94 protein-coding genes and 5 pseudogenes (2 of these 99 cut by a window edge) are annotated in these 115,343 nt (G+C 46.7%); 51 read left to right on the plus strand and 48 right to left on the minus strand.

Annotation, left to right across the window (positions count from 1 at the left end; genetic code table 11):
• Positions 1 to 1,671: the 3' portion of a methyl-accepting chemotaxis protein gene (locus SOHN41_RS02925; RefSeq protein WP_007645406.1), read on the plus strand. Its footprint begins 192 nt before the window's first position; only the last 1,671 of its 1,863 coding nucleotides appear in the window; its start codon lies off the left edge, out of view; the stop codon is at positions 1,669 to 1,671.
• Positions 1,672 to 1,728: 57 nt separating this feature from the next.
• On the opposite strand, the gene SOHN41_RS02930 is transcribed toward SOHN41_RS02925, so the two are convergent.
• The 3 genes from SOHN41_RS02930 to lolB form a co-directional block, all read right to left on the minus strand.
• Positions 1,729 to 2,676: a ribose-phosphate pyrophosphokinase gene (locus tag SOHN41_RS02930; protein ID WP_011623915.1), complete on the minus strand. Its 948-nt coding sequence runs from the start codon at positions 2,674 to 2,676 to the stop codon at positions 1,729 to 1,731.
• A 111-nt stretch (positions 2,677 to 2,787) separates the two neighbouring features.
• Entirely contained in the window at positions 2,788 to 3,642 is an 855-nt protein-coding gene (ispE, locus tag SOHN41_RS02935; RefSeq protein ID WP_007645408.1) for a 4-(cytidine 5'-diphospho)-2-C-methyl-D-erythritol kinase, read from the minus strand.
• Between the two features lies 1 nt (position 3,643).
• The gene (lolB, locus tag SOHN41_RS02940) at positions 3,644 to 4,288 is read right to left on the minus strand and encodes a lipoprotein insertase outer membrane protein LolB (RefSeq protein ID WP_007645409.1); all 645 of its coding nucleotides are present in this window, start codon (positions 4,286 to 4,288) and stop codon (positions 3,644 to 3,646) included.
• 251 nt (positions 4,289 to 4,539) lie between these two features.
• Here lolB and hemA point away from each other — a divergent pair, with 251 nt between their 5' ends.
• Genes hemA through prmC form a run of 3 tightly spaced genes read left to right on the plus strand, consistent with a single transcriptional unit; the run spans position 4,540 to position 7,747 of the window.
• Entirely contained in the window at positions 4,540 to 5,790 is a 1,251-nt protein-coding gene (gene hemA / locus SOHN41_RS02945) for a glutamyl-tRNA reductase (protein WP_007645410.1), read from the plus strand.
• 14 nt (positions 5,791 to 5,804) lie between these two features.
• Positions 5,805 to 6,896, plus strand: coding sequence for a peptide chain release factor 1 (prfA, locus tag SOHN41_RS02950; RefSeq protein ID WP_007645412.1), 1,092 nt, complete (start codon positions 5,805 to 5,807; stop codon positions 6,894 to 6,896).
• 2 nt (positions 6,897 to 6,898) lie between these two features.
• Positions 6,899 to 7,747 (plus strand): peptide chain release factor N(5)-glutamine methyltransferase, encoded by an 849-nt coding sequence (gene prmC / locus SOHN41_RS02955; protein ID WP_007645414.1) that lies wholly within the window; start codon positions 6,899 to 6,901, stop codon positions 7,745 to 7,747.
• 314 nt (positions 7,748 to 8,061) lie between these two features.
• Here prmC and SOHN41_RS02960 read toward each other — a convergent pair whose 3' ends face one another.
• The 3 genes from SOHN41_RS02960 to SOHN41_RS02970 form a co-directional block, all read right to left on the minus strand.
• Positions 8,062 to 8,850 carry a slipin family protein gene (locus tag SOHN41_RS02960; RefSeq protein WP_007645416.1) on the minus strand — a complete coding sequence of 263 codons (789 nt, stop codon included), beginning with the start codon at positions 8,848 to 8,850 and terminating at the stop codon, positions 8,062 to 8,064.
• Positions 8,834 to 10,192: an NfeD family protein gene (locus SOHN41_RS02965; RefSeq protein WP_007645418.1), complete on the minus strand. Its 1,359-nt coding sequence runs from the start codon at positions 10,190 to 10,192 to the stop codon at positions 8,834 to 8,836. The genes SOHN41_RS02960 and SOHN41_RS02965 overlap by 17 nt, the downstream gene beginning before the upstream one ends.
• Before the next feature lie 225 nt (positions 10,193 to 10,417).
• Positions 10,418 to 10,831: a GNAT family N-acetyltransferase gene (locus tag SOHN41_RS02970; protein ID WP_007645421.1), complete on the minus strand. Its 414-nt coding sequence runs from the start codon at positions 10,829 to 10,831 to the stop codon at positions 10,418 to 10,420.
• Between the two features lie 118 nt (positions 10,832 to 10,949).
• On the opposite strand from SOHN41_RS02970, the gene SOHN41_RS02975 reads away from it, so the two are divergent.
• From SOHN41_RS02975 to kdsA, 4 genes are all read left to right on the plus strand, one after another.
• Positions 10,950 to 11,345, plus strand: coding sequence for a SirB2 family protein (locus tag SOHN41_RS02975; protein ID WP_007645423.1), 396 nt, complete (start codon positions 10,950 to 10,952; stop codon positions 11,343 to 11,345).
• Positions 11,345 to 12,133 carry a tetratricopeptide repeat protein gene (locus tag SOHN41_RS02980; protein WP_007645425.1) on the plus strand — a complete coding sequence of 263 codons (789 nt, stop codon included), beginning with the start codon at positions 11,345 to 11,347 and terminating at the stop codon, positions 12,131 to 12,133. Before SOHN41_RS02975 ends, SOHN41_RS02980 begins: the two co-directional genes overlap by 1 nt.
• Positions 12,134 to 12,276: 143 nt before the next feature.
• Positions 12,277 to 13,524, plus strand: coding sequence for a DUF819 domain-containing protein (locus SOHN41_RS02985; RefSeq protein ID WP_007645426.1), 1,248 nt, complete (start codon positions 12,277 to 12,279; stop codon positions 13,522 to 13,524).
• Positions 13,525 to 13,581: 57 nt separating this feature from the next.
• Positions 13,582 to 14,430 carry a 3-deoxy-8-phosphooctulonate synthase gene (kdsA, locus tag SOHN41_RS02990; protein WP_007645428.1) on the plus strand — a complete coding sequence of 283 codons (849 nt, stop codon included), beginning with the start codon at positions 13,582 to 13,584 and terminating at the stop codon, positions 14,428 to 14,430.
• A 210-nt stretch (positions 14,431 to 14,640) separates the two neighbouring features.
• Here kdsA and SOHN41_RS02995 read toward each other — a convergent pair whose 3' ends face one another.
• Complete coding sequence (locus tag SOHN41_RS02995) at positions 14,641 to 16,413, minus strand: flavocytochrome c (protein ID WP_007645430.1); 1,773 nt, start codon at positions 16,411 to 16,413, stop codon at positions 14,641 to 14,643.
• 224 nt (positions 16,414 to 16,637) lie between these two features.
• Between SOHN41_RS02995 and SOHN41_RS03000 the strand changes: the two genes are divergently transcribed.
• From SOHN41_RS03000 to SOHN41_RS03015, 4 genes are all read left to right on the plus strand, one after another.
• Positions 16,638 to 17,666: a porin gene (locus SOHN41_RS03000; RefSeq protein ID WP_007645432.1), complete on the plus strand. Its 1,029-nt coding sequence runs from the start codon at positions 16,638 to 16,640 to the stop codon at positions 17,664 to 17,666.
• Positions 17,667 to 17,810: 144 nt separating this feature from the next.
• On the plus strand, positions 17,811 to 18,683 hold the full coding sequence (locus tag SOHN41_RS03005; protein ID WP_237703899.1) for a LysR family transcriptional regulator: 873 nt from the start codon (positions 17,811 to 17,813) through the stop codon (positions 18,681 to 18,683).
• A 69-nt stretch (positions 18,684 to 18,752) separates the two neighbouring features.
• Positions 18,753 to 19,931 carry a DUF819 domain-containing protein gene (locus SOHN41_RS03010; RefSeq protein WP_007645437.1) on the plus strand — a complete coding sequence of 393 codons (1,179 nt, stop codon included), beginning with the start codon at positions 18,753 to 18,755 and terminating at the stop codon, positions 19,929 to 19,931.
• A gap of 129 nt (positions 19,932 to 20,060) precedes the next feature.
• Positions 20,061 to 21,611: an EAL domain-containing protein gene (locus SOHN41_RS03015; protein WP_007645439.1), complete on the plus strand. Its 1,551-nt coding sequence runs from the start codon at positions 20,061 to 20,063 to the stop codon at positions 21,609 to 21,611.
• Between the two features lie 53 nt (positions 21,612 to 21,664).
• On the opposite strand, the gene SOHN41_RS03020 is transcribed toward SOHN41_RS03015, so the two are convergent.
• The 4 genes from SOHN41_RS03020 to SOHN41_RS03035 form a co-directional block, all read right to left on the minus strand.
• The gene (locus SOHN41_RS03020) at positions 21,665 to 22,981 is read right to left on the minus strand and encodes an ammonium transporter (protein WP_007645441.1); all 1,317 of its coding nucleotides are present in this window, start codon (positions 22,979 to 22,981) and stop codon (positions 21,665 to 21,667) included.
• Positions 22,978 to 23,316 (minus strand): P-II family nitrogen regulator, encoded by a 339-nt coding sequence (locus tag SOHN41_RS03025; protein ID WP_007645448.1) that lies wholly within the window; start codon positions 23,314 to 23,316, stop codon positions 22,978 to 22,980. The genes SOHN41_RS03020 and SOHN41_RS03025 overlap by 4 nt, the downstream gene beginning before the upstream one ends.
• Before the next feature lie 310 nt (positions 23,317 to 23,626).
• The gene (locus tag SOHN41_RS03030) at positions 23,627 to 24,586 is read right to left on the minus strand and encodes a ketopantoate reductase family protein (RefSeq protein ID WP_086017341.1); all 960 of its coding nucleotides are present in this window, start codon (positions 24,584 to 24,586) and stop codon (positions 23,627 to 23,629) included.
• A 67-nt stretch (positions 24,587 to 24,653) separates the two neighbouring features.
• Positions 24,654 to 25,016, minus strand: a complete 363-nt coding sequence (locus SOHN41_RS03035) for a VanZ family protein (protein WP_037458115.1) — start codon at positions 25,014 to 25,016, stop codon at positions 24,654 to 24,656.
• A 163-nt stretch (positions 25,017 to 25,179) separates the two neighbouring features.
• Between SOHN41_RS03035 and SOHN41_RS03040 the strand changes: the two genes are divergently transcribed.
• Positions 25,180 to 25,665: a YajQ family cyclic di-GMP-binding protein gene (locus SOHN41_RS03040; protein WP_007645453.1), complete on the plus strand. Its 486-nt coding sequence runs from the start codon at positions 25,180 to 25,182 to the stop codon at positions 25,663 to 25,665.
• Positions 25,666 to 25,750: 85 nt separating this feature from the next.
• On the opposite strand, the gene SOHN41_RS03045 is transcribed toward SOHN41_RS03040, so the two are convergent.
• The 4 genes from SOHN41_RS03045 to SOHN41_RS03060 form a co-directional block, all read right to left on the minus strand.
• The gene (locus tag SOHN41_RS03045) at positions 25,751 to 27,166 is read right to left on the minus strand and encodes an AmpG family muropeptide MFS transporter (protein ID WP_037457940.1); all 1,416 of its coding nucleotides are present in this window, start codon (positions 27,164 to 27,166) and stop codon (positions 25,751 to 25,753) included.
• 196 nt (positions 27,167 to 27,362) lie between these two features.
• Positions 27,363 to 27,683, minus strand: coding sequence for a hypothetical protein (locus tag SOHN41_RS03050; RefSeq protein WP_007645459.1), 321 nt, complete (start codon positions 27,681 to 27,683; stop codon positions 27,363 to 27,365).
• A 68-nt stretch (positions 27,684 to 27,751) separates the two neighbouring features.
• Positions 27,752 to 28,336, minus strand: a complete 585-nt coding sequence (locus tag SOHN41_RS03055) for a peptidylprolyl isomerase (protein ID WP_007645464.1) — start codon at positions 28,334 to 28,336, stop codon at positions 27,752 to 27,754.
• 33 nt (positions 28,337 to 28,369) lie between these two features.
• Positions 28,370 to 28,936 carry a YajG family lipoprotein gene (locus tag SOHN41_RS03060; RefSeq protein ID WP_007645466.1) on the minus strand — a complete coding sequence of 189 codons (567 nt, stop codon included), beginning with the start codon at positions 28,934 to 28,936 and terminating at the stop codon, positions 28,370 to 28,372.
• Between the two features lie 200 nt (positions 28,937 to 29,136).
• On the opposite strand from SOHN41_RS03060, the gene SOHN41_RS03065 reads away from it, so the two are divergent.
• The 9 genes from SOHN41_RS03065 (at position 29,137) to SOHN41_RS03105 (ending at position 37,354) form a co-directional block, all read left to right on the plus strand.
• Entirely contained in the window at positions 29,137 to 29,652 is a 516-nt protein-coding gene (locus SOHN41_RS03065; protein WP_007645467.1) for a porin family protein, read from the plus strand.
• Between the two features lie 208 nt (positions 29,653 to 29,860).
• Positions 29,861 to 30,892 (plus strand): DUF2804 domain-containing protein, encoded by a 1,032-nt coding sequence (locus tag SOHN41_RS03070; RefSeq protein WP_007645468.1) that lies wholly within the window; start codon positions 29,861 to 29,863, stop codon positions 30,890 to 30,892.
• 26 nt (positions 30,893 to 30,918) lie between these two features.
• Entirely contained in the window at positions 30,919 to 31,788 is an 870-nt protein-coding gene (locus tag SOHN41_RS03075) for a sterol desaturase family protein (protein ID WP_007645469.1), read from the plus strand.
• Between the two features lie 205 nt (positions 31,789 to 31,993).
• Complete coding sequence (locus SOHN41_RS03080) at positions 31,994 to 32,638, plus strand: hypothetical protein (RefSeq protein ID WP_037458117.1); 645 nt, start codon at positions 31,994 to 31,996, stop codon at positions 32,636 to 32,638.
• A 155-nt stretch (positions 32,639 to 32,793) separates the two neighbouring features.
• Positions 32,794 to 34,188, plus strand: a complete 1,395-nt coding sequence (mpl, locus tag SOHN41_RS03085) for a UDP-N-acetylmuramate:L-alanyl-gamma-D-glutamyl-meso-diaminopimelate ligase (protein WP_037457945.1) — start codon at positions 32,794 to 32,796, stop codon at positions 34,186 to 34,188.
• Between the two features lie 4 nt (positions 34,189 to 34,192).
• A complete protein-coding gene (locus SOHN41_RS03090; RefSeq protein ID WP_007645472.1) occupies positions 34,193 to 34,852 on the plus strand; it encodes a flavin prenyltransferase UbiX in 660 nt (219 codons plus the stop codon).
• A gap of 7 nt (positions 34,853 to 34,859) precedes the next feature.
• Complete coding sequence (hpt, locus tag SOHN41_RS03095) at positions 34,860 to 35,387, plus strand: hypoxanthine phosphoribosyltransferase (RefSeq protein WP_007645473.1); 528 nt, start codon at positions 34,860 to 34,862, stop codon at positions 35,385 to 35,387.
• A gap of 261 nt (positions 35,388 to 35,648) precedes the next feature.
• Positions 35,649 to 36,587: an ABC transporter ATP-binding protein gene (locus tag SOHN41_RS03100; RefSeq protein WP_007645476.1), complete on the plus strand. Its 939-nt coding sequence runs from the start codon at positions 35,649 to 35,651 to the stop codon at positions 36,585 to 36,587.
• Positions 36,584 to 37,354 carry an ABC transporter permease gene (locus SOHN41_RS03105; protein ID WP_007645477.1) on the plus strand — a complete coding sequence of 257 codons (771 nt, stop codon included), beginning with the start codon at positions 36,584 to 36,586 and terminating at the stop codon, positions 37,352 to 37,354. The genes SOHN41_RS03100 and SOHN41_RS03105 overlap by 4 nt, the downstream gene beginning before the upstream one ends.
• Before the next feature lie 64 nt (positions 37,355 to 37,418).
• Here the strand turns inward: SOHN41_RS03105 and SOHN41_RS03110 are convergent, their stop codons facing one another.
• The 3 genes from SOHN41_RS03110 to rluA all read right to left on the minus strand — a co-directional run bounded on the left by SOHN41_RS03110 (position 37,419) and on the right by rluA (position 42,487).
• The gene (locus SOHN41_RS03110; protein WP_007645478.1) at positions 37,419 to 41,048 is read right to left on the minus strand and encodes a S8 family serine peptidase; all 3,630 of its coding nucleotides are present in this window, start codon (positions 41,046 to 41,048) and stop codon (positions 37,419 to 37,421) included.
• Between the two features lie 204 nt (positions 41,049 to 41,252).
• Positions 41,253 to 41,714 carry a transcriptional regulator AsnC gene (asnC, locus tag SOHN41_RS03115; protein ID WP_007645479.1) on the minus strand — a complete coding sequence of 154 codons (462 nt, stop codon included), beginning with the start codon at positions 41,712 to 41,714 and terminating at the stop codon, positions 41,253 to 41,255.
• 95 nt (positions 41,715 to 41,809) lie between these two features.
• Positions 41,810 to 42,487, minus strand: a complete 678-nt coding sequence (gene rluA, locus SOHN41_RS03120; RefSeq protein WP_007645480.1) for a bifunctional tRNA pseudouridine(32) synthase/23S rRNA pseudouridine(746) synthase RluA — start codon at positions 42,485 to 42,487, stop codon at positions 41,810 to 41,812.
• 190 nt (positions 42,488 to 42,677) lie between these two features.
• On the opposite strand from rluA, the gene SOHN41_RS03125 reads away from it, so the two are divergent.
• Together SOHN41_RS03125 and SOHN41_RS03130 are read left to right on the plus strand one after the other, a co-directional pair.
• Positions 42,678 to 44,594, plus strand: a complete 1,917-nt coding sequence (locus SOHN41_RS03125; RefSeq protein ID WP_007645490.1) for a peptidase U32 family protein — start codon at positions 42,678 to 42,680, stop codon at positions 44,592 to 44,594.
• Between the two features lie 170 nt (positions 44,595 to 44,764).
• Entirely contained in the window at positions 44,765 to 45,139 is a 375-nt protein-coding gene (locus SOHN41_RS03130; protein WP_007645492.1) for a PH domain-containing protein, read from the plus strand.
• 89 nt (positions 45,140 to 45,228) lie between these two features.
• On the opposite strand, the gene SOHN41_RS03135 is transcribed toward SOHN41_RS03130, so the two are convergent.
• Positions 45,229 to 47,409 carry a toxin-antitoxin system YwqK family antitoxin gene (locus tag SOHN41_RS03135; RefSeq protein WP_007645493.1) on the minus strand — a complete coding sequence of 727 codons (2,181 nt, stop codon included), beginning with the start codon at positions 47,407 to 47,409 and terminating at the stop codon, positions 45,229 to 45,231.
• Between the two features lie 173 nt (positions 47,410 to 47,582).
• On the opposite strand from SOHN41_RS03135, the gene SOHN41_RS03140 reads away from it, so the two are divergent.
• Positions 47,583 to 47,900, plus strand: a complete 318-nt coding sequence (locus SOHN41_RS03140; protein WP_007645494.1) for a cupin domain-containing protein — start codon at positions 47,583 to 47,585, stop codon at positions 47,898 to 47,900.
• Between the two features lie 47 nt (positions 47,901 to 47,947).
• On the opposite strand, the gene SOHN41_RS03145 is transcribed toward SOHN41_RS03140, so the two are convergent.
• The 5 genes and pseudogenes from SOHN41_RS03145 to SOHN41_RS03165 all read right to left on the minus strand — a co-directional run.
• On the minus strand, positions 47,948 to 49,120 hold the full coding sequence (locus tag SOHN41_RS03145) for an AAA family ATPase (RefSeq protein ID WP_037457948.1): 1,173 nt from the start codon (positions 49,118 to 49,120) through the stop codon (positions 47,948 to 47,950).
• 83 nt (positions 49,121 to 49,203) lie between these two features.
• Positions 49,204 to 50,370 carry a membrane dipeptidase gene (locus SOHN41_RS03150; RefSeq protein WP_007645496.1) on the minus strand — a complete coding sequence of 389 codons (1,167 nt, stop codon included), beginning with the start codon at positions 50,368 to 50,370 and terminating at the stop codon, positions 49,204 to 49,206.
• Between the two features lie 117 nt (positions 50,371 to 50,487).
• Positions 50,488 to 50,928: a SufE family protein gene (locus SOHN41_RS03155; protein WP_007645497.1), complete on the minus strand. Its 441-nt coding sequence runs from the start codon at positions 50,926 to 50,928 to the stop codon at positions 50,488 to 50,490.
• A gap of 59 nt (positions 50,929 to 50,987) precedes the next feature.
• The gene (locus SOHN41_RS03160) at positions 50,988 to 52,301 is read right to left on the minus strand and encodes a cysteine desulfurase (protein WP_007645504.1); all 1,314 of its coding nucleotides are present in this window, start codon (positions 52,299 to 52,301) and stop codon (positions 50,988 to 50,990) included.
• Between the two features lie 220 nt (positions 52,302 to 52,521).
• Positions 52,522 to 53,916, minus strand: a pseudogene (locus SOHN41_RS03165) (DEAD/DEAH box helicase); the annotation flags it as partial.
• A gap of 458 nt (positions 53,917 to 54,374) precedes the next feature.
• On the opposite strand from SOHN41_RS03165, the gene SOHN41_RS03170 reads away from it, so the two are divergent.
• The 4 genes from SOHN41_RS03170 to cyaB all read left to right on the plus strand — a co-directional run bounded on the left by SOHN41_RS03170 (position 54,375) and on the right by cyaB (position 60,000).
• Positions 54,375 to 55,421, plus strand: coding sequence for a DUF3626 domain-containing protein (locus SOHN41_RS03170; RefSeq protein WP_007645508.1), 1,047 nt, complete (start codon positions 54,375 to 54,377; stop codon positions 55,419 to 55,421).
• A gap of 249 nt (positions 55,422 to 55,670) precedes the next feature.
• Complete coding sequence (gene cydD / locus SOHN41_RS03175; RefSeq protein WP_007645509.1) at positions 55,671 to 57,635, plus strand: heme ABC transporter permease/ATP-binding protein CydD; 1,965 nt, start codon at positions 55,671 to 55,673, stop codon at positions 57,633 to 57,635.
• On the plus strand, positions 57,632 to 59,383 hold the full coding sequence (gene cydC / locus SOHN41_RS03180) for a heme ABC transporter ATP-binding protein/permease CydC (protein ID WP_007645511.1): 1,752 nt from the start codon (positions 57,632 to 57,634) through the stop codon (positions 59,381 to 59,383). The genes cydD and cydC overlap by 4 nt, the downstream gene beginning before the upstream one ends.
• Positions 59,384 to 59,415: 32 nt before the next feature.
• The gene (gene cyaB, locus SOHN41_RS03185; RefSeq protein WP_007645513.1) at positions 59,416 to 60,000 is read left to right on the plus strand and encodes a class IV adenylate cyclase; all 585 of its coding nucleotides are present in this window, start codon (positions 59,416 to 59,418) and stop codon (positions 59,998 to 60,000) included.
• A 98-nt stretch (positions 60,001 to 60,098) separates the two neighbouring features.
• On the opposite strand, the gene SOHN41_RS03190 is transcribed toward cyaB, so the two are convergent.
• Positions 60,099 to 60,275 carry a helix-turn-helix domain-containing protein gene (locus SOHN41_RS03190; protein WP_007645514.1) on the minus strand — a complete coding sequence of 59 codons (177 nt, stop codon included), beginning with the start codon at positions 60,273 to 60,275 and terminating at the stop codon, positions 60,099 to 60,101.
• Positions 60,276 to 60,369: 94 nt separating this feature from the next.
• Positions 60,370 to 61,104, minus strand: coding sequence for a DUF599 domain-containing protein (locus SOHN41_RS03195; RefSeq protein WP_007645515.1), 735 nt, complete (start codon positions 61,102 to 61,104; stop codon positions 60,370 to 60,372).
• 934 nt (positions 61,105 to 62,038) lie between these two features.
• Here SOHN41_RS03195 and SOHN41_RS19590 point away from each other — a divergent pair.
• The 3 genes from SOHN41_RS19590 to SOHN41_RS03205 are packed head-to-tail and all read left to right on the plus strand — an operon-like array spanning position 62,039 to position 64,166.
• Positions 62,039 to 62,350 (plus strand): hypothetical protein, encoded by a 312-nt coding sequence (locus SOHN41_RS19590; RefSeq protein ID WP_007645516.1) that lies wholly within the window; start codon positions 62,039 to 62,041, stop codon positions 62,348 to 62,350.
• Positions 62,351 to 62,379: 29 nt separating this feature from the next.
• Positions 62,380 to 63,414 (plus strand): diguanylate cyclase domain-containing protein, encoded by a 1,035-nt coding sequence (locus SOHN41_RS03200; protein WP_272941523.1) that lies wholly within the window; start codon positions 62,380 to 62,382, stop codon positions 63,412 to 63,414.
• Positions 63,414 to 64,166 (plus strand): hypothetical protein, encoded by a 753-nt coding sequence (locus tag SOHN41_RS03205; RefSeq protein WP_007645518.1) that lies wholly within the window; start codon positions 63,414 to 63,416, stop codon positions 64,164 to 64,166. The genes SOHN41_RS03200 and SOHN41_RS03205 overlap by 1 nt, the downstream gene beginning before the upstream one ends.
• 761 nt (positions 64,167 to 64,927) lie before the next feature.
• Here the strand turns inward: SOHN41_RS03205 and putA are convergent.
• The 4 genes from putA to SOHN41_RS03230 form a co-directional block, all read right to left on the minus strand.
• On the minus strand, positions 64,928 to 68,122 hold the full coding sequence (gene putA, locus SOHN41_RS03215) for a bifunctional proline dehydrogenase/L-glutamate gamma-semialdehyde dehydrogenase PutA (RefSeq protein ID WP_192825499.1): 3,195 nt from the start codon (positions 68,120 to 68,122) through the stop codon (positions 64,928 to 64,930).
• A gap of 260 nt (positions 68,123 to 68,382) precedes the next feature.
• Entirely contained in the window at positions 68,383 to 68,931 is a 549-nt protein-coding gene (locus SOHN41_RS03220) for a TIGR04211 family SH3 domain-containing protein (RefSeq protein ID WP_007645529.1), read from the minus strand.
• A gap of 195 nt (positions 68,932 to 69,126) precedes the next feature.
• Positions 69,127 to 70,416: an inorganic phosphate transporter gene (locus SOHN41_RS03225; protein WP_007645531.1), complete on the minus strand. Its 1,290-nt coding sequence runs from the start codon at positions 70,414 to 70,416 to the stop codon at positions 69,127 to 69,129.
• A gap of 25 nt (positions 70,417 to 70,441) precedes the next feature.
• A complete protein-coding gene (locus SOHN41_RS03230; protein ID WP_007645532.1) occupies positions 70,442 to 71,122 on the minus strand; it encodes a TIGR00153 family protein in 681 nt (226 codons plus the stop codon).
• A 231-nt stretch (positions 71,123 to 71,353) separates the two neighbouring features.
• Here SOHN41_RS03230 and SOHN41_RS03235 point away from each other — a divergent pair, with 231 nt between their 5' ends.
• Complete coding sequence (locus tag SOHN41_RS03235; RefSeq protein WP_037458122.1) at positions 71,354 to 72,865, plus strand: inorganic triphosphatase; 1,512 nt, start codon at positions 71,354 to 71,356, stop codon at positions 72,863 to 72,865.
• A 13-nt stretch (positions 72,866 to 72,878) separates the two neighbouring features.
• Here SOHN41_RS03235 and SOHN41_RS03240 read toward each other — a convergent pair whose 3' ends face one another.
• The 8 genes from SOHN41_RS03240 to SOHN41_RS03275 form a co-directional block, all read right to left on the minus strand.
• The gene (locus SOHN41_RS03240; protein ID WP_007645536.1) at positions 72,879 to 73,724 is read right to left on the minus strand and encodes a potassium channel family protein; all 846 of its coding nucleotides are present in this window, start codon (positions 73,722 to 73,724) and stop codon (positions 72,879 to 72,881) included.
• Positions 73,725 to 73,868: 144 nt separating this feature from the next.
• Complete coding sequence (locus tag SOHN41_RS03245; RefSeq protein ID WP_007645538.1) at positions 73,869 to 74,198, minus strand: hypothetical protein; 330 nt, start codon at positions 74,196 to 74,198, stop codon at positions 73,869 to 73,871.
• Between the two features lie 115 nt (positions 74,199 to 74,313).
• Entirely contained in the window at positions 74,314 to 74,967 is a 654-nt protein-coding gene (locus SOHN41_RS03250; protein ID WP_007645541.1) for a hypothetical protein, read from the minus strand.
• A 169-nt stretch (positions 74,968 to 75,136) separates the two neighbouring features.
• Positions 75,137 to 75,826, minus strand: a complete 690-nt coding sequence (locus SOHN41_RS03255) for a PspA/IM30 family protein (RefSeq protein ID WP_007645543.1) — start codon at positions 75,824 to 75,826, stop codon at positions 75,137 to 75,139.
• Between the two features lie 11 nt (positions 75,827 to 75,837).
• Complete coding sequence (locus tag SOHN41_RS03260) at positions 75,838 to 76,251, minus strand: YjfI family protein (RefSeq protein WP_007645549.1); 414 nt, start codon at positions 76,249 to 76,251, stop codon at positions 75,838 to 75,840.
• Between the two features lie 78 nt (positions 76,252 to 76,329).
• Complete coding sequence (locus SOHN41_RS03265; RefSeq protein WP_007645551.1) at positions 76,330 to 78,054, minus strand: polyamine aminopropyltransferase; 1,725 nt, start codon at positions 78,052 to 78,054, stop codon at positions 76,330 to 76,332.
• A 4-nt stretch (positions 78,055 to 78,058) separates the two neighbouring features.
• The gene (locus SOHN41_RS03270) at positions 78,059 to 78,958 is read right to left on the minus strand and encodes a DUF350 domain-containing protein (RefSeq protein WP_007645553.1); all 900 of its coding nucleotides are present in this window, start codon (positions 78,956 to 78,958) and stop codon (positions 78,059 to 78,061) included.
• Positions 78,959 to 78,971: 13 nt separating this feature from the next.
• Positions 78,972 to 79,943 carry a hypothetical protein gene (locus tag SOHN41_RS03275; protein ID WP_007645555.1) on the minus strand — a complete coding sequence of 324 codons (972 nt, stop codon included), beginning with the start codon at positions 79,941 to 79,943 and terminating at the stop codon, positions 78,972 to 78,974.
• Between the two features lie 238 nt (positions 79,944 to 80,181).
• On the opposite strand from SOHN41_RS03275, the pseudogene glnE reads away from it, so the two are divergent.
• The 6 genes and pseudogenes from glnE to SOHN41_RS03305 all read left to right on the plus strand — a co-directional run bounded on the left by glnE (position 80,182) and on the right by SOHN41_RS03305 (position 86,546).
• Positions 80,182 to 83,042 (plus strand): annotated as a pseudogene (glnE, locus tag SOHN41_RS03280) (bifunctional [glutamate--ammonia ligase]-adenylyl-L-tyrosine phosphorylase/[glutamate--ammonia-ligase] adenylyltransferase).
• A gap of 150 nt (positions 83,043 to 83,192) precedes the next feature.
• A complete protein-coding gene (locus SOHN41_RS03285; protein ID WP_007645561.1) occupies positions 83,193 to 84,164 on the plus strand; it encodes a GGDEF domain-containing protein in 972 nt (323 codons plus the stop codon).
• Between the two features lie 233 nt (positions 84,165 to 84,397).
• The gene (locus SOHN41_RS03290) at positions 84,398 to 84,688 is read left to right on the plus strand and encodes a hypothetical protein (RefSeq protein WP_037457949.1); all 291 of its coding nucleotides are present in this window, start codon (positions 84,398 to 84,400) and stop codon (positions 84,686 to 84,688) included.
• 379 nt (positions 84,689 to 85,067) lie between these two features.
• The gene (locus SOHN41_RS03295; protein WP_037457951.1) at positions 85,068 to 85,574 is read left to right on the plus strand and encodes a DUF2199 domain-containing protein; all 507 of its coding nucleotides are present in this window, start codon (positions 85,068 to 85,070) and stop codon (positions 85,572 to 85,574) included.
• Between the two features lie 141 nt (positions 85,575 to 85,715).
• Positions 85,716 to 86,027 carry a hypothetical protein gene (locus SOHN41_RS03300; RefSeq protein WP_037457953.1) on the plus strand — a complete coding sequence of 104 codons (312 nt, stop codon included), beginning with the start codon at positions 85,716 to 85,718 and terminating at the stop codon, positions 86,025 to 86,027.
• Positions 86,028 to 86,126: 99 nt separating this feature from the next.
• On the plus strand, positions 86,127 to 86,546 hold the full coding sequence (locus tag SOHN41_RS03305) for a hypothetical protein (protein ID WP_037457955.1): 420 nt from the start codon (positions 86,127 to 86,129) through the stop codon (positions 86,544 to 86,546).
• Between the two features lie 223 nt (positions 86,547 to 86,769).
• Here SOHN41_RS03305 and zapE read toward each other — a convergent pair whose 3' ends face one another.
• Positions 86,770 to 87,987, minus strand: coding sequence for a cell division protein ZapE (gene zapE / locus SOHN41_RS03310; RefSeq protein WP_037457958.1), 1,218 nt, complete (start codon positions 87,985 to 87,987; stop codon positions 86,770 to 86,772).
• Between the two features lie 274 nt (positions 87,988 to 88,261).
• Here zapE and SOHN41_RS03315 point away from each other — a divergent pair, with 274 nt between their 5' ends.
• Positions 88,262 to 89,059: a bactofilin family protein gene (locus SOHN41_RS03315; protein WP_007645572.1), complete on the plus strand. Its 798-nt coding sequence runs from the start codon at positions 88,262 to 88,264 to the stop codon at positions 89,057 to 89,059.
• A gap of 83 nt (positions 89,060 to 89,142) precedes the next feature.
• Complete coding sequence (locus tag SOHN41_RS03320) at positions 89,143 to 89,472, plus strand: HTH domain-containing protein (protein ID WP_007645573.1); 330 nt, start codon at positions 89,143 to 89,145, stop codon at positions 89,470 to 89,472.
• Here SOHN41_RS03320 and SOHN41_RS03325 read toward each other — a convergent pair.
• From SOHN41_RS03325 to SOHN41_RS03330, 3 genes are read right to left on the minus strand one after another with little or no spacing between them, the layout of a single operon-like run.
• Positions 89,469 to 91,013, minus strand: coding sequence for a M16 family metallopeptidase (locus SOHN41_RS03325; RefSeq protein WP_037457963.1), 1,545 nt, complete (start codon positions 91,011 to 91,013; stop codon positions 89,469 to 89,471). The genes SOHN41_RS03320 and SOHN41_RS03325 overlap by 4 nt on opposite strands.
• Positions 91,010 to 91,462 carry a hypothetical protein gene (locus tag SOHN41_RS20275; protein ID WP_007645576.1) on the minus strand — a complete coding sequence of 151 codons (453 nt, stop codon included), beginning with the start codon at positions 91,460 to 91,462 and terminating at the stop codon, positions 91,010 to 91,012. The genes SOHN41_RS03325 and SOHN41_RS20275 overlap by 4 nt, the downstream gene beginning before the upstream one ends.
• Positions 91,432 to 92,424: a M16 family metallopeptidase gene (locus tag SOHN41_RS03330; RefSeq protein WP_007645578.1), complete on the minus strand. Its 993-nt coding sequence runs from the start codon at positions 92,422 to 92,424 to the stop codon at positions 91,432 to 91,434. Before SOHN41_RS03330 ends, SOHN41_RS20275 begins: the two co-directional genes overlap by 31 nt.
• 166 nt (positions 92,425 to 92,590) lie before the next feature.
• Between SOHN41_RS03330 and SOHN41_RS03335 the strand changes: the two genes are divergently transcribed.
• Entirely contained in the window at positions 92,591 to 93,418 is an 828-nt protein-coding gene (locus SOHN41_RS03335) for a M14 family metallopeptidase (protein ID WP_037457966.1), read from the plus strand.
• A 62-nt stretch (positions 93,419 to 93,480) separates the two neighbouring features.
• Here the strand turns inward: SOHN41_RS03335 and SOHN41_RS03340 are convergent, their stop codons facing one another.
• The 3 genes from SOHN41_RS03340 to SOHN41_RS03350 all read right to left on the minus strand — a co-directional run bounded on the left by SOHN41_RS03340 (position 93,481) and on the right by SOHN41_RS03350 (position 98,617).
• Entirely contained in the window at positions 93,481 to 94,395 is a 915-nt protein-coding gene (locus SOHN41_RS03340) for a L,D-transpeptidase family protein (RefSeq protein ID WP_037457969.1), read from the minus strand.
• A 171-nt stretch (positions 94,396 to 94,566) separates the two neighbouring features.
• Positions 94,567 to 96,123, minus strand: a complete 1,557-nt coding sequence (norR, locus tag SOHN41_RS03345; protein WP_007645584.1) for a nitric oxide reductase transcriptional regulator NorR — start codon at positions 96,121 to 96,123, stop codon at positions 94,567 to 94,569.
• Between the two features lie 208 nt (positions 96,124 to 96,331).
• Positions 96,332 to 98,617, minus strand: coding sequence for a nitric-oxide reductase large subunit (locus tag SOHN41_RS03350; RefSeq protein WP_007645586.1), 2,286 nt, complete (start codon positions 98,615 to 98,617; stop codon positions 96,332 to 96,334).
• A gap of 687 nt (positions 98,618 to 99,304) precedes the next feature.
• Here SOHN41_RS03350 and SOHN41_RS03355 point away from each other — a divergent pair.
• Positions 99,305 to 101,036: pseudogene (locus SOHN41_RS03355) on the plus strand (potassium/proton antiporter).
• Between the two features lie 92 nt (positions 101,037 to 101,128).
• On the opposite strand, the pseudogene SOHN41_RS03360 reads toward SOHN41_RS03355, so the two are convergent.
• Positions 101,129 to 102,056: pseudogene (locus SOHN41_RS03360) on the minus strand (LpxL/LpxP family Kdo(2)-lipid IV(A) lauroyl/palmitoleoyl acyltransferase).
• 102 nt (positions 102,057 to 102,158) lie between these two features.
• Between SOHN41_RS03360 and hldE the strand changes: the two are divergent.
• The 3 genes and pseudogenes from hldE (at position 102,159) to SOHN41_RS03375 (ending at position 105,046) form a co-directional block, all read left to right on the plus strand.
• Positions 102,159 to 103,588, plus strand: a pseudogene (hldE, locus tag SOHN41_RS03365) (bifunctional D-glycero-beta-D-manno-heptose-7-phosphate kinase/D-glycero-beta-D-manno-heptose 1-phosphate adenylyltransferase HldE).
• Positions 103,585 to 104,412: a hypothetical protein gene (locus SOHN41_RS03370; protein ID WP_007645598.1), complete on the plus strand. Its 828-nt coding sequence runs from the start codon at positions 103,585 to 103,587 to the stop codon at positions 104,410 to 104,412. Before hldE ends, SOHN41_RS03370 begins: the two are co-directional and overlap by 4 nt.
• Before the next feature lie 154 nt (positions 104,413 to 104,566).
• Positions 104,567 to 105,046, plus strand: coding sequence for a TetR family transcriptional regulator (locus SOHN41_RS03375; protein ID WP_007645600.1), 480 nt, complete (start codon positions 104,567 to 104,569; stop codon positions 105,044 to 105,046).
• A 130-nt stretch (positions 105,047 to 105,176) separates the two neighbouring features.
• On the opposite strand, the gene pntB is transcribed toward SOHN41_RS03375, so the two are convergent.
• Both pntB and SOHN41_RS03385 read right to left on the minus strand, forming a co-directional pair.
• Positions 105,177 to 106,661, minus strand: a complete 1,485-nt coding sequence (gene pntB / locus SOHN41_RS03380; protein WP_007645602.1) for a Re/Si-specific NAD(P)(+) transhydrogenase subunit beta — start codon at positions 106,659 to 106,661, stop codon at positions 105,177 to 105,179.
• A gap of 11 nt (positions 106,662 to 106,672) precedes the next feature.
• Positions 106,673 to 108,199: a Re/Si-specific NAD(P)(+) transhydrogenase subunit alpha gene (locus SOHN41_RS03385; protein WP_007645604.1), complete on the minus strand. Its 1,527-nt coding sequence runs from the start codon at positions 108,197 to 108,199 to the stop codon at positions 106,673 to 106,675.
• A 420-nt stretch (positions 108,200 to 108,619) separates the two neighbouring features.
• On the opposite strand from SOHN41_RS03385, the gene SOHN41_RS03390 reads away from it, so the two are divergent.
• The 5 genes from SOHN41_RS03390 to SOHN41_RS03410 form a co-directional block, all read left to right on the plus strand.
• The gene (locus SOHN41_RS03390) at positions 108,620 to 110,416 is read left to right on the plus strand and encodes an assimilatory sulfite reductase (NADPH) flavoprotein subunit (protein WP_007645608.1); all 1,797 of its coding nucleotides are present in this window, start codon (positions 108,620 to 108,622) and stop codon (positions 110,414 to 110,416) included.
• Positions 110,417 to 110,512: 96 nt separating this feature from the next.
• On the plus strand, positions 110,513 to 112,210 hold the full coding sequence (cysI, locus tag SOHN41_RS03395) for an assimilatory sulfite reductase (NADPH) hemoprotein subunit (protein ID WP_007645610.1): 1,698 nt from the start codon (positions 110,513 to 110,515) through the stop codon (positions 112,208 to 112,210).
• Positions 112,203 to 112,985: a phosphoadenylyl-sulfate reductase gene (locus SOHN41_RS03400; RefSeq protein WP_007645612.1), complete on the plus strand. Its 783-nt coding sequence runs from the start codon at positions 112,203 to 112,205 to the stop codon at positions 112,983 to 112,985. Before cysI ends, SOHN41_RS03400 begins: the two co-directional genes overlap by 8 nt.
• Positions 112,986 to 113,694: 709 nt before the next feature.
• Positions 113,695 to 114,480, plus strand: a complete 786-nt coding sequence (mtgA, locus tag SOHN41_RS03405; protein WP_007645614.1) for a monofunctional biosynthetic peptidoglycan transglycosylase — start codon at positions 113,695 to 113,697, stop codon at positions 114,478 to 114,480.
• A gap of 288 nt (positions 114,481 to 114,768) precedes the next feature.
• Positions 114,769 to 115,343 carry the beginning of a hypothetical protein gene (locus SOHN41_RS03410; RefSeq protein WP_007645616.1) on the plus strand. It continues 1,162 nt past the right edge of the window, so only the first 575 of its 1,737 coding nucleotides appear in the window; it begins with the start codon at positions 114,769 to 114,771; its stop codon lies off the right edge, out of view.

Genomic DNA, 115,343 nt, shown 5'->3' on the forward strand with positions numbered 1-115,343 from the left:
TTGCAGTATGTTGAAAAGCATAAGGAAGTGCATTCTCAAATCGATAAAATCATTCCTGTATTAGAGCAAACGTTTAAAGAATATGCTGTCTCTACTGGTTCGCTAGAAAGCTTTGATCACAATTTAAACCAGTATCAATCTGCTTTTAATGAGGTTGTAAAGTTGCAGCAAGAAATAGGGTTAACGCCTAAAACCGGGCTCTATGGCACCCTCAGAACCGCGGTGCATAATGTCGAATCTCTGTTAAAGGAGTACGAGCAATTATCCTTAGAAGTCGCAATGCTGCAATTAAGGCGTAATGAAAAGGATTTTATGCTGCGTCGAGAGCTAAGTTATGTCGATACCTTCGATGCCAATATTGCTGTGTTTAATAGCAATTTGCAGGCATCGAGCCTCGATAGTGCTACCCAAGCGAAAATAGCGACCTTGATTAACCAATATCAAAAGGACTTCAAAAGCTTAGTGAGCAAGGAGCAGCAGCTCGGGCTCAATGAAAAAGATGGCACTATGGCGCAATTGATCGCGGCCAATAGGTTAACCGAATCAAGCGCCTATGAGCTTCATACCCTTGCGCTTGAAGCCATTGATGGGGCTGAGAGTGGTAGTGTCAATATTGGCATTATGGTGTTTATACTGATAGCTGTGCTGCTTAGCGTCATAACCTATTTGATTATTCGCAGCATTATCAACCCTGTCGAACGTATCACTCAGGTGATTTCCCGTATTGAAGTCAGCAAAGATCTCACCCTAAGATGCGATGCCTCTACTCAGGATGAACTTGGAGAAATTGCACAGCATTTCAATAGTATGGTCGATAGTTTTCAGCAACTTATCGAACAAGTTATCGAGTCTGTCGCCACGATTAACACCTCCTGCAAGCGTGTCTCAGAGAATGCCATCCGAGCATCTGAAGGGGTAACGCAGCAGCTTAATGAAACCGATATGGTGGCAACGGCGATTACCGAAATGGGTGCGACTATTGATGAAATTGCCAAGACCACTGAGCTTGCCGCCCTTAAGGCGGGTAAAACCCATGACAATGCCCAAATGGGGCAAACTGAGGTTGAGCAGACCATTCATAAAATTGAGCAACTGGCGCAGCAAATCAATGGTAGTGCGTCTGTGGTGGATGAACTAGAGCACGACAGTGAGACTATCGGCAGCGTGCTCGATGTGATCCGTGGTATTGCCGAGCAAACTAATCTCCTCGCGCTGAATGCGGCGATTGAGGCCGCGCGCGCCGGTGAACAAGGTCGTGGTTTTGCTGTGGTGGCCGATGAGGTGCGAAGCCTAGCGATGCGCACTCAATCATCGACACAGGAAATTGCCAATATTATTCAAACCTTGCAAAGTCGTACCCGCTCAATCGTGCAATTGATGGACGCTAGCCAAAAACAAGGCGCAGAGAGTGCCGAACAGGCCGCAGCCGCGGGCGAATTACTTAAACTGATTAATACCGATGTGCGTAATATTATGGATATGAGTACGCAGATAGCTGCCGCCATTGAAGAACAGAGCATGGTGGCTGCCGAGGTGAATAAGAATGTGGTGGTGATTCGGGATATTGCACAGGAGTCTTCCCAAGCAGCGGATGCCAACGCATCGGCATCGGACGAGCTTAAAGCACAGGCCGAATATCTGCATCGCGCCGTCAGTAATTTTAAAATCTAGTACAAACAAAAAACGCACTCAATTGAGTGCGTTTTTTACCGTCACCAGCCAGCTAAATTAGTGGCTAAACATCGCAGAGATAGACTCTTCGTTGCTGACACGGCGAATGGCTTCAGCCAGTACTGCAGACATAGTTAACTGAGTCACTTTAGCCACTTTAAGCATTTCAGGGCTTAAAGGCACAGTGTCAGTGACTATCACTTCATCGATCACTGAGTTTTCGATATTTTCAGCCGCTTTGCCAGAGAACACTGGGTGAGTTGCGTAGGCAAATACGCGATTTGCACCATGTTCTTTTAGGGCTTCAGCCGCTTTACACAGAGTGCCGCCTGTGTCGATCATATCGTCAACGATAATGCAGTCACGGCCTTGAACATCACCGATAATATGCATTACTTGGGCAACGTTCGCCTGTGGGCGACGTTTATCAATAATCGCCAGATCTGAGTCATCGAGCAGTTTGGCAACCGCACGAGCACGAACAACGCCACCAATATCCGGTGAAACCACCACAGGATTATCGAGTTTCTTAGCTAACATATCTTCCAGTAGCACTGGGCTACCGAATACGTTATCAACGGGAACATCGAAGAAACCTTGGATTTGTTCAGCATGCAGATCACAGGTCAGAACGCGGTCAACACCGACGCTTGACAGAAAATCGGCAACCACTTTTGCAGTGATAGGCACACGGGCGCTACGAACGCGACGGTCTTGACGTGCATAACCAAAATAAGGAATAACGGCTGTGATACGGCCAGCAGATGCACGGCGTAGAGCATCAACCATCACGATGAGTTCCATCAGATTGTCGTTGGTCGGCGCACAGGTGGATTGGATGATGAACACATCGGCTCCACGTACATTTTCGTTAATTTGGACACTGATTTCACCATCGCTGAAACGACCAACCACTGCGTCTCCGAGTTTGCAAAATAGACGATCGGCTATCTTCTTAGCGAGACTGGGGGTGGCGTTCCCAGCAAAGAGCTTGATGTCGGGCACTGTATGAACCTCAGGCGTTTGCTTTATATTTTAGTGGCTAGGGAAACGACGATATAGGGACGGGAGGACCCGAGGCGTTATCGTATATGAGCTACCCTAGAAGAATGTAGTTTATGGATGATTGAGCCGCGAGATGAGCGGCGAAATATTCATCCCTTTTGCAACAAAACCTTGCATATCAGACGGTAACTTCGCCAAGGCTGCGAGAGCTTGTTGCTGTTGTGTAAATTCCCCAAACACGCATGCGCCTGTTCCGGTCATTCTCGACGGCGCATATTCTAGCAGCCAGCCTAAGGCCTTGGCAACTTGAGGGTATTTAGAAACGACCAGTTTTTGACAATCATTTGCCCAGGGTTGGCCTAGCAAAGTGTCGATGGCAAGTTTTGGTGTATTGCGTGGTAACAGGGGATCTTGGAATACGGAGGCGGTAGAAACGTGGGCGTCGGGTGCGATAACTAAATACCAAGGCTCACTCGGATTTACCGCTTGTAAGCGTTCACCTACGCCTTCGGCAAAAGCAGCGAAACCATGAATAAAAACAGGAATATCGGCACCAAGTTTCAACCCAATTTTGGCTAATTCTTCGGTCGATAATTGAGTGTTCCACAACTTGTTTAAGGCCACTAACGTGGTCGCAGCATCGGAGGAGCCACCGCCTAAACCACCCCCCATAGGCAGACGTTTATCTAACCAGATTTCAGCCCCACCTTTAAAACCTGTCACTTGTTGCAATGATTTTGCGGCTCGCAGAATTAAGTTATCGCTATCTGCAACAACAGTCGACATATTGGAGTGCAAAATCAGTTCATCACTATCGGTCACCTTGAAATCCAGCATGTCACAGCAATCGATAAACTGAAACAAGGTCTGTAATTCATGGTAACCGTCGCTGCGGCGGCCTGTGATATGTAAAAATAAGTTAAGCTTGGCTGGCGCGGGCCAATGACGGGAAATGGTGTCCGACATTTTAAGGTTTTTCTCCGAGTATCACTGCGGCTTTTCCGAGTGATTGCCATTGATTTAGTTGTATTTTTAGTTGCAAATCGCCGCGTTCAAGCTTTAATTGATGAGGCACGCTGGTGCCACTCTGGGATTGCCAACGTAAAAATGTGACCAGCCAAGGCGGTGGCGTTTGAGCATTGGTCAGCTGTTTAGGTTTGTCTTGGCTATCGCTTTCGATGACTTGATCATTGGGGCCAACTTGGCCTGTGATCCATAAAGGTAAATCGGCTAAAGGGATTGACCAGCCGCTGACGCGCTCGAGTAGGTGCTGGGCGTTATCGTCTTTAAAGTCTTTACCATCGATGTGTAAATGGGCCGCGTTAGGGGTCGCTTCTAGGGTCAATACTGTCGTGCCTAACATGGTTGTCAGGGTTAGCTTGTCGTGCTCTTCAGTATGGCGCCAATAAAGGTTGGCGCTGAGCTTATCATCGGGGGTTTTGATGGCGAGTTTACCCTGAAGCTCCCAAGCTTTGGCTTCCCTGACATCACTGACTGTGATGGGGCTTAAGTCGTCCAAGGGAGGCCGCGTTTGACAACCAGCTAAAAAGAGTAGGGCACTCAAGGCGATATAAGAGAAAATGGATTTTGTGAGACGCTTCAAATTATTCATCTATGACTGATATATCAAAGTCCTTATGATACGAGGGCTTGGAAAGAATACCAATGCCATTCGTAAAATTTCCATCGGTGGTCACTTAGGGTTGCCTCACAAAGACAACCCTTACTTAGCTAGATTGATAGAAAATTTAGGTAAGAAGTTAGACCTTTATTCGGTTTTGTTAAGCGTATTCTGTTTTTAGTTGGGCCAATTCAGTAGAATGCCCTTATTAAGAGAGTCGCCAAGAATCTAGAAAGAGTCAGATGAGCCTTGTAGCAATCGGTATTAACCATAAAACAGCCACGGTAGACCTGCGTGAGAAAGTCGCCTTCTCTCCGGACAAAATTCATGATGCCATGAAGAGTCTGGCCAGTCGTACACGCTCGGGTGAAGCCGTTATTGTCTCGACCTGTAATCGCACTGAGTTGTATTGCAACAATGGCGATGAAGCCGATATCATCGAATGGCTTGAGGAATATCATGGCCTAGATCATAAGGATGTGGCGCCTTGCCTATACAATTATCACGGTCAAATCGCGGTCAAACATTTGATGCGCGTCGCCTCTGGGCTCGACTCGTTAATTTTAGGTGAGCCGCAAATTCTGGGACAGGTGAAACAAGCCTTCGCTAAAGCTAAAGAAGCTGGCACGGTCGCTTTAACCATAGATCGCTTATTCCAAAATACTTTTTCGGTCGCTAAAAAAGTGCGTACCGAAACTGAAATTGGCGCCGCCGCCGTGTCTGTGGCCTTTGCCGCCGTGAGCATGGCGAAACATATCTTCTCATCACTGTCGACCACTAAGGTATTGCTTATCGGTGCGGGTGAAACCATTGAGCTGGTGGCCAAGCATTTAAAAGACAATGGTGTGGCCTCCATGGTGGTGGCAAACCGGACTCTAGAACGCGCTCAAGGCATGTGCGAAGAATTTGGTGCGACCGCAATTACACTGGCACAGATACCAGATTTTCTCCCTAAAGCCGATATCGTGATATCCTCTACCGCCAGCCCCTTGCCTATCCTAGGCAAAGGCATGGTCGAAAAAGCGCTAAAGCAGCGTCGCCATCAACCTATGTTATTGGTTGATATAGCAGTTCCCCGGGATATTGAACCGGAAGTCGCCGATTTGGATGACGCGTTTCTGTATACAGTGGACGACCTGCATAGCATTATTGAACAGAATATGGCTTCCCGTAAGGAGGCCGCCGAGCAAGCTGAATTAATTACTGAAGAACAATCTTACCTGTTTATGGATTGGGTGCGTTCTTTAGAGTCGGTCGACAGTATTCGTGAGTATCGCAATCAGAGCATGGCGATAAAAGATGAGTTAGTGGAGCGCGCCCTGAATAAATTAGCCCAGGGGGGCGACACTGAGCAGGTATTGATTGAACTAGCCAATCGCCTGACGAACAAACTTATCCACGCACCCACCCAAGCCCTCACGACGGCGAGCCGTCAGGGGGATTTGAATACACTAGGTCAGTTAAGAACAGCGCTTGGATTAGATAAAAACTAAGGTTAGCGAGTTAAATGAAGGAATCCGTTATCCGCAAGCTGGAAGGCTTGCTCGAGCGCAATGAAGAAGTATTGGCTTTGCTTGGTGATGCGTCGGTTATCGCAGATCAAGACAGGTTTCGCGCATTATCCAAAGAATATTCTCAGCTAGAAGAAGTGGTTGCAGGCTTTAAAGCTTACCAGCAAGCACAGGCCGATCTCGACTCCGCCAAGGAAATGTTGGAAGAAGATGACGCCGAAATGCGCGAGATGGCCCAAGAAGAAATGAAGGCCGCCAAAGCACAGCTTGAACGACTCGAAGCTGAGCTGCAGATCCTACTGCTGCCAAAAGATCCCAACGATGATACTAATGCCTTTATTGAAATCCGCGCCGGTGCGGGTGGCGATGAAGCGGCGATTTTTGCGGGCGATCTGTTCCGTATGTATAGCCGTTATGCCGAAGCAAATCGTTGGCAGTTAGAGATCATGAGCAGCAACGAAGGCGAACACGGTGGCTTTAAAGAGATCATTGTTAAAGTCAGTGGTGATGGTGCCTACGGTAAACTCAAGTTTGAATCCGGTGGTCACCGCGTACAACGTGTGCCTGAAACTGAATCCCAAGGTCGTGTACATACCTCGGCGGTGACTGTGGTCGTCATGCATGAAGTGCCTGAAGCAGAAGCCATTTCTATTAACCCTGCGGATCTGAAGGTCGATACTTTCCGTTCATCGGGCGCCGGTGGTCAGCACGTTAACAAAACCGATTCTGCGATTCGTATTACCCATATTCCGACAGGGATTGTGGTGGAATGCCAAGATCAACGCTCACAACATAAGAACCGTGCCCAGGCCATGAGCGTTTTGGCCGCCCGTATTCAAGCGGTTGAAGATGAAAAGCGTCGCAGTGCCGAAGAATCGACCCGCCGTAGCCTAGTCGCCAGTGGTGATCGCTCCGAGCGCGTGCGTACCTACAACTTCCCCCAAGGCCGGGTGAGTGAACATCGTATCAACTTAACTTTGTATCGCTTAAATGAAGTGATGGAAGGGGACTTAGACGCGATTCTAGCCCCCTTGATGCAAGAGCATCAGGCCGATCTGTTGGCCGCACTGGCCGATGAGCAGGGGTAATTTTGTCACAACAATCTAGCATAGCCGAAGCCCTACAATGGGCTTATGTGCAGTTAGCGCCAACCTCTGAATCCGCCCATTTGGATGCAGAGGTTTTACTCCTGTATAGCCTCAATAAAAGCCGTGCTTATTTATATACTTGGCCGGAAAAAGCCTTGACGGTTGATCAGTGGAAACGCTTTGTACAAATGGTGCAAAAACGCCAGAAAGGCGTACCAGTTGCGCATATTGTCGGGGAGCGTGAGTTTTGGTCGCTGCCCTTTATCGTGAATGACACGACCTTGATCCCTCGGCCAGACACGGAAATTTTGGTTGAAACGGCTTTAAATTTGCCCCTATCGACCTATGCTAAAGTGCTCGATTTAGGCACAGGCACGGGCGCTATTGCACTGGCGCTCGCATCTGAGCGTGAGTCATGGGAAATCACTGCGGTCGATAAAGTTGATGATGCCGTGGCACTGGCGATTGCCAACCGCGAAAACTTAAAGCTGCCGCAGGTTGAAATCCTCCAGAGCGATTGGTTTAGTGCGGTAAAGTCGCGGGATTTTGACTTAATTGTCTCAAACCCGCCCTATATCGATGAAGCGGATGAGCATTTGCACCAAGGCGATGTACGCTTCGAGCCACAGAGTGCATTAACCGCCGCCGAGGAAGGCTTTGCCGATCTCTACTATATCGCCAAAACCGCCCGGGATTATTTAAAACCTAACGGTTATATCCTGCTCGAACACGGTTTTGAACAGGCGGTCAAACTCAGGGCAAAGCTTATCGAGTTAGGCTATGAGAATGTCGCCACAGTGCGGGATTTTGGTAGCAACGATAGATGTACTATGGGTAAATGGGCGGAGTAATTCGCCCTTATTGAGTGACGATTCAGCTTTGGGTTGTCTTAAGTTTGCTTAAGCTAACCAATTTCGCCGTAGAGAGTATGTTAACTTTTTAGTCATTCTATTAAGCATTACCCATTCCAGTGACACACCAACTGTGTCTTTTAGAAGATGTGTCCCTATAGTCTCGATGGCGGTATTTGCTGTAAATGGAAGTACAAACACCGCGATCATATGGATATGAAAGCGCGACCAAGCCGCCAACAGTCAATCTCCCTGTCAATGTTTAATTCCGTTAGTTTCCGAGCATCTGGGTTCTATTTGAAAAAGCCTGCAAATCATGTCTCCTTGCGTTTATTGGGAGTGATATTTTTCATAACACCGTCCAAGAGATCCATAGGCATAGGAAAGAGTATGGTGGAATTGTTTTCTGCTGCAATTTCAGTCAGTGTCTGTAAATAACGCAGCAGTATGGCGTTGGGCTCAGTGGCGAGCTTGCTCGCCGCCTCGACCAGTTTCTCCGCCGCCTCCATCTCCCCGGATGCATGAATCACCTTGGCCCTACGTACCCTCTCTGCTTCCGCTTGGCGGGCGATGGCACGGATCATGGTTTCATTGAGATCGACGTGCTTGATCTCGACATTTGAGACTTTGATCCCCCAACCATCTGTTCTAGCATCTAAAATCCCCTGAATATCGGCATTGAGCATATCCCGATTGGCCAGCATTTCATCCAATTCATGTTGCCCTAGTACAGATCTCAGCGTCGTCTGCGCCAGTTGTGAGGTGGCCTGTAGGTAATCTTCAACATTGATGATGGCCTTCTGGGCATCGACAACCCTGAAATAAAGCACTGCATTGACTTTGACTGACACGTTGTCGCGGCTGATCACATCCTGGCTCGGCACATCCATCACCACAGTTCGTAGATCGACTCGGACAATTTGTTGAATAAAAGGGACGACTATGATGAGTCCTGGCCCTTTGACCTTATAGAATCGCCCAAGCAGGAATATCACTCCTCGCTCGTACTCCCTGAGGATGCGAAAGGTGCTGATGATCAGGACCAGAGTCAATAGAATCAAGGCTCCGAAGAGAAGAGTGCCCGCGTTAGAGATGGGATCCATCATAGGTCTCCTTAGGTTGTTCGGCGGCAACCGTGAGTGTTAGTCCGTCCATCTGGACTACCACCACAGACTCGCCCTGTTTCAAAGGCTGTTGACTCACGGCAGCCCAGCGTTCTCCTGCGAGTTCGACAAAACCATGGCCGTCGAAATCATGCTCCACTATGGCGTAGGCGCCAATAATGGCTTCCTGACCACTGACTATTCGGTTGCCTTGGGCGCGCCAGAGGTAACCCAAGATAACCAGAACAAAGATACCGGACACAGTTGCCACTCCCGTGATAAGCAGGGGATCGAGTTTCAATTCCGGCTGCTCGGTATCGATAAGGAATACTGAGCCGATAATAAAGGCGACTATGCCACCAAAACCAAAGATCCCGAAACTTGGCTGCAGTGATTCGACAACTAGCAGGCCAATGCCGAGCAGGAGCAGGCCTAGGCCCGCATAGTTAAGTGGCAACATCTGGAAGGCATATAGGGCAATCAAGAGTGCGATGGCTCCTGTTATTCCGGCAATCCCAATTCCTGGGCTGTAAAACTCCAGTAACAGGCCATAGACACCTATGAGCATTAAGATGTAGGCAATATTAGGATTGGTAATAGTACCGATGAACCTATTGCGCCAATCCGGCTGACGAAATTCCAGTCGAGCCTGGGCAAGGTGCAGTTGTTGTTGCTGTTCACCTATCTTGACTCTGTGCCCCTCGAGGCGTTTAAGCAATTCCAGAGGAGTTGCAGCCAGCACATCGATCACTTGTTTTTCCAGTGCCTCCTCTGCCGTTAGCGTCGCCGCTTCTTTCACTGCGAGCTCGGCCCACTGGGCATTACGGCCGCGCAGCTGTGCAAGGGAGCGTATGTAGGCAATTGCATCGTTGAGCACTTTCTGCTCCATGGCATCGCTCTTGGGGTTATCGTCGTTATCATCTTTGTCCCCTGTAATGCTTATCTTCACTGGCGTGGCCGCGCCAAGTGTGGTTGCAGGTGCCATGGCGGCGATATGGCAGGCATAGAGAATATAGGTGCCTGCACTGGCTGCCCGTGCACCGCTGGGATAAACCAAGCAGGCGATGGGGATTGTGGAACTTAGGATGCGTTGGTTGATGTCCCTCAGGCTGGAACTCAGCCCTCCAGGGGTATCCATGACCAGCATGATGAGTGGTGGCTTACTGACTTCGTTGGCGAGGTTTATTTCACTGAGAAGGTAATCGCTCATGGCTGGGCCTATGGCGCCGTTGATTTCGAGTACAGGGATCTGAACCGCACTGGGCTGGCTGGCAGGGGGAGCTGCTAATGCTGACCCAATGACCAGTGTAAGAGGGGACAAAATAATAAAGGACAGTGCCATCACGGACAACCTAGACAGCAAACCTCTGAATAACCAAGAACACATGACAATATCTCGCTGTATATACAGTTTAAGTCTAGTTGACTGTCTGTAAGGTTGCGCGATATTCCCGCTATGGCTTGCTACGTTTGGCGCTGTAAGTCACCTAAGGTTCCAGCAGTGTGGAGATGACAGGATGACCGAGGGGATGACCAAAGCACTGAATATGGCCGCTGGAGGTAAACATCATAACACTTTTACCATATAGAATTTGCTGCCCGTTTCGGGATAGGCTTGTTGTATCCATTGCACATGGTAGCCGTGGCGTTCGTAGAAGGGTTTAGCTTGAAAATCTAAGGTGTCGAGTAGGGCAAACTGGCAGCCACGAGCCTTTGCCTTGGCTTCAGCCTCCAGCAATAACCGTGAACCGATTTTTTGGTGTCTTAGGGATTCATCGACCCAGAGATAATCAATCAAAAACCAGTTGCCGAAGGTTTTTCCGCTAATGCCCGCTAACAGTTTTCCCTCTGAGTCCTGCAATTTCAGCCCGAGGTTTTTACGGCTGAGTCCTTGCCATTGTACTTGATTAAAGGCCACGATTTTTTGTCTTACCGCCTCGGCAAAGTCGGTCGATTCATCGTCAATTAGCAGTAAATTCATCATTATTTCCCATCAATTTATGAATTGAATTGAGTACGTTAATCTAAAGCGTTAGGCATTGGTCTAGCGTAACGATTAGGGTAAACTAGCGCCTTTGTCACTGGCCATAAGTATCACAATGGAAACTTTTTACAGTCTATATCCCGCGGTTAAGCATCTGCATTTAACCTTAATTGCCCTAAGTGTGCTGTTTTTTATCGTTCGTTTTGTGCTGCATTTACGTCAGTCTGCACTGATGGATAAGAAATTGGTCAAGATCGCTCCCCATGTGATCGACACTTTCTTACTGCTTTCGGGCTTAACCTTGTGTTTTATGATCAAGCAATATCCCTTCGTGGATCCTTGGTTGACCGAAAAAATTGGTGCAGTTGTGGCTTATATTGCCCTAGGTGTGATTGCGATAAAAGCGAATAGAAACAAACTTTTCAAAGTATTCGCTTTCCTCGGCGCTTTAGGTTGGTTAGTTTACGCAGCAAAATTGGCGCATTTTAAACAAGCGGTATTATTGGGTTAATGGGTAAATACACTCTGCAAGATGGCATTTCATTGCCCGAGTCGGCATTGGATTTAGGTGCTCACCTTGGCTTTTCAAACCTTAAAGCGGCGCAATGGGCCTGGTTTGAATTGGCGGGAGCCGTATTAAGTCACTACTTGGTTGATCAGCGGCAGCGGTTAAATGCGCTACTGCACTGGTTTTATCACGATCTCGGTTTTTGTGTTCGGGACAATTACTTCAGTGTTGAGGCGGCGGACTTAGGCACTTGCCTTATTAGTAAACAAGGCAATAGCACTACGCTTGCTACTCTATTGATATTACTAGCAAAACAGCTCGATCTAGAACTTGAACCCCTGTTATTGCCGGGTAACACAGTACTCAGAAGCAAGATTGCGGGTGAGGTGCGCTATCTCGACCCTTTGACGGGCAATGAGCTGACAAGGCATCAAGTACATGTGTTAGTCCGCGGGGAGTTAGGTAATGCGGCCGAGTTAAAACCAAGCTATTTAAAGGCGGTATCGGTGAAAAAGCTGATTTCCCGCATGTTGCACGAGCTTAAGGCTGGTTGCATCGTTTCCCATCAATTTGAGGCGGCAATGGAATGTTGTAGCTTGTTATTGCAATGGCATCCCGATGATGTGCACCTCAATCGAGAGCGTGCATTTATCGCCCAGCAACTCGGCTGTATCAATGTGGCTGCCGCCGATTTGCAGCATTTTGTCGATAACAGCCCGCACGATCCGGTAATCGAAATTGTGAAGATGCAGCTCAAAGAGTTAAACGAGCACGCCGAGATCTATCATTAAAAGGAGAGCCTTTCGGGGCTCTTTCTTATTTGTTGAATTCAATACAAAAATAACACTGGGCAGATGGGAAGTTTGACTCAGGGCTGCAACATGCAGTTATAACCATAAATACAATAAACTGTACCAAACAGGGAGACATTAGCATGACAGGCACAGCATTAGTTACTAATGACGCGGTGGCGCTCGGGATACTCGCCACAATATTAGGTTTTGTTTTTTATACCAGCAGCAGTCGTCATCCTTTCTGGCAAAAGTTTTACCGTTTTATTCCGGCATTATTATTGTGTTATTTCTTGCCGTCACTGTTAAATACCTTTGGGGTGATAGATGGTGATACATCGCAGTTGTACTTTGTCGCGTCACGCTATCTCTTGCCTGCTTGTTTAGTTTTACTAATTTTAAGCGTTGATTTAAAAGCCATCTTAGGTCTTGGTCCTAAGGCTGTGATCATGTTTCTAACGGGAACCATCGGGATAGTTATCGGTGGACCCATTGCGTTGCTGCTGGTGTCAATAATTGAACCTTCCCTCATTGGTGTCGATGGCCCCGATGCGGTGTGGCGCGGCATGACGACCCTCGCGGGGAGCTGGATTGGCGGCGGTGCAAACCAAGCAGCGATGAAAGAAATCTATGAAGTAGGCGGCAATATTTTCTCTGTGATGGTGACAGTCGATGTGATTGTGGCCAATATTTGGATGGCGGTATTGCTGTTTATGGCATCGAAAGCCAAAGAGATAGATGCAAAGACCGGTGCCGATACCTCCGCTATCGAGACCTTAAAAAACAAAGTTGAAAAATATCATGCTGAAAATGCGCGAATTCCTAACCTACGGGATTTGATGCTCATTGTCGCTGTGGGGTTTGGCATTACGGGTGTCGCCCATATTGCCGCGGATTTTCTAGGGCCATTTTTTGAGGCCAACTATCCTTGGACTGAGGATTACAGTTTTACCTCTAAGTTCTTCTGGTTAGTGGTGATAGTGACAACGATAGGTTTAGCCATGTCATTCAGTCCTGTGCGTCACTTAGAAGCGGCAGGGGCATCGAAGGTCGCATCGGCATTCCTCTATATTCTGGTGGCGACCATAGGTTTGCATATGGATGTCAGTAAAGTGCTCGACACACCGTTGTACTTTTTGGTGGGCATTCTTTGGATGATAGTGCATGCAGGCTTTATGTTATTGGTGGCTAAACTGATTAAGGCTCCTTTGTTTTACATGGCAGTGGGCAGCCAAGCTAACGTCGGTGGTGCGGCATCGGCACCTGTCGTTGCTGCGGCATTTCACCCCGCATTAGCCCCCGTGGGCGTATTGTTAGCCGTATTTGGTTATGTGTTAGGTACTTATATGGCATGGATTTGTGGTCAAATTTTACAGTTAGTTGCGGTATAGCCGCCTTAGCTCCTATTCACCGCTGGCAAGGTTCCAGCATTTTAGAGAGAAGTTGCGATGAGTAATAAAATCATAAACTTAGGTTCAATCGAAATTGCAAACGATAAACCTTTTGTGTTGTTTGGTGGCATGAACGTGCTTGAGTCTCGCGATCTCGCTATGTCGATTGCTGAAACCTATGCCGAAGTGACCCAAAAATTGGGGATCCCCTATGTATTTAAGGCATCCTTCGATAAGGCGAATCGCTCTTCTATTAACTCCTACCGTGGTCCTGGCATGGAAGAAGGGTTAAAGATTTTTGAAGAAATCAAGAAAACCTTCAATCTGCCACTGATCACCGATGTGCACGAAACCTACCAGTGTGCGCCTGTTGCCGAAGTGGTCGACATTATCCAGCTGCCCGCCTTCCTTGCCCGTCAAACGGATCTGGTTGTGGCCATGGCGAAGACGGGTGCCATTATTAACGTGAAAAAGCCGCAGTTTTTAGCACCCCATGAAATGCGCCATATCATTACTAAATTTAACGAAGCGGGTAACGACGAAATCATCCTCTGTGAACGTGGCTCATGTTTTGGCTACAACAACTTAGTCGTTGATATGCTAGGTATGGATGAGATGAAGCAATCTGGCTATCCGGTGATTTTCGATGCGACCCATGCGCTGCAACGCCCCGGTGGTCGTAGCGATTCCGCGGGTGGCCGTCGTGCACAGGCGACTGAATTAGCCCGTAGCGGTATGGCTTTGGGGCTGGCTGGCCTATTTATTGAAGCCCACCCCGATCCCGATAATGCGAAGTGTGATGGCCCCTGTGCCTTACCTTTGCATCAGTTAGAAAATTATCTAAAGCAAATGAAAGCGATTGATGATCTGGTTAAATCATTCGAACCCATTGACACTAGTAAGTAAGCATAAAAAAAGAGAGGTTGAATAACCTCTCAAAAATAGCAGGGGAGTTTTTAATGCTCGGGCAATAAAGTAAATTGCCAATATTTACGATGAAAAAGACGAAGGATAAGATGTATTTACTCAAATAAGATCTTAAGAATACATCTAAGGTAATACATATAAGTACAGATAAAATGAGAGACCTGTTGGTCTCTCATTTTAATATCACCACTATTTTTGGTTTAGTGCGTGTTTTGCTGCATTTGTACCCGCAATTTTGCCAAAAATTACGGTGTCAGCGACGGCATTACCACCTAAGCGATTATATCCATGCACACCACCTGTGACTTCGCCTGCTGCAAATAAGCCAACCAACGGTTTACTTTGAATATTCAGCACCTCGGCTTTGGTATCAATTGCGACACCACCCATAGTATGGTGAATACCGGGAGCCACTTTTACGGCATAAAAAGGGGCCTTTTCTAGTGGTAATGGCATTTGTTCGCGAGCAAAATCTTCATCCTTACCTTGTTTAAAATAGCGATTGTAGTTTGAAATCGTTTTTTCTAATGCGTTTTCTTTCATACCTGTGATTTTTGCAAGTTCAGAAACCGTATTTGCTTTTTCCAGCATATTTAAATGGTCATATCCTTGAACCATTTTTGCTTTTTTATAAAGCTCATTATCGAAGACTAACCAAGCATATTGTTCAGGTTGTTTGAGAATGGCATCGGATGCTTTATCGCGAGTAGTTAATTCGCTGATAAAACGATTGCCATCTTTATTGACCATAATAGCACCTACACCCCGAACGGTTTCCGAGATTAAAATGCGGCTATCTTTTCCCACAGTCGGATGAGCTTGTACCCAATCAATATCTGTCATACTCGCACCGATTGCCTTGGCAAGTTCAATACCATCACCTGTTGAAGTGATATTGTTTGAACTCGTCATACCTTTAAATGTTGGGCGATAAAATGCGACCATTTCTTTGTTAAAACCATATCCTCCCGTCGCAAGAACAACTGATTTTGCAGCAACCATATAATGGCCGGAGTGTTTACCGTGGACGACAACGCCGACAATTTTTTGGTCTTCATCAATAACCAGTTTGACGACTTTAGAGTTGAGTCTTGTATCAACACCTTCATTTACAGATGCTTTTCTAAGTACATCGATAATATGTGGACCGACACTTAAGCCTCCAGATGGTCGATGTGTTCTATCGACTCTAGCGCCGCCTGAACGTTTCAAATCGTCCATATTGGCGCCCAAAGATTCTAGCCATTTAATGCCATCAGCTGATTGCTCCGCTAATATTTGCACCAATTTAGGATCGTTCGCATACCGTCCGCCTTTCATAGTGTCTTCAACAAACCATTCGATTTTATCTTCAACCTTGTGGTCTTTTTGCTGAACAGTACCCACGGCATTATATCCACCAGCGGCGAGCATCGAATTTCCACCACTAAACGGTGCTTTATCGAGCAATATAACGTTGGCACCCGCTTTTTTGGCTGCTATTGCTGCATTAAATCCGGCACTACCAGCCCCAACAACAATCACATCCGTTGTTTCTTTAGGGCCCGCAGCAATTGCTTTATTTATTGCCTCATTATCCCAACCCTTATCCCACGGCTCTTTGGCTTTTGCTTTATTAAAAGGCATGTCGAGCCCTTCAAATGAATGGCATTCGTTACAATATAGCTTTGGCTGTTCATGTCCTTTATGACAAGAGGTACAGTTAATATCACCTAAATGTGAAGAGTGTGGATCGATTTCTAGTTTAGGGTTTGCTAGTTTTGCATAATCACCATGACAGGATTTACATTGTTGATTTTCAAAAGTTTCACTATCACTTACCTTGTTAGGTGTTGCATGACAGGTTTTGCAGCCATCGATACTTTTATGAAAAGAGGCTAAATCATTTTTATTATCCGTAGCAGCCCATGATGAAGCCGTTAGAATTGAACATATAAATATGCTCAAATATTTTATTTTCATACATTTCTCCAGGTGTGTATTTATCAGTTTTATATCATGATAGTTATATTTCATCCTGAAATAGTGATGTTGCGCAATGAATCGATGTTGTTAAATATAATTTAATTGGTTTTAAGTTATATTTAACCTTGTGAATTTGTTGGTTAGTTGTGATCTAAGGCTGAGATGTGTTGAATTAAATCACTAATATGGCATTGTTTTTATATTCTAAAAAGGTGATTTCAATGAAAGCTGTTAAATATACTTGTCTTGGTGCAATTTTAATTTGTTCTACTCAAGTTGTATCTGAACCACTAGACTTTTATGGACGATTATGGCTTGGTGTTACAAACTCAAGTAATGGTCTTTCTGGTAATGAAAAGGTTGATGGTTTTTCCCTTGAAAATTATGCATCGTATTTAGGCGTTAAAGGAGAATATGGTGTATATGATAATTTTAGTTTGTTATATAAGTTTGAAGCAGGGATAGAAAGTTTTGATAACGATGATACCAATATTTTTAAACCTAGAAACTCTTACTTAGGTTTTAAAACTAATTATGGGTCAGCTGTGTTTGGACGAAATGATACTGTCTTCAAAAGTGCTGAAGGAAAAGTGGATTTATTTAATATTACCTCAAGCGATATGAATATGATCATTGCGGGTAACGATAGATTAGGTGATTCAGTAACATTGAATAGTGCTAAAGTTGCTGGTGTGACCATGGGTGTCAGTTATGTTTTTGATAAAGATTTTAATAAAAAAAATCCAGAACTATCTGATGAACAAAATAATTATGCAGTTAGCTTAACCTTAGGCGATGCATCACTTAAGAAAAATAATCACTATGTTTCAATTGCTTATGCAGATGGTTTGAATCTGCTAGAGGCAACGAGATTGGTCGGAGGTCTTTCCATTGCATCGGTAAAATTGGGTGCTATGTACCAACATTCAGAATCTAGTCTTTATGACAATATTAAAGGAAACTCTTATCTATTAAGTATGAGTGTTCCAATTGATAAATATGATATAAAGCTTCAATATTTAAAAGATGATGCTGGGCTTGGTAAAGTTACAAAAAATGCTGGAGCAGATCTAAAAACGTTGAAAGAAAGTGATGCAAGTCAATATTCGTTAGGTGTTGACTTTAAGGCTCAGAAGGATTTGACATTTGGGGTAGGTATTTCCTATTTTGATGGTGATTATACCGATGCCAAAGGACATACTGAGTTTGACGATACCCTTGTTTTTGTATCTACAAAATATCTGTTTTAATCACTACATAAAGCGGCCTAAATGGCCGCTTTATGAAAATTAGATACTTATCATGTTTACTTGTGAGGGTTTTGAACTATGATACTGCTAATAAATTGATTTTATCCCACGGAGTATATGATGCGGATAACACTAAGGCAGCTAATGATCTTTAAAGCCATACATTCTGAGAGGCAGATCTCAAAAGCGGCAAAAGTGCTTCATATGTCAACTCCCGCAGTAAGTATGGCACTTAAAGAATTAGAGAGCTCTTTAGGGTGTAGGCTATTTGAGCGTATAGCTGGTGGTTTGGTTGTGAATGCGCATGGAGAAATCATATTACCCTATGCAAATGAAATGCTATGTAAAGGAAAGGAATTAGAAAATATATTTTCATTTCCCGAACATGGGATTAAGGGAACTTTGACAATTGGAAGCAGCAAAACTGCTGGTAACTACGTGTTATCAAAAAAAATCCCTTTATTTAAGAGTCAATATCCAGATGTAAAAATAAAACTAGTCATTGATAATAGCTTAGTCATTGAAAAAATGGTTTCAGAAAGGGAGCTTGACTTAGGCTTTATTGATGCAAAACCCGCGAGTAAGAATCTCATTTGTGAGCACTGGTTGCAAGATAATCTTTGTCTTGTGAGTGGTGCAACTCATCCTGCGGCTAGTGATGTAAATACGAAGGCATGGCTTAGTGAACAATTATGGATATTCGACCATGAGGCATCGCTTTCTCGAATTCGTGCAATTCAATTACTAAAAAGTTTAAATATTCATGTTCGTGATGAAATATGCATGTCAACAATAGGAGCAATTAAAAGGGCTATTGGAACTGGTATAGGTTTGAGTGTACTGCCTATGTTAGCAATCGATGCTGAATTAGCTAGAAAGGATCTTATTTTATTGTCTGTGGATGGATGGGACTATAAAAGAACTTATTGGTCAATTCAGCGTGAAGGAGAAGAATTGTCTGCACTGAGCATGAGTTTTTTAGCTTTTAGTAAGCAGCCATATAACCCTCTGTGCTAATTATTCTAGTAGGTGAACAAATTTGCTGTCATCAGATCTTGAAATAGGAGTTTTTTTAGCGCTTTTACTATGGAGTGTTTTTTATACACATGCATCATCGATAAATTTTTTAAAAAATTTTATAAAATTTTTCCTTTAATGTTAGTGTGTTATGCTTTGCCTGCTATTTTTAGCTCGTCAAATATTATTAATGCTAGTAATAGTCAACTTAGTGACATGGCAAAAACACACTTTATGCCAAGTTGTTTATTTTTATTGATCTTAAGTACAGATTTTTTCGCTTTAAGCTTAGTAGGCAAAAAACTACTAGGTATGTTTGTGTTAGGCGCTGTGAGTATCTGCATTGGTGGGCCATTGAGTCTATGGCTTGGTTCTATATTTTTTCCGTATGAGCTTGCTTGGCAGGGAGATAATGCTGCATGGAAAGGCATGTCAACCTTGATGGCAAACTGGCTTGGTGGAACAGCTAATCAATTAGCAATAAAAGAAATTCATCATGTTGGTGATGCAATATTTGCAGTAATGATGGCTATTAATATTATTTTTTCCAGTATATGGATGGTTATATTACTTTTTATTGCAGAACGTCAGGATAAAATCGATGATTTTCTTAAAGCTGATAAAAGTTATAGGCCGACATTTTGTTCTGATGTTGAGTATAAAGTCATAGATAAATGGGAAAGGTATTATTGGACACTGATATTGGGTTTGACTTTTTTTATGGTGATGTTCTTTAGTAAAGATCTGTCATCCATACTCGCCAACACCACGGCTTACTATTTTCCATATTTGTTCAAATACAATCTTACTTCTGATTTTTTTTGGTCAGTGTTAATAGCTACCTTTTTAGGACTATTATTCTCTTTAACAAATGCAAGACATGTCTTAGTTAAGGAAACACGTAAGGTTGCTCTTTTTTTTATCTACATTATGATTATGTTGATGGGGTTGAATTTTGATGTTAGTGCATTGGGTGCTGCTCCTTACTACGTTTGTATAGGACTTATTTGGTTTTCTATACATATTATTATTTTACTGATTTTTACCGTATTTTTTCGTTTACCTATCATGTATTTAGCGGTTGCGAGTCAATGTAATATTGGTGGTGCAGCTTCTGCACCCGTTATCGCTAGTGCTTTTCATCCAAGATTAGCTTCCGCAGCGGTATTGATGGCTGTTTGGGGCTACACTTGGGCTTCTTTATTTGCATGGTATATCGGCTTTTTAATGCAATTCATTCAACCATAATTGATTAAGATAAATTGTTTCTATCCTGATTTTAGTCATGTTGAACGTCTTTAATTTTGTTTTGAACATTTGCAAGATTCACGGTTAAACTACATATTGTTACAGCAATATAATAAGGGATTTGCTAGGATGCTGACCCGTTTAAACTTTATACAAAAAAACATGCGTCAATTACTCTCCACTTTTAACCTAACATTCAAGCAATGGGGATTATTGCTGTCGCTGCCCATTTTTCTGTCCTTGGGGATAAGTTATGCCATCACTCGCTATGTTGTGCATGATAAAGCGCGGGAAGTGGGAAACTTTAATTTAGAGCGTCTTGATGAGTTATTGCTGCAGTCGGACGGCATAAGTGAATTTGCCATGACCCTCAAGGAAGGTGACTGTGGCAAACTCAGCGAGTATATGAGGTTTAGACCCTATTATCGTGGCGTGCTTTTATTTAACGACAAAGCATTTTATTGCTCTTCAATGACCGGGGACATTGAGCTACCACTTAATTCGCTCTTACCTGAGTATCAACTTAAGGACTCTGCCCGCTATATTGTGCCCGAAACCCCGGCTCGACCAGGAGTTCCTGCCATTATCGTTATCTCTAAGGATGTACAAACCCGCCGGGGTGCCATTGTGGTACTTGAAGGACAGTATCTTATTGATAGTTTTATTCAACCCGAAGTCTTTCCTCGTCCCGTTAGCACTGTTGTGCTTGGCATGCATGGGGCTACATTACCCAGCGTGCCTCACTTCGGGGATGGTGAAATCGTCAGTGTATTGGCCGATGATAAGGAATTTCTCGTCATATTGGAGTTGTCCAATGCATTCTTTAGGCATTTCTTTTGGATTTATTTTTGGGTGTCACTGCCCGTTATCTTTATCTTCGTCTTGCTATCAGGGTTGTTGCTCTGGCGTAAACATGGCCGCCGTTCATTGGTAGACGATATTCGTAGTGGGCTCGAGAACGAAGAGTTCTTTCTCGTTTACCAACCAGTGATAAGCACCGAGGATGGTAAGGCAAAAGGGGTCGAGGCGTTAGTGCGCTGGCAACATCCACAAATGGGCTTAGTGCGGCCAGATTTGTTTATTCACATTGCAGAGGAAAATCAACTTATTGTTCCTCTTACTAATTATATCTTTGAGCGGGCACTGGCAGATTTTGCCAATATGGAAGTGGAAGCTGGTTTTAGAATTGGCTTCAACGTAGCCCCAGAACATTTTACTCAAGATGATATCGAAGCTAAGTTTGTACACTTGCGTGACTCACTCACCCGTATTGGTGTTAAGCCTCTGATTGAGATCACCGAGCGGCAGTTGCTGACCGCTGATATTTGCCAACGCATCGAAGGGCTAAGGCAATTGGGCATTCTCGTGGCAATCGATGACTTTGGGACAGGGCAAACCACTCTATCTTTGCTGCAAACCATGCCGCTAGATTACTTAAAAATTGATAAATGTTTTATCGATACCATAGGACATGAGTCGGTGACTTCCCATGTGCTCGATACTATTATCGAACTCTCCCATAAGATGAATTATGTTGTAGTGGCTGAAGGGGTTGAAACTCAGGAACAGGCGGATTATTTGACCTGCCGCCAAGTGCATTTCCTACAGGGATATCTCTTTGCTAAGCCAATGAAACTAGAAGATTTAAAACTGTGGTTAGCGGCAGAGCGGCTCAACTAGTGCCGCGTTGATATGCAATAGTACGGGGGCACTTTGGTATGCCCCCCGCTTTATTACAGGCTGTACCCCGTTTCTTCGTGCTCGGATAAGTCTAGGCCGTTAACTTCTTGCTCAGTACTCACCCTAAGCCCACCTAGCAGTTTGCGGATAATCACAAACAACAGCCAAGTCACTACGGCGGTATAAGTGAATGTTGCGGTAACGCCTATAATTTGTACGCCAAGTTGGTCAATCATAGTGTCATTCACTGCGGCAAAGCCGTAACCGCTAAAGACGCCTAACTGTGGCGAACTAAAGATCCCCGCCAATAGTGTACCCAGTATGCCGCCGACACCATGGACGGGGAAGACATCTAATGAGTCATCAATTTTAAGCTTCTGCTTGATATACACAGTTGAATAGAAACACACGACTCCACCGAGTAAGCCGATCAATAGGGCGCCAGCTGGGCCAACATAACCCGAGGCTGGGGTGATAGTGCCTAAACCCGCCACCATTCCTGTGACTATGCCAAGGGCACTGGGTTTGCCAAATTTAAGCCACTCGATTGTCGCCCATGTCATGGCGCCCATGGAGGCTGCTAGGTGAGTCGCAAGAATCGCCATGGCCGCTGTACCATTGGCACCGAGTGCGCTGCCACCATTAAAACCGAACCAGCCGACCCACAGCATACCCGCGCCTGTGACTGTCATGGTGAGGTTGTGGGGCATAATGGCCGAATTTAAAAATCCCTTGCGTGGTCCCAGCACTTTAGCTGCCACCAACGCCGCAACCCCTGCCGTGATATGTACAACGGTTCCGCCTGCAAAGTCGTAGAGTCCTAGCTGAGCTAGCCAGCCACCTCCCCAAACCCAATGGGTAATGGGCGCATAGACGAGAAGTAACCAAGTGCTCGAAAAAAGTAGCACAGCCGAAAACTTCATCCGTTCGGCAAACCCGCCGATGATCAAGGCTGGGGTGATGATAGCAAAGGTCATCTGAAACAGCATAAACAGGGGCTCGGGAATATCACCGCTTAAACTATCGCGGCCAATCCCCGCTAAGAAGGCTTTACTGACGCCGCCGATAAAACCATTACCTGCATCGAAGGCAATGGAATAGCCAATGATAAACCAGAGCACAGAGGCGATAGCTGCAATGGAAAAACACTGCATTAGGATGGATAACACGTTCTTACTACGAACGAGACCGCCGTAAAAGAGGGCTAGTCCTGGAAGTGTCATCAGTAATACTAGGGCCGAAGAGCTTAAGATCCATGCCGTATTGGCACCATTGACTTGCGCATCATCGGCTAAGGCAACAGTGGTAAAGGTGCAGATAAAGAGTGTCAGCAGTGCTTTGAAGCCGAGCCTTAGTGGGGATAAGATCATATTGCATCCGCTCCATCTTCCGAGGTACGAATACGTACAACTTGCTCGAGGGCCGTCACAAAAATCTTGCCATCGCCCACTTTACCCGTATGCGCAGCGGCGACAATGGCTTCGATCACCGCTTCTTCCTGCTCGGCATGAATCGCAATTTCAAGCTTCATCTTAGGTAAAAAATCGACGGCATATTCGGCGCCGCGATAGAGTTCGGAGTGCCCCTTTTGGCGGCCAAACCCGCGGACTTCGGTGACTGTCATACCATGGACGCCAAGTTGAGTAAGGGCTTCGCGTACATCGTCTAATTTGAAGGGCTTAATAATAGCGCTGACCAGTTTCAACTTTATTCTCCAACAGACATTAGGCTCAAGTTGAATGGTTAAGCAGGAATTAGGCCATAACCATAAAGTTTTTATTATCATAGTGTTAACATTTATACGCACCTAAATGGCCTGAGTTTTTGCCTTAAGTGGGTGCAAACGGGGGTGGTGATGCTCTTATTTGGTGCGTTTTGTTGGTGCAATCATGCGGGCTTTGACTTATGCCTGTGCATCGGCGGTATCAATGAGTGAGTCGTGTTTAAATATGGGGTAACATCGGTGTGATTATTTTCAAAATATGTTCAATAGACTTTTGTAAACAATGGATTGGCTATGATATTCCTCGGTGATGTTCAGCCTCTAGCTGTTTAACTAATCCCCATACTTTTGTATTGGCTGGTGCACTTAAATTGTGCGCTTTCGCTCGCTCACAGATATAACCATTGATTTGATCTATTTCTGTTCGCCTTTGGTGTGCAATATCTTGGTGCATAGAAGAATAGTTTGCCGCCGTGAGTTCGATAACGCGGTAAACCCTTTCCTGTACATAGTGTCTATCGAGGCTGATGCCATCATGGGTCGCTACATTCACTAACTCATCGAGTATATTGCTAATGGTGTCGTAAAACTTAGGTTGGGCAAGTGTGCCATTATTGCAGTTATGAATGGCGGTTAAGGGGTTGATGGTGGCATTGACCGCGAGCTTTTGCCACAGGCAAGGAATAATAGCGTCTACCCATTCACTGCCGGGAATGGCATGTAACAGGGCACGACGGTAATGCTCGTCGAGGGGAAGCCCAGCAAAATGACCAAATTGAGTTAGCCCCTGTCCGGTTTGCTTAATCTGCCAACGGGTTTGGCGTAACACCCCCTGGGACGTTGTTCCTAGGCTTAGCCCTCTGCCACCTGCTTGCCCATCAATCAGAGGTGCTAGGGCTAAATGGGGACCCATACCATTATGTAGCAGTAAAATATGGCATTGGCTGGGCAGATGCTTGAGTAAGGGGGCGAGCGCATCGAGTACTTGATAGGCTTTAACGCAGACAATCACTAGGCGGATATTGTCGAGCGCATCGGCAGCGAAGATAGGCACCGAATAGTGAATTTCTTGGGGCTGCTGTTGACAGTTATTAGCTGAAACTAATGGCGTGAAGCTGAGCGTCTGCTGGCTAGGACGGAGGGCATTGCGACCAATAAAACCGACATTCATGCCTGCGGTAACCAGTTGGTGACAGATCAGCTGCCCAACGGCCCCTGCACCTAAAATGGCAATATCCACAACGTCATTCAGATCCACTGTCTTCGTCATATTCGTAGCCTTTAGGTTTTTGTATCAATGCCAGTTTACAACGTTTGAATTAATCTTCCCGCAACTGTGCGGCGCGGAAATATTTGCCATAGGCCCAAAGGCAAAAGTAAAACGATCCGATTCCCATAAAATCGGCGAGCACATCACCCATAGAAGCACTGCGGTAGGGTAAACGGGATTGTACCAATTCAATCAAGATGGCATAACCAGCAAGCACCAAGGATAACCAATACCATCTAGGTCGAAAGGCTAGATAGGTAAGATAAGACAGGCAGAAGAAGCTGCCAAGATGGCCAATCTTATCGAGATTAGGGATGCTTTGCGAATAGGTCGGTCTGGAAAACACCAGATAACTGATCACAACAACGGCTACGGCTAAAGCCAGTCTGAATAGGGTGTTTTTAGTTATCACAAATACGGTTTTATTATCTTCGAGTGGGGCAATAATAGGAAAATGCGCAGTCAAAGTCACCCATAACCCGAGTTTTATCTTGTTGAGGGTGAAGTTAACCTTCAACTTGTTGTGGGGAGTCGGTAAACTATCGGCATTTATCATCACCTAAGGGGCGGCAACCATGCCTTCATTTGATATTGTGTCCGAAGTGGACGAAGTTGAGTTACGTAATGCGGTCGATAATTCTCGCCGTGAGCTCAGCAGTCGATTTGATTTTCGCGGTAAAGATGCCAGCATCGAATATAAAGACCATGTTGTGACGCTAACGGCGGAAGACGACTTCCAATGCAAACAACTCGTGGATATTTTGCGTACCCAGCTGAGCAAGCGAAATGTCGAACCCTCTGCGATGGATGTGGATGAAAAGTCTGTCCATAGCGGTAAAACCTTCTCCCTGAAGGTGCGTTTTAAGCAGGGTATTGAAACCGATATTGCTAAAAAAGTCGTTAAGATGATTAAAGACAGTAAGCTTAAAGTGCAATCCTCTATCCAAGGTGACACTGTACGGGTAACGGGTAAGGCCCGTGATGATTTGCAAGCGGTAATGGCGTTGATGCGCCAATCAGAATTGGGCCAACCTTTTCAATTCAATAACTTCCGCGATTAACTCTGCTTGATGCAGGCTTAACTCCGGCATAAAAAAGCCCCCAATGCTAAGCATTGGGGGCTTTTTGTTAGGGGATATGGTGCTGCTAAGTCTCTGATTTATTAATGTTGCCCTCTGCGTCATCCATTAACGAGGTGCTTGGGTGCGGTGCATACTTATTGACTAAGGCAATCAAAAACAACACGGGAAACCCGATCACACTGGCGGCGACAAAAAAGTTCACATAGCCAAAAGCATCGACATAGGCGCCGGAGAAACCAGCAATAAACTTCGGGAATAACAACATAATAGATGACAGTAGAGCATACTGGGTCGCACTGTAACCATTACTCGTTAAGCTAGATAGATAGGCAATAAATGCCGCCGTGGCTATCCCTGCGCTAAAGTTGTCGACCGAAATCGCAAAGGTTAAAAAGGGCACGTCATAGCCAATAACCGCCTGCCAAGCGAATAACAGATTAGTGACGGCAACCAGCAAAGCGCCGAGAAAGAGAATTTTCATAGTACCAAAGCGTGCTAATAGTACACCACCAAAGGCGGCGCCGACTAAGGTCATGATCAAACCGTAAATTTTACTGAGATAGGCAATTTCTTCCTTAGTGAATCCCATGTCGACATAGAAGACGTTCGCCATAATCCCCATCACAATATCTGAGATCCGGTAGCAGGAAATCAGCAACAGAATAAGGATTGCACTGCGACCATAGCGTTTAAAAAAATCGATAAAGGGCAACACACTGGCGGTATAAATCCATGAAATACTGGCAGCAATGGGTTTGGGGTAACTGGCGCTTAGACGTTGTTTTAACGCGAGTTCTGTCGCATCGGCGGCGCGGGTGTCAACCTTGGGCTCGCGGCTAAAGAGGGTGGTTAATATCCCTATCGACATTAACCCCGCCATCACTAAGTAGGATGTTTGCCACGCCAGTAAGTTGTATTCAGTGTTACCGGGTTCAACCCAGGCCGCTATGGTGAGTGCACCTGCGGTGGCGACTATCATGGCGCTGCGGTAGCCCACTTGATAGGCGGCGGCTAATGCGGCTTGCATGTTCTCAGGGGCGGATTCAATCCGAAAGGCATCGATTACGATATCTTGGGTTGCCGAAGCAAAGGCAACCATCAGTGCAAAAATTGCGAGACGTTCGAGATCTTTTAAGGGATCACTAAAGGACATACCGAGAATAGCGACAACCAATAGCAGCTGGGCAAATAACATCCAGCTGCGCCGCCGTCCTAAAAAGCGGGTGAGCAAAGGCAGCGAGAGTCGGTCGACTAAAGGCGACCAAGCCCATTTAAAGGCATAGGCTAAGGCTATCCAGCTGAAATAGCCGATAGACGTTCGATCGACACCCGCCTCGCGTAACCAAAAGGACAAGGTTGAAAACACGAGCATTAAAGGCAGGCCTGCGGAAAAACCAAGCAATAGCAAGATCAAAACGCGCTTATGGTTGTAAACGCTTAAAGTATTGAGAGTACGTTGAATAAAACCAGATGCGGACATATGCATAAGCCGAAGAATCGAATCCGCCTAGCTTACGGGCAAGGTGCTATTGGGTTCAAGGACTAACTTTCGACTCTCGATGGCTTTCATCTAGTCAGTGCTAATACTTCTTGGTTGAATGTGGCCTGCGCTGTGTCACTTAGCATAAAAAAAGACTCAGCAAGCTGAGTCTTTTTAGGGCAATGTGATTTGAGCACTAAGGTCGAATACCGATACAACCCGCTGGCATTCGGCCCCCTAAACTGAGGAAATCACAGCAGTCATCAATGTGTTTACGCAGATAATGATTGCCGCGGATCATCCAGTCTGGCCACTTGTTAAAACTGTGGAGCACATGCCAAAACACTTTTTCCGTTTCCGTTTGCGCTTCGCCTGTCGGGACTAGCTGTTGCCATTCCTCAAGGGTATCCCATAGATAGAGCTGGACTTCATGGAAATCGAGTTCGTCGCTCAAAAAAGCTTTTCCATACAGCGCAAGTTGGGGCGCTTTATTATCGATGAATTCTACCACCGTCATCGTTGCCTCCTTTCTATTGCCTCCTGAGTATAGGTGTAGAATTAGCGCTTTTGCTCGAATTTTTTGGATTATTTTTTCGGGAGTAATTTTGCTGTTTTCAAGATAATGGGGGTGACTGGGACATCGGGCCAATTGAGTTTGGCATTGGTCGCCGTTTCGACCACAGCCATAGCCTCTAATACGGTTTTTCCTTCGATGATTTCGCCAAAAACAGCATAACCCCAGCGGCGCTTCGATGGGTCGAGTTTAGTGTTGTCTGCCACGTTGAAGTAAAACTGGCGAGTTGCCGAATGGGGCTCATTATCTCGAGCCATGGCAATAGTACCCATGCTGTTGGTTAAGCCATTACCCGATTCGTTAACGATTGGCTTGCCGGCAGGTAGCTCTTCTAACTTGGTATTAAGCCCACCACCTTGCACCACAAAGTCACTGATCACGCGGTGGAAAATGGTGTTGTCGTATTCGCCTTTGACAACGTAAGTTAAAAAGTTATCTACGGTAATGGGCGCGCGGGTTCTATCTAGTTCGACCACTATCTTGCCTAAACTGGTATCAAACTCGACTTGGGGGTAGAGAGTGTCGGGCTGAATGTCGATGGCCCAGCTGCTGTGGCTAGCGCATAGGAGAAAGAGTGCAGATATCCAACGAAGCATTTTGATTTCCTTATTAATTGCTAAGCATTACTGTTATTGCTGTAAAAACTGGTTGAGTTCAGGGTCGTTTAAAATTTCCCCGGTGAGCTGACCAAGAAGCTTATTCATATCCAGTTCTAGGGTGGCAAAATCGGGTGTTAAAGGGCCTTTTAACATGCCTTTTGCCTTGTAACGTTTAACCAGTTCTTGGGTTGAGTTTTTGGCTTGCACGGCAATCAACACACTGTGTTTTGCCTCATAGCCAAAAGTCTTTTTAGTGACATCCATTTGCAATTCTTCTAATTGAATTTGCACTGAATTCGTCGCACTAGGATCGATTTGGTAACCCGCTTGTGTAAACCCATTACGAAATACTTCATCGAGCAATAATTTAGGCTGTTCACTCGGGCCCACTAAGCGAGTTTTTGTCCCTTCTTCGATAAAACGTGCCACATAGTCGACATTGCGGGTATCAATGGTGTCGAGTGATATCAGAATAGGTCTGGATGTTTGTTGGCTGACATCGGGTACTTGGGGACTGAAAGCCATATGGGTTGGATTTTGGCTTGCGCAACCCACGAATAGCAGGGGGAAAGTTAAAGTCAGTAATAGCCGTTTCATGGGATCTCTCGTGCAAATAAAAGTGGCTACAGCATACCAGAAATCACTTTTGATGCCACGGAGCTCTTTCTTGAGTGTTTAGGTTCAGTTGCGATACAGCGGGGAGGAGTATTATGCAAGCTTTTATAACGACATAAATGGACAGCCTAAAGATGAAAACATGTTACTTATTATTGGGGGGGCTAGCCCTAGGAATGAATATGGGTATGTTTAGCCTTAATGCCGATGCAAGTGAGTCCCCGCATATTTTGGGGGGAAGTTTAGGTTATGGTAGTCAAGAGCTTAAAGCAAAAAGTGGTGATTATGATGCGGGTGATAGTTTTACGAGCGACCTTTATTATCGCTATATGTTAAATGAACATTTTGGCATTGAAGCTGGCTATTTTGCGGGGACGGGTGGGGTCGTTAGCGCGTTTGTCGATATCATAGGTGACATTAAAAATCTGAGCTATAAAGGTGTTCGGGGAGCCGTGTACGGCGAATATGCACTGTCGAGTGGTAACAGTCTTTACGCTAAGGTTGGTACTGCTTATAGCCAGGTGAGCTATGAAGTCGGGGATCAGGAGAGAGACTCCAATGATATGGGGTTTTATGGTGCAACGGGATGGCAATACCGCTTTAAATCCGGTTTAGGTCTTAATTTCGAATATCAATATGTGCCGATGGACGAGTTGCAATTGCAAGGCGTCAGTTTTGGTATGAGCTATCGCTTCTAAGATTAGCTTTAAGCGTCTTTAAAGGTGTTTTTTTAGCTTATATTTTAAGTGTGCAAAAATTAAATGGCATAACATTCTATAACAAAGTTACAACATTTTGATGTTGCACTCTTTTAATGCAAAGGGGGACAGGTTAGAGTAAAAATTCGACGTTCAATTAGAGAGCATCAATGCTCCCCAATTACTTTTGCAAGCGCAAGGCGAAGTCATGTTACCCATCACCACTCAAATTGCTCCTGACAGTTTAATTAATACTAAAGGTGTCCCTCATTTCGGCCATTTCGATGGCATAGTTAAGTCCTTAGGTGTTGCCAATTTTGCCTATTTTGACACTATGGATAGACCCGCTTCAGCCTGGGCAAGACGCTTTGACTACAAACAATTCCAGTTTGTTTCCTTGGTTACGCCCCGATACGTGATTGGCGTAGCACTGGCCGATATTGCCTATCTTGGCAGTGCTTTTTGCTATATATATGACATAAAAAACAATCGACTAACCCAACAGAACTGGCTAAAACCCTTAAGGCTTGGCTATCAGATGACCCCTTCTCCCGCCAATGGTAATAGCCGTATTGGCCGTAAAGGCGCTGGGCTCAGTTTTGAGATAGTTCAAGGAGGGTGGCGCTTGCTCCTCGACACCCAGCATATTCAAGCCGATCTTAGGTTGCTCCCTGCGCCACTCAGTTTACCTATGGCGATGTGTAGTCCAACGGGTTACAACGGCTGGACTTATACGCAGAAACACAATGGTCTAACCGTTAAAGGTAGTTTGACTGTTGAACAAGAACCACAACCACTCAATCAAGCTTTAGCCGGGTATGATTTTTCGGCGGGTTTTATGCGCCGTGATACCAGTTGGCGCTGGGCTTCGATTAGTGCCCAAATCGAGGGTGGTATCATGGGGCTTAACCTCGCCGCGGGAGTGAATGAAACCGGCGCCAATGAAAATGTCTTCTGGATCAATGGTGAGCGACATTTACTTGGGGCAGTTCACTTTGAATTTGACCGTCATGCTAGCAAAGGGGCTGAAGTGTGGCGTATCTATAGCCATGATGGGCAAGTCGAATTGCAGTTTTCAGCAAGGAACTGTCGTAGCGAAAAACGCAATTTTATCCTACTAAAGAGCAATTTCCGTCAATATATCGGCCACTTTAGCGGCACTATTATCGATAACCAAGGACGACGCCATTCGTTGAATAACGTGCTTGGCTTAACCGAAGATCATTACGCTCGTTGGTAATAAATAATAAAAATAGGAAAAATCATATGGACATCGCCGCGTTAATTCAGCACCCCGAAGTGTTGTTAATAGTGTTAGCACCGATTTTTTTCGTGTGTATTTTGCTTGAATGGTATTTGGGCGATAGGCAAAAAAAACTGCCCTTGAGTGCGGGTTATCGCGGTCCTGAAGTACTCTGTAATTTTAGCCTTGCGGCCATGCATCAAGGCGCCGATCTGCTTACCGGCTTGCTGATCGCTAAGCTATATCTTGCTGTCTTTGGTTGGAGGCTCTTTGATATTGAAATGGGGCCCCTCAGTTTTATTGGCTTAATGGTCGCGCAGGATTTTTGCTATTACTGGTTTCACCGTGCGAGCCACAGAGTGCGTTGGATGTGGGCGGCACATGTCGTCCACCATAGCTCTGAAAATATGAATTTTAGCACTGCGTTTCGCCAGAGTTTAATGTACCCCTTTGCCGGTATGTGGGTCTTCTGGTTACCCTTGGTCATAGTTGGTTTTGATCCTAACTGGGTGGTTTTTGTGGTGTTACTCAATCTTGGCTTACAGTTTTTTGTGCATACCCAAGCCGTTAAATCACTTGGCCCTTTGGAGTGGATCTTCAACACACCATCACACCATAGGGTTCACCATGGTCGCAACCCACAATATATCGATAAAAACTATGCAGGAATTTTGATCATTTGGGACAAACTCTTCGGTACTTTTGAGCCTGAGGTTGATACTGTGATTTACGGTATCACTAAGCCGATAAACAGCTTTAATCCTCTAAAAGTCACTTTTAGCGAATGGCGAGACATGTTCACTGAGGTGACGACGAAGGGGTTAAGCCCTAAGCAGAGGTTGCAGATCCTATTTGCTCCTCCAGTGGCGAGCAGTGCTAAGCACGACGACTAAATTCTGCTACGGCAAAGTTCAGTTATACATAAGTTCAGCCATCAAACGACAATCGCGCTATCAATAAATAGTCTAAATGGCTAATGGTGTAATGGTATTTGCATCGTTAGGCTATGGTTCTTTTTGTGTGAAGAACAAAAAATGTACAGTGTCGGGCTTTGGTGGTAGTTTTTTGTATAAGTCTCTCGTTTTAGGTGATGGTCGTATGGTGGATGAGCCCCATTTATCGCTAGAGGAATTAGCTTGTTTTAGGGAGTTATTTACCCCTACGCGACTTGATAGTGGATTGAGCCAAGATTCCTTTCCCCAGGAGCCTATGGTCAACCATGTGTTGACTGTATCGACTGAGGTTCCGCAGGTGATTGCCTCCATTTTAGGTAAGGCCAAATTGACCTTATTAGCTGAAGTCGGCCCCTATAAACTCTGGTTCCCCCTGTGCATGAAAGTGGATGATTTTGGACAACTACAACCGACATTAGGTGTGCCCGAAGTATTAGATGCATCGGGAGTAGAACGTAGCTGGCGTTTGGCTCAGGCCGAAGATGTGTGGGTATTCGACCATGATCAAGGTGAGCAATGGTCTGTGGTATCCCTATCGAGTTCGGGGATGGCTATTCGAGCTAAGTCACAGCAACAATTCGCCCAATTGCTCGGGAGTAAAGATTTGCAATTGCAGCTTCCCGATGGTGAGACTCTGCGAGTGGATATCGAGCCCATCCGCAGTGAGAAGGGGTTAGCCATAGTGAAATTTCAAGCAGAAGCTGAAGAGCGTGAGGCGCTACGTCAGTTCCTGTTTAATCGTCACCGTAGTCAACATGCTAAACTTTATGCCAGTGTACAAGCCAAGTGATTCGGATCTGTTGGGGAATAATGATTGAATTGTAAAATATCCTTGCCCCCCGTAGTTCTTTTGCCATTGAGCCGCTTTTCCTCGCTCCTAACCTGCCAATCTGTCCTGTGATGGATTAGAATAGCCCTGAATTCAAAAACATCAGAGCGAGCGGTATGCACGTACATATTTTAGGAATTTGCGGAACCTTCATGGGCGGCTTAGCACTATTAGCTAGGGCAAAAGGGCATAGAGTGACGGGCTCAGACGCTAATGTCTATCCTCCAATGAGTACACAGCTTGAAGAGCAAGGCATTGAACTTATTCAAGGTTTTGACCCAAGCCAATTGGGTGATGCGGGCCACTATCCTGACTTAATCGTCATTGGCAATGCCATGAGTCGTGGTAATCCCTGTGTCGAAGCCGTACTGAATCTTGGCATACCTTATACCTCTGGCCCGCAGTTTTTAGCCGACCATATTTTACCTGAACGTTGGGTTTTAGCGGTTTCTGGTACCCATGGTAAGACTTCTACCTCGAGTATGTTGGCATGGATTTTAGAAGATTGTGGCTATGAGCCTGGTTTTTTAATCGGTGGTGTTCCGCAAAATTTCGGGGTTTCTGCCCGCTTAGGTCAATCCGCTTTCTTTGTGGTTGAGGCAGATGAGTACGACAGTGCCTTCTTCGATAAGCGCTCCAAATTCGTGCACTATCATCCACGTACCTTAGTCATTAATAACCTTGAGTTTGACCACGCCGATATTTTTGCCGATCTTGCCGCCATTCAAAAACAGTTTAATCACCTTATCCGCACCGTTCCGGGTGAAGGAAAAATCCTCTGGCCAGCCGATTCTCAGGCGGTGAAACAAACTATCGATATGGGTTGCTGGAGCGAGCAGGAAACCTTCCATGGCGGTGAATCGGCAACGGGTTGGTATGGTAAAGCCCTCAGTGATGACTGCCATCAATTTGAGGTCTTTTTCGATGGAGAGTCCCAGGGGGTGCTCGAGTGGGATCTGATCGGACAGCACAATATCGAAAATGCCATTATGGCCATTGCTGCGGCTCGCCATGTGGGCGTAAAGCCGAGTGCTGCCATTGCGGCGTTGGCAAAGTTTGTCCCGCCTAAGCGTCGTCTCGAATTGTTAGGGACAGTCAATGGCGTCAGTGTGTACGATGATTTTGCCCACCACCCAACGGCAATTGCGACAACCTTAAAGGGCATGCGCGCTAAGGTTGGCCAGAGCAAAATTACTGTGGTGTTAGAACCGCGCTCAAATACGATGAAGAGCGGAGTGCATAAAGACACTCTGGCCTATTCTATGATGCAGGCCGATGAAGCTTTTTTATATCAAGCTGATACCATCGACTGGAATATGAAAGAAGCCATGGAAGCCGCGGTGATCCCTGTCACTGTGTTGCACCAGATTGATGATGTGGTCGCTAGAGTTGCGAGTACGGCAAAAGCGGGAGATACCATAGTGGTGATGAGCAACGGCGGGTTTGGTGGCCTACATAAAAAGCTCTTGGCTGCCCTCGAAGTGAGTCCACAATTGATGGCGCAGGTTTAATACTATGGACTATGTAAAGTCCACTAAGGCCATCAGCTTAGCTTGGACAGGTGCCTCTGGCGCCCCCTATGGGTTGAAGCTACTCGAATGTTTGTTGGCCTCAGGTTATCAAGTGTTTTTGATTATCTCCAGTGCTGCTCGCGTCGTGCTTGCTACTGAGCATGGGTTGCAGCTTAGCGCCAATAGCGATAAAGCCAAAGCACAATTGCTGGAACTGCTTGCCCAAAGAAACGTTACGATAGCGGGCGAGCTGGCGGTGCTCGGTAAGGATGAATGGTTTTCACCACCAGCCTCGGGCAGTGCTGCACCTAAGCAAATGGTGATTTGCCCTTGTTCCACCGGGACGTTAGCGGCGGTTGCAACGGGAATGAGCAATAATCTGCTCGAGAGGGCGGCGGATGTCGTCATCAAAGAACGTGGGCAGCTTATTCTTGTTCCTAGGGAAACTCCCTTTAATTCCATCCACTTAGAGCATATGCTTAACCTTTCTCGCCTCGGTGTGACTATTATGCCTGCCGCGCCTGGTTTTTATCACAATCCCAAATCGGTAGAAGATCTGGTAGACTTCATGGTCGCTCGGATCTTAGATCATTTGGGCGTTGACCATGCATTAACGAGTCGCTGGGGTTACACCAAGATAACTGACCGCGACATCGACAATTGAGATTAATATGAAACACACCACCGAAGTGATGATCTCTGCAGAGGAGATCAGCCAAAAATTGGATCAAATGGCCGAGCTTATTAATGCCCATTATGCCCACAGCGAACGACTGCTGATGGTGGGGCTGCTTAAGGGCTCAGTGGTCTTTATGGCGGATTTGTGTCGCCGTATTAAAGGCCATGTTGAAATCGATTTTATGTCGGTTTCCAGTTATGGCAATGCTATGACCAGTTCACGGGACGTGAAAGTGCTGAAAGATGTGCAATCGGATATCGCGGGTCGAGACGTATTGATTGTGGAAGATCTGATTGACTCGGGTAATACCTTAAGCAAAGTACGTGAAATGCTTTTGCTGCGTGAACCTAAGAGTCTAGCCCTGTGTACGCTACTCGATAAACCCGAGCGCCGTGAAGTGGATGTAAAAGTGGATTTTATCGGTTTTACCATTCCCGATGAGTTTATTGTTGGCTACGGTATCGATTACGCCGAGCAGTATCGTAATTTGCCTTACATTGCTAAAGTGGTACCGCTCTAGTTAAGGCCCCATTCGGTCTTGAACAAAACTCCCGCCCAGTGTGGGAGTTTTCTTTTATTTACCCAGCTGATGGGCTGCTGGGCTATTCAGGTTAGATAATCAAGGTTAACAGCATTAGTCAATTAAGCCTGTTTAATAAATTTTAGCGCTTACCGTTCAACTGATTAGCCCTAGCTTTCACTTTTAACCCTGTTAACGTATTGCATTTGGTTTTTTTGCCACCATCTTATAACTCTCGCTATTGAAAGATCAGGAATTACTATGGCCAATACAGCCCATGCTCTGGTACTCGAAGGACTTAAAAAAACCTATAAAGGCGGTGTCGAAGCGGTAAAAGGCATCAGTCTTGAGGTTAAGCAGGGGGACTTTTTTGCCTTACTCGGCCCAAATGGGGCAGGAAAATCCACCACAATTGGGATTATCAGCTCTTTAGTACAAAAGAGTGAAGGGACGGTAAAAGTCTTTGGTTATGATATAGATAAGCAGCTCGAACACGCCAAGCTTTGCATCGGTTTAGTGCCGCAGGAGTTCAACTTCAATCAGTTTGAAACCGTATTGCAAATTGTGGTGAACCAGGCTGGCTACTATGGTGTGCCAAAAACTGTGGCCCTTGAGCGTGCGCAAAAATATTTAAGTCAATTGGATTTATGGGAAAAACGCAACAGCCAGTCGCGGGAGTTATCTGGCGGTATGAAACGGCGTTTAATGATTGCCCGAGCCCTGATGCACGAACCTAAGTTACTGATTTTAGATGAACCGACGGCTGGAGTGGATATAGAACTACGTCGCTCTATGTGGGCGTTTCTCAAGCAAATCAATCAGCAGGGCGTGACTATCATCCTCACAACCCATTACCTCGAAGAAGCCGAAATGCTCTGCCGTAACATTGGTATTATCGATAAGGGGATACTGGTTGAATGCACGAGTATGAAAGCGCTGCTCAGTAAGCTTAATATGGAAACCTTTATCCTCGATCTACGCCGGGATATACCCGTGGCACCTTCGCTCAATGGCATGGTCTGCCGTTTAACCGATCCCCATACCTTAGAGGTGGATGTAGTCAAAGAGCATAATCTGAATGATGTTTTTAGCCAGTTAACCGCCGCCAATGTGGAAGTGTTATCGATGCGCAATAAGTCGAATCGCTTAGAAGAACTCTTTGTTGAATTAGTGAAAAAAACGCCGGGGGCCAAGGCATGAAACAGCTCTACTTTATCGCCTTTAAAAGTATTTTAACTAAAGAAATTAATCGGTTTACAAGGATTTGGATCCAGACTTTAGTACCACCAGCGATCACTATGACCTTGTATTTTTTGATTTTTGGTAATTTGGTCGGCAGCAGAATAGGGGAAATGGGCGGTGTGTCCTACATGGAGTTTATTGCCCCTGGTTTGATTATGATGTCGGTGATCACTAACTCTTACTCTAACGTAGCCAGTTCCTTTTACAGCGCTAAGTTTCAGCGTAACCTAGAAGAACTGATGGTTGCCCCTGTGCCCCATTATGTGATGATTGCGGGCTATGTTGGCGGTGGTGTCGCCCGAGGCTTGTGTGTGGGGTTAATAGTGACACTAGTGGCGATGTTCTTTGTCGATATTAGCCTGCACCATGCTGGCTTAGTGGTGATGACGGTCTTTTTGACTTCAGTGTTATTCTCATTGGGTGGCCTTATCAATGCTGTATTTGCCAAAAGTTTCGACGATATCAGCATCATACCGACTTTTGTGCTCACACCATTAACCTATCTTGGCGGCGTGTTTTATTCCCTGTCACTCTTGCCATCCTTCTGGCAGGGCGTTTCATCCCTTAACCCCGTTGTGTATATGATCAACGTATTCCGCTATGGATTTTTAGGGTTTGCCGATATTAGCATTCCCTTATCCATCGCCATTATGGTGGGTTTCTGTGCCGCGCTATGGGGCGTTGCTTATTACCTGATCTCCCGAGGAATAGGATTGCGAACTTAGTAGGTAGGTTGATAACCAAATAAGAAGGGAGCCATTAGGCTCCCTTCTTCATGTCCGTAGATTATTACTTCATACGGCGACGCATTGCCGCTAATGGTAATAACAGGGCTGTTAACCAACCAAGAGCACCACCACCAGATGATTCTGCTTCTTTAGCATTCACAGTAATAGTTGCCGTGCCTGCATCACTTTCTAGTTTTCCATCCGAAGCTGTCACTGAGAAAGTTAACACATGATCGCCACTAGGAGCAGCGAAGCTTATTGCGTTTCCACCGTTAGTAAACGCAACTTTAGTTCCGCCAGTCTGTACCCAGTTATAAGTTAAAACATCTTTATCAGCATCTTTACCATTTGCCTGGGCCGTTACAACAAAGCCTTCTGTACTTATCATCCCTGTAGGCGCCACTGTTGGCTTAGTATTGTTGATTAAGACAGTTATCTTAGCTGGCGTAGAAGTATTGCCCATAGTATCTATGGCAGCGACTTCAAGCTCAATAGTGCCACTTTGTTGGTTAATAACAGCATCGTCACTCAATCTGACTGTACCGTCTTTAGCAACTAGTACCATACTGCTATTGGAGCTGAGTGTCACAAACTCTGAGAATGGGCTGGTCAGCATATCAGGGTCTGTAGCCGTTATTTGGCCTAACACTGTGCCTGCAGCTGTGCCTTTATCTACTGTCAGAGTTGTATCTGCTACTGTTGGAGCTGAGTTACCCTCATCGGTTGTATTGGCTACAACTGACATAGATCCCGAATCGGAGAGGAACATAAAGCCCTTCACATCATCGCCGACTTCAGCTTCTAAAAGAGCACTTGCTCCTGGCTTCAACTCAGTCACTTCTTTACCATCAGAATCGACTAACATTGCTGATGTTCCTGAAGCGTCAAGAACGAGTGTCGCAACAGTGCTGTCCTCATCCCCTGATGGCGTTGGAGCCCAGTCGCTATCTTCGACACGATAGCGAACTTTAATCGTTTTTCCTAAGTCGGTTTCGGTCAAACCTACATCTTCAAAGCACACTTTACTGGTTAAAAAGTCATTGCCAGTAACATGGAAAACGGGCTCTAAAAATCCGTCTGATGTGCCGTATGGAGAGACTAAACCGTAAATCGATCTTGGGTACGCATCGTCAAACCAGTTTAAGTTTACTGTTGCTGCGGTATAGTCCCAAACACCATCATTATTGAGGTCATAGTCAACATTGTAACTTGCAGTTAAGGCATGAACGATAGGATCGCGCATTTGTAGCGTGTTATAGATGGCAATACCTGCGTCACATGAACTACTTAATAAGAGTTCACTTGATGCATTGAGTAAATCGTGACGCTTTGATGCATCAACTGGGCTTGTTGCAATTAACGGTGCTGTGAATGGATCTGTGATGGACGTAGCACCAATGTTGGTTAGTGTACGAACTAGGCCCGCTTCAGTTGCTTCAGTTGCGACTGAAATTGCCGCTGCAGCTTTTGGCAAAATATGATAAACCAAATGCAGTGCTTTTTCTTCGCCATCCATAAACTGGATCGCACCATCATACTCAGACAATGTCAGCGCAGTAGAAGCATCTGCTGCAGTGCCATCAAGTTCATATGATGAAGTTAGTGACCATTCAGGCAGTTTGGTGGGGTCAATGGTCGCTGTAACATCAAAATCAATAGTTTGCCCAGCAGGAATGGTCACGCTTGTTGGTAACGCAAAGCTGAGTGCACCGGAATCTAAGTCATTCTGGAAACGTTGATCGACTTTTAATGTGTAAGTTTTTTCAGCCGTTGAGAAGTTTTTAACTGTGACTGTTTTAGTCATAGTGGTTGTTTTATTAAGAGCAAGCAAACCAAAAGCGAGTGCTGCTTGGTTTGTTTCTTTGTTCCAAGCTGCGACAGGAAGATTTATCGCTTTCTCAACATCGACCAGTCCTGAACCAATATAACTAATCGGTGCTAATTCAGTATCTGGGTTAATTTCTTTTGGCTCAAGCGTTATATCTAAGTTAGCTGCGTTCATTATCGTAGCTTTAACTTCAAATGCATTGCGATGGGGTAAAGCTTCACGGATGATGCTGACTGCACCAGCTGTGATAGGGCTGGAGAATGAAGTACCACTAATTGGCGTTAATTCATCTCCGTAACCAGGGTGAGCGGTCAGAATATCTGTGCCTGGAGCTGTAATTTCTGGCTTTAAAGTGCCTGCAATTGATGGTCCACGTGAAGTAAAGGTTGCTATTGCACCTGCAGTAGTGACTTCAGTTGATGAAATGTTAAATGGTACATCTCCAGCTGTTAGGGCCGTTTTGATTACATCACCATCTTCTTTAGAAACCATTACCGAAGGTATGGTGATATTATTGTCCGTGCCACCCATGACAATGGCACCAGCGTTAGCGGCGTTATTGGCGACGATAACAAATGACGCGCCTTTCAATTGTGCATTTAATACCTTAACAACGAAGCCGCAAGTACCACGATCAATTAATACGGTTTTGCCAGTTAAATCTTCTGTATAGGCTGCGCAACCATTCTTATTAGCTGCGGGATAGACAAGCGGAGCTGTTGTATTAGTGAAGCTATAAACATTCGACTTATTAAAACCTGCAGCAACAGCCGTGACTGAATTACCCGCAATCAGTGCTTCTACTTTACCGACTTTTGTCGTTGGGTGTGTCATTGCACCTACAGATAGTGCGCTGTTCGTCGTACTAGGACCTCCGACCACAAAAGGTGTTGGGCCATCATTTCCCGCAGAAATAACTAGGTTCACACCCAGCTGAACCATCTCATCAATCATCACTTGAACGGCACCGCCGTCAGTATCACCAAAGTCACCGCCTAATGACATGTTTACTGTATCCACGCGGTCGCCAATATCGCCATCACCGTTAGGATCCATTGAAGCTTCCAGGGCATTTAATTGTGCAATACCAGAACAACCAGAATTACAAACTGAATAAACGAGTAGTTCTACATCAGGAGCTGTGCCAACCACAGAATGGCTGACATGTGTACCGTGGTTGGTGGTAGCATCAATTGGATTTGGATCGTTATTAACGAAGTCCCAACCACCAATGATTTTACCTTGTGGCCAGTTTGGTTGTTCACTCTTTGCCGCAACGGCCGCTTGGTAATCTGCAACTAAACCAGAACCGCCGAGGGCTTTATGAGTGTAGTCAACACCAGTATCCAAAACTGCAACTTTTTGGCCTTTACCCGAGGCAACACCTGCCTCAATGACTGCTTTGGCTTTTATATATTCAGCGCTATCTGCGACATCTAGTTTGTAGTCATAGATAGGTAAAATATCTGCAACTTCAGGATTTTTAAGTAAAGAGACAAGTTTTTTACGATCACCTTGAACAACAATAGAATTCACTAATTTTGAGGTGGTTGCGACAATTTTAATGTCAGCATCCATACTTTGAATCGCATTTCTAACATTGGCCTGTGAGCTTTCAATGTTGCTCATTACTGATTGTTGGTTAAAACCCTTCTGCTGACTTTGTTGGGCAAGTGAAGGCGATTTAAGTTTGATCATCCAAGCAACAGCTTGCTTTTGCTCATTGTTTCCATTTTTTGAAACGCTGAGACCAGCATACTTATCTGTGGTTTGGTTGGTCGTATTGTATTGAGCTGTTGTACCAGCAATGGCCGCACTTGATAGTAGGGCAGCAGATATAGCAATCGATAGTTTTGTCTTCACAACTTCTTCCTTGTCAATAAATGTACAAGCACTTTGTAAATCGCGCCCGTTAATTAATTGTTATAGTAATGCTGCGCTCTATTGGCGTTAGCAATGAAGTTGTAACACAAAAATGTTTTATGGTTAACACTTTTGGTTGAAAAAAGACTTATATCACATTTTACAGTATTTTATTCTGATTGTAATAACTTAGCACATTTCCATTTAAGGCTTAACAGCCCTGACAATCGGGTTTTGCAGGCTGATGAGTGTTTCAGTCGATTGGATTTCATCGATGGATTGAATGCGATTGATGAGTACGTGCTGCAGGCCATCGATGGATTGGCACATTACCTTTACAAAGATGCTGTAGTTGCCTGTGGTGTAATAGGCTTCGACCACTTCTTCGAGGGCATTGAGTTTGGCGATTGCGGCGGGGTAATCACCCGCGCTTTTTAGATTGATGCCGATAAAGCAGCAAACATCATAGCCCAGTGCCTTAGGATTAACTGTAATCTGTGCGCCTGTGATTATGCCCGCTTGTTTCATTTTTTCTACCCGAACATGGATAGTGCCTGCACTCACTGCGAAACGTTTAGCGAGTTCGGCAAAGGGGGTACGCGCATCCTGCATTAGGGCTTCGAGTATATGATTATCAAGCTGATCACGTTGAAATGCGGTTTCCATAAACAAACTCTCTATAACATAATGAATTGTCATAAAGTTACGTTTTTTTATGGGGAATTGCTACTGCTTTTGCGGTTATCCGTTAATTTTAGTGATCATTGTTCGCCCAGTGGCTCACAAAATGGCGCTTCGGCGCTAAAAGTCATACTGACGCCTGTATATGGGTGCTTAATCGTGAGTTCTGCTGCATGTAGCAGAAGACGAGGGGCTAAGGATTTAGCGAGCGGATCGGCATAGAAACCGTCCCCTAGGATTGGGTGCCCTATCGCCATCATATGAACTCTTAATTGATGTGAGCGGCCGGTGATGGGGGTGAGTTTGACTAAGGTTGAGCGTTTGGCTCGGCTTAACACTTCATAGTGCGTCAATGAGGGTTTACCGAGCAGATGATCGACCTTCTGTTTAGGGCGATTTGGCCAGTCACAGATCAGTGGGTAATCGACGCTGCCAGTGTGGTGCTTAATGTGGCCTGCCACCCGCGCGATATAGGTTTTGCTGGTTTCTCTGTCGTGGAATTGACGTTTTAGCTCACGCTCGGCACTGCGGATCAGGGCGACGACTATCACGCCCGAAGTGGCCATATCGAGGCGATGAACGATTTGGCAGTGGGGATGCTCGGCTTTTACACGGGCATAGACACTGTCATAGTGGGCGGGATCTCGACCGGGCACCGACAGTAATCCCGAGGGTTTGTTGATAACGATAATGTCTTTATCTTGATAAAGAATATCGAGCCAAGGTGTGGTCGGTGGTTGGTAAATAAAATCAGTCATCATAGTGCCTATTCGTCAATGCGCGGCAAAGATACCCTGCTAGGCTTGAGGGTGCAAGTGCGGCCTTGAAAGATGCCTGCGCGAGAGTGAACTAAAGCGCATTAGTTGATGATTTGCTGATAGAGGTGTTTTTCAGTTCTTGCTATACTCCCGTCCTTTTCGTTACCGATTATTTTGAGCCTGTGAAGCCATGAGCCAGCCAGAAATTTACACACCAGAGAATCTTTCTCACGTCCATAACCGCCTTGAGTTATTGGCGCCAGCAAAGAATGCCGATTATGGTATCGAAGCCATTCGCCACGGTGCGGATGCGGTATATATTGGTGGTCCTGCGTTTGGGGCGCGGGCAACGGCTGGTAACAGTGTTGAAGATATCGCTCGCCTGTGTGCCTATGCCCATCAATACCATGCTCAAGTGTTTGTGGCGCTCAATACTATCCTGATGGACAATGAGCTGGATGCGGCTGAAAAACTGATTTGGGAAGTGTACGAAGCCGGCGCCGATGCACTGATTGTACAGGATATGGGCGTGTTACAACTCAATTTGCCGCCTATTGCCTTGCATGCCAGTACCCAAATGGATAACCGTAACCCTGAAAAGGTTGCCTTCTTAGAGCAAGTTGGCTTCTCCCAGGTGGTGCTCGCCCGTGAGCTTGGCCTAAGCCAAATTCGTGAAGTGGCGGCGCACACTAATATGCAGCTGGAATTCTTTATCCACGGTGCACTTTGTGTGGCTTTTAGTGGTTTATGTAACTTGAGCCATGCCTTTAGTAATCGCAGCGCAAACCGCGGTGAGTGCTCACAAATGTGCCGTTTGCCGGGGAATTTAAAAACTCGAGCGGGGGATGTGTTAGCGCAGAATGAGCATTTATTGTCCCTCAAGGACAATAACCAGACCGATAACCTCGAAGCCTTAATCGATGCGGGTATTCGTTCATTTAAGATTGAAGGCCGCCTCAAGGATTTAAGCTACGTTAAAAACGTCACCGCCCATTATCGTCAAAAATTAGATGCGATCATTGCCCGCCGTCCCGAATTTGTGGCGTCGTCCCACGGTCGCTGCGAACATACTTTTACCCCAGATCCTGAGAAAACCTTTAACCGTGGCAGCACAGATTATTTTGTCCATGAGCGTAGCCAAGGGATCAAGGATTTCCGCTCGCCTAAGTATATTGGTCAGGATGTGGGCCAAGTGGTTGCCATTGGTAAAGATTTTATTCAAGTCAGCTCAACCCATACCTTCAATAATGGCGACGGTTTAGCCTACTTTCCGCCAAATTATGCGATGGCAAAACAATCCGATGACAAACTCCAAGGCCTGCGGGTTAACCGCGCCGAAGGGTACAAACTCCATGTATTGCAGGTGCCAAAGGATTTAAAAGTCGGTATGACCTTATACCGTAACCACAATCAAGCCTTTGAAACCTTATTATCTAAGGAATCATCTAAGCGGATCATTGGCGTGGATATGCGCTTAATCGATACCGCAGCGGGGGTGGCGCTGACTTTAACGGATGTGTATGGCTTGAGCGCAACGGTTGAACTTGAAGTTGAAAAGACGCCCGCAACCGATGCCGAAAAAACCTTGCAGGCTATCCGTACACAACTTGCAAAGCTGGGCAGCACAGATTTTGTTGCCCGCCAAATCAGTATTGAAACCGCTAAGCCATGGTTCCTACCTGCATCGGTGTTGAATGGTTTACGTCGTGATGCAGTCGCTGCACTCGAGCTTGCCCGTGTAGCAGGGTATCAGCGTCCTAAACCGTGGAAATATAATCAAGATGCGGTCTATCCGGTTAAACATTTGAGTTACTTAGGTAACGTAGCCAATGAAAAGGCCAAGAGTTTTTATCAACGCCACGGTGTGATTGAAATTCAAGATACCTATGAGAAAAACGGTGTCACCGAAGATGTGCCTTTGATGATCACTAAGCATTGTCTCAGGTTTAACTTCAATCTTTGTCCTAAAGAAGTGCCAGGTATCAAAGCCGATCCTATGGTGCTTGAAATCGGCAACGATGTGCTTAAGTTGGTCTTTGATTGTCCAAAATGTGAAATGATGGTGGTGGGTGAAAACCGCCAAGTTCGTGGCCAGAAGCATCTCTAAATAGCGGCTTTGAGCTGTAGATGATCTGGGCATGAGTTCGCATTTAACGGTAAATCAGCGTTAAAGTGATCTTTAAAGCCCCGTTTATGTCCGCCCATTAACTTGTGTTGCACAGGGGGTAATGAGCGGATATCTTATTGAAAATAAAATTAATAATAAGGGATGTAAATATGGGATTATTAGACGGTTTACTGGGCAATGCCTCCGAGGTGGATTTACAGGAACTTGCCGAGGAATTAAGGCCGATTATGGGGATCCAGGAAGAACTCAAACTTGCCTATAAAGTGATCCGCGATCTGTTTATTTTTACCAATAAACGCCTGATCTTAATTGATAAACAGGGTATGACGGGTAAAAAAGTCACTTATCATTCAGTGCCCTATAAATCTATTACCCATTTTGAAGTGGAAACCACAGGCCACTTCGATATGGATGCAGAGCTTAAAATTTGGATCTCAGGGCAGAGTGAGCCGTTAGTCAAAGAGCTTAAACGCGGCACCGATGTTGTCGGTATTCAAAAAACTATCGCCACTTTTGCACTTTAGTTTTCTGTTTATTATTTTTCTACAGCGTTCTAAGGCAAGCCTTATTTTATATAGGCTTGCCTTAATTTTACCGCCCTAAATACTCAAAACTAGTTAAACATAATCGAGCTAGAATTAGTTGTATGTTCTATTGGCTCTCCTGCCATAGTGTAGGTTTCTGAGAGCTTAAGCTGACCTTGCTCATCGTATTGATTATGAATACCTACCCAGAATTTTTCTTGTCCTTGGATGTTCAGATTTCCCTCTTCGGCAAGGTGGCCATTGGGGTGGTAACGTTTCATTCCATAGAGTTTGCTCGTGGGATCAAATTTGAGCTGATAGGAGAGAACGGCTTTTCCTGCCTGATCGATGCCTAGGGTTGACTCAGATCCATTGCCATTAGCATCAAAGTAGTGACGGTTTTCAATGAGCAGACCTTGATCATCTAGCCAGACTTCACGGTTCACTTGGCCTTGGACATTAAATCTTTGCCAATGGCCTATGTCTGTATAGCTATCGTCAACGATCTTGAGCGTGCCCGTTTCGAGTATCGCGCCTTCTGGGGATAGGGTTTTAGAGCTGAAGATATCGCCCAAGGTTCGGGTTAATAACCAACGAATCGCCCCATTTTCATAGTATTCGATACGGGTGTCAGCTATGCCTTCTTGGTAATATTCCCTTTGATTATTCTCAAGAATATAACCACAGCGGGTGTTGGAATGGTGCTGATATGAGGTGAGAATGCCCTGCTCATTATAGAAGCTCGATTCCTTAAGGAAGCCTTGACCATCACGGACTTCATATACCGAAATAGCACGAATAGTGCCGTCTTCATAAAACCAGCGAGCGGTGCCGTCTCGATTTCCCGCCGAGTGGGGTAAATACATCTGGATTTGCTGGTTTTCGTAGTATTCGATAAAGGGGGCTATCGAAAGATTGTTTTTATATTGGCCTTCAGCCGAAAGCACCCCACTCGGAAAGTAGCTTCTAAATTGGCCTTCCCTTAACCCATTTTCTAAGTCAATTTCTAGGGCGAGCTGGCCATTCTCATGGTACCAGAGGGCAGTGCCTTGCTCTTTGCCGTTCTCAAAATAGTTCTGTTCTTGGAGTTGACCATTGGGGTGCCATTTTAAACTTTCGCCATGTAATTTGCCGCTCGGATTAAATGATTCACGCCATGCGGGTTTGCCTGTGTCGTAAAACTCTTCAATGACTTTGCCAGAATGATCGGCAGACATTTTTTGCTTAATTACGCCATTAGCATAATACCAAGTGGCTTGATATTCACGGCCTTGGTCGTAGTGTCTTTCCGCTTCTAGCGAACCATCCTGGTAATATTGTTTTTCGATACCATGGAGCATATCGATCAACAAAGGGCGGATAAGCTGCACTTGGCCTGAAGGATAGTAACGGGTTAAGGTGTTGATATAGCGGCCATCACTATCAAGTTCTGCGGTTTCTTTGAGCTGGCCATTCTCATAGTAGTGGCTGATAAACATGCCATTGGGATGGCGCTCTTCCCTTTGATTTATTCTGCCATCATGGTCATACCAAGTTTGTTGCCCAAGTTGCTGATCATTGATGAAATGTCCCTCAAACAACAATGTGCCAAGGGCATCGAACTGGCGGGTCACCCCCTCACGCTCACCGAAATAGTTTGAGTCTACGGCTTGGGTGAGATCGGGGGCTTGAGTGACAATTCTTAAGATCCTAAGGCCTTGTTCTGTGTCTATTTGGTGGAAAGTGCGATGCAGTTTTCCTGTGAGGCTAGCGTAGTCTTGAATATCGCCTTGCACTATCTGATGGGTGTCTATCGTGAAGTGACTTATCACTAAGGCATCGATATTATTGAATTCTACCTGCCACAATGTTGTTGCAGCCTGTGGATCAGAGCCTTGGGTGTTTTTAGGGATAATACTGCAGACTTTCTCTTTAGCTAACCAGAAATGCTTTTCTAATGCATTGGTTTTACGAGTTATCTCAAGTCGATCAAATTGGGTTTCATGGAAGGTGCATGACTCGTTTTCCCGCTCCCAACCGAGGAGTTCGATGGTTTGCGGTGCATGGTAGTGGTAGGTAACCATGCCGCTAGTGGCGCTCTCTTGCCGTGATGTTGCATCCGCTTCGGTCGCATTGATGCTTAAACTGAAATGTCGCTGAAAATCCGCAGCGTTGCTGGGCGATGCTGGTTGTTGATCTTGTGGGGGATTTAAAGGTTTACTGTCCTTGGCATCGTGGTGATTTTCTCGAGAATTAAACAGCTTAGCTTTGAGTGCGCGAAACAACGACATCGGGCGAAATCTCCATATCCATATGTAAAACAAGAAGCTTATCTGAGGGATACTCACTGTCGGTGAGTTTTCAATGCGCATATCATAGCGGTTTATGGTTTTATTTCTCAATGTTCTATTAGTTAATATATGGGATGAAATAGCCCATATATTGGAACAAGATAAGGATTAAAATGGTTCACAATTTTTTTAGTGACTTGCCCGCGGATCTATCGGCGGAGGTGTTTGAAAAATTGGCGGGGAATCATAATGTGACTATCGAGCGCATTATCTCCCATGGGCAATCGACCCCTGCCGGGCAATGGTACGACCAAACCCAACATGAGTTTGTAATGTTACTTAAGGGGGAGGCGACCTTAGCATTTGAACGGGGGGAGCTGGTGGTATTAACCCCAGGGGATTATTTAACTATTTTACCCCATCAAAAACACCGCGTTGCTTCAACCTCGACCCATAGTGAAACTCTCTGGCTCGCCGTATTTTACGATTGATAAGGGCAGGCCATTTGCCCTATAAGTTAGCTCGTTAACATTATCGATTACCGATTTTGCCATAGCCAGCTGGGCGTATTGAGCAAGTCTTGGCCTTGGATCTGCGTCTGTCCTAAGGTTTTGTCTAGGGCCAAGGTATTGCAGTGTTCAAATTGGCTTAATGCATTGATAAGCCGATTGGCGTGGGACACCACCCACAGCTGACACTCCTCTGATACCTTAGCGATTAAACGGGCGAGTGCGGGCAATAAATCCGGATGCAGACTAGTTTCTGGTTCGTTTAACACCATAAGCTCTGGCGGTCTTGGGGTGAGCAGGGCGGCGATTAGTAGTAAATAACGCAAGGTGCCGTCCGACAATTCACTGGCATAGAGTGGCCTTAATAGGCCATGTTGATGGAATGCGATCACTAAAATGCCTCCCGCTTGAGGCTCGATTCGAACCTTAGCACCGGGGAAGGCATCGCTCACCGCATGATCGAAGGCCGCTTTATCACCAATCTCAAAAATGGTTTGAATTGCCGAGGCTAAATCACGGCCATCGTGGTGCAATACTGGCGTGGCCGTGCCCAGCTGTGGTCGACGGGCTGGCGCCTGCGCATCGGTTCTGAAGTGATCGTAAAAGCGCCACGCGCGGATACTGTCGCGAAGCTTGAGCACTTCAGGGCTTCGCTCGGGATCGGCAAGCTCGGTAAAAATACTGTCGCCTGTTTGCAGGTGGGCGCCTAAGGTTATCCAGCCTTGTCCGTCGGCACTGCGACTCTTCACCATAGGACCGCGGCGTTCAACCAGCACTGTGGAGGGGCGATACTTAGGCCCGTTCCAAATGGCTTCGCGCTTGATTTGAGGATCTAACCCGAATAGCGTAGTGGCGTCGGGTTTAGGTAAACCCAGTTCGATAAGATAACTAAAGTCCTCGCCGGCAAAGCCGAGCTTTAAGCGTTTTGGCGCTTGCCTGACGGTGGCTTCAATGGCTGTGTTGCCCGCTAACATGCTTTTGGTGAAGTTTTCGGGCCCCGCCCAAAAGCTGGAGTCGAGTCCGCCTTCCTGGGCTAAGGCATTAACAACGCCGCCTTGCGCCGTATGTGCCAGTAAACGTAGCGCCTTGTATAGATTCGATTTACCACTGCCATTCGCCCCAGTGATCAAATTGAGTTGCCCTAGGGGCAAGACGATTTCACGCAGAGAACGATAATTGAAAATGGCGAGTGTGGTCAGCATAGAATATCCAAGACTGAAGCGAGCAGATAAGCCAGTAAATTTATCGATAAAGTAAATCAAGCCGTTTGATATAACAATGGCATTTATACTAGTACGTTATTGAGCACTCTTTGCCAGTTACCGCCCATAAAGCGGTCGCGGTCGGTGGCCTTAAAGCGCGCTTTGGCGAGGGCGTCGTCGATGCGGCTCATACGGTCGATATGGTTCAGCTCTGGGATGACCACATGCTTAGGCTCTGCATCGAAGCCTAATACTTTTTTGGCCCTTAGGCTGTACCACCATTCTTGATACTCTTTAATACCTTGGGCGTTATCATTATTGAGCGCCAGCAGGCTTTCTTGACCACGTAGCGGAAAATCGTTAGCGATGGCGACACATTCCACCCCTCCGACTCGCATCACATATTCCAGTTGGCGAATGTAGTCATCGATCGTGGGCACGGGGTTATTGGTCAGCCAAAAGCTCATCATAAATACCCCAAACACTCCACCTGTATTGGCAATGGCGCGGATCACTTCATCGGGTGAGCAACGGGCATGATTGACTATACCGCGAGCCGCGCCGTGGCTTTGCACTATGGGTGACTTTGTGATCTTAGCGACATCTAAGGCGGTTTGAGCACTGGAGTGACTCACATCGACGAGGATATTGGCATGGTTAAGTTTGGCAATCAGTGCTCGTCCGTGGGCGGTGAGCGGTTTATTGAGTTCACCGCTAGCATCATTGTCTAAGGCTCCGCCGGCGAAGGTATTGCCATAGTGGTGAGTGAGTTGCAATGCCCGCAGCCCTTGCTGATGAAATTCATCGAGGCGTGCCCATTGGTTGGCATCGCTATCATCTTCGACACAATCTGCGCCTTGAATTTGAAAAAAGACCGCCGTTCGTTGGCTCTCCCTCGCTAGCTGGATATCGCGCCCCGTCAGACCTTGCAGCAAAATATCCGGATGTTCGCTTACCCGCTTGGCGGCCCGCTTGATGCTCTCCATACAGGCCTTATAGGTGCGTTTGTAGTTTTGAGTACCGTCGGCTTGTTCTATGGTTTCAATGGCGGAGATATCGCAAAGATAGGCATCGAGTTTAGAGGCGGTTACATCACCTAAGTCATCGGGAAGAAACGATAAACCATCGATATAGAGCCGCCTAGGAGCCGCGGCTAAGCTTGGAAAACTGACCATTTGGCTTAATAGTGTTGCTGCGCCAAGGCCTTTAAGCAGGGTTCGACGTGGGTGATTGACTGCCTTGTTGGGCATGCTCGGTTCCTATCTATTAACGCAAATGTAACTTCTTTATACCCTATAAAGGTGGTTGAAGTCTTTGATTAAATCCCTTTTTTCGTTATCTAGGTTGTAAATTGGAATCTCTTTTGGTTATTGGGCGCAGTCTTTGATTGCCCTTGCAAGTGCATTAAGACCGTTAGTACGGGAAGGGCTCAATTGGCCTTCTAGCCCCAATTGCTTGAAATAGGCATTGGGGTCAAAATCCTGAATTTCCTGCGCAGTTTTACCCTGATAGGCGCCGAGCAATAAGCCAATCAATCCCTTGACGATGCGGGCGTCACTATCGGCTAAATAGTAATGTTTACCCGCTTGAGCTAGATGATAGAGCCAGGCATCACTTTCACAGCCCTGTACCTTTGCCGCCTCGAGGCGAAACTCACTGCTTAAGCTAGGTAAATCTTTGCCGAGCAACATAATTTGGCGGTATCTTTCCTGCCAATTTGCCGCCTGCGTGAAACGCGCCATAAGGGTCTCTGCATCTTGTACTGGATAGTGGAAGTCGGCCTCGAGTGGCATTGGTTGAGTTGTCATAGTTAATCCTGATTTTACGAACTTGCAGATTGATCTATAGTCGATTTAACCCTTATCAATCACAGCAATAGCGCTTTTACCGAAGTGAGTGCACTAATAAAACGGTCGATATCGGCTTTATTAGTGTAGATGCCAATAGAGGCACGGCAACAGCCCTTAAGGTTTAAGCTTTGCATTAATGGCATGGCGCAGTGGTGGCCGCAGCGCACGGCAACCCCTTGTTGATCTAATAAAATCCCGACATCTTGATGATGTTCATCGGCAAGATTAAAGGCGACAACACCGATATTGTCATCGAAGGCACCGTATAAATGCACTTCACCGAGGGCACGCAATTGGTTTTGTAAATAATTAAGTAGCTCGGCCTCATTGGCTTGAACTTGGGGCGTGAGTTCGGTTTGGAGAAACGTCACCGCGGCACCTAAACCTATCACCTCAGCAATCGGCGGCGTGCCCGCTTCTAAGCGATTCGGCAGACGACCAAACTCTGTGATATCGAAGCTGACTGTTTTTATCATCTCGCCGCCCGTGAGTAGGGGCGTGAGCCTATCTAAATATTCAAACCGGCCATAGAGTACGCCAACGCCAGTTGGACCATACATTTTATGACCCGAAAAGACATAAAAATCACAATCGATTTGGGTGACATCTATGGGGAAATGGGCGATGGCCTGCGCACCATCGACTAAGGTGATGGCCCCTTCTGCCTTAGCCAATTGCACTAATTGCGCCACGGGGTTGACTGTGCCTAGGGCATTGGAAACATGACAAAGGGCAACTATTTTGGGCTTTAACGCGAGCAAGGCTCGATAGGCATTGATATCCAAACGGCAGTCATGATCGAGTGGAATGGGCTTTATCACCGCCCCTGTACGTTTGGCCAGTTCCTGCCAAGGCACTATATTGGCGTGGTGGGCGGCGGTGTCGATTAATATCAGATCACCCGCAGTAAGCTGCGCCGTGAGCCCAAAGGCGACTAAGTTAACAGATTCGGTCGTGCCATGGGTGAAGATGATTTCTTCACGGCGTTTTGCCTTTAAAAATTGCTGTAATTGATCGCGCACCTTTTCATAGTTTACCGTCGAGCGCGCCGATAACTGATGTGCTGCCCTATGCACATTAGCGTTGTCATTGCCATAGAAGTGCGCCATGACATCCAGCACGCTTTGCGGTTTTTGGCTGGTGGCTGCCGTATCGAGATAGCAGAGCGGATACCCATCGAGCATTTGATTTAAAATGGGAAATTGCGATCGGATCTGAGTGTTAAGCGCTTCAGCCTGTGATGATGCAACAACTACCTTAGGCTCTAAAACGGCATTGGCAGTAGCTTGGGACGATGTTGGGTTAGGCGTTGGCGCTGCAGATTGAGTCATGGATAAGGCTAGGGGCAATGAAAAGGCCAAGGGATCTTCTGTGATCTTAAATCTGAATGCAAGTATTAGCGATTTGAGCCATTCGCGGCAACTTGCTGAATTGATCTATTGCATTAAGTGCATCAAGGGCCAAATCTATGGATTCTGGCCCTTGATGTTTATCGGAACTCATGTTTATCGGAGCTAAAGGGATCCCGTTAAATCATCCCCATGGCTTGACGTGCCTTGGATTTTTATCCTTAGGTTGATGGCCGCGTGCGACCTCGCCACTGCGCTGACCATCTTTATGTTCGTGGTTTTTGGGCGTAGAGGCTCTTTGTTGGCGTTGGCTATTGTCTTTATTGCCTTCGGTTTTTGGAGTATCACGGCCAGAACCCGTTCTTGGGGCTGGCTTACCCGCACTTCGGTGATTGCGACGGCTGGGGATGGTTTTCACTGTGTTATTTTTGCCACTCGCATTCAAGCGTGACTCTGGCAAGGCATGTACCGGACTGAAACCTTCCACCATTTCACGGTCGAGTACGCGGTTAATTAAACGCTCGATATCGTTGAGCAGTTTAATTTCTTCACTGCTGACTAATGACACGGCTTGCCCAGAAGCGCCCGCGCGTCCTGTGCGGCCGATACGATGCACATAATCCTCAGGCACATTGGGTAAGTCGAAGTTAACCACTTGAGGTAGTTGATCAATATCTAAACCGCGGGCGGCAATATCGGTCGCGACTAATACGCGAACTTGGCCAGTTTTAAAATCGGCTAGGGCCTTAGTGCGAGCGGTTTGGCTTTTATTCCCATGGATGGCCGCCGCTTTAATACCAGCTTCTTCGAGATTTTTGGCTAAGCGGTTGGCGCCGTGTTTAGTGCGCGAGAAGACTAGCACCTGTTGCCAATCCTGTTGTTTAATCAGTTGAATTAATAGCGCCGATTTTTGGCTTTTATCGACGGGGCAAACCCATTGTTTTACCGTCGTGGCCGCCGCGTTGCGTGGTGTGACTGATATTTCAACCGGATTATTGACTAAGCCCTTAGCAAGTTGACGAATTTCGTCTGAGAATGTGGCCGAGAACATCAGGTTCTGGCGCTGCTTAGGCAATATGGCGAGGATCTTGCGAATATCACGTATAAAGCCCATATCGAGCATGCGATCCGCTTCATCTAACACTAAGATTTCAAGCTGGTTGAACTTCACCGCCTTTTGATTGTACAGATCCATCAATCGACCCGGCGTAGCGACTAACACATCGACACCGTGGCGCAGCTTAGCGATTTGTGGATTGATGGGTACCCCCCCAAATACGACCGCCGAGCGAAGTGGCAGATATTTACCATAGGTCTCAACACTTTCAGCAACCTGTGCGGCTAACTCGCGGGTAGGGGTCAGCACTAAGGTGCGCACTTGACCCGCCTGAGCCCTTTGGCCTTTGCTGAGTAATTCGAGCAGAGGCAAGGTAAAACCTGCCGTTTTACCTGTTCCTGTTTGGGCTGCCGCCATCACATCTTGGCCTTGAAGCACGGCAGGAATCGCTTGTGCTTGGATGGGCGAAGGTGTGTCGTAGCCTTGTTCGGCGACGGCTTTAAGTATCGGGGCGGATAGGCCCAGGGAGGTAAAACTCATAGATAGGTCTCTTGTGGCAACACTGTGCTGCATTTGTGGTCAATGGCCAGGTACGCTGGCGGGCGTGCAGCTTACAGGATCGGGCCCTTAAGTGCCATCGAATAAAGTCTACCTCCCTTGCTTATGGTTTTATCGGCAGTATTAGGGCAGCCTTGGTCTATCCTGTAAATCTGTCACTCTTAAGTGTAGCGGCATTTAGCGATAGCTAATTTATCTGCCTGTCAGTATCTTGTTCATGAATTAGCGAAAGATCACGCTTATGTTTATTTGTTTGCTTTTAAGTCATTGCACTTGGAGTAAAATTATCATCGGGTTGCCATGGTTTTATTTTTAAGTTGAAAAACCGGCATTAGCTAAGATGCGAATGGATGGAAAGCGATTTGCACTTGCTTACGGACCGATTTCTTTTTTAGGATAAAACTCCAAGAGATGATTATGCACCTCATTACAGGTGGATTATGACAGCGATACAGCATATTGAACGCCTTGCTCGTGGACGAAGTGAACAGGCAGTTGCCGTCATTAAAAACGTGCAGCTGATGTCAAACATTCCCATGCATGAGATGCAACTTGCCCTCAAGCAGCTCTTGAGTTGTGGCCGTATTGCACTGCATTTTCATCCCGATAGAATCGATAGCCGTGGGCTCACAGTGGCCGAAGGTTTGCTGCGCGATGGCCAATATCGTAGCCAGTTTGAAACCCATATCTCCAATGGGCAGTTATCACCTGAATTAGGTGGACCAAGGGATCACTGGGAAAATCAACTGTTTGGAAATGTCTACAAAGGGACTAAATCCCGGCCTAAATATGGCGCCTTAGATCTCGGCATGTGGCAGGATGGCCCCGCGCCGCGTTTTGGTAGCTGCTATCTACTGACCCATCCCCATGTGATGGCGCGTTCGACCTTTACCTATCTCGATTCTTATCGCAATCCCAAAGAAAAGGGTACGCTGGCATGCTTCGACGATATTCTCGCAGCATTGTTGACCGAGAGTTTTGAGCGCCACTATGCTTTGGGTAAAATAGATTTTAAACCGCTGAATATTATCCATTATTTAGGACATCAGCTTAATGCTTCCGTGCATTCTCGCTTCGACCGTCCCCTATCGAGCAATCTTGACCATTATATTGAGGCACAGATCCATGGGGATGTTGCCCTCGATGAAGATATTGCCATATTAGTAGCCGACGCCAGTTTTAAGGGCACGGATATGGGTGAAACCCTCGCTAAAATGTGCAATAGATATGGCATTGAGCTGCAATTTCATCAGGGATTTAAACTACATACTGCGCAGATCCCCAGCGATTTTCGAGGACCGACTATGCCATCGCTGGCGAGCCGTATAGCGATAGATGAACAGGTAAATGCCTATCAACTTGGGGTGGCAACAAGGGATCTATATCATTTCCCGCAGCATTGGCGTGACCGTGGTAACCGTGCCCAGGTCGCCCACGAACTTAAATTGCTCTGGCATGTGTTAGTGAAATACGGTGCCCAGCAATAAAACAGATTGGTTACTTAAAATTCAGCCCCAAGATTGTCCACCTTAAGTTCCATTACCATAGGAATTTATTGATCTTTGTCTCATTTTTGTGAGTCTGTTAGCAAAAGCCCGTGATGGGGTTTCATCTGCCTGAGATGCCTGCGATACTGCGTCCCTATCGAAACTTTGAGCCCCTTGCAAGTTTCTTGTATTGAGTGTTGCTAGCGTGCATTTTGACGATCAATTGAGCTATTTTTTTGTTGGAGCACCATGGATAAGTCGTTAGAAAAATCCCTTCTTGTGTGGCTTAAGGCGCAAAAAAAAGCCTGCGGCAGGTTCCTGAAATTATCGATATGGCTAGGGATGCTAAGTGCTCTCGCCATGGTGGCACAGGCTTTTATGATTGCCACTATTCTCGATGGTGTGATTATCGGCAATAAACTTCTCCCCCTTGCCGATGCAGCGCCGTACGTTGCAACCAATGCCAGTAGTTACATTCCCCATTTTATCGCCTTGATTGGCTTAATCTTGCTGCGATCATTACTTGCCTATGGCCGTGAAAGGGCAAGTTTTGAGGCCGGGAAACGACTGCGTGAGCATATTCGCCGCCAAGTTTTAGATAAACTGACTCGGCTTGGTCCAGCCTTTATTAAGGGCAAACCCGCGGGTAGTTGGGCCAGCATAGTGCTAGAGCAAGTTGAAGATTTACAAGACTTTTACGCTCGATATTTACCTCAAATCGCCCTAGCAACTTTTATCCCGATCCTGATCCTTGCGGCGGTATTCCCAATTAACTGGGCGGCGGGATTGATCCTGTTGCTGACAGCGCCCCTCATTCCCTTATTTATGATCTTGGTGGGTATGGGAGCAGCCGATGCTAATCGTAAAAACTTCAATGCGTTAGCTAGGTTAAGTGGCCATTTTATGGATAGATTAAAAGGTCTGAGCACCCTAAAGCTATTCCACCGTGGTGATGCCGAGCTTAAGGTGATCGCCGATGCTTCTGAGGAGTTTCGCAGTCGCACTATGGCGGTGCTGCGTATGGCATTTTTAAGTTCGGCGGTGCTGGAATTTTTTGCAGCTGTATCGATTGCCGTGTTAGCCGTTTATTTTGGATTCAATTACTTAGGTCACTTGGATTTTGGCTACTATGGTGCACATGCCACTATCAGTTCGAGTACCAGTCCTGAAATGGGGGGTATTCCCTTTAGCTTATTTACGGGACTATTTATTTTGATCTTAGCCCCGGAGTTTTATCAACCGCTGCGGGATATGGGCGCCCATTATCATGCTAAGGCGCAGGCCATAGGCGCCGCTGAAGCACTATTGATACTACTCGAGCATCCTGAGCCTGCAACCGTGGGGAAAGTGCAGATCGGGGAGTTAGACAGCTTGTGTGCGCAGGATCTTGAGGTGTTCAGCCTCGATGGCGCTCGGCTATTAGGCCCCTTAAGTTTTACCCTCAAACAGGGCCAGCATTTGGCCTTAGTGGGCCCGAGCGGTGCGGGTAAGAGCAGCTTACTCAACGCCTTTTTAGGTTTCTTACCCTACCGAGGCAGCCTACAGATTAACGGCCATGAATTGGCTTCACTCGATTTAGCCCATTGGCGTCAGCAGTTGGCTTGGCTTGGGCAAGAGCCGCAATTATTCCATGGCACAGTGCGGGAAAACGTGGCCTTAGCCAATCCTTCAATGACCGATGATCAAATTTGGCACTGGCTAGAGGCGGCCAATATCAAAGACTTTTTTAAGGTGCAACCACAGGGCTTAGCGTCCGCCGTTGGCGAACAATCCTCAGGATTATCCGTAGGCCAAGCCCAGCGCATCGCCCTTGCACGGGCTTTAGGGCAGGAGGCGCGTTTATTTGTCCTCGATGAGCCCACCGCTAGCTTAGATAGCCAGAGTGAACAACTGGTGAGTTCTGCCCTAAATGTGGCCATGAAAGACAGCATGTGCCTGATGGTAACCCATAGATTAGACTTGCTAGATCAAATGGATACCATTCTAGTGCTGGATAAGGGCGAGATAGTGCAGCGGGGGGATTTTATGACCCTATCCAACAGCCCTGGATTATTCCAAACCATGCTAAGGGAAAATGTGGCATCGGTGGTGGATATTGAACTGCTAGTACCATCGCAGGTGGAGGAAGACAGTTTGCAACCTGATAGCACTTTAGCTGTGACTCTGGTTGAGCGTTGCTCAGATAGCGATGGTAGCAAAGGAGAAGCGCAATGAAAGTGCTAATCCCCTTTATCCGTTTGTTCTCCCGCCAATGGCTAATGATGTCCCTAGGGTTAGTGTTAACTCTGATCACCCTGATGGCTGGCATAGGTTTGCTGTCACTTTCTGGCTGGTTTCTTTCCGCTACGGCTGTCGCAGGTTTGACAATAGTCACGGCGCAGTCCTTTAACTTTTTCACCCCCGCGGGCGGGGTACGCTTTTTATCCATCGCCCGTACAGCTAGCCGTTATGGCGAGCGTTTAGCGACCCACGAGGCGACTTTTAAGCTGCTGACCGAGTTACGGGTATGGGCGTGGCGAAAGCTTTTTCCATTAAGTGCCAAGGATTTACAGGGCTTACGCCGCGGCGATATGCTCAATCGGTTAGTGGCCGATATTGATACTCTCGACCATTTGTACCTGCGACTCATGACGCCTATGGCGGCATCGCTGTTGATGACGGGGTTTTTGTACCTGTTTCTCGCTTGGTTTGATGCCAAGCTTGCCTTGAGCCTGTGTTTATTCCTCGTCACCGTTTGGTTAGTGATGCCCTTGTTATTTTATCGTCTTGGCCATGGGCCGAGCCGCAGCATGCTAGAGACTAAGCGTCGGTACCGGGTGCAATTGCTGGATATCATTCAAGGTCAAGCTGAACTTAGCCTCTTCGGGGCGAATGACCGATACAGGCAAAAACTGAGCGATGCCGAAGCCGCACTCTATCGCAGTCAAAGTGCGATGGCCAAGATCACCGCGCTTAGCCAAGCCATGCTGATCCTCGCCACGGGGTCGGCCCTGATCATTATGCTGTATCTTGCGGCAAATAGGGTGGGCGATGCCGAGCCGCCCGGGCCTATGTTTGCACTTATGGTGTTTGCGACTATGGCCTGCGTTGAGATGATGATGCCGATTGCGGGGGCATTTCAGCATTTATCGGGTTGTGTGCTTGCGGCAACGCGAATTAATGGGATCACGGAGCAAGCATCCGACATCTTATTTTCGGCGGATCATTCCCTTAGGGCGACAACGGGTGCCCTGCGCCTCGAAGACATTCATTTTGCCTATAGTGAAAATCAAACCGTGCTGCGGGGATTATCACTCGAGATAAAGGCGGGGCAGAAGGTTGCCCTGCTTGGCCCTACTGGGTGTGGTAAATCGAGTCTACTGGCCCTTATTACCCGCGAATGGCTGGCGCAGCAGGGGCACATTCGCCTCGATGGACTGTTAATCACTGAATACAGCGAGCGCGCGTTGCGGGAGTCTATGACCGTGGTGAGCCAGCGGATTTATTTGTTTGCGGGCACCCTTAGGGAGAATCTGGCCCTCGCACTGCCAGTGGTTCAAGGTCAAAAGCGCACTGCCCACGATGAGCGCTTTATTGATGTGCTTAAGCGAGTGGGCTTGGGGACCTTACTCACAGAAGACAAACCACTGGATATGTGGATTGGCGAAGGTGGCCGACAATTATCCGGGGGTGAGCAGCGCCGTATCGGGGTGGCAAGGGCTTTGCTGCGCGATGCGCCGTTGTTACTACTGGATGAGCCAACCGAAGGGCTAGATAAGCGTACCGAACGGGAGATTTTAAGTTTACTGTTTGAATTTGCTAAGGATAAAACAATGCTTATGATTAGCCATCGTTTAACCGCTATGGCTAAAATGGACCAAATTCACCTGCTGGATGGCGGCAAGATTATGGCGTCGGGAGATCATCAGCAGTTACTTCAAGCGTGTCCAGCCTATCAGGCACTCTATCGTCGCTTGGGCTGATCTAGACTGTTAATAAGAGTGAAAAATATTTGATGAATAACTTAATGCCCACAGAGCTTGCGCCGCAAATCAATGCCCATTTTAACGGCAAGTTTGAGGTGGAGCTTAAATATCGATTGACCGATCGCGACACGTTTTGGGCACGGTTACATGCCAAATCCCCCGAGGTGATGCTCGAGGATAACCTTGAGCATGATTGTTACTTTGACTCGCCATCAGCGTCTTTAAAATCTGAGAATAAGAGCTTATGTATCCGTGAGATGCAGCCTTCCGGCATTATGCTGTGGATTGTTAAAGGCCCCGAAAAGGATCGCTGCGAAGCGGTAAATATTAGCGATGTGGCTAAGGCCAAGAGCATGCTTGGGACATTAGGCTATCAATGCGTGTTCGAGATCAACAAGCGACGTAGCGTGTATTTTCTGGGGAAGTTCCATTTAACCTTAGACAGTCTCGAGGGGTTAGGGGACTTTGCCGAGTTGGCGATTATGACAGACGATGAGGCTATGTTGCCCGTTTATGAGTTGCAGTTACTGGCGCTTGCCGCTGAGCTGGGTTTAAATGAATCACAGCGGGAGTTTTTATCCTATCGCCAACTGCAGGAAACCCTAAAGGCTTAAACTGCTAAGCTAAAGTGGCACCAAGTCCTTTTGGTCAGGTATCCAGATAAATTTAACTGATTGGTAGTATTGCGAGATAGCTAGGCTATTAGCTTGAACTAGCCTAAGCGTTGTGAAAAGGCTAAATAACGTTTTACTTCATCCTCGGGGAAACGTAATTCTTCCCCCTCTTTAATACTGCTAAGTAAATTTTCCCGCGCGTAACGTTTAATGGTGGCGGGGGATTTATCGAGCAACTTACAAACTTCATCTAAGCTGAGTAAATGATCACTCATAGCAAGCTCCCAAGTGTTGGCTGGAATTTAACTAGATGAGTATAGAACAAGAATGAGACTGCAATCCCAAGAGACTGCAGTCTTAACGGGGGGATTAGGCTTGTTTGCGTTTAGCTTCACGGGTTTGATATTCGATACCTAAGTGTGCTTTGGCCGCTGTGATCGCCAAAACGGCGCGGGATTTAAATTCACGGCGGTATAGGGTTATCACCACAAAGAGGCTAGCCGCAATAAAGAGGATGGGATGGACAAACCAACACAGGACTGCCATCGAGAAATAATAAGCCCGCAGACCATAGTTATAGGTGTGAGCCGCTTGGTCTTGTACCGTGGCCATTTGTCTTGCATAGGCTTTGAGATTCTCATTTGAGCTATCCGCGTCCAATGGCCCTGCGCCTATCATCACATTGACAAAGCCGTATTGGCGCATCGACCAAGTAAACTGGAAGAAGGCCATCACAAAGATCACCACCAATAGGGCTAACTTCACTTGCACTAGTGAATGATTGGGTGGCGTCGCATAGGGAATAGTGGCTATAACCGCCTCGAGGCGCTCGACCTGGGCAAATAAGGTCAGCACCCCCGCGAGCACAAACAGTGTGGTCGAGGCGAAAAAGGCAATATTGCGCTCAAGGTTTGCCAGTAGCGCCGCATCACCCACGCGCACACCGCGGGTCATCACCTCAAGCATCCAGTAAATTCTATGCTTATGCAGCCCCCGGGCAATACAGTCGGTATTCTTCGCCTTACGACGGGCAAAGGCGGTATAGCCAGCCCAAGAAACGATAAACCACACCAATGCAGAAATATCTAATAGGGAGAATGTCATAGTTGCCTTGAGAAAGTGACTTTGAGAAAGTAAAAAATCGATTGATTGAATAGTGATTATGAAGGTTTTTATCTCTTAGGCGCAATCCCCTAGTATCACTTTGAAATCCATCCTATTCACAATTTGAAGCCGCTCACATTGATGTTGAAATCCCTCTTTAGCTCAGACTTATTTGGGGAAAAATTCTCGTGAGGTAAGTTAGTTAGAAAAGTGCGTTGGGGTAGTACCTTGGGTCAGAGTGCTGAGGGAGTAAAGCGAAGTAGTATAGCTTTGCGCGTCCAGACATCCTCCGACAGCGGTTCGCCATGGCATTTGCTCACCGACACGGTGAATAGAAACCTAGGGGTTCTGAGCTTATGAACTAGAGCCATGGACGGCGAACTGGCCGTTAAACAAGGATGTTGTTCAAGTCCGTCCGTGGATGCTCGGCCGCCCCGTCCATGGGGCGGACGGTCGTCTCCGAAAATCGCCTTGGCTCACCTATCTAACATTAGCGTCATCTGGTGATCTGATTCGACTCGGCATCTGATAGGCAGGATGCCTGAATGTCGTGAAGTGCATGGTCAATGATGTTCCATACATCATACTGACATTTTCCATTTCCCTATGGATCAGATGCACGAGAACGACTATGGCTTGCTCACGCAACGACCGCAAATGCCCTGCGGCAACTCCGGGGGGGATGGTGAACTTCTGTGATTTCAGTGTCGGCGGTTAGCCCTAAAAGAGTTATGCCTGTCCCATCTTTTTCCCATCTTTTTGTCTGTTTTATAAAATTGTAAGTAAGAACAAAGACAAATATCGTTGCCTAGTAAAACAAGCATAACTTTGAGGGAAAGCAACACCAACCCTTGAAGATAAATCTGTGGTAAATATCTCATTTTGCTCAGTTTCAGGTTATGCTTAGTTAAGTTTAAAAAGTGTGTGGAACATTATGAAGGCGATGGAAACTGCCAAGATGAAGATCGTTATAGCAGTTTTCATTTTGGTGTATAGCGGATTAAGTTTTGTCACAGTAGAGTACCTGCAACAAAGTTATCATCGCGATAAAGATGCTGCCGAGTACCAAGATTTATCCCAACGTTTATCCTTGATCCGTGCCAATATTGAGGCAAATGTTAATGCGGAAATTTTTCTTATCGATAGCTTGGCAACCTTGATTACCTTTGCTCCCAACACTACGTTTCCTCAATGGGAGGAAGTGGCTAAACAATTAGTTAAAAAACAAAACATATCAAAAATTTAGGTGTTTCACCTAACGATGTTATATCGTTTATTTATCCCCTCAAAGGTAACGAGCGAGCGATGGGGCTCGACTTTCGAGAGCACGCCGAACAGTGGCAAGAGATTGAGCGGGCGCGGCAATCACAAAGTGTTACTATTTCTGGGCCCTTAATCTTAGAGCAAGGCGGGCAAGCTATTATCGGTCGAATGCCGCTGTTTTTCGATCCGCCTGAAAATACTGACTATTGGGGACACTGCAGTGTAGTGATAGACATTGTTGCCTTATTTGCGGATTCAGGGGTTAATGATATCCCTAACAATGTGCAGCTCGCTATCCGAGGTTTAAATGCCTCTGGGCCAAATGGTGCGGTGTTTTTGGGCGATGCCAGTGTGTTTGATAATCCCTTAGTGAGTGAAACCATTAATTTGGTTAATGGTAGCTGGTTTATGGCAATGAAACTGACCGAAAACAGGCAACCAAGGTCATTGAAAAGCTTTCTTAGTGACAATGTTGTAAGGATCACTGGTTACGGGATTGCGTTATTGTTTATGTTAAGTTTTATGTTTATTTTCAAAGCGTATCGCATCGCGCATCGTGTCTCCTTGCTGGATGTATTAACAAAACTCCCTAACCGCCGTTATGCCATGCTAGTGCTGGAACAGTTATCGCAAGCCAGAAGCAATGGCGGAAACTTTACTGTTATTAACATTGACTTAAATCGATTTAAGCAGATTAACGACACATATGGTCATAGCGTGGGCGATGCCTTTTTGATTGAAGTGGCTTTACGATTAAAGCAAACGCTTCGCGCCTCAGACACTGTTGCTAGGCTCGGCGGCGATGAGTTTCTATTGATATTACCGCGCTTGAGTAGCGAAATGGAAATTAACCATATTCGTGAGAAACTTGAATCACAGGTTTGCCGTGAGCCTTTTCATTACAATGAGGTGCAACTTGAAATCAGCTTAAGTCTTGGGGTAGCAACTTATCCTAACGACGCCAGCACCATTTCAGAGTTACTTCACCGCGCCGATCAAGCTATGTATTTGGATAAGCAAGCTCGTACAGCTAAAGCGAGACATTAATGAAGCTATCTATTGCAACTTTAATCTTTGTGTCTGTTTTGATGCCATCCCTAATCGCTGTTGCTAGCGAGGATGATGGCGCTAAAAAGAATAACAGTGATGCACAAGCGACTGTCGCTCATCAAGATCCTGCACCAATGATAGTGACCTATGTTGATGCCAGTGATCTTAAACGTAACCCTAATAACGTTTACTTCAGTTCTTTGCTTAAATTGGCGCTCGAAAAGTCTATCGAACGCTTTGGCGCTTATCAGTTAAATCCTGTCAATGTGGATATTTCTCAAAAACGCCAATTGCGCGAACTCGATAAAGGCAGTATTAGCGTATTTTGGACTATGACCTCCTACGCGCGTGAAGCCGATATGCTCCCTGTGCGGGTGCCTCTCACCAAAGGCATGTACGGTATTCGATTAATGGCGATTAATCGCGCCGATCACGATATGTTTAGTGCCGTATCAAACGTTAAACAGTTAGCCAAGTGGAAGGCGTTACTCGGTCGAGACTGGCCCGATACCGCCATAATGCGGGTGAATCGGTTAGATGTGCGTAGTGATGTGGCCGAAGGCGATCTGTATAACGTGCTCGATAAATACCAAGGTAACTATTTTCCACGGGCGGTGACTGAGATATATAGCGAGCTTGATAGACGCCCTGAACTAAATATTGAGGCCGACGAACATTTAGGTCTGGTATATCCAACTGCTGTATATTTTTTGTGTCTAAAGCTAATACAGCACTTGCCGAGCGCTTAGAGTATGGCCTGCGACAAGCGCAGCAAGATGGCTCATTTGATGCGCTTTTTTATGAGTTTCCTCCTCATAAAATGGCGTTTAAACGTACACAATTTTCAAAGCGAAAACTCTTGTATATCGACAATCCTCTGTTACCCAAAAGCTGCGATGTTGAGTTAATTCAGCGGATGCAACATGAGGTGATCAATAAATTTAGTTACCCATCGAATTAGAGCCAAGAGATAGGGCATGCATAACTCTTTCAATGTGAGAAGTTAACTCTGCTGTCACGGAAGTTCACCGATCCCCTGCTAAGTGACTGCAGGGCGTTGAAGAAAATAGTGTGAGCTCGGCGAATATTTAATGAACCATTCATTGTAAAATTTTCGAAAAATATAATTGAAAAAGAAAATTTTTAAATTTATTAGATGGTTAGATGGGAGTTAAGCATTGTCATGTAAGTGGCCGTTGGCGGCATGGCCGCTCTTTCACATCCATGTAAACGCGGCATTTACACTTCCATGCATTGCAGATGCCGCCGTCGAGCCTATAGGGATATATTTACGGCGAGTCACTGGAATGACACTGCTTAATGATTACATAACTGAAAAGCTAAGACTTCCACAATGTTCAGTTCTCTAAAAGCTATCCCTAAAAAATGATGGGGGAACCAATGATACCAGTGATTATTTCTCGAATTGAATTTGGGGATAAGCATTCGCTGCCCAATAAAAAAGCCAGACTCAGTCTGGCTTTTGTTTAATACTCACTAGTGAGCGATATTATTCTTCGCTATCACCCAGTGACAGCAGGGTCGCGTTACCACCGATGGCGGTGATATTGTTGGTGCGAGTCTTTTCAGTCACAAAACGGGTTAAGTAGTGTGGACCACCGGCTTTAGGGCCAGTGCCAGACAGACCTTGACCGCCGAAAGGCTGTACGCCAACTACGGCACCGATTTGGTTACGGTTGATGTAGACGTTACCGACATTCACTTTATCTGCCACTTCTAAGGCATGGCCTTCGTTACGGCTGTGGATACCTAAAGTTAAACCAAAGCCTGTGCTGTTGATCTCATCGATAACTTTGCCAAGATCGGCGGCTTTATAACGGATCACATGCAGGATTGGGCCAAAGTGTTCTTTCTCAAGCACTTTAATCGAATCGATTTCAACTGCGGTTGGCGAAACGAAGTGGCCGTTTTCAGTGCCAGCAGGTAGTGGCATTTGCTTGATAAGCTTACCGACTTGCTTGATATGGTCGATATGGGCATCAAGGTTTGCCTTAGCGGTGGCGTCAATCACTGGGCCTACGTCGGTTTTCACTGAGCTTGGGTTACCAATGACTAGCTCATCCATTGCGCCTTGCAGTACTTCGATCACGCGATCGGCAATATCTTCTTGCAGGAAGAGCACGCGCAGTGCCGAGCAGCGTTGGCCTGCACTGGTAAATGACGATGAAACCACATCGTTAACCACTTGCTCTGGTTGAGAGGTAGAGTCAACCACCATAGCATTTTGACCGCCAGTTTCGGCGATTAACGGAATGATCGCGCCTTCACGGTTGGCGAGTGTGCGGTTAATCAGTTTTGCTGTACCAGTCGAACCGGTAAAGCACACGCCACCGATACGCTCATCGGCCGTAATGGCTGCGCCGACAGTTGCACCAGTACCTGGTAGGAATTGTAGAACCTCAACAGGAATACCTGCTTGGTGAGCAAGTTGCACCGCACGGTAACCAATAATTGAGGTTTGCTCCGCGGGTTTTGCGATAACAGTGTTACCCGCCGCTAATGCTGCAGACACTTGGCCGAGGAAAATCGCCAATGGGAAGTTCCATGGGCTGATACAGACGAATACACCGCGGCCCTGGAGGAACAGTTCATTTAGCTCACCCGTTGGGCCTGGAAGCAGTTCAGGCTTTGCCATCATCTTTTTGGCCTGTACTGCGTAGTAGCGGCAGAAGTCGACGGCTTCACGTACTTCGTCGATACCGTCTTGAATGCTCTTGCCTGCTTCACGGGTACACAGGGCGATCAATTCTTCGCGGTTTTCCTCTAATAAATCGGCCAACTTTTGCAGTGCAGAGGCTCGGGTTTCAACTGGAGTACGTGCCCATGACGTAAATGCCGCTTCAGCGGATGCCAGTGCTTGTTCTATGGCCGCTTTGTCTGCAAAGGCGACCTGACCCACGGTTTGGGTGGTATCGAATGGGCTAACTATGGTCTTGTGTTCACCGGTTAAGGTTTTACCATTCACCAGAGGACCCGCTTGCCACTGAGTCGATTTGAATTTGTCTAAGGCAGCGAAGAATGGCTCAGATTCGGAAATGATGTTCATGTTTAATCCCTTGGAATTTTTGCGATCGCTACCGAAGATATCGGTAGGTAAAACGATTTTGTTGTTAGCCAGGGTTTTGTAGCCTGTCAGGGTTTTCAGTGGGTGAACCACTAGTGACTCGATAGGCGTTTTTGGATCCACCAGTTTGTGGACGAACGAAGTATTAGCCCCGTTTTCCAGTAGACGGCGAACTAAGTAGGGCAGCAGATCCTTATGGGCACCGATAGGCGCATAGATACGCACCGCTTTCGCGCCAGCTTCCGACAGAATGGTGTCGTATAGCTCTTGTCCCATGCCGTGTAGGCGTTGGAACTCGTGGTTACGATCGCCCGCCATATCGGAAATCGCCGCAACGGTTTGCGCGTTATGGCTGGCAAATTGCGGGTAAATCGCACCGCGAGTGGCGTCTGATAATAAGTAACGGGCGCAGGCTAAGTAAGAAACGTCAGTACCGGCTTTGCGAGTGTAGAGTGGGTAAGCGGCTTCGCCAGCTTGCTGTGCCCATTTCAGTTCGCTATCCCAATAGGCGCCTTTAACTAAGCGGACTGGGATTTCATCCCCTTGATCTTTCGCCAGACGTGTTAACCATACCAATACGGGCAGGGCGCGCTTAGAGTAAGCTTGAACCACGATACCGAGTAATCCCCAGCCTTTAGTGGCTTCGGCATTAAACAGTTTTTGAAATAGTTTTAGTGATAATTCGAGGCGATCAACTTCTTCTGCATCGATAGAAATACCGATATTTAAGCTGCGCGCGAGTTTAATTAGGCGGATGACGGTGTCGTACAGTTCTGTCAACACACGGTCTTCGTTAGCGACTTCGTAACGCGGGTGCAGCGCCGATAATTTGATTGAGATCGTTGGGCGAGGTGACTCGTTTTCGTTATAGTTTTGAGCACCTAACTCAGTGATTGCATTGGCGTAATCGGTATAGTATTTCTCGGCATCTTTACGGGTTAATGCCGCTTCGCCCAGCATGTCGTAGGAATGGGTATAACCCAGTTTACGTTTATCCTCACTGTTCTTTAGGGCCTCTTTCATGGTGCGACCCAGTACGAATTGCTTACCCATGATCTTCATCGCCGCCATCATGGCTTGGCGGATAACGGGTTCACCTAAACGGTTGACTAAACGGTTTAATAGGTTGCTTGGGGTACCATCGATTTTTTTATCCAGCTTAACGATTTTACCCGTGAGCATTAGGCCCCAGGTCGATGCGTTCACGAGCACAGAGTCACTCTTGCTCATATGCTCATCCCACTTAGCACCTGACAGTTTGTCTTCAATCAGTGCGTCGGCGGTGGCGGCATCGGGAATACGTAACAGGGCTTCGGCTAAACACATCAGGATAATGCCTTCCTGTGTTTCTAAGCTGTACTGTTGGAGGAAGGCGTCGATGCCGACCATTAGACCTTTTTTCTCGAATTGACGAACCTTATTGACCAGTTCGTGGGCACGACGAGTGACGCGCTCTATGGCTTCATCACTGGAGGGTACTAGTTTGATTAACTCTGACAAGTATTGTTCTTCATCGACAATGTAGTTGTCGGTGACGGCTCTGAACAGTTCGTCGAGATTGGCAGAATCGTATCGGCCTGCCAGCACTTCACTCGCTTTGAACATAGTAATCGCTTCCATCTTGGCCAATTATCTAGGCGTTATTGTTGAAACAAAAATGGGGGGCGCGAAACGCATTTGATATTTTGTATACAATATGAAGGTTTTCGCGCGCAGATTATACAACCAAAATGTGACGGGCAACACTCTAGCGTGGAAGAATGTGAAGAATGTTTAACTCGGGTGTCAATTAGCGGATGTAACGCTTGATTGACAAAAAAGCCAGCGTTTGAAAACACTGGCTTTTTAAAGGAATAAATCTTGCTGTAACCCTAAAATTATTACATCCAGCGTTTCTTGTTACGGCGTTGTGGTCTAGGCAAGTAAACCAAAATAACCCCAATAATTAATCCGGCAGCAGCGATCAGCCCGCCTTCGCGCCATAGGGCAAATTGAGCCTCCTGTGCACTACGGTCAACGGCCACTTTGAGACTATCACGCTCCTGCGTGGTTTTGCTCAGCATGGTTTCGGCTTCGTTTAACTTAGCTTTGAGCTCAGCGACTTCATCGGTATGGTTATCCGTAGAACTTAATACTTCTGCCAGTTTCGCTTTTGCTTCGTTGAGCTCATTTGTCAAGGTTGACACTTGCTCACGAAAACTTGGGCTTGAACTGATTAGGTTGGTCGGCACCCAACCTTCGCGACCTTTGTGATCGATTATTTTTGAATAATCGCCCTGAGTTTCGCCTAGGAACGTAATAGGTTGACCCGCTTCAATCGAACCCAAAATACGAAAATCAGTACCTGGGCCATTGAGAATATAAAGAAACACGTTATCCGAGATGTAGCGGGATTGGCCTTCGGCCAGCAGGTTGGAAGACAGTAACATCATTCCCACCAGAGTCAGGAGTCTTAACACTTTTGTATTCTCATCAACGAAATAGTGACCACATGCTAGGGATTTGAGGCCTGCAATGCAAGAGGGAAGTCATAGACTTCCCTCAACTTTGCCGCATCCATGCCTGCTATTCCTGTATTGTCATGCTTTTTTATGGCGAACGTGCCATAGGAGCCCTCATTCTTCTTAGTTAAAGATGCCTTTAATCATAAAGAAGAAGATGATGGATAAACCCGCACCCGCAGGTAAGGTGACCACCCAAGAGACAACGATATTGCGCACTACGCCGATGTTAATCGCCGCGATACCACGGGCCATACCGACACCTAATACCGCACCGACTAAGGTTTGAGTTGTAGAGATAGGTAAGCCTGTACCCGAGGCGATAACCACGGTAGACGCCGCCGCTAATTCGGCCGCAAAGCCACGGCTCGGGGTTAAGTGAGTAATGTTCTTACCAATAGTTTGCATCACGCGCTTACCGAAAATCGCCAGCCCCATGACGATACCTACGGCGCCTAAGGGTAAAATCCACCAGACTAAAGCGGATTTAGAGGCAATTTCACCGCCACTGCTTACCACAGAGACCACAGCCGCTAATGGACCAATGGCGTTGGCAACGTCGTTTGAACCGTGGGCGAAAGCCATACAACAGGCGGTGACGACCATGAGAATCGCAAACACTTTCTCTACGTTGGCAAACATGGTTTGGCGATTGGTTTTGTCACTCATTTTCAAACGCGAAATTGCGATTTTGCCGAAAATACCTACGGCTAATGCGACTACACCCGCGAGCATATAAGCATCAACACCTTTAATATTGATACCGACATGGCTTAAGCCCTTCAAAATAGTGACTAATGCCATGATAAAACCCGCAAATGCCATGTAAAAAGGTACATAGCGTTTCGCGTTGCTCAATGGATCATCGGTATTGAAGATTAACTTTTGCGTGCTCTGGAATATGGTAAAAGCAATAAAACCCGAAATAGCTGGGGTAATCACCCAAGAACCTACGATACCGCCGACTTTATCCCATGAAACAGATTCACTACCAACACCCACTGCGGCGAAGCCGATAATCGCTCCCACAATAGAGTGAGTCGTAGACACTGGCCAGCCTAAGGCTGATGCTACGACTAACCAAATCCCTGCGGCTAACAATGAGCCAATCATACCGTAAACCAGTAATTCTGGCGTCGCAGTGAAATAGCTAGGATCAATAATCCCGTTACGGATTGTACTGGTGACTTCGCCACCCGCTAAATAAGCGCCTGCAAATTCAAAAATCATAGCGATAATAATCGCTTGTTTAATTGTGATTGCATTTGAACCTACAGAGGTTCCCATCGCATTGGCGACGTCATTCGCACCAATACCCCAAGCCATGAGAAAACCAAATGCGGCCGCAACGGCAATAAGCCACGGGCCGTTGGTGACTAAGACGTTAGCCACCTCAATACCTGCATCAACCATATTGATACCTTGATAACCTTATTTATTAAACGCGAGCCAGCATAAGCTCAAGACGTGACCCGACGCGTTCGGCGAGATCCGCAAGACCACCGACCCATTCAATCGTTTTGTAGAGGAACATCACATCGACAGGATTCAATTCTGACTCCAGGGCGAACAGCTGACGGCGTAACTGAATTTGTAGATCGTCAGTATCTTCTTCGATGATATCGAGCTCGTTGATCATTTTGGCCACTAAGTCGACTTCACGACCGCGGAAACCCGTTTCTAACAGATCTTCTAGCTCGTTAATGACTTGTTGTGCAAGACCTACCGCATCAATACAGCGTTGTAGATAGGCAATAAAAGGCACTTGCATGACCTGAGGGATAAGCAATTGACGTCCGATAACACGACCAGAGATATCTTTTGCTTTGTTAGCGATTTTATCTTGTTGAGTTAATAGTTCCAATAAATCAGTACGTTCTACCGGCATAAACAAACCGCTTGGCAGAGTGAGACGAATTTCACGTTTGAGTGAATCACCTTGCTTTTCGGCTAAACTGATTTGCTTACGTAGTTGAACTGCATTATCCCAGTTACCTGTGATAGTGGCTTCGAAAAAGGGGACCAGTAACGATGCGCAATCGTAGACCTTGTCCATGTGCTCTTGAAGAGGCTTAATTGGCGATTTTGCAAACACGCCCAAAATAGAGTTTACTGGCATTGCCGTTTACCTATTTAGATTGTTCCATGATTGGAAAAAGCGGGCGCATGTTAACCTATGCGTCCGCGTATTGAAACTGTGTTTTTTGAGAAAAAATCACAGCTATATTCTAACGGGTTCTATACCAACTTCAAAACCAAATCCTAAGGGATTTTTATGACACATTTGTGACATTATGAATTAAAGATGACACATGGGTGAATGTTTGATGACAAAGTGAGCGATCGTGCAATGAATGCTGAGATTGAATTAAAGCTGTTTTTTCTACCGCAATACCAAGAATCCCTGATAAATAAGTTAGATAGCCTCGATAGCTCTGTACCTCAAGGTCAGCGTCGTTTAGCAAATGGTTATTTTGATACTCCCGACCTCCAGTTACGCCATTGGGACATGGGATTGCGGGTGCGTGGTTACGATGAGCATAAAGAACAGACCATAAAAACGGCTGGACAAGTTGTCGGTGGGATACATTCCCGGCCTGAATATAATGTAACCATTCAAGCAGATAGCCCAGATTTAAGCCTATTCCCAGCCACAATTTGGCCCGTGGCTGCAGATATTGCCGCAGTTCAAGCTCAGTTGAGTTGTGTCTTTCACACTGATTTTTATCGCCGCGCTTGGCATGTTGAAATTGACCAAAGTGTGATAGAAGTCGCATTAGATACCGGGGAGATTACCGCTAATGGCCAGCATGAAGCCCTATGCGAGCTAGAGTTTGAATTGCTCAGTGGTGACACTCAAGCACTGTTAACGCTCGCGATGCAAGTGGCGAATACCATTCCCGTGCGTTTAGGTAAAGCCAGTAAAGCACAGCGCGGGTACAGATTAGCGGGTAAACAAAAGCCCTTAGCACTCAGTGCGCTCGAATTCCTATCTCTGCCAACGCCGATGGACATGAATCTACACCAACCCCATCAACAAGAACTCACAGCCACCTGTCAGGTGTTACTCGAGACTGCACTCGAACGTTGGCAACTGCTTGAAGGCATGATAATTGAGGCGACAGATAACGAAGCTTGTATCGCACTTTGGTGGCGGATGCGGGCCTGTATCCGTTTACTGCGAATGACCTTAACCCAGTTTGATTTGCTCGATGCCACTTTGGCACAGCGGTTTATGGATATTGAACATCAGTTAGGTTTTATAGAAGAAGCTCAGACACTTACGACTTTGCTTGGTAGCCTAAAGGGCTTAGTGAATAGGCTTGCTGAAAGTAGCAGATTAACACGGCAACTGCGTGCTCAGTTTGATGAACTTAATCTCACCGAGCAGCTACCTTCTCTTTGGCGACAAGTGGAATATGGTCAACTGCAACTGGCGATAGTCGATATTCTACTCAATATCAGCGCGGGCAATATTCCTTTAAATGACGAACTGGGGTTACAGCAACATGCCGATAGGGCTCAGCAAGCCTCTTGGCAGGCGATCCTCGATGCTATGCCTCTAGATAAAACTATGGGGTGCGATGATTACTTAGGATGTGTAAGGCTATTGGATGAAGGCATTCAAGTGGGTCAAGCCTATGGCGCTTTATATGAGGCTAAATCCCGTGATGCTTTTCGTGCTCCTTGGCAGGATATAGTGCTTGGGATCAAAACCTTAGCATGCTATCGCACCTTAAACAGGACGGCTCAGCAACTGGGGATTGATTTAAGTGAATGGCTTGAGGAAAAACAGCAAAGCCTATTGTTCGCCATGGAATCATCCAGACAAAATGCACTGCAGCAAACAATCTATTGGTAGTTCATTGTGACGATTAGGGCCCATGGAGTGGGCTCTCGTGTTTTTTATCTTCTAATGCCTGCTTTAGCTCGGCAATTTTCGCCAGCATTTGCGCTTGATTCAGCTCCATTTGTTGCTGACTAGCCTCCATCCTCGCCAACGCGATTTCTAACTCTGACTTGATTTCGGCCTTATGGGCGTCTTGGCGTTCCTGTCTCTCGGTTTCATCGGGCGCGACAAATACCGATGCCATATAGCCCGAAATCACCCCGAAGAAGCTGACGCCGCTAACGATAACGATGCCGCCGACGATATGACCCGCGGTACTGACAGGGTAGTAATCCCCATAACCTACGGTTGAGATAGTGACTAAGGCCCACCAAATGGCTTGTTCGGCGGTTTGAATATTAGCGCCTTCGGTACCGCTTTCGACGATCAAAATAATGATTGAGGCAAACGTGAGGATAGTCACCATGGCGACCAATAGGCTAGCTAAGGTGGTTTGTTTACGCTGTTTTATCAGTGGTAAGAGTAGGGAACGGCTCATGCGGATCAGACGGATAACCCTTAGGATCTGGAACACACGGGCGATACGTAGGGCTTCAATTGCCGGAATGCTGGCAATAAAATCAATCCAATGATGGCGTAGGTAAAAGGTTTTATCTCGGGCACGAAACAGGCCAATAAAAAAATTAGCCATGAAAATCAAACAAATGGTCGTATCAATAAAAAACAATAACCGATTGGTTTCACCATCGAGGCGACCAAAGGTCATGATCAGCACTATGATCACAGATAGCAATGATAACAACATCATCGCTAACTCGAAGGGAGAAGGGCCTCCAAGCGTACGGAGTGACCAAGGTGTTTTATCAGTCATGCTTCACATGATCCCGTTTTGTGCGGCGAATATCTAAGGTAAAAGACTTTACCCTACGAGTAAATTAACTTCGTGATAAATGATGGGTTATCACTTAGGTGTTAACTACGCTAAGTATTGACCATAGCCAGACCTTGTCGAGACTCATTTTTTATCGACGAAGTGGACTAAATCATCGAGAACACGACGCTTAATTTCCAATTGCGCATCGGCACTGAGGCCATATTTTTCGGCGAGTTGTACATAATCTTCGGCATTGAGGGATACGGTTAAGCGTGGACGAGTCGGGCGTTTTGATACGCTAAGACCTAAAATGGTACGGATTTGATCCGAAGGACTCACACCCGCATCCAGTGCCGCTTTACGGATAGAGTATTGAAATTTTTCATCGAGATCGAATGCCACTTGTGTCGCCTTGGCAGCCTGTTGATTCTTCAACCATTGCTCTGGAAGTGGATTTTTCGTTTTACTCATTACGTATTACCTGTTGCTATCAACCATTTATGTCACTAACTATAGCGAGACTGGACTCTGCGATTGTATTTCGCTTGATAAAGTGCGAGTTTCGCACTTTATCTTATTCTAGCCACTACTTGCTAGGCCAGTAATCTCTAATGTCTGTGATTGGTCTATATAGCGTTAATACTACATCGGTATCGCCACCTTCGTAGACTTCAACTTCCAGCGCGCGACTCTCGTCATCATCAAGTAAAAGATAATATTCAAAGGGTTCACCCGTGGCACCATTGGCATCTTGGGGTGGCTTAAGATTGCGATAATCTTCGCGGTGAAAGTAACCAAAGGCGGCAAAAGTCACTTGATGGTATTTTTTCCCTAACCATTGCTCAAGTTGATTGGTGGTATCTGCCGGTAATTCCTGAGTTAGTAGCGTTGCATGGCCAGGCTCATCAAATAGCGTGCTAAATTGCTCCAAATCAAAAATCTGTTCCACCTGAGAGCGAGAAATTTTTAAGGAAAAGGCGAGGTAGGTTTCATCGTCCTCTTCAATGCTTAAATAAATCGTCTCGCTACCATGGCCCTTGAGCACCCATTCTGCCTGCTGGCGGCGTTCAAACTCATAGGTGTTAACGGCTTCGACCTTAAGCTGCTGACCGCGCAATTGTGTGGGTAAAGCAAAGCTGTTATCGATGGAGATCATATCGCCCACATTGAGCTGGGAGGGGTGATTAAGCTCGCGCAGTGGGGGTGCTTTTTTGCCAAAAATACTGTTGAAAAATCCCATAGTTACTCCTACTGGCGGTGCCCGTGTGCGGTGGATCCCAATGCCGCATAGTTAGCCATAGGCTGCGAAATATCACGGGCTGAGGTTCAATTGCGAATAAAGCAAAAAAATGCCGAGCTCAATAGGGGGTGATGATCCCACTGAAGCTCGGCATTCGGTCACACATTACTTAGCTTTTACGTGCTTTGATACGGTCAAGCACGGCATTAGCATTAGACTTTTGCTCGCCTATCCCTGCTTCGGCTAACTTAGCTTGCAGTGACTTATCACTGTTTTCTTCGGCTAAGGTTTCAGCGGCTTTTAATCTGTCGTCAAACTGTTGCTGACGTGCCTTGATACGTTCTAATGAATCTTTAGCATTCAGCAGTTTAGAGTTGCTTGAAGCGAAAGAGTCGGTAATGGTTGCCGTGGCTTTTTGCACGCTCTCAGTGGTTTTAACCATGCTTAACTGGCGCTGATAATCAGACAGTTGGCGTTCGGTCTTCTTCACTAAATCCTTCAGACGCAGTGCATGGGCACTGAAGCTGTCGTTGGCGCTTTGCTGCTCGGCTAATTGCTGATCAAGCTCGGCAATTTTTTCTGCAACTTCAATTGCTAAGGTTTCATTGCCCTTATCAAGTGCTTGGGTTGCATAGCCTTCGTGCTCGGCAATGGAACGTTTTAGGCGATCGATTTCACGACTGGCTTGCATTTCTTTTGCCATGACATCTGTCAGTTCGCGCTTAGCGTTGGTTAAATGTTTTTCGGCGTCACGGATTTCCTGTTCGAAAATACGGGTTGAGTTTGCATCAACGATGCTCTGGCCAACTTCGGTGGCACCACCGCGAAACGCTGTCAAAATTTTATTCAGAATGCCCATTTTGTGGCTCCTTATTTCAGATAGTCGACCATTTCATCGATAACTTCTAAGCAGTTATCGGATAAAACTGCTAATTCTTGCTCGATTTCGAGCATGCTAGATTGCAGTGATAGCGCACCGTAAACCACGTATTTGTCATCAATTTTCGCAAAGGCTGACAGAGGCATTGGAATGTTGAGTTCTAGCATGGTTTCAAACATTTCACTGCGACGTTCTTGGTTTACTTCGTTCTCGCCCCACAGGTAACTGATGCAAAGAATCTGGTTATCCGTCACCGATACGAATACCGGGATTTCTTCACGACCAACCACATTCACTTGCAATACTTCGACTTCGCCATCAATAGGATAACAATCGAACTGAAAGCCGGTTTGGCTATTATTGCCAAGACTGTTGAGGTGATTGGCAAGGGTATGGATATTCATATTTGTCCTTATTGACATATTATGTCTGTGTTCAAAGATAGCATCAAGACATAATATGTCAAGCACTATCTTTATCCGTTAAAAAAGTTCCAGTCCTTGGGTTTCGGACCAAGCCTGTAGATGGTAGTGATACAACTGCAACGAGCCGAGTTCATTAGGTTTGATATTGGCGGCATCCCGGTAAAAGTTAGCCGGAAACTCAAAGGCACCGTTCACTAAACCTAAGGTCAACCAATCATCCTTTACAGGCAGAGCGTTAAGCTCGGCTAGCCTATGCTGGGCATCTTTGCCGCTTAATGTTGCAATACTCCAACCCCATTCACCAAAACTGGGCACATTATGATGGTATTGTTTGACGTCAAATCCCGCTAATGCCAAGGTTTTTGCGACCGAGATAAATGCTGTTTGGGCATGGTAAGGCGAGGTTGACTGTACTGTCAGAGCGCCATCATTGCTCATTAGTTCCTTTAATTTACGGTAGAAATAGTCCGAGTAGAGTTTATTAAGATCGGGGTGACTCGGATCGGGCAGATCCACAATAATGGCATCGTATTTCACACCCGTTGCAATCAGTTTATCGACGCCATTAAAGGCATCATCATGGATTACTGTGACGCGGGGATCGTTAAAGGCATCACCATTAAGTGCCAACATGGCGCGGCTCAATCTGTCGGGCATAGCGGTATCGGTGGATTTAAAGAGTTGTACTAGCGCCGCATCAAGATCGAGCAGTGTTACTTGCTCCGGTTCCCACTGAAGCACTTGCTTTAAGCCAAGCCCATCGCCACCGCCGATAATCAACACTTTGTTATGACGGGCACTGGCCGCGAGCGTTGGGTGCACAAGAAATGCATGGTAAATATGTTCATCAATACTGGAAAACTGCAACCGGCCATTAATATATAAAGCATAAATGGGTGGCAGACCGTTCCCGCGTAGTCGCTCAGTAAAGGTAAGTTGTTGAAACCGAGTCGCTTTACTGTAAATAACTTTATCTTTATAGAGCAAATTATTGAAGTGTCGTTCCCATTGCGGGCCTTGAGTTGCGAGTACAAGTAAGACTCCTGTGACCATAAGGTGCCCAGTTAACAGAAGTTTAGGACGGCGGATTTTAGGCCAGAATCGCCAGATAAACACAAAACCCGCGAGCAAATTGAAACTGGCAGTTAAGGCCGCGGCGAGTTGAATATCAATGGCGAGCATGAAGCCCACCCAAATGGCGGCTCCTATGCCCGCACCTATATAATCGGCGCCGTAAATAGTCCCCGCATTGTGGAGCAAATGTTCGTCCGAAAGGGACTGGCGAACCCTAGCGATCAGTGGGATTTCCATGCCAATCATCAGGCCTAGTAACACACCCCATACATAGGGTAAATATTCGCTGAGTTTCTGTAGTTGACCAATCACACCGCCTTCGGGGAGTTGATCCGGTGGTAAGCCTAAGGTGCTGGCGATCAGCATGGGTAACTGCTGGCCAAAACCAATCACAGCCGCGGTGATCAGAATGGCCAATGAACCACAGAGTGCGACAGTGAGTTCTAAAATGACAAAGCCAGTAAAGGCATCGCGGATCTTACGGGCGGCAAAGGCTCCTAAGCCCATGGAGACTATCATCAAGCCGATCATCGTATAGATGGCGGCTTCCAACGCCCCTAAAATGCGCCCCGCGTAGTGGGATAACAGATATTCATAGATTAGGCCGCACCCTGCTAATACGGCCATAATGCCCAATAATAGGGCATCATCGAACCAACCTAGGTGGCTGGGTTTAGCCGCTAAGGAGGTTGAGCGAGTTTCTTGCATTTAATCAGGCCATCAGTGCCGTAAGGATAAGTGCGATAGCGATACTGATCGCCATTTCTACCGCAGCGATACCGATATTGTGTTGCCTCTCGACCTCATCGGCTAAATCGATGCTGGCGAGTACCAGTTTTTTCACAATAAACAGCAACAAGGTCAGTGCGATTAACATGATCACTGAGAACACTAGCCAGCCGATCACGTTCGTGACATAAGCCGTTGGATTATAAATGATAAAGTGGCTGGCGGCATTGAAACTGAGCGCCATAGCAATCATATAACCCGCATGACGTATGGCCAGTGCAGTATGGCCCTGCACCAAAGCCTGTTGCATTGAGGAGTCTTGATTGCGACTGGCGAAGCGATGTTCGCGCCAGCGAGTCAGTAACACCAACATAAGCTGTGAGATAGCAAAGGCGCTGAAGATAGCGATAAAAGTGTCTAAGGTTAAATCTTCCGCCCATAGCAGCACGGAGCGGATGATAATGGCTGTCGCTATGGCAACGCTGGCATCGACAATCGCGATGGACACATTCCCTTTGACGATTTGCTCGTTCTTATCGAACTCATTTAAGGCAATCTTATCGTGGAGGAAACGGCCTAATTTAATCAGCACTAAGCCGAATAAACCATAGGCGCTCATGCCGATAGCCTCGGTTAGGTAAGAATGTGCCGCAGCGCCCGTGATAGCCCCTGTCAGTACTATGCCGAGCGCGGCAACGGCGCCCGCGGTGCTGATGCCAAAGGCAAAGTTATCTCGCTCTGCTAATTCGTTACGGCTGTTGACTCTGACGCTCCAGCCTTGCAAATAACGCATTAATGTCAGCAAGATAACCGCAATTGTGAGGTCGATTGCCAGTATGGTGGCTAGCTCTGGTGTGATACCGAAATCCTGAAATAGTGTCATTGGAAATCCTTAGTTACTTGCCCCGGCGCACACTGCGGGTCGTGCGATTACTGGAATTGCGAAAGCTGCTGTCTTTAGAATAGTTTGAACGAAACTTGCTGCTCGAACTTTTACTGGCACTGGTGGTATTGGCTTTAGGTGCACTGGTGCTTTCACGGGAGAGCGCCGTAGCTCCGGTACGCGGTTTAGCGTAGGGGCTATCGAAGCGCTTACCTTGGGAGTCGAAACGTTTTTTAGTTTGCTCGAAGGTTTTAGCCTGGGCATTCGCTTGTTTGGGTGACGTATAGCGATAGCGGCCTACATCATTGTAATAGCTATATCCGCGATTGCCGGACCACCTGTCGTAATAAATTGGGCGGTTGAAGACATTCGAAAACATCGAGTACATGCCATACCAGGCCCAAAACGACATACCGTTCGAGTCGGTTTGCCAGCTACCATAGGATGGATTGCCGACCAATTGACTACCTGGGCCAAAATCTTCGGCACTATTGGCGAGTGCGGCGGCTTCGCGGCTAATCGCATTCACCCGGGCGAGCTTGCCCTCGGACATATCGGCGACCACGTTCACGGGATCGGACAACATATCGTTATACAAACTAGGATCAGCTGCCTGATAGAGGTTCTCGGCTTCGGCTAATTGTTGATCCAAATCGGCAAAGTTTGCTGAATTTTTGGACTCTTCCAAACGACGTTTTAGGGAGGAATACATAGGCCCTTGGGTGCCTGCATCCTTGGCTAATTCGTCGAGAAGGGGAGCGAAATCGGGTTTTTGCTGTTTTAACAGTGTGCTGTACTGGTTTAACAGATTGGCGTTACGCAATTGTCCATCATCAAGCATGGTGCTCAATGTGGTGAGGCGTTGCTCTGTGAGTTGTTGATACTTTTCAATTTTTGCCGGCCTATCATCGCCACATCCCGTGAGCGATAGCATGACGGCTAAACAGAGTATCGATGCGAGAACACGCATTAGCATTCCTGCCATGTTTTCTCCAAAAGTGTTGAAATAAAACTCAAATACTTGCAGACAATAATAATCCACTTACCCAATATGCCTGCCGTGCAGGTTATAGTACCCTTAAATGCCACGGAAGAAAGGAAGTCTTTTTCGTATTTTGTCATCCTGCGACTAGGACACTGCAAGTTTCATCAAAGCTGATGTGACGCCATTCTATATCATTTGCGACATAATATGTCGATAGTTAAATTTGTTAGGGATTATTATGACCATGCAAAAAGACAGTAATAAGTCATTGTCTATTCTGATCACTCAAACGGCAGAGCGCCATTGGCAGCGGTTAGAGGAAGTGTGGTCCGAAGGGCTCTCGCAACTGACACCCAACCAGCAGCAAGAGTTAAAAGCTGTGCTTGGGCTCAGTGATTATGTGGCGGCGCAGTTGAGCCGTCACCCCGAATGGATAAGGTCACTGTTTGCTGGCGACTTGCAGCTGATTGAACGTCAATACTTTGATACTGAATTGCATGCAAAGCTTGCCAGTGCCACATCCGAAGAGATGGCTAAATCTGTGCTGCGACGCTTTCGTAACTATCAAATGGTGCGTTTGGCTTGGCGTGATTTTTTAGATTACGCGACGCTAGAAGAATCCCTCCTCGATTTATCGGTCCTTGCCGAGGCCTTAGTGATTTGTGCCCGTGATTGGCTCTACAGGGATATGTGTACTCAGTATGGCACGCCAATGGATAAGGCGGGCAATCCACAGCCATTGTTGATCTTAGGTATGGGAAAATTGGGTGGCCGTGAGCTTAATTTCTCCTCTGATATCGATTTGATTTTTACCTTCCCCGAACATGGTGAAACCGTCGGTGGCCGCCGTAACCTTGATAATCAACAATTTTTTATCCGTATGGGGCAGCGATTGGTTAATCTGCTCGATCAAATTAGTGTCGATGGGTTTGTCTTTCGTGTGGATATGCGTCTGCGTCCCTATGGCGAGAGTGGCCCGCTGGTGGTGAGTTTTAGCGGTCTTGAGGATTATTACCAAGAACAAGGCCGCGATTGGGAGCGATATGCCATGGTCAAGGCCCGAGCACTCGGACCTTGGAGCCACTTCAGTGATGAATTGCATTCTATGCTCAGGCCCTTTGTGTATCGCCGCTATATCGATTTTTCGGCGATTGAATCCCTGCGAAAAATGAAACAACTTATCGCCCAAGAGGTGCGTCGTCGCCAATTGACCGACAATATTAAACTCGGTGCCGGGGGAATACGTGAGGTGGAGTTCGTGGTGCAGAGCTTTCAGCTGATCCGCGGTGGCCGCGAGCCCTCTCTGCGCCAGCAGAGTTTATTTGGCGCTATGGACACTCTGTATAGCCTTGGGCAATTTGAGTATCTGGCGGTAGATGAGCTTAAGCACAGTTATTTGCTGCTACGTCGAGTCGAAAACCTACTGCAAGCTATCGATGATAAACAGACTCAAACATTGCCGAATAACCCGCTCGATTGGGCGAGATTGTGTTATGTGCTCGATATGGCCAATGAAACCGACCTTCGTACCCATATTGAGGCCGCGATGGCGAAAATTCATCGCCACTTTAAAGCGACCGTAGGGGGGAAGAAGGTGAAGAAAAAGCCGAGCATTGGACGATGCAACTGTGGAATGTGCAACAGGATGACCATGCCGTTGCCCTGCTAGCAGAGCAACATATCGAAGATCCACAGTTATGGCCTTTGCTCAGTCGCTGGCGTGAAACTGTGACTAAGCGTTCCATCGGCCCCCGAGGCCGAGAAACCCTCGATAAGTTAATGCCAAGATTGCTAGAAGAATTGCTTAATCAACCGAGTCCATCGGCGGCCTTTGAGCCCGTGTCTAAGGTACTTGAGCAGATTTTAACGCGCACAACCTACCTTGAATTGCTGTGTGAGAATCCCGGTGCGCGCCAGCAGTTGGTCAGTCTATGTTGCGCCAGTCCTTGGATTGCCGCCCAATTGGCTAAGTTTCCCATGTTGCTCGATGAACTTATCGATCCAGCACACTTATATGATACGACCTCGCTGGATGACTACCCCAGTGAACTGCGCCAGTATCTGCTGCGGGTGCCTGAAGATGATATGGAACAGCAGATGGAAGCGCTGCGTCAATTTAAGCTATCGCAACAGCTTAAGATTGCCGCAGCCGATGTGACGGGGGTTCTTCCTGTGATGCAGGTGAGCGATCACTTAACCTTTTTAGCCGAAGCGATTATTGAGCAAGTGGTGATGCAGGCATGGCAACAGGTCGCTCAGCGTCACGGTGTTCCCACTTATCTTGAGGGCAATGATACTGGTTTTGCCGTCATTGGCTACGGCAAGTTAGGGGGGATCGAACTGGGGTATGGTTCGGATCTCGATCTGGTGTTCCTGTATGAAGCACATGCTAGCATGGCCAACAGCCTAACCAATGGCGACAGGCCCATCGAGGTCGGACATTTTTATCTGAAACTGGCGCAGCGAATTCTGCATTTATTTTCGACTCGTACTACCTCGGGCGAGTTGTATGAGGTGGATATGCGATTACGCCCGTCGGGGGCATCGGGTTTGATGGTGAGTGAAATCACCCGTTTTGGTGAATACCAAGCCGATGAGGCTTGGACTTGGGAGCATCAAGCCTTAGTGCGTTCGCGCTTTGTTTTTGGGGATAATAGTCTGGCGGTGAAATTCAGCCGTATCCGAGCCTCGGTGCTGGAAAAACCGAGGGATAAAGGTGAGCTTAAAAAAGCGGTGCGCGAGATGCGCCAAAAGATGCGCGATCACTTGCTTAAAGTTAGTGAGGGGACATTCGATTTAAAGCAGAGTCCTGGTGGCATCGCCGATATTGAGTTTATTGCCCAGTATTTAGTACTGGCCAATGCCCATGAATATCCCGAATTGTCAATTTGGTCCGACAATGTACGTATTTTCGGTGTATTGGCCGAGCTTGAGCTTCTACCTATGATGAGCGCCCAGCATTTAACCCAAAGTTATTGTTGGTTAAGGGATGAAAATCATCGACTTACATTGCAGCAAAAACCGGGACAACTGCCTTATACTGGGGTGGAGGAACATGCCGAGCGAGTGCTTAACATTTATCGAACCGTGCTCGATTAGTTTCGCCTTTACCTCCCTAACCCGTTTAGGCCAATATTGTTGCCATTGAATGATGTCCACTAAATGCGGTACTGAATGTTGGCGCTAATCTGCAAGACGTTCCCATTAACTTGGTCTAAAGTTTAATAAGAGCAGCAAGCAGAGAGCGCCATGCAATTACCGCTAATCCCTGAGAATGAGCTACAACGTTTAGCCACATTGCGTTCACTCAATGTGTTAGATACCGATGCCGAAGAACGTTTCGATCGTATTACTCGGCTCACTCGACGGATTTTTTCCTTACCCTATTGTGTCGTTACCCTTGTCGATGCAAACCGTCAATGGTTTAAGTCCCGCCAAGGATTAGAAGTCACTGAAACCTCAAGGGATATTTCTTTCTGCGCCCATGCCATTAACCATGAGGGTATTTTCATTGTTAATGACACGCTCAAGGATCCTCGCTTTAGTGATAATCCACTGGTGACTGAACAGCCGCATATTCGGTTTTATGCTGGGTACCCCTTAACTATTCACGATCAATTTCGGGTGGGAACCCTGTGTCTAATCGATACTGTTCCGCGGACGTTTAGTGCTGAAGATATTGAAACCTTGACGGATTTAGGCCAGATGGTGGAGGCTGAGTTACTCTCCATTGCCCAAAATACCTTAGACCCACTCACGGCTATTTCTAATCGTCGTGGTTTTGAATTATTGGCGCATCAATCCCTAGCGAGTTGTCGTCGTACCAATGCAGAAGCGGCCTTGGTCTTCTTCGATCTAGACTTTTTTAAAGAAGTGAACGACAACTTTGGCCACCGTAGAGGGGATCAAGTGTTATATGATTTTGCCCATATTTTAATGTCTGCCTTTAGGGAGTCGGATGTGATAGCACGCCTCGGCGGTGATGAGTTTGTGGTGCTGTTAAGTTTTGTACACAGGGAGACGGTTAACCTCGCCATAAACCGTTTTAAACTGTTACTTGAGCAATATAATCAACGACATCCTCTGCAGCATAAGATTGCAACCAGTATTGGCGTTGCCCATTGGACGCCGGATTCAGATGTGAGCTTAGAGGATCTGTTCGATTCCGCCGATAAAGCTATGTACCAAGATAAAGCGGCCCACCACGGCGATAAGTCCTAGGGGGATTTTGCTTAAATAGATAAGGGCGACAATCCGTTTGTCTGGGGATCTTTAGTCCCAGAAGGGGCTTGTGAGCATCGCACTCACCGTTAACTATATGTCCTGAATTGTAGTTCTATTTATAGGAAGGTAACCTATGATGGGTCGTATGTAGGAGCCATTATTTAGACTGACTTTGTTTTAGGGGGGAGAAGGGGATTTCACCTTGCTGCTCATCCTATAGGGGATGAAAAATGACAAATTGGGTTTCAATAAATCTTGGCGATGCGCTATTAGCTGACTATCAGCTAATCAAATTGCAAAAAAACTTAGTTGATTTATATCATCGGCATGGACAGCCCAATTCTTTTGCCGCCTATTATCGACACGAGTCAAATGGACTCCATTGTTATATTCGCGTCTTTTTAACTCTCGAGTTTCAGTATGTCACTAAGCTTCAAAATACGGCTCAATGCGAGCCGCCAGAATTGAATGATCTGAGTTTTCTGGCAGGCAATCCAGATTATTTAGGGCATAGTTGTTAAGGGCTTTTGCCCCAAAGCTTGCTAGCATTCATTTAGTGAATCGAAAATTGACGAACTACTTGCTCTAACAGTTCAGAGAAGAGCCATGGGTATACAGTCATATTCAAATTTAAGTAGCTTTTCGCGTTTTAAACCCATTATTTTGCGCGTTTTTCCAATCTGAAATTATAAAAACTATTTAAAATCAACTACATATTGTTTAACCAAATTAGTTAATAGGTTTGGAAAACGCGCATGCGCGTTTTCCCAGGTGGTGTATTTGATAGAAAGCTGATAAGTTCTTTGCATACAGCTAGTTAACTGTGCGCGTTTTCACTGGTCCAACAAGGTAAATGCGCATGCGCACTAATAAAATGTTAGCCGAAATTAGGAATCAACAATGGCTGGAATATTTAGCTTTATTTGTTCATGTTGCGGAAAAAGACATGAAGGATCACCAAGTTTTGGAATGAAAGCACCAGACCCATTTCTTGAACAATCTACAGAAATTCGTTCTAAGGGGCATCTTGGTGATGATTTATGCCACTACGAAGATGAAGACGGCGTACATTATTTTATTCGTGTCACATTAGAGATTCCTATTCATGGCATCGAAGATGGTTTTCTATGGGGCGTCTGGGTTTCACTCAGTAAAAAAAGTTATGACGATTACATCGAAACTTATAACCAATCAGAAATTGATTCTGTTTATTTCGGTTGGCTTTGTAATTATTTACCCTATTATAAAAAAACCTATGCTCTAGCCTGCGATGTTTATCCACAATCACATAAACAAAGGCCCTATATAATTCTTCATGAGGTTGATAATGATCTTTATGATGATTTCAAGAATGGTATATCAATAGAGAAGGCACAAGAAATTGCAGAGTTCTGTATGCACGGCTAACAAGTTGCTCAACCCCGTTCACTTCGTTCACTGGACGGCTGCGCCTTTGCAAATGTGTGGTTTTGCTGCGCAAAACTCTACCACACATTTGCAAAGTCACATCCGCCGGTTAGCAAGGCGTTAGGCAACAAGGACGTAACTTTGGCAAATTTTAAGACCCTCGTAAAAATCCACGTTTCTCTTGGTGTGGTTAGCTTCGTACTTTTCGGTATTTCCACTTTTAGTTCTGATACGTTAACGGAGTCAGGTAAATTTTACTTACCAATAGTGACTTTTTTCTTCCCGGCATTTCATTTTTCAATTGCTTACGGATGTCAAAAGAAAAAGGAAATTGCTCGCATCGTTTCAAGGGTAACCGGATTTTTGCTAATGCCATTTTTTCCAGTAGGGACAATCATTGGATTCATAATTTTTGAAAACACTAAAAATAAAACAAGCGAAATTGATGCCTAACAAGTTACTTAATTTCGTTCCGGCCATAAAAAGCATGGCCTCCACGGGACTGCCTACGCTGCGCTGCGGCAGCCCATTAGTAATGCGTTAGGCATCTATATGAAATTCGAACTTTTAAAAAGTGATTGGATTGGAATTGTAGTTGGAGGTCTTATTGGCCTTATACAGGGAGTGGTGATTTTTACTAACGAAGGACAGCAGTGGTTAGGAGAGGTCGACTTACTACCAGTAATTTTGTTCGGCTTATTTGGGCCTCCAATCTTGGCGCTATTTAACAGGTTGTTACCATTGCCGATGCCTGGCTTTTATAAAACAGTTGGAAAATATATAAATACAATCTTTGCTATCATTGCGTTTGGTTTGTGTACAGGGTTATCTGGCTTTACCTACTATTTGATAATTGGTGGTCCCGATAGTGTACTTTTTATGCTGTCATTTTTTAGTTCAGCTGGTCTCGGTTTTTTCTTTGCTTACCTTATTTATCCCGAGCTCGCATTTAGGCCAAGCAAAGATGCCTAACAAGTGCCCAGCAAGCTGGTCAGGGACAATTATTCGCTGGCTGCCAGCAGTCAAAGCACTCACAATTGCCCCATACGCGGGCGTTAACCCATAGAAATTTTAGTCCGAACCTCACGAATGAGATCTACCAACCTATCACGCTTTTGTCCCAAAGCAATTAAGGTCTCCTTTTCTTATTGCTGAATTTGGCCAAGTTATTGTTAGGGCGTTAACTACAAAAATGTTAAGCGTTGCGGCTCATTTCAATTAAGCGGCTATAGGTGCGGCGAAACTCAAAGCTGAGGGCGCCGCCTTGATAGAGTTCTTTAAGTGGTACTTCACAACTCAAATATAGGGTTACGTTTTGATCGTATAACTCATCGATAAGACTGATAAAACGCCGAGCTGGATCATCATTGGCGGCGTAGGAGAGTTTACGCTCCCCCGTGGTTACGGCTTGGTTTTCACCTGTGCCATCTTCCGTGCCGCGGGCGCGGATCCAACCTTTCACTTCGCCGCCGAGTCTGGGCACATTACTCAACATTAAGATATTAAATTTACTTGCAATTTCGATGTAGTCCAACTGGGATCTTGGACCATCACACAGGGCATTAAAATCAAACCAAGCGACCGATGGCTGCTCACTGCTAAGCGTCGCACGGACAATGGGAATGTCACGCTGACAGATGCGAATGTGGGTCTGGCCTATGCTGGGAGCATTTTGGGTTAATGTGCTGAATATGCTATCGAAATCAAGTACACCTATGGGAGCTATATGCTGGGATGTTGAGGCCAATGCCTCCTCCGATACCTCATCAACTAAAGTGTTCATTCGATGATCTTGACTACCATTGAGGTGAAGCATTTGCGTGTGTTTTTGTAGCAGCGCAATACAGGGCAAAAATTTGTGTCTAGCGAGCCCATGTTCGTATAGGCGGTCGATGGGAATATTCGACGTGGCGACGAGTACGACACCTTGTTCAAATAGCTGTTGAAATAGGCCTGAGAGTATCATGGCATCGCCAATGTCTGATACAAAAAACTCATCGAAACAGAGCACCTTACATTCTTGTGCGAGATTGTTCGCAATCAGTTTTAAGGGGTCTCGTTGCCCCGAATGTTCCCGCAATGCTTGGTGGATCCGCGCCATAAATCGATGGAAATGCAGCCTTAATTTACCTTCACTCGGCAAACAATCGAAGAATAAGTCCATTAGGAAGGTTTTGCCCCGACCGACATCGCCCCAGAGATACAGACCCTTGATGGGTTGTGTGTCGTTATGGGTGAGGAGCGTTGAATTGGGCTGTGGCATCATCTGTTTAAATAACATATCGAGCGCCAACACCGCCTGTTGCTGCGCGGGATCGTCAATCAGATTTTCGCTCACTTTGGCGCGGTACACCTCGAGGGGCGTCATCATTGGGGTTATTGATTGCGAGCTAGCGGAGTTTGAGTGAGCCATATCTGGGTCTCGTTGACAAGGTGTTTTTGGGTGTTCGCTGCGTCGGTGCTGTGCACTCTGGGTTTGATTGGGCGCGATATAAGTGCTCACAGTATATGGGGCATCCTGTTACTCAGGAGCCATATTGCAAGGCGCTCAGGGTAGCATAGTCATTGACGTGACTTAAATCCCGCTCTGTGGGTTAGGTCAAATATTAAACGGAACCAGTGCTTTATTCTTGGGGAGTTTTACCTTAACATCTTTTTCACAAAAATAATGATATGGAATGAATCCAATGGCTAGCAAAGGCAATGGCATTACTTTTATCAGTGCGCAAACCTCGATTGAGGGCGACATTCAGTTAGGCTGCACGGCATTAGTTGCGGGTAAATTGCAGGGTAAGATTGGCTCTGCGGGACAAATTAAGATCGAGCACGGTGGTGAGATCGCCGGTGAAGTTAGCTGTGATGAGCTGCGAGTTTGCGGTGTATTTAGTGGTCGAGTCTGTTGTAATAAGTTGACTATTACCAGTTCTGGCGTGGTTGAAGGTGAAGTTGCCAGCCATCAGATGGAGATTTACGAAGGTGGCCAGTTTATTGGCCAGCGCATTAAAGGCCCTGAGCTGGATGCCTTGGCAGACATGCTGCAAGCGCCATCGACTCAACGCTCGGATGCGCATTTATATGCCAGCGAAAGCGGTTCTCTAAGAGGTGATCATCGTGCAATTCGTCCTTGGCTGTATGTTGCAGCAGCAACGGTTGTCATGGTGCTAGGTTTCAGTTTTGGACCCGAGCAATTACGTGAGTGGTTACCAAATGTGGGTGATAGCACGCTTAAAACTGAAGTGTTTCCCGTGACTCAGGGGATGGATGCCGAAAACGGTGTCAATCCATTACTCACGGAACAAACGATTGCGCCAGATACTGTGGCCAACAATACGACGGCGTTAGCCACAGCCGTTCCCGAATCGCTGGCTATGTCGCAGGATGCGGCGATGGAAGATTTACAGCAAATGGAACAAGGTCATGCGCAGATGGCGCAGGGTGATAATGGTGCTGCACCTATCAGCGAGAATGCAGGCAATAAGCTCTAATTTCTAAGCTCTGATCTCGAATCTCTTCTTGAATCTCTGATCTATGGGTATTAGGGACGTTTAGTTGTTTTTCGAGCTGGTTCGTGAGCCGCCAACTTAAACTTTCTGCCGTGGAAGAGCATCTGTGGTCGATGCCTTTATACCAGTGGCACCTAAGGCTGCTGCTCGGTTGCCAAAGGGCGCCAATTACCCTACAGAAAATCCGTGAAGCGTTCGATACTAAGGCGCAGGATAAACTCACGGCGCAGAGGGTGGCTGATCAACTTGGGGTTAGCCGTTCTACCGCCCGGCGTTATCTAGCGTTTTTACTGGAATGCAATGAGTTGGCGGCGGACCGAAGTTATGAGCCCATCGACCGCCCCGAACGTTGCTACCATAAGTTGGGATTGTGGGCTTTCTGCATTAGGCGCTAGTCCACTTTGACCCTTTCAAGCAGCCATTCTGGCAGCTTAGATTTTAAGTCGGGGATGATTCTGTCGATGTCCCCCCGTAAAATAATCAAAGGATCACCACTAAAAGCGGTGTTTGCTAATTGCTGCAGCCTTTCGGGCGTCAGAGCCTGCAACTCTGCATTGAGCTGCTGTACTTCACCTTGAGTTAACCCAGTGGCAAGTTGGTGTATATATTGGCTTTCACGCTGAATGCTGTTGTCTTGGCTGAGTAAATCCTCACCGATCATATAGGTTTTAAGTGCATCGACTTCGCCTTGGCTGGCACTTTGTGTCTTAACGAGCGCGAGGTGATCTATTATGCCCACCACAAAAGCGCCCGTATGTTCTATGGCTGTGCTGCCGTAAAACTTGATGCTGCTGGACAGCGGTGCATTGGCACATTGACCGTAGATGCCGTAGGTGAGGCCGCGTTTTTCCCGCAAATCATAATAGAGTCTACCCGAGAAACTGCGCCCCATCAGTGCGGCCAAACTACGGCAACTTAAGGCGACGTCCTGTGAACTGAGTTGGCTGGTTGCTGACATATCACCTAATGCACTATCTATGGCATAGCCTAGGCGGACTTGGGTCTGCACGCTACCCGGTGCATCGATAAGGTAAATTTTCTTGGTTTGTTTAGGTTTTGCCGTCTTGGACTTATCCGCCTCTGGCAACGATTTATCCAATGTTGGCCACGATTTAATGCTGGCTTGAAGGTCAAATTCGGCATGTTTTGCCTGTGAGCCGGGTAGAAACAGATGCCATTGCGCCTGCATTGCCGCCTGATGCTGGATTTGCTGCAGTTGTTTTAGGCTGAGTGAGTCGAACAGTGCATCATTATTGAGCACTCGATTGTAGGGATGTTCAGGCCCGAGCAGTTTATCGCGCCACACTTTATCTATCTCGGCGCCACTAAAAGCGTTTAAGTGCTTATTAAGCTTAAGTTGGCGGCGAATATTATCAACGTCGACGGCGGCCGTTGCCGCGCCATCGAAGGTATCTGGCTGCCAAAATTGCAGTAGCAAATCGTAGAGATGGTTAACCTCGTCGGGGCAGACGAGGCTTAAATTAATGCTGTGCAAGGTGACGCGAATATTGAAGCTCTCAAGGCAGGGATCTGCCCGGCTAATGGCGAGTGCACGGGCTTTTTCCTGAAAGGCAATCTGCAAAATATCAGGATTATCAAAGGGAATGTGCGGACTCACTGCGGCTAAACTGACTCTGTGATTCAGATGGTTATGGCGCTGAGTCGAGACTTCTCTGTGTAACTGATAGGGCAAATCTAATTGTGCAGGGACTTCATCCGTAAAAGTGCTACCCGCAGTGGGGATGATAATACCACTCTTAGGTAAAGCGGAGGATAGGGAGGCGGGCGTTTCAAAACTCGCTAAACTTGGCGGCTTGGTTGGGGTAAAGACAAGGTGCGTTTGCTGACAGGCGCTAAGTAATAAAACCGCAGCACAGCACATTAACCCGAGTCGCCACCTTAGCTGAGTGTGAATGTTTAACGTCGGAACCATCATAATATCGCATCCTCTAAGCTGTCGCTCATATCACTAGGTAACCATTCCAGCAGGGTTTTACTCCAGCGAATATACCAAGGCGGCAGCAGGTCGATTCTTACATAATCTTGATTAAAATATTGTTTTGCGACTCTTTGTATATCCTCGGCAGTGACTGCGTTGACGCGCTGCCACTGTGCGGTCAATGGATGATCTGTATCTTGTGCTGGGGTAGCCGACAGCAGTGTCGCTAAGGTTTGAGTGTCACTGAGTTGCTCTAATCGATTGTTTAACCACACTTGTTTAAGTGTGCAGAGACTTGTTTCATCTAGAGCATCTTGCTGTGTTTGTGCGACAAGCCCCAATACTTTTTGGGTTAAGTCATCGAGTGAGGTCCGTGCCCGAGGAACCAACACAATATTGGCAATCCCGTGATTTTCTAATTCAAAGGGTAGGGAATAACTGAGCATTTGGTCGGGATTATGTTGGCTGATTTTGCCAAGGCACTGGCGGTATTTTGAAGTAAATGGGCCTCAAGTAAACGAATCGCTGCGGCATCTGGGTGGTCTTTACCTACGGTATGCCAAGCCAGCAGTAAGCCGGGCCAAGGGCCACGTTCATCGATAAGCTCGGCATGTACGGGTTTGGGAGTGATGTTCAGTGCACTAAACGGGGGAATCGCTTGAGTGGGTTGTGGCCAAGAGCCAAAATTTTGCGCGATAAGGGTTTTGACCTCAGGACTCAGTTTGCCCACTAGGGACAGTTGCATGGCATCGGGGCGATAATAGGCATGGTGGAAGGTGGTTAAACTCTCGGGTGTGGCCTGGGTGATATCTTCGCGGCTACCAATGACTCCGTGGCCATAGGCAGTGCCTTCGACCTGCGCGAGCAAAAATTCCATTGCACTACGGACATAGGGTTGATTATCTATGGTTTGAGCCATTTCCTGCAGTACGGTTTCCTGCTGATTTTTAACTGTCGTTGCATTCAAGCTTGGGCGAATAAAACGGTCTGCTTCGAGATATAAGCCCCGTGCTAATGCTTGGCTAGGCAGAGTCACAAAATAATTCGTGTAATCAAAATGGGTGCTGGCGTTAAAACGTGCCCCAAGGGCGCTAAATTGCTGGGCATAGGTGTCACCGGGGGCGTTTTCGCTGCCCTTGAATAGCATATGCTCAAACAAATGGGCGTAACCGCTTTGGCCCTTGGCTTCGTTTCTGGAGCCAACATTGAATTGGCTGGCGATGGTTAGGGTTTGTTTATCTTCTAATGGCAATAAACGTACTTTTAGCCCATTGGCTAAGGTATAGGTTTCGATGAGTGACTCTAGTTGGTACAGGGGTTCTGTGCCAACGACATGGCATTGGGCCTTAAGCGCTGGGCTGAAAATACTGGCCATAAAGGCAATATAGAAGCTGACTTGGGTTTTCATTTCATATCCCGTCTCAATAGTGTAGCTACCGTTATCCTATGGGGCTGTGTTTTTGACGACTGCATTTGTGGCTCGTCGGATTTTATCTAAATCAGTTGAATAGCATTCAGTTTTTGAAAAGAACTGCTATGATGGCACAGTTCTTTTTCTGGCATAAGTACAAGATATGGTTAGCAGATCCCCGTTCGAATCCTTTCAGTGGAAAAGTGATATTTTTAACTGTGAAAGCACTGATATTGACAATTTTTATCTGTTGCTTGAACAGGAAATGTCCCGTTTGGGCATGGTTGAGAAGAAATTGGGTGAGGTGAGTAAATACAGCATCAGTTTGTATCAATCCCCCGCCGCTAAGTCAGGCTTACCTTCATTACTGATCAGCGCCGGTTTCCATGGCGAAGAGTCCGCTGGCCCATGGGGTTTACTGCATTTTTTAAGCGAGGCTTCTCCCGAATTATTCGAGCGAGTGAATTTAAGCTTATTGCCCCTAGTCAATCCCACTGGATTTAGTCGTGGTCATAGATTCAATAAGTTTGGTGAAAACCCTAACCGTGGGTTTGTGTTTGAAAATGGTAAACCTAAGGCGAATGAAACAACCTCGGTTGAGGGCAAGTTGTTATTGGAACACGCACAGCTGCTGATTGCCGCGAGCCGTGATGGCATTTTAACCTGCCATGAAGATGTTCTGAGTCGTGAAGCCTATGTGTATTCATTCGAGCCAAGCCAAGTCCCCGGGCGTTTTAGCCTCGATTTACGGGACACCTTAGGCGGATATTTCCCGATTGCTATGGACGGTGAGATTGACGGCTGCCCAGTAAAAGATGGCTTGATTTTCAATCACTTCGACACATCCTTCGAGGCATGTTTAGTGCGTAGTGGCGCCCGTGTCGGTGCCTGTACTGAAACCCCAGCGCTGCAAAACTTCGATCAAAGGGTATTGGCCAATAGTGCGGCTATGACACACTTTTTGGCCCTTTGTGCGCCATTATGTGATTGAAAAGCCAGTTTATAAGTAAAAAAATACCCGCGAATAGCGGGTATTTTTTTATCTGTGCAATATTACTGATTGATAATCGTTGGCACACCAGTGCGCTCGTCAAGCAGCTTCTTGATCACTGAAGAATCGGTATCGGCCTTAGCGATAAATTTAGCGACATCCTTTGGCAGGGATATAGAGACGGGCTCTGTAGATTCAAATTCAGCCACAGTGCGCGACAGCGGTTGATGCACGGCTAAGTAACGCTTGCCGTCAGGCTCCTCGGTGACTTTAATCGGCTGGTTCACAAATTGTACGCGGGTTCCCACTGGCACATTCTTGAACAAATGCTCGATATCATCGTGGCGTAAACGCACGCAGCCTTGGCTGACTCGTAAACCTATACCGAAACTCGCATTAGTCCCGTGAATCGCATATAAGTTGCCGATATACAGGGCATACAGCCCCATTGGGTTATCTGGGCCAGCTGGCCATACCGCCGGCAGGATTTCGCCCTTAGCGGCGTATTCTTTGCGGATGCGTGGTGTAGGTGTCCAGGTTGGATTGGCGCGTTTACGTTGTACGCTGGTCACCCAATTTTCGGGTGTGTCTTTACCAATTTGGCCTATGCCAATGGGTAAGACTTCAACGGTTTTCTTGCCCTTGGGATAGTAGTATAAGCGCATCTCAGCGACGTTGATCACTATGCCTTCGCGCGGTGCATTTGGCAGAATTAACTGCTGAGGAATTAATAGCTTGCTACCGGGTGTTGGCAGAAAAGGATCGACACCTGGGTTCGCTTCCAGCAAGTTACTCAGGCCGAGTTGGAATTGGGCGGCGATATCTTCGAGGGTGTGTTTGCCCTCCGGTACTGTGTAATACTGGTTTTCGCCAACTAACCGACTCTTTGGAGACGGTAGGGGATATTCCGTTGCTAAAGCGGAGAGACTTGGGAAAGCCAAAGTCAGTAATAGAGCTGTGGTGCGAAGCATACTCATAAGCGGATACTACGATTCCTGTTAATAAAAAAGCGTGTTTAGCGCTGCTTTCCCTATCGAAAATAGAGTGGCAATTTGACGGACAAAATGCACTGGCGCGCGAAGCTCGCATCCTTCCTTATTTTGAACATTATTTCAACTGAAATATGGTTCATAAAGCGTATTTATGCCTTATTTTAGCTTTAAACGTTTTGCTAGGCGATGAAGATTGCCTGGGTCGAGTCCTAGGGCTCTGGCTGTGGCAGCCCAATTGCCATTTTGTGCCCTAAATACCTGTTTGATGTAGTCACTCTGAAATGTGTCAGTTGCTAGGGTTAAGGTGACAAACTCCCGCAGGGAACCTGTTCCATCGACCGCTGGATTAATGGCCGATTGACCCATTTCTAAGGGGCTGAGTTTAAGGGGCAAATCCAAATGTTGGGGTTCTATGGTACAACTGCCGTCCTCTGCGGATACGCGGGCGAGGACAGTCGCCCTATGGATAGCGTGTTCTAACTCGCGCACATTGCCTGGCCAAGTATATTGATTGAGCAACATTAAGCTGCTGGGGCTGAAGTTGAGTCGTTTCATTCCGAGTTTTTGCCTATAGCGTTCGGCAAAGAAACCGCTTAATAGCGTGATGTCCTGTTCGCGCTCCCGCAGTGGCGGTACCAGTAAGGGAAAGACACTTAGCCTATGGTAGAGATCTGCCCTAAAGCGGCCGGCGAGCACTTCTGTTTTGAGGACTTTATTGGTTGCCGCAATGATGCGTACATCGACCTTAAGGCTGCGGTCATCACCCACTTTTTGCAGGTCACCATATTGCAAAACCCGCAGCAATTTGGCCTGTAGCGTGAGGGGCAACTCACCAATCTCGTCTAGAAAGAGTGTCCCCTTGTCGGCCATTTCAAACTTGCCACTGCGATGACTTATTGCCCCGGTAAAAGCGCCTTTGATATGGCCAAAGAGTTCACTCTCGGCAACCGACTCTGGGAGTGCCGCGCAATTTAGGTAGACTAACGCTTTGTTTGCCCTGGCGGATTTTTGATGTATTGCCTGTGCGACTAACTCTTTGCCTGTGCCTGTCTCGCCTAAGATCAGCACATTAAGGTCACTATGGGCAACGACTTCAATCTCTCGATTTAGACTTTGCATCAAGGGCGAGTGGCCAATGATTTCGGCATCGTAACTCAGGTTAGGGCTATTCTCCTGCGCATTGGTCGAATGGCTGCTTAGCGCCATGCGTTCGAGTTTTTCAACGAGCAGGGCATTGCTTAGGGATGCGGCGGCGATGGCACTTAAACTACGTAGTTCGGCATTGCTGAACTGATCGAATTGCAGGGGATTAAAGGCGTCGATAGTGACTGCGCCGATAAGGCGTTCATCGGCAAATAAAGGGAGCCCGATACAGGCATGGACTTTTAGCGCTCCAGTTTTATTGGGGATCAAACCATCGTAGGGATCGGCAAGTTCACTGTCAGCGGGGAAACGCACTATATCCCCCGCTCTGGCAATGGCCTCAAGCCTTGGGTGTTCATTGAGGATAAAACGTCTGCCGAGCACATCATCATTCAAGCCATCGATGGCAAGCGGCGTAAAATATTGACCGTGGAAGGTGAGTAGGGCTGCTGCATCACAGTGTAGGTTTTGCCTCACAGTGTTGAGTAAACGTGAAAAGCGATCCCTATGGGCTAAACCAGAGGTGATATCGAGGGCGATACGGGTGAGATCGGTTTGACTAAGGGTCATAAAAACTCCAGCAACGGCTAAGTTACCCTGATTTATACCATTGATTGTTATATTGACACATGTAGTTTAGACACCACTAGCAGTAAACCTGTGCCAGGCATGGGCAGAAGCGATCGATTATCCATGGCTCTTGGTCCTATAAATTAGGAATCCAAGGTGCCAGTGACGACACCTTGGAAGGGACTAGAATGGTTTTAGTCGAGCGTATTTAGTTATTGGGCTGTAATAGTTCCTCCTGTAGCTTGGGTGATTTATTCAGGGCTCTTCTGATTAAATCGACCAAGAAGGCTCCCATCAATAGGCCCCCAACACTGAAGATCACATCCCCAAACATACGCATCCATACCAGCCGTTCAACCAGTGGGCTATGAATAACCTCAGGCGAACGGGCGTACCAATAACCATGGTCGATGACGGCAAAAAATTGTGTAATACCAACGGGCAACAATGACATAAACACCATGGCAGCCAGTCCAATATTCAGACTCCAGAAGGCCCCTTTAAGCATTTTATTATTCCACTGCATATTGCCAGTTAGGCCGCGCAGGCAGAAGAGCATTAAGCCCATGCCTAGCATTCCATATACACCCATGAAGGCCGCATGACCATGGGTGGCTGTGGTATTTAACCCTTGGATATAATAGAGCGAAATCGGTGGGTTGATTAAAAATCCCAGCATGCCAGCACCGACTAAGTTCCAAAATGCGGTGGCCACAAAGAACATAATGGCCCAGTGGTATCTTTGCATCCATGGACTGGCCTTGCGCAGGCGGTAGGTTTCCATCGCCTCAAAACCTATGATGGCTAAAGGCACGACTTCTAAGGCTGAGAAAATAGCACCCCAAGCGATAACCGAGGTGGGTGTGCCCGTAAAGTAGAGGTGGTGTAAGGTGCCAATTAAGCCACCCGTCAAGAAGATCACCGTAGTAAATAGCACTGCACCGTTGGCGCTGCGGCCGCGGATCAGGCCTAAGCGAACTAACATCAGCGCAATGACCGCGGTTGCAAAGGTTTCGAAGAAGCCTTCAACCCACAAGTGTACTACCCACCAACGCCAATATTCGGCGATGGCTAAATTGGAGTGTTTGCCCATAAAGAGGCCAGCACCATAGAACAAACCAATGGCCACGCAGGAGGCATACAGTACCCAGATGACGGGGCGCATTTCGCCTTGTACCTTGAGGGCGGGTTTGATGGCGGCGGTGACTAACGCGAGCCAAATTAGTAATCCCACGAGGAGTAGGACCTGCCATACTCGGCCTAAGTCTATGTACTCATAACCTTGATGGCCAAAGAGAAAGTTCATATCGAGGTCGAAATACTGCTGCACCCCAATCCATTCACCCGCCATCGAACCTAGCACTACGACCACTAAGGCTACCCAAAGTACGTTAACGCCTAGACGTTGATATTTGGGTTCATAGCCCGATAATGCGGGGGCAATATATAAACCTGTGCCTAACCAAGCCGTGGCGATCCAAAATACCGCCAATTGTGTGTGCCAGGTACGAGTCACCGAGTAGGGAAGTATCTCGGAAAGGGGGAAACCGTAAAATTCTTGGCCTTCCACCGCATAGTGAGCGGTAATGCCCCCGAGTAAAATTTGCAGTAAAAATAGACCTACAGCTGTGATGAAGTATTTGCCGACGGCCTTTTGTGAAGCGGTAGGTTTAGTAAAAAACAGCGGATCTTGTTCCGATGGTTTAGGCAGACTTTCATGCTTACCGCTGGCATGGTGCCAGAGCAACCCGCCAATACCCGCTATCAGGGTCACGATACTGAGTATTGACCAGACAATATTATCCGAGGTGGGAGTATTGCCAAGTTGGGGATCAAAGGGCCAGTTATTGGTGTAAGTATAGGGTGCATCGGGGCGTTCAGTGATTGCAGCCCAAGCGCCCCAAAAGAGGAAAGCATTGAGTTGTTCACGGCGGGCAAGATCGGGCACTGTGCCTTCTTTCATGGCGTATTGTTCGCGCAGTGAACTGAGCTTAGGATCATCACCAAACAAGGATAAATAATGTTGAGTAACCCTGCTGATCGCCTCTACCCGTGTGGAGGATAGTTTAATCAGGCTAGTGCCATCGGCCTGTGGTTCGACACTGTTATGGCGTAAATCATCCCTTAAGGCTTGCTCAAGCCCGGCTTTTTCTTGGGAGTTCAATTGGGTGAACGGCGTCTGGTATTGTTGCTCGGCGCGCAGGTCGAGCCAAGCTTCGGCTTCCCTGTGTAACCAGTCTGCTGTCCAATCGGGGGCAACATAGGAGCCATGTCCCCAAATTGATCCGAGTTGATGGCCACCCATTGAGCGCCATACTAATTGGCCCTGTTCTATATCATTTTCGCTAAAAACAACTTGGCCATTAACATCGATAAAGGCTGTGGGTATGGGTGGTTTTTCCCGATAAATTTCACTGCCTACACTCAGTAGTACAGTAAATGAAGCAATCAACACTAATAATAGTGCGATGGCGGTGAGTTTTTGTTTGCTCATAAGTCCCCTTAATGCAACGTCATTTTGATACCTTTTGTTGGCTATTGCGCAAAATGTGCCAAGTTTTTTGTCGTTGAAAACAAAGGAATATTTTTATTTTGTGTTTGTTTTTATTGTCTTTTTGATACTGTTTATTTTTGTCAAAATGACATTAATTGTTTTTATGACAATGAATAATAAACAGATGTCGATAAAACAATTATCGCGGTCTGTTTACCTCGGGAGTGTTGGTGTTTAATGGTTTTTTTTACAACAAAAATTAATCTAAGAATGTCAAAGCCCTCTAACATTTTTAAGCCTAATACTAGGTTTAATCGGCTTTAAGGTTGGTTTTGAATGATATAGTGTATTTATAGAAAGTTATTGCCGTTATTTTAGTTTTAACTATAGAATTTGTGTTGGATGTTGTTTTTTTAATTATATGATAATTATCGTTTTTATATAAATTAATGTTAATGTTTGATTGTTTGTGGATTTTTAAGTTTTTACGGGTTTTTATATGGAAGTTGATCTAAGGTTACCATTGGTGATGTCTTGCCGTAGATGATTGAAATTTAATATTTAATGCTCCAATGTTTTGTATTTTTTATGCTAATATAAAAACTCAAAAATTGTCAGTTGAGTTATTTTTAACCTCGGTGATTTGTCTATCGGATAGCTAAACAAGCGGTATTTAAGGAGGCATGTATGGATGCAAATTCCATCAATAGTTTTTTTCTGATCGGTGCCTTACTTACTGCAGTGAGTGTTTTGCTCAGCCCCATGTCTTCCCGCCTCGGGATCCCTATTTTATTGATTTTCCTCGCTGTAGGTATTCTAGCCGGTGAAGATGGCCCTGGTGGGATCCTGTTCGATGACTATTCGACCGCCTACCTTGTCAGTAACTTAGCCCTAGCGATAATTCTGCTCGATGGTGGTATGCGTACAAGGGTGGCAAGCTTTAGGGTGGCGTTGTGGCCGGCATTATCCCTGGCGACCTTTGGCGTCGCTATTACCACGAGTATCACTGGCATCATGGCGGCATGGTTGTTTGATTTACATTGGTTGCAAGGTTTATTGGTGGGGGCCATTGTCGGTTCAACCGATGCCGCGGCGGTATTCTCCTTACTTAAAGGGCGCAGCCTCAACGAGCGGGTGGGGGCGACACTGGAAATTGAATCCGGTAGTAACGATCCCATGGCGGTATTCTTAACTGTGACGCTGATTGCGATTCTCGCCAATGTCGGTGCCGAACTGTCGGTCAGCTTTATGTTGATCAGCTTTATTAAACAGTTCGGCTTGGGCATTTGTTTAGGACTCGGTGGCGGTTGGCTACTGTGGAAATTAGTCAATTTAAGTAAGCTCGCCGAGGGGCTGTATTCAATTTTAGTCTTAAGTGGTGGGCTGATTATTTATGCGGCATCTAACAAACTTGGGGGGAGTGGCATTTTATCGATTTATCTGGTGGGTTTGTTCCTCGGTAATAAACCGACCCGTGGCCGCCATTCCATCTTAAACGTGCTCGACGGTATGACCTGGGTCTGCCAAATTGGCATGTTCCTCGTGCTAGGGCTGTTACTCACCCCCTCTGATTTATTTGATATTTTACTCCCAGGTTTTGCTTTAGCATTTGGGATGATCCTCTTTGCTAGGCCGCTGGCCGTGTGGCTGAGTCTTTTGCCCTTTAAGAGTTTTTAGTCGTCGCGATCGCTGGTTTATTTCCTGGGTCGGTCTGCGCGGTGCTGTGCCCATCATTTTGGCGGTATTTCCTATGATGGCGGGCCTGCCTGAGGCGCAGTTGTACTTCAACTTGGCTTTTTTCGTGGTACTAGTGTCGCTATTAGTTCAAGGGGCTTCACTTACCACTGCGGCTCGTTTAGCCAAGGTTGAACTGCCCCAAAAGCCGTTGCCCATTTCACGTTCGGGGGTTGAGATTTACCCGAGCAGTGAGTGGGAAGTCTTTGTATATCGTTTGAGTGAAAGTAAGTGGTGTATCGGTGAGCCTCTAAAGCGCTTATCTATGCCGGATGGGACACGGATCGCAGCCGTATTTCGTGGCGACACATTATTGCATCCCTCGGGTAGCACCAAATTAGAGGCTGGGGATATTCTGTGTGTTCTTGGGCAGGAACGCAGTCTTGAGGCCCTGAGCACTCTCTTTAGTCAAGCGCCTGAAACGAAAGATGTACCGCGTTTCTTTGGTGATTTTTTTATCGAAACCGACGTCAAACTGACCGATTTGGCACCCATTTATGGTTTGAGCTTAGATAATCTCACCGACGATATGACGGTCGCAGATCTTGTGGTATCACAGCTTGGCGTCAATCCTGTGCTGGGTGATCAGTTCCAATGGCAATCGTTGCATTGGGTGGTGGCGGGGCTGTATGAAGGCAAAGTCACTAACGTCGGTATTCGTTTACCGACCGAGAATGCACTCTAATCCTATGTGCTAGATGGTCTTTACTATCGAAAGTCACCATAAAAAATGCCAGCTTATTTGCTGGCATTTTTATATTCAAAAGCTGATTGAGCTTATTGATATAAAGATTTGTCCTTTGGGTCGGGGCGGGTCTTAAAACGGCGATGTAACCACATATATTGGGCGCGGTTTTTATCGATAATGGATTCGATAATCCGGTTGCCGCGAATGGCGTCGCTTAGTTCATCCTCCCCAGGGGAAATCCTCCAGCGGCGGCATAATTTCGATTTGATAGCCCCTATCGCCTTCGGTACGCTCGACAAAGAAGGGCAAAACCTTAGCTTTGCCTAGTTTGGCAAGTGTGGTCGCCCCTGTGATTGTGGCGGCATCTGGCATGGCGTAAAAGGGAATAAATACCGCACTAGAGCGACCAAAGTCTTGATCGGCGGTGTACCAAATCACATCGGGATTACGCAGACAGCGCACCATTTGGCGCAGATCCCGCTTAGAGACTAGACCTTTGTTTGAACGTAAACGCCCCTTCACCTGTAGGTATTCCATCACGGGATTATTGTGCGGGCGGTAAACGCCAACGCCGGGCTGGAACTGACCAAAAATACGGGCGCCCATTTCCAATGGTAAACAATGCACGGCAAAGAGGATGACACCGTGGCCGGCATTTAGGGTGTTTTGTACCTGTTCTTTGCCTGTGATGTGCATATGCTGCTGCACTTTGGCATCGGACCACCACCACGCATTGATGGTATCGAAAATGGCTTTGCCTGTTTCTTCGAAGTTACGGGTAAGCAGTTGTTCTCGCTCACTCTCTGGCATGTCAGGAAAACATAGCGTTAAATTGCGGCGAGCAGTATGGGTGCGACTCCCCGCAACTGCCATGACTAAACGGCCTATCCATTTACCTAATTTCATCTGCCAAGACAGGGGCAAGAGTTGGGTTAAACGCATTAATAATACGCCAAACCACATGGGCCAATGTTTAGGATGGTATAACGAAGATGAAAACTCGGCTTTCTCGACCACGAAAATACTCACTACTTTTGAAAATTACTGCTTATTCTAACTCAATTTTTGTCGAAAATTAGGTACAATCACGGTTTAATTTCTGCAAAAGATAAGAGCACTATGAAGGTTTCTCTGCCAGCATTTGAAAAAGCCAGAGTGTTAGTCGTCGGCGATGTGATGTTAGACCGCTATTGGGTTGGCCCTACGGGACGCATTTCCCCCGAAGCCCCCGTGCCTGTGGTGAAGATTAATCAAGTCGAAGACAGACCCGGCGGCGCGGCCAACGTGGCGCTCAATATCGCGACCTTAGGTGGTCAAGTCCAACTTGCCGGGCTTGTCGGCCAAGACGATACTGCCCATGCCTTAACGCTCGGCGTGCAAACCTTAGGGGTTGAACCCCAATGGTTAAGCATTGCAGACAAGCCTACCATCACTAAGTTGCGGGTATTATCACGCAACCAGCAGTTGATCCGCCTCGACTTCGAAGAAGCCTTCGATAAGGCTGACAGTGTTCGCTTACTTAAGCAATCCGAAGCCTTACTCGATTCCGTCGATGTGGTGGTGTTATCTGACTACGCCAAGGGCGCTATCGATCAGCCGCGTGACTTTATTGCCTTAGCGCGCGCTAAGGGTGTGATGGTGTTAGTCGACCCTAAGGGCAGTGACTTTGGCCGTTACCATGGCGCGTCATTGATTACCCCGAATATGAGCGAGTTTGAAGCAGTTGTGGGCACTGTGACCTCTGAAGCGGATCTGCTGGAAAAAGCCCGAGGCTTACTCAAACAACATCATTTTGATGCCATTTTGGTGACTCGTTCTGAAAAGGGCATGACCTTAGTGACCGCCAATGCGCCTGAGTTGCATATTCCTACCGTTGCCCGTGAGGTTTATGACGTGACGGGGGCGGGTGATACTGTGATTTCGGCCTTAGCAACCTCATTAGCGGCGGGCGCCGATTTACCGCAAGCTTGTGCGATAGCCAATACCGCCGCTGGTGTGGTCGTTGGTAAACTGGGCACTTCTACCGTGAGCCGCATTGAGCTTATTGAAGCCCTTGCACTGCATCATGGCGAATCCGGTTTTGGTGTGGTGAGTGAAGACCAACTCGCCTATGCCTTGGAGCAAGCTAAACTGCGTGGTGAGCGCGTGGTGATGACCAATGGCTGCTTCGATATTTTGCATGCGGGCCACGTGAGCTACCTTAAACAGGCCAAGGCATTGGGGGATCGTTTGATTGTGGCTGTCAATGACGATGCCTCGGTTAAACGTCTTAAGGGCGAGGGGCGTCCAGTCAATCAAGTCGATCGTCGTATGGCCGTGTTAGCGGGCTTAGCCTCGGTCGATTGGGTTGTGCCTTTTAGTGAAGATACCCCACAGCGGATCATTGCCAGATTGTTGCCGGATCTGTTGGTAAAGGGGGCGATTATAGGATTGAGGATATCGCCGGCGGCGCAGAAGTGATGGCCGCAGGTGGTCGAGTGCAAGTGCTGGGCTTTGAGGACGGTATTTCAACGACGGCGATTATTCAAAATATCATGGCGAATCAGTGAGCCTTATTACACTGACCTTGATGACTAGCCTGTCTTGGGTGCCTATCGCCGATAAGCAGGCTTTAATCTGTCCTTTAGCCGAATTAAAGGAATGCCTCGAAATACTCCCCGCATCTGTACGGCTCCAATTACCTAGCACTCCTGCACAATTTAAGCATGACCTCGGTCTGCGCAGCGCTATGGTTATGCCGGTAGCTGATAGTCATTTATCCGGTTTAATACTGATTAATGAGCGAGAAACACCAGAGGTTCAATTCGCCAATATTGATCGGGTGACCTATCAGTTAGATTTGCAAGAACAGGCCCAACTGACCCTCTGGCACGAACTGGGGCATCTTGAGAATCTTGCCCTGCAAGGCAGTTTATTGCCTGAAAACTTAACCACTTACCAACATGAATGGTTAGCCGATATCTACTTGATTTGGCGTATAGCGAGGGAAAAGGGCAGTTACCATCTTGCATGGCAGCAATATCATAGGCGAAACCTTGCTGCATTAACAAACCCTAAACATATGTCTCACTGGAGCGCGCCTGTGATGATGCAAATGTTAAATGGTTATGAGGTATTGCAAGTTGCACATTACAATCAATATCGTGACTTTTTGGCCGATTTTTACCCCACAGTAACACAAATAGATCCTCGCACCTTAGGTGAATATTCGAGTTTAATGCAACGCACTTTTGGTGGAAGTGTCTTACAACCCCTTCCTGAATATCTCTTTTGGCGAAAAGCAGAACTTGGCCACTATTTAAAGCCCACCTTTGATTTGTTAATGGGACGAGAGAAATCCCATGACTGGTTGCTTCAAAATGCAATGTTATAGATATGTAAATTAAATCGATAAAGTTCCCTGTTTAAAACTGAACCTTAGCTGAACAAAAGCGAAATACACTTGTTTGACGGGCTTGAACAGCAGTAATCCCTGAGATGCTTTGGTAAGCTCTCTCCCCAGAAAAAGAAGAATGGGAGACTTTACTATGGCTAAGCGCTCGCGAGTACAAACTGAGCAAACCATTAATCAGATTATGGATGAAGCGTTAAGGCAAATTTTGACTATTGGTTTTGAGACTATGTCTTATACCACGCTATCTGAAGCAACGGGTATTAGCCGTACAGGTATTAGTCATCATTTTCCGCGCAAGAGTGATTTTCTGGTTCGTTTAGATAGCCGCATTGGCAATCTATTTGTCGCTGCACTCGAGTTTTCAAGCCAAGAGGCATTAGAAACATCGTGGATGCAGGCGATGCAAGAAGAACATTACCGCGCAGTATTGAGACTGTTTTTTAGTCTTTGCGGTGGTGCAAATAATGATATTACGCTCTTCAGAGCGGTGAGCACGGCACGTCAACAAGCGATTGCTGAGTTAGGTTTAACGGGAGATCGCACGATCAACCACTTATTAGGCCGTACAGCTGTGATGTTGTTATCCAATTTTGATGTGGCAAAAGCTGCATAAAACACCGATTGACATAAAAAGGAGCCTTAAGGTTCCTTTTTTTATGGGAATTGACCCGAAGTTTAATAGCAAAACAAAGGGAGCCATTGGCTCCCTTTAGTTAATCTAGCTGACACCAGCTAGCCCGAGGTTAAAGCGCCTTTAAAATCGCTTCGACACTGGCTTTTGCATCCCCAAACAGCATTTGGGTATTTTCTTTGAAGAACAGTGGGTTTTGCACGCCGGCATAACCTGTGTTCATCGAGCGTTTAAAGCCGATGACGTTTTGTGCTTTCCACACTTCGAGCACTGGCATGCCCGCGATGGGGCTACCTGGATCTTCCATCGCCGCGGGGTTAACCGTATCGTTCGCGCCAATGACCAGCACTACGTCTGTGTCATTAAAGTCTTCGTTGATTTCGTCCATTTCGAGCACGATATCGTAGGGGACCTTCGCTTCAGCGAGCAGTACGTTCATATGGCCGGGTAAACGGCCGGCAACGGGGTGGATACCGAAACGGACTTTCACGCCGCGATCTCGCAGTTTTTGGGTAATTTCAGCCACAGGATATTGCGCCTGCGCCACTGCCATACCGTAGCCTGGGGTGATGATCACAGAAGTCGCGTTTTTCAGCATATCCGCCACATCTTCGGCGTTGGTCTCGCGGTATTCGCCCATTTCTTCATCGCCAGATGAGGCCACACCATCGGTGCCAAAACCACCTGCAATGACCGAAATAAACGAGCGATTCATCGCCTTACACATAATGTAAGACAGAATTGCACCCGATGAACCCACTAATGCGCCAACGACAATCAAGAGGTCGTTTGACAGCATAAAGCCCGCTGCCGCCGCTGCCCAACCTGAGTAGGAGTTCAGCATAGACACTACCACTGGCATATCTGCGCCGCCAATGGAGGCCACTAAATGCCAGCCAAAGGCGAAGGCAATCAAAGTCATCAACAGTAGTGCTGGCATACTGCCGCCCGTTTGTACGAAGTACACTAACAGGGCAAAAGATACTAATACCGCAACAAGGTTAAGTTTATGACGATGTGGCAGCATCAAAGGTTTCGATGAAATCAGCCCTCGCAGTTTACCAAAGGCAACGATAGAACCCGTGAAGGTCACTGCGCCGATAAAGATCCCGAGGAAGACTTCGACCAAGTGAATGTTAAGCATGGCGCCTGTGAGATGTTCTTTGCTGGCGGCCTTGGCCGCTTCGCTTAGGGCATCATGCACCGCAGCTAGGGTAGTGTTGATATCCCCGCCCACAGCGACGACCACTTGCGACACTTGCTCTGGATGTAAGTCGATAAAGCTGTTAAAACCCACCAATACTGCGGCCATACCCACAAAACTGTGAAGTACGGCGACCAGTTCAGGCATTTCAGTCATTTCGACTTTCAGGGCTAAACGGACACCAATGGCACCACCGATCACCATGGCGACTAAAATCCATGCGACACCGCTAGTGTCTGGATTAAAAATGGTTGCCAGTAGGGCAATCGCCATACCTGTGATACCGAAAATGTTGCCGTGTTTTGCCGTCTCTTGCTTTGACAGTCCCGCGAGACTGAAGATGAAGAGAATGGCGGCAATAATGTAAGCTGCTGTTACCAGTCCTTGAGACACGTTAAACCCCCTTAATCCTTACGGAACATCTTCAGCATGCGCTGAGTGACGGTAAAGCCACCGAAGATGTTAATACTGGCGATCAGCACGGCGATAAACGCCAGTACGGTGACCAAAGTTGAACCCTGACCGATTTGCAGTAGGGCGCCGACCACGATAATGCCCGAAATCGCGTTAGTGACTGACATCAAAGGTGTATGTAGTGAGTGGGATACGTTCCACACCACATAATAGCCGACGACGCAGGCAAGCAAGAATACCGTGAAATGGGACAGGAACTCTGGCGGAGCAACCGATGCCACGGCAGCAAATCCGGCGATGCCTAAGGCGGCGAGCACGTATTTGAGCTTAGATGGCGCTTTCGGGGTGGTGTCTTTAGGCGCGATTTTCGCGGCAGGTTTTGCCGGCGCCGCTGAAACCGAAATCGGTGGCGGCGGGAAGGTCACTTCACCTTCTTTAATCACAGTCATATTGCGCATGACCACATCATCGAAGTTGATGCTGGCTGTGCCGTCTTTGTCTTTACACATTAACTTCATCAGATTGACTAAGTTAGTGCCATAAAGCTGTGATGATTGTGCTGGTAGACGACCGGGAAGGTCGGTATAACCAATTACTTTGACGCCGTTCGGGGTGACAAACAGCTCACCCGATTGGGTGTATTCACAGTTACCGCCAGTCGCAGCGGCTAAATCGACGATCACAGAGCCGGACTTCATGCTATCGACCATTTCTTTGGTGATAAGCTTAGGCGCGGGACGACCTGGGATTAGCGCCGTGGTGATGATGATATCGACTTCTTTGGCTTGCTCTGCAAACAGCGCCATTTCGGCGGCGATAAATTCATCCGACATGGTTTTAGCATAACCGTCCGATGAACTGCCATCTTCGTTGGTGAAGTCGAGTTTAAGGAACTGGCCGCCCATAGATTCAATTTGCTCGGCCACTTCTAAGCGGGTATCGAAGGCGCGCACTATGGCACCAAGCGATCCAGCTGTACCAATAGCGGCAAGGCCTGCTACACCAGCACCAATCACTAACACTTTAGCGGGCGGCACTTTACCAGCAGCGGTAATTTGACCGGTAAAGAAACGGCCAAATTGATGCGCGGCTTCAACAACGGCGCGATATCCACCAATGTTGGCCATAGAGGAGAGGGCATCGAGTGACTGGGCACGGGAGATGCGTGGCACCATGTCCATCGCCATCACGTTGATCTTGTGTTGAGATAGTTTCTCAACCAACTCAGGGTTTTGCGCAGGCCAAATAAAGCTGACTAAGGTAGTACCCTCTTTAATTTGGTCAATTTCGGCATCGCTTGGGGCATTGACCTTAAAAATCAGCTCCGCTTGCCAAACGTCAGTTGTCACTTTCGCGCCAGCAGCTTCAAAGGCCGCATCATCGAAGCTTGACAGTAGACCTGCATTGGCCTCAATAACAACTTCAAAGCCGAGTTTTCTAAGCTGCTCGACGGTGGCTGGGGTCGCGGCGACCCGAGTCTCACCGGCGAGACTCTCTCTCGGTATTCCAATTTGCATGATTACTCCCTGATGGTTTGTATAATCGTTCCGCCTGAGCGCTTCCCCTGAGCTAAACCTAGGTAGGGCTAGGTCGCAGTAAGAATTAACTCGTCTATTCAATCGCGGTAAGTTAGCGCATTAAATCTGGGCATGAAATTTGTGCTTTTAAAACAAACTTCTCTGCGAGCAACAAAAGGTCACTGTACAGCAGGCTCTTCACCATTGTGGCAATACTTTGGTTTGACACAAGCGCATATTGCTCAAGCTGGTCGTTTCTATACTGGTCGGATCAAAAACTTTTAACCAGTGCACACTTTTGTAGCCTAAATTTTGCACTTTGTATATTCCAAAATGGAATTAAAAATCAAATTTTATTCTTTTTTGCTTTTCTTAAACCGCGATAAGCTGATGGACATTACACTGTCATAGGGCCGTCTCATGTTGTTAAAAGAACTTTCATCGCTGGCTTCGCCATTGTCTCAAGGGCAAGTCGATAAGCTAAAACAACTCACTTCTGAGTTAAGTGCTGTGCAACTGGCTTGGGTGAGTGGCTATCTTGCCGCAACGGCCAATGCAGGCCAGCTAGCGCCAGTGGCTGACGCTCAAACCGCGCAGACTGTGACGATTCTCTATGGCAGCCAAACTGGTAATGGTCGTGGTATCGCCAAAGCGCTCGCCGATAAGGCACAGGCGCAAGGTTATGCGGTCAATCTGGCCTCTATGGGCGAATACAATGTTCGCCAACTTAAGCAAGAAACTGTGCTCTTGCTGGTGGTCAGTACCCATGGTGAAGGTGAAGCGCCGGATGATGCGATTGAATTACATAAGTTTTTAGCATCGAAACGCGCACCTAAGTTAGACAATCTACACTACTCAGTGCTGGCGTTGGGGGATTCTAGCTATGAGTTCTTCTGCCAAACGGGTAAGGATTTTAATGCCCGCCTAGCGGCTCTGGGCGCTAAGTCATTATTACCTTTGATTGAATGCGATGTTGATTATGAAGCGGCCGCGGGTCAGTGGCATGCCGATGTATTGGAGGCCGTTAAGCCTTTAATCCAAACATCTTCTGCGAGCGTGGTCTCAATTGGCACGGCTAAAGTATCGGCTGAAAGCGAATTTACTAAGCAAAACCCCTATAGCGCCGAAGTGTTAGTCAGCCAGAAAATTACCGGCCGTGGTTCAGACCGAGATGTGCGCCATGTTGAAATTGACTTAGGGGATTCAGGTTTAAGCTATCAAGCGGGTGACGCCCTCGGTGTTTGGTTTAGCAATGATGAAGCCTTAGTTGGGGAGATTTTAACGGCTTTGTCACTCTCGGCCGATGAGCAAGTGGTTGTTGGGGCTGAGCCATTGACCCTTAAGCAGGCCTTAGTCGATAAGAAAGAATTGACCCAGTTATACCCTGGATTAGTCAAAGCTTGGGCTGAACTGAGTGGCAATGAAGTTCTGCTGGCATTGAGCGAAGATAAAGAGCAAGTGCGTCAGTTTATTCTTAAGCATCAGTTGGCGGACTTAATTACCCTATATCCATTAGCAACCCCTGTGACTTTGAATGCGACAAAGCTGCTTGAGTTACTGCGGCCATTAACCCCAAGACTCTACTCTATCGCCTCAAGTCAAAGTGAAGTCGAAACTGAAGTTCACTTAACAGTGGCCTTAGTGGAAGATGAGCGTCACGGCGCAGCTCGTTTTGGCGGTGCGTCACACTTCTTAGCCTCGGCGCAGGAAGGCACTCAAGTTAAAGTTTATGTTGAGTCGAACAAGCATTTCCGTTTACCCGAAAACCCAGAAACACCAGTGATCATGATCGGTCCTGGTACAGGTGTTGCGCCGTTCCGTGCCTTTATGCAGGAACGTGTGGCACAAGGGATCCAAGGCGATAGCTGGTTATTCTTCGGTAACCCACACTTTGAGCAGGATTTCTTGTATCAAACCGAGTGGCAACAGTATTTGAAAAATGGCGATCTCAGCCGTATCGACGTGGCGTTCTCGCGCGATCAAGCCCATAAAATATATGTGCAGCACCGCATTAAAGAGCAAGGCCAAGCCCTGTGGCAATGGTTGCAAAACGGTGCGCATCTCTACATTTGTGGTGATGCCGAACGTATGGCAAAAGATGTTCACCAAGCTTTGATTGAGGTGGCTGTTGAAGTCGGTGGTTTAAATAGCGAAGCGGCAGAAGCCTATTTTGAAACACTGCGCAGCGATAAACGTTACCAAAAAGACGTGTATTAATCTCAATCAGATGCGCATATAAGAAACGCATAAGAATAGCCAAAACTGCACGCCATAAGCTGTGCAGTAGCAAAATGAATTTAAGAGGCCGTTGCCATGAGTGAGCAAAAGTTAGCATTAAACGAATACCTAAAGACCGACAGTGATTACCTGCGCGGGACAATTAAAGAAGGTTTAGATTCTTCGGTAACGGGCAGTTTTAGCGACGGCGATCAGCAGCTAATCAAGTTTCATGGCTTTTACCAGCAGGATGACCGCGATTTACGTAACGAACGTAAAGAGCAAAAACTCGAGCCCTTATATAGCTTTATGTTGCGTGCCCGTGTACCTGGCGGTATCTGTACTCCACAGCAGTGGTTAGGTGTGGACAAAATTGCCTCGACCTTAACCAGCTCGAACAGCATTCGTTTGACGACCCGCCAAACCTTTCAATACCACGGTATTCCTAAGCGTAACTTGAAGACCATTATTCAAGACTTAGATCGTGAAGCACTGGATTCAATTGCCGCCTGTGGTGACGTTAACCGTAACGTGATGTGTAACCCCAATCCGGTGGAATCGAAACTGCATGAGCAAGCTTATGCGGTGGCGAAACAACTGTCTGACCATCTGCTGCCACACACTCGTGCCTATGCCGAAATTTGGTTAGATGAAGAAAAGTTACTCACGACCGAAGATGAAATCGTCGAACCTGTGTATGGCAAAACTTATCTGCCACGTAAGTTCAAAATGGCAGTTGCGGTTCCTCCCGATAACGATGTTGACGTTTACACTAACGATTTAGGCTTTATCGCCGTGGCCGAAAACGGCGAGCTGGTTGGCTTTAACTTAACTGCGGGCGGCGGCATGGGCTCGACCCATGGCGAAGTAGAAACTTTCCCACGCCTGGCGGACGACTTTGGTTTTATCAAAACTGAAGATGTGATGAAGTTTGCCGAAGCCGTGATGACAGTGCAACGCGACTGGGGAAATCGCTCTAACCGTAAACGTTCACGCCTTAAGTACACTATCGTCGACCATGGCTATGAGAAGTTTAAAGCCGAAGTCGAACTGCGTGCTGGGGTGAAGTTTGAACCTAAGCGTGAGGTCGTGATCGGCGATCGCGGCGATCGTTATGGTTGGGTCGAAGGCGTTGACGGTAAGTGGCATTTAACCTTATTTATCGAAAGCGGTCGCATTAAAGATCTACCGGGGCAAACCCTGCAAACCGGGCTGCGTGAAATTGCTAAGATCCACAAAGGCGATTTCCGCATGACCTCGAATCAAAACATGATCATCGCAGGTGTCGCGGCAGAAGATAAGGCCACGATTGAAGGCTTAGCCCGTAAACACGGGTTACTTGGCCAAGTGTTGACACAAACCCGCGGTCATTCTATTGCCTGTGTGGCCTTGCCGACGTGTCCATTAGCGATGGCGGAAGCCGAGCGTTATTTCCCTGAGTTTATCGATCATATCGATGCACTGCAGGCAAAACACGGCATCAGTGAGCAAGCGATTGTGGTGCGGATGACGGGTTGTCCTAACGGCTGTGCCCGTCCATTTGCCGCTGAAATTGGCCTTGTGGGTAAGGCGCCCGGTCGCTATAACTTGTACTTAGGTGCAAGCTTTGAAGGGACTCGACTGAACAAGATGCACAGAGAAAATATCCAAGAGGCGGAAATTCTCGCCGAGTTGGATGCCCTGTTTGGCCGCTACGCAGTTGAGCGTGATGCTGGCGAAACCTTTGGTAACTTCACCGTCCGTGTGGGCGTAGTGAAGGCGGTAATCGATGCCGCTAAGGATTTTCATGGCTGATCTTGAGCAAAAAAACAGTGATGCAGTACCGACTGTGGTCAGCACGGCCGAGTTAACGGCGCTATTGAGTGCGCCCAAGGCAGAGCAAGCGATAGAGCTTGAGCGCATAAATCAGTTCTTAGCCGGATTGAGCGCACAGGAGCGAGTACTATGGGGCTTAACTTATTTGCCCGGTAACCATGCACTGTCCTCAAGCTTTGGTATTCAAGCCGCCGTAATGCTGCATATGGTGAGTCAGGCACAGGCGAATATTCCGGTTATCCTCACGGATACGGGTTATTTGTTCCCTGAGACCTATCAGTTTATCGATGAGCTGACCGAGCGTTTATCGCTGAATCTAAAAGTGTACCAAGCGGCGATGACATCGGCATGGCAAGAGGCACGCTTTGGTAAGTTGTGGGAACAAGGGTTAGACGGGTTGGAGCAATACAACCGTTTAAACAAAGTTGAGCCTATGCAACGGGCCTTAGCCGAGCTTGAAGTCGGCACTTGGTTTGCTGGGCTGAGACGTAGCCAAGCCAGCACCCGTGAGGCGTTGCCGATACTGGCGATTCATGGTACTCGCTTTAAGTTATTGCCGATTATCGAGTGGTCGAATAAAGATGTGCATCTATATTTGACTCAATTTGACTTGCCGTACCATCCACTTTGGGACCAAGGCTATGTTTCTGTGGGGGATACCCATTCGAGCAAACCACTCGAATTAGGGATGACTGAAGAAGAAACTCGCTTTAATGGGCTAAAACGTGAGTGCGGTCTGCACTACGAAATCTAGTTATCTTATTGATTTAAATAATAAACACCTCGATTCTGTTCGGGGTGTTTTTGTTTGTAGTTTTAGCATTTGATTGTTGCATGATTTTTAAGCGAGTGAATGGTTGCATCACCCTAGCTGTCATTTTGTCGTCATCAAAGTGAGATAAATTTGATTTTCATATAGTTAACTAATGTATTTTTATTGCCTTAAAAAATATTGTACATTTTTACTCACAGAGTTATGCACATTAATCCAGTTTGAGCTATATTTCGAAGTTCCCGTAGATAGTCTTGGGGGAATTTACTGTAAAAATTCGATTTAATCGGTATTTTGCGATGTTAAGTTGTTGAATGTTGTTATTTATGGGCTTAGTTTGTCGTATAACAATATAACGAGGCTGAATGCAGTAAATGTTCCAAAGGACCTCGCTCGCACTCGCGAGTATCAAGCAGTTTGATTGACTTGCTAGCACTCGTTAATCAGTCATCTTCACCTCGGTCAGCTGTCGTCAAAGCTGCCGAGGTTGAGTTTAGCCCGCTTCAATCATGTTGGCACCATCCCTTAATCTTTTGTTCCTATTGCTGTTTTTGCTCGGTTTATTGCTTAATTTATGACAAGATACTGACCTGAGTGTCGATGCATACCTTGCTATAAATTGTAAGATAACTATCACAAAATATATGATTAATAAGAAAAATAATGAATTCACCCCAATGGGTATATTTGAATGAGCGCACCTTTGTATGCGATGCGCGATCATGTCAATCGTCCCGCTACTGGCAAAGTAAATCCTCCTGCGCCTAAATCGGGAAAGCGAGGCTTTAAGCGATTGTTTGCTTGGATAGGCAAAATAATATTTTGGCTATGGCTAAGTTCAATTCTGATCGTTGTGTTATTTCGTTTTGTCGACCCTCCTATGTGGACTTGGCGCATTGAACGTGCCTTATTTCCACCGGCTGCTATTTCCGAGGTGCGGCATCAGTGGCGCGAGCTTGAGCAAATTTCCTCCGAGTTGCAATTAGCCGTGATTGCCGCCGAGGATCAGAAGTTTGCTAACCATAGTGGTTTTGATCTTGCTGCAATAAGCTCAGCACTCGAATACAACCAAAAAGGAAATAAAGTGCGGGGCGCCAGCACCTTGAGTCAGCAGGCGGCAAAGAATCTGTTTATGTGGTCGAGCCGCAGCTTTTTACGTAAGGGAATAGAGGCTTGGTTTACTCTGCTAATGGAGCTGATTTGGGATAAGTCCCGCATCCTTGAGGTGTATTTAAATATTGTCGAATTTGGCCCTGGAATTTACGGGGCCGAAGCCGCATCTAAGCATTATTTTGGTAAGAGTGCGGTCAAACTAAACCGTTATGAGGCTTCTTTACTGGCGGCGGTGTTGCCCAACCCTTGGCGTTATAAAGTGTCACCGCCATCGCCCTATGTGCAGCAGCGTTCGGCTTGGATCCGCAAGCAAATGCGCCAGCTCGGTGATATTACCCTTAAAAAAGTCCATGGGGCGGAATAGGCCTCGGCTGAGTATGGTGAGTTTTTTATAAATGCCTGACTTAACCACCGGCGGCTTAGGGAACTTTTATGACCGAGTTAAATAAAGGTTAGTATTAATAGGCGTTAATGGTTTGAGTGCCTAGCCTGTTCGCTTCTGTATCGGTTTAATGTTAAATTGTCGGGCAAATTTTACACCTTAGTTTTCTGATTTTACATTATCTGCGTAAGGGATATGTAATTCAAATACCTAGGGTACTTTAGGTATTGTTTTCATAAAATTGAATTGTCATAAAATGGAGTTTTTTAGATGAAAAAGATGGTCATTGCTGCAGCGATAATTGCAGCGGGTGCAGGGGCTTATTGGTACACACAGCATGGAGCAAGCTTGAGTGCCTCAGCCAATCCTTTGCTAGATTATGTGCCTGCAGATACGCCCGTGTTTTCTGGGCAGTTAAAGCCATTTCCGTTAAAAGCGTACCTACAGTCGATTTCTGGCAATTACCAGCAATATCCAACGGATGCCCTCGCAGAATTGGGTGAACTCGATAGCCCGATGGGCAAGTTCTTTGTGAGCCTCTATCAGCAGTATATGGAGGGTATTAAAGAACCTGCCGTATTACTAAAAACCTTCGGTTTAGCCGATGAAGTGAAATCATATTTCTATACTCTCGGTGCTTTGCCTGTTTTTAAAATAGAGATGAATCAAGCCGCCGCTTTTTGGGCTGTGCTGGATAAAGCCGAAAAGGACAGTGCTGTAACCCATGAGGTGCGTCAAATTGGTGGCGTAGATTATCGCGCTTACGCCTTATCCGATGTGGATTCGACTGAAAAAGCAGATCTCTTATTCGCCCATAGGGACGGGATTTTAACCGTGACTTTCAG

The sequence above is a fragment of the Shewanella sp. HN-41 genome (assembly GCF_000217915.1).
Classification (GTDB): Bacteria; Pseudomonadota; Gammaproteobacteria; order Enterobacterales; family Shewanellaceae; genus Shewanella.

Excerpts from the sequence above, each read along its gene's own strand:
- SOHN41_RS03000 (WP_007645432.1), top strand. The coding sequence starts at position 16,638 with ATGAAAGCTGTTAAATATACTTGTCTTGGTGCAATTTTAATTTGTTCT.
- asnC (WP_007645479.1), bottom strand. The coding sequence starts at position 41,714 with ATGGAAACCGCATTTCAACGTGATCAGCTTGATAATCATATACTCGAA.
- SOHN41_RS03230 (WP_007645532.1), bottom strand. The coding sequence starts at position 71,122 with ATGCCAGTAAACTCTATTTTGGGCGTGTTTGCAAAATCGCCAATTAAG.
- SOHN41_RS03010 (WP_007645437.1), top strand. The coding sequence starts at position 18,753 with ATGGAGTGTTTTTTATACACATGCATCATCGATAAATTTTTTAAAAAA.
- SOHN41_RS03285 (WP_007645561.1), top strand. The coding sequence starts at position 83,193 with ATGCAATTACCGCTAATCCCTGAGAATGAGCTACAACGTTTAGCCACA.
- SOHN41_RS03070 (WP_007645468.1), top strand. The coding sequence starts at position 29,861 with ATGTTACCCATCACCACTCAAATTGCTCCTGACAGTTTAATTAATACT.
- SOHN41_RS03145 (WP_037457948.1), bottom strand. The coding sequence starts at position 49,120 with ATGCTGACCACACTCGCCATTTTCAATTATCGTTCTCTGCGTGAAATC.
- SOHN41_RS02995 (WP_007645430.1), bottom strand. The coding sequence starts at position 16,413 with ATGAAAATAAAATATTTGAGCATATTTATATGTTCAATTCTAACGGCT.
- SOHN41_RS02985 (WP_007645426.1), top strand. The coding sequence starts at position 12,277 with ATGACAGGCACAGCATTAGTTACTAATGACGCGGTGGCGCTCGGGATA.
- hemA (WP_007645410.1), top strand. The coding sequence starts at position 4,540 with ATGAGCCTTGTAGCAATCGGTATTAACCATAAAACAGCCACGGTAGAC.
- SOHN41_RS03385 (WP_007645604.1), bottom strand. The coding sequence starts at position 108,199 with ATGCAAATTGGAATACCGAGAGAGAGTCTCGCCGGTGAGACTCGGGTC.
- SOHN41_RS03330 (WP_007645578.1), bottom strand. The coding sequence starts at position 92,424 with ATGAAAACCCAAGTCAGCTTCTATATTGCCTTTATGGCCAGTATTTTC.
- SOHN41_RS03255 (WP_007645543.1), bottom strand. The coding sequence starts at position 75,826 with ATGGGCATTCTGAATAAAATTTTGACAGCGTTTCGCGGTGGTGCCACC.
- SOHN41_RS02965 (WP_007645418.1), bottom strand. The coding sequence starts at position 10,192 with ATGGCACTGTCCTTTATTATTTTGTCCCCTCTTACACTGGTCATTGGG.
- SOHN41_RS03400 (WP_007645612.1), top strand. The coding sequence starts at position 112,203 with ATGGCTGATCTTGAGCAAAAAAACAGTGATGCAGTACCGACTGTGGTC.
- SOHN41_RS03130 (WP_007645492.1), top strand. The coding sequence starts at position 44,765 with ATGGGATTATTAGACGGTTTACTGGGCAATGCCTCCGAGGTGGATTTA.
- SOHN41_RS03050 (WP_007645459.1), bottom strand. The coding sequence starts at position 27,683 with ATGACGGTGGTAGAATTCATCGATAATAAAGCGCCCCAACTTGCGCTG.
- SOHN41_RS03265 (WP_007645551.1), bottom strand. The coding sequence starts at position 78,054 with ATGCAAGAAACTCGCTCAACCTCCTTAGCGGCTAAACCCAGCCACCTA.
- hpt (WP_007645473.1), top strand. The coding sequence starts at position 34,860 with ATGAAACACACCACCGAAGTGATGATCTCTGCAGAGGAGATCAGCCAA.
- cydD (WP_007645509.1), top strand. The coding sequence starts at position 55,671 with ATGGATAAGTCGTTAGAAAAATCCCTTCTTGTGTGGCTTAAGGCGCAA.
- SOHN41_RS03335 (WP_037457966.1), top strand. The coding sequence starts at position 92,591 with ATGGTTAGCAGATCCCCGTTCGAATCCTTTCAGTGGAAAAGTGATATT.
- cydC (WP_007645511.1), top strand. The coding sequence starts at position 57,632 with ATGAAAGTGCTAATCCCCTTTATCCGTTTGTTCTCCCGCCAATGGCTA.
- SOHN41_RS03245 (WP_007645538.1), bottom strand. The coding sequence starts at position 74,198 with ATGAGTAAAACGAAAAATCCACTTCCAGAGCAATGGTTGAAGAATCAA.
- SOHN41_RS03135 (WP_007645493.1), bottom strand. The coding sequence starts at position 47,409 with ATGTCGTTGTTTCGCGCACTCAAAGCTAAGCTGTTTAATTCTCGAGAA.
- rluA (WP_007645480.1), bottom strand. The coding sequence starts at position 42,487 with ATGACTGATTTTATTTACCAACCACCGACCACACCTTGGCTCGATATT.
- mpl (WP_037457945.1), top strand. The coding sequence starts at position 32,794 with ATGCACGTACATATTTTAGGAATTTGCGGAACCTTCATGGGCGGCTTA.
- SOHN41_RS03340 (WP_037457969.1), bottom strand. The coding sequence starts at position 94,395 with ATGAGTATGCTTCGCACCACAGCTCTATTACTGACTTTGGCTTTCCCA.
- cyaB (WP_007645513.1), top strand. The coding sequence starts at position 59,416 with ATGAATAACTTAATGCCCACAGAGCTTGCGCCGCAAATCAATGCCCAT.
- SOHN41_RS03125 (WP_007645490.1), top strand. The coding sequence starts at position 42,678 with ATGAGCCAGCCAGAAATTTACACACCAGAGAATCTTTCTCACGTCCAT.
- SOHN41_RS03105 (WP_007645477.1), top strand. The coding sequence starts at position 36,584 with ATGAAACAGCTCTACTTTATCGCCTTTAAAAGTATTTTAACTAAAGAA.
- SOHN41_RS02960 (WP_007645416.1), bottom strand. The coding sequence starts at position 8,850 with ATGGATCCCATCTCTAACGCGGGCACTCTTCTCTTCGGAGCCTTGATT.
- SOHN41_RS03305 (WP_037457955.1), top strand. The coding sequence starts at position 86,127 with ATGAAATTCGAACTTTTAAAAAGTGATTGGATTGGAATTGTAGTTGGA.
- SOHN41_RS03325 (WP_037457963.1), bottom strand. The coding sequence starts at position 91,013 with ATGATGGTTCCGACGTTAAACATTCACACTCAGCTAAGGTGGCGACTC.
- SOHN41_RS03090 (WP_007645472.1), top strand. The coding sequence starts at position 34,193 with ATGGACTATGTAAAGTCCACTAAGGCCATCAGCTTAGCTTGGACAGGT.
- SOHN41_RS03080 (WP_037458117.1), top strand. The coding sequence starts at position 31,994 with ATGGTGGATGAGCCCCATTTATCGCTAGAGGAATTAGCTTGTTTTAGG.
- prfA (WP_007645412.1), top strand. The coding sequence starts at position 5,805 with ATGAAGGAATCCGTTATCCGCAAGCTGGAAGGCTTGCTCGAGCGCAAT.
- SOHN41_RS03170 (WP_007645508.1), top strand. The coding sequence starts at position 54,375 with ATGACAGCGATACAGCATATTGAACGCCTTGCTCGTGGACGAAGTGAA.
- SOHN41_RS03190 (WP_007645514.1), bottom strand. The coding sequence starts at position 60,275 with ATGAGTGATCATTTACTCAGCTTAGATGAAGTTTGTAAGTTGCTCGAT.
- SOHN41_RS03040 (WP_007645453.1), top strand. The coding sequence starts at position 25,180 with ATGCCTTCATTTGATATTGTGTCCGAAGTGGACGAAGTTGAGTTACGT.
- zapE (WP_037457958.1), bottom strand. The coding sequence starts at position 87,987 with ATGGCTCACTCAAACTCCGCTAGCTCGCAATCAATAACCCCAATGATG.
- SOHN41_RS03005 (WP_237703899.1), top strand. The coding sequence starts at position 17,811 with ATGATCTTTAAAGCCATACATTCTGAGAGGCAGATCTCAAAAGCGGCA.
- SOHN41_RS03205 (WP_007645518.1), top strand. The coding sequence starts at position 63,414 with ATGAAGCTATCTATTGCAACTTTAATCTTTGTGTCTGTTTTGATGCCA.
- SOHN41_RS20275 (WP_007645576.1), bottom strand. The coding sequence starts at position 91,462 with ATGCTCAGTTATTCCCTACCCTTTGAATTAGAAAATCACGGGATTGCC.
- SOHN41_RS03075 (WP_007645469.1), top strand. The coding sequence starts at position 30,919 with ATGGACATCGCCGCGTTAATTCAGCACCCCGAAGTGTTGTTAATAGTG.
- SOHN41_RS03375 (WP_007645600.1), top strand. The coding sequence starts at position 104,567 with ATGGCTAAGCGCTCGCGAGTACAAACTGAGCAAACCATTAATCAGATT.
- SOHN41_RS03290 (WP_037457949.1), top strand. The coding sequence starts at position 84,398 with ATGACAAATTGGGTTTCAATAAATCTTGGCGATGCGCTATTAGCTGAC.
- SOHN41_RS03015 (WP_007645439.1), top strand. The coding sequence starts at position 20,061 with ATGCTGACCCGTTTAAACTTTATACAAAAAAACATGCGTCAATTACTC.
- SOHN41_RS03295 (WP_037457951.1), top strand. The coding sequence starts at position 85,068 with ATGGCTGGAATATTTAGCTTTATTTGTTCATGTTGCGGAAAAAGACAT.
- SOHN41_RS02975 (WP_007645423.1), top strand. The coding sequence starts at position 10,950 with ATGGAAACTTTTTACAGTCTATATCCCGCGGTTAAGCATCTGCATTTA.
- SOHN41_RS03155 (WP_007645497.1), bottom strand. The coding sequence starts at position 50,928 with ATGACAACTCAACCAATGCCACTCGAGGCCGACTTCCACTATCCAGTA.
- SOHN41_RS03195 (WP_007645515.1), bottom strand. The coding sequence starts at position 61,104 with ATGACATTCTCCCTATTAGATATTTCTGCATTGGTGTGGTTTATCGTT.
- SOHN41_RS03260 (WP_007645549.1), bottom strand. The coding sequence starts at position 76,251 with ATGAATATCCATACCCTTGCCAATCACCTCAACAGTCTTGGCAATAAT.
- ispE (WP_007645408.1), bottom strand. The coding sequence starts at position 3,642 with ATGTCGGACACCATTTCCCGTCATTGGCCCGCGCCAGCCAAGCTTAAC.
- SOHN41_RS03390 (WP_007645608.1), top strand. The coding sequence starts at position 108,620 with ATGTTGTTAAAAGAACTTTCATCGCTGGCTTCGCCATTGTCTCAAGGG.
- SOHN41_RS03250 (WP_007645541.1), bottom strand. The coding sequence starts at position 74,967 with ATGGGATTTTTCAACAGTATTTTTGGCAAAAAAGCACCCCCACTGCGC.
- SOHN41_RS02980 (WP_007645425.1), top strand. The coding sequence starts at position 11,345 with ATGGGTAAATACACTCTGCAAGATGGCATTTCATTGCCCGAGTCGGCA.
- SOHN41_RS03350 (WP_007645586.1), bottom strand. The coding sequence starts at position 98,617 with ATGAGCAAACAAAAACTCACCGCCATCGCACTATTATTAGTGTTGATT.
- SOHN41_RS03150 (WP_007645496.1), bottom strand. The coding sequence starts at position 50,370 with ATGCCCAACAAGGCAGTCAATCACCCACGTCGAACCCTGCTTAAAGGC.
- lolB (WP_007645409.1), bottom strand. The coding sequence starts at position 4,288 with ATGAATAATTTGAAGCGTCTCACAAAATCCATTTTCTCTTATATCGCC.
- cysI (WP_007645610.1), top strand. The coding sequence starts at position 110,513 with ATGAGTGAGCAAAAGTTAGCATTAAACGAATACCTAAAGACCGACAGT.
- SOHN41_RS03225 (WP_007645531.1), bottom strand. The coding sequence starts at position 70,416 with ATGGTTGATGCAGGTATTGAGGTGGCTAACGTCTTAGTCACCAACGGC.
- SOHN41_RS03140 (WP_007645494.1), top strand. The coding sequence starts at position 47,583 with ATGGTTCACAATTTTTTTAGTGACTTGCCCGCGGATCTATCGGCGGAG.
- SOHN41_RS03100 (WP_007645476.1), top strand. The coding sequence starts at position 35,649 with ATGGCCAATACAGCCCATGCTCTGGTACTCGAAGGACTTAAAAAAACC.
- SOHN41_RS03275 (WP_007645555.1), bottom strand. The coding sequence starts at position 79,943 with ATGGCAGGAATGCTAATGCGTGTTCTCGCATCGATACTCTGTTTAGCC.
- SOHN41_RS03220 (WP_007645529.1), bottom strand. The coding sequence starts at position 68,931 with ATGTTACTGTCTTCCAACCTGCTGGCCGAAGGCCAATCCCGCTACATC.
- SOHN41_RS03160 (WP_007645504.1), bottom strand. The coding sequence starts at position 52,301 with ATGACTCAATCTGCAGCGCCAACGCCTAACCCAACATCGTCCCAAGCT.
- SOHN41_RS03060 (WP_007645466.1), bottom strand. The coding sequence starts at position 28,936 with ATGAAACGGCTATTACTGACTTTAACTTTCCCCCTGCTATTCGTGGGT.
- SOHN41_RS19590 (WP_007645516.1), top strand. The coding sequence starts at position 62,039 with ATGAAGGCGATGGAAACTGCCAAGATGAAGATCGTTATAGCAGTTTTC.
- norR (WP_007645584.1), bottom strand. The coding sequence starts at position 96,123 with ATGACCCTTAGTCAAACCGATCTCACCCGTATCGCCCTCGATATCACC.
- SOHN41_RS03055 (WP_007645464.1), bottom strand. The coding sequence starts at position 28,336 with ATGCTTCGTTGGATATCTGCACTCTTTCTCCTATGCGCTAGCCACAGC.
- SOHN41_RS03270 (WP_007645553.1), bottom strand. The coding sequence starts at position 78,958 with ATGACACTATTTCAGGATTTCGGTATCACACCAGAGCTAGCCACCATA.
- kdsA (WP_007645428.1), top strand. The coding sequence starts at position 13,582 with ATGAGTAATAAAATCATAAACTTAGGTTCAATCGAAATTGCAAACGAT.
- putA (WP_192825499.1), bottom strand. The coding sequence starts at position 68,122 with ATGGAAGCGATTACTATGTTCAAAGCGAGTGAAGTGCTGGCAGGCCGA.
- SOHN41_RS03020 (WP_007645441.1), bottom strand. The coding sequence starts at position 22,981 with ATGATCTTATCCCCACTAAGGCTCGGCTTCAAAGCACTGCTGACACTC.
- SOHN41_RS03045 (WP_037457940.1), bottom strand. The coding sequence starts at position 27,166 with ATGTCCGCATCTGGTTTTATTCAACGTACTCTCAATACTTTAAGCGTT.
- SOHN41_RS03235 (WP_037458122.1), top strand. The coding sequence starts at position 71,354 with ATGAATGCTGAGATTGAATTAAAGCTGTTTTTTCTACCGCAATACCAA.
- SOHN41_RS03315 (WP_007645572.1), top strand. The coding sequence starts at position 88,262 with ATGGCTAGCAAAGGCAATGGCATTACTTTTATCAGTGCGCAAACCTCG.
- SOHN41_RS03065 (WP_007645467.1), top strand. The coding sequence starts at position 29,137 with ATGGGTATGTTTAGCCTTAATGCCGATGCAAGTGAGTCCCCGCATATT.
- mtgA (WP_007645614.1), top strand. The coding sequence starts at position 113,695 with ATGAGCGCACCTTTGTATGCGATGCGCGATCATGTCAATCGTCCCGCT.
- SOHN41_RS02970 (WP_007645421.1), bottom strand. The coding sequence starts at position 10,831 with ATGAATTTACTGCTAATTGACGATGAATCGACCGACTTTGCCGAGGCG.
- SOHN41_RS03240 (WP_007645536.1), bottom strand. The coding sequence starts at position 73,724 with ATGACTGATAAAACACCTTGGTCACTCCGTACGCTTGGAGGCCCTTCT.